Below are 115343 nucleotides of genomic sequence, written 5' to 3' on the forward strand. Positions count from 1 at the left end.
ATCCATGCGGGGAAGCCGCATCCGGACCGGGAGATCCCGCAGGCGCAGAGCGCGCACGACACGTTCTGGGACTTCGTCACCCTGCACACCGAGGCGACCCATCACACGCTGTGGAACATGTCGGACCGGGGCATTCCGCGTTCCTACCGGATGATGGAGGGTTTCGGTGTCCACACCTTCCGCCTCGTGGACGCCGAGGGGGCCTCGACGCTGGTGAAGTTCCACTGGAAGCCGAAGCTGGGGGTGCACTCCCTGGTGTGGGAGGAGGCGCAGATCGCGGCCGGGGTGGACCCCGACTTCCACCGCCGCGATCTGGCCGACGCCATCGAGGCCGGTGCGTTCCCGCAGTGGGAGCTCGGGGTGCAGACGTTCCCGGACAACGAGGAGCAGATGTTCGAGGGCATCGATCTCCTCGATCCGACGAAGATCGTGCCCGAGGAGCTGGCGCCGGTGCAGCCGATCGGGCTGATGACGCTGAACGCGAACCCGTCGAACTACTTCGCCGAGACCGAGCAGGTCGCCTTCCACGTGGGGAACCTGGTGCCGGGCATCGACGTCACCAACGACCCGCTGCTCCAGGGCCGGCTGTTCTCCTACCTCGACACCCAGCTGACCCGGCTCGGCGGCCCCAACTTCCCGCAGCTGCCGATCAACCGGACGCACGCACCGGTCAACGACATGCTCCGCGACGGCATGCACCAGACGGCCGTGCACCGGGGCGTGGCACCGTACCGGCCGAACTCGCTGGACGGGGGCTGCCCGTTCACGGCGGGCGCGGACACCGGCGCGTTCGTCGAGGTCCCGGCCCCGGTCGCGGCGGCCGCCAAGGTCCGTGAGGCGCCGGCGTCGTTCGACGACCACTTCAGCCAGCCGCGCCAGTTCTGGCTGAGCATGACGCCGGTGGAACGTGACCACATCGTCGCCGCGTACACCTTCGAGCTCGGCAAGTGCTACGAGCAGGCGGTCAAGGAACGCGCGCTGACGGTCCTCGCAAGGATCGACCCGCAGCTGTGCGCGGAGGTCGCCACCGGCCTCGGCCTGCCCACTCCCACCACGCAGGAACCCCTGGCCGACCCGGCACCGAGCCCGGCCCTGTCCCAGGTCGGGGAGGTCTGGCCGCCGGACGGGCGGATCATCGGCATCGTCGCCGACCACGCCGCCGACCTGGCCGGGGTGCGCACCGTCCGCCAGGCCGTCCTCGACGCGGGCATGGTCCCCCTCGTCATCGCCCCGGCCGGCGGGAAGCTCGACGCGGCCGGTGACCCGGTCACCGTCCAGCGGACCTTCGCCACCGCCCGCTCCGTCGAGTTCGACGCCCTCCTCCTCGCCGGCGCCCCCGCCCCCGGCGGCGACGCCGCCGCCGCACGCGACGCGAAAGCCGACAACACCGGCACCGCGAACGAGGCGGCCACCGACCCGCGCCTGCTGCTCCTGGTGAACGAGGCGTTCCGGCACGGCAAGGCGATCGGCGCCTGGAACGGCGGCGAGGCCGTCCTCGCCCTGTCCGGCGTCCCCACCGACGCCCCCGGCATCGTCGCGGCAGACAGCGGCAGCACCGTCCTGGAACAGATCACCACCCACCTCGGCACCCACCGCGCCTGGGAACGCTTCACCCCCCAGATCTGAACGACACAGATCTGAACGGCACGAATCTGAACCGCACGGATCCGAACGGCACGGATCCGCGCACTACGGGTACGGAAGAGACCGGGCCACGGGGCCGCTCGCTCCTGACGGCGAGCGGCCCCGTGGCCCCCGCGCGGTAGCCCTGACGTACGCCCGGTACAGCGTCACCACGGCCCCCGCTCCCCGCCCGGACCGTCACAGGCGGTCACCGTTGCGGTGGAGCGCGCGACGCGCGCTGCCTACCATGCGGAACAAGGGTTACGGCGCCACCCAGGACAGGACGTGCGGGCGGACCGCCGCAGCCACCGGACCGCCCAGCAGCCCGGGTACACCGGTACGTGTCTCCCCCACCACCACGGTCACCACGTTCCGAAAGAACGCCTGTCCGGAAGGCCCGACACCATGGTTCAGCAGATCGTCACCCCGGACGCCGCGGACGAGCGGCGCGGTGGAACGGTGCGCGTCGCCTCCGTCCCTTCCGGCCACGTCTACGTACGGCACTGCGCGGACCCCGCGGGGTCCAAGGGGGTGGTCCGCCTCACGGATCCCCGGCCGAACGGCGCGCCCAGCACGTCCCAGCGCTGGTGGCCGCCGGTGATGCTCGACCCCGCGTGGGTGGACGCGCATCACCGGGACTTCGACGTGTTCCACCTGCACTTCGGCTTCGACGCCCAGACCCCCCGGCAGCTCGCCGAACTGGTGGCCGCCCTGCGCCGGCACCGCAAGCCGCTCGTGTACACGGTCCACGATCTGCGCAACCCGCACCAGCCGGATCCGGCGGCCCACCGGGCCGCGCTGGACGTGCTGGTCCCGGCCGCGGACCGGCTCATCACCCTCACCCCCGGCGCCGCCGCGACGATCGAGCACGTCTGGGGCCGCACGGCGGCCGTGCTGCCGCATCCGCACGTGGTGGAGCAGCCCGATCTGACGCGCCCCCGGCCGGTCCGGGACGGCTTCGTCGTGGGTGTGCACGCCAAGAGCCTGCGCCCCAACATGGCGGTGCTGCCCGTCGTGCAGACGGTGTCGGAAGCCGTCGCCGACCTCCCCGGAGCCGTTCTGCGGGTCGACGTCCACCACGAGGTGGGCGACCCGGAAGCCCACGCGCACGACCCGGGGCTGATGGCCGCGCTCCAGCGGCTGCACGAGGCGGGCCGCATCGCGCTGCACGTCCACGACTACTTCGACGACGCCCAGTTGTGGGACTACCTGACCTCTCTCGACCTGTCGGTGCTGCCGTACACGTGGGGTACTCATTCCGGTTGGCTGGAGGCGTGCTACGACCTGGGGACCACGGTCGCCGCTCCCACCTGCGGTTTCTACGCCGAGCAGCGCGACTGCCTGTCGTACGGCAACGACGAGCGGCACGGGCTGGACCCCGAGTCGCTGCGCGGCGCGGTCGTCCGGGCGTACGAGCAGCGGCCCCGGTGGCGGGCGAGCGCACCGGAGCGGATGCGGGAACGCGCTGCCGTCGCCGCCGCCCACCGCGCCCTCTACGAGGACCTCACGGCATGAGCGGATCGCTCCGGATCGCCGTGGTGGCGTCGGCCAGGTTCCCGATCAGGGAGCCCTTCGCCGGAGGGCTGGAGGCGCACACCTGGTCTCTCGTACGGGCGCTGACCCAGCGCGGACACCGGGTGGAACTGTTCGCGGCCCGTGGTTCGGATCCGGCTCTCGGCGCACGGGAGCTGCGGGTGCGCCGGATGTCGCTGAGCGGTGCCGCCCGCGCCGACGCCAGCATGCCGGCGGGGTCCTGGATGGACGAGCACCACGCCTACCTCTCGCTGATGCTGGAGCTGGCGGGCGACGCGGGCCGCCGGTTCGACGTCGTCCACAACAACAGCCTCCACCACCTGCCGGTCGCGATGGCACCGGCGGTGCACGCCCCGGTGATCACGACCCTGCACACCCCGCCCACCCCGTGGCTGGAGTCGGCCGTCCAGGCCCAGGACCACTGCCCGGTGGTCTTCACCGCGGTGAGCGCGCACACCGCCCGTGCCTGGCGCCCGCTGGTGCCCGCCGCGCGGGTGGTGCGCAACGGGGTGGACACGACCCGGTGGACCCCCGGGCCCGGCGGTTCCGGACTGGTCTGGTCGGGGCGGCTGGTGCCGGAGAAGGGCGCCCATCTCGCGATCGAGGCGGCGCGTAAGGCCGCCGTGCCGCTGCGTCTGGCCGGGCCGGTCGGCGACCGCGCGTACTTCGACGAACGGGTCGCACCGCTGCTCGGCGACGGCGTCGACTACGTCGGTCACCTCGGCCGCGGCGAACTCGCCGCCCTGGTGGGCGGATCGGCGGCCGCCCTGGTCACGCCCTGCTGGGACGAGCCGTACGGCCTGGTCGTCGCCGAGGCGCTGGCGAGCGGCACCCCGGTGTGCGGGTTCGACCGGGGCGCCCTCTCGGAGATCCTCACCCCCGAGTGCGGCAGGCTCGCACCCGCCGAGGACACCGCCGCCCTCGCGGCCCTGATCCCGGAGACGATCCGGCTGGACCGCCGGGCGGCCCGGGACAGGGCGGAGAGCTTCTGCTCCCTGGACGTCATGACCGACCTCTACACCAGCCTGTACCGGGAGTTGACGTCATGATCGGCTACTACGTGCACCACCGGGGGCGGGGTCACCTGCACCGCGCCCTGTGCGTGGCCCGGCACACGGACACGCCGGTCACCGGCCTCTCCTCGCTGCCCCGGCCGGAACGGTGGCCCGGTGCGTGGGTGCGGCTGCCTCTCGACACCGGGGACGGCGGCGCCCCCGAAGCCGACGCGACCGCGAACGGCCGGCTGCACTGGGTCCCCACCCGCCATCGCGGGCTGCGGGACCGCATGGGGGCGATCGCCGACTGGACCGCCCGCACGGCGCCGTCGCTCTTCGTGAGCGACGTGTCCGTCGAGGTCGCCCTGCTGGCGAGGCTGCTGGGCGTCCCGGTGGTGGTCGCCGCGATGCGCGGCGACCGCTCCGACGCCGCACACCGCCTGGGCTACGACATCGCCGACGCGCTGCTGGCGCCCTGGCCGGCGGACCTGCCGGAACCCGGCTGGCCGTCCCGGTGGAGCGCGAAGACCGTGCACACCGGCGCCTTCTCCCGTTACGACGGACGGCACGACGGGGACCGCGCGGGGAGCCGGGCGGGCGACGGGCGGCGTCGGGTCCTGGTCGTCCAGGGTGCGGGCGGCAGCGATCTCAGCGACGCCCAGCTGACGAGCGCCGCGGCCGCCTCCCCCGGCTGGCGGTGGGACGTGCTCGGCGGCCCCGGCCGCCCCTGGGACCCCGACCCGTGGCCCCGTTTCCTGGCCGCGGACGTGGTGGTCACCCACGCCGGGCAGAACGCGGTCGCCGAGTGCGCGGCCGCCCGGCGTCCGGCCGTCGTGATCCCGCAGGACCGGCCGCACGACGAACAGCGCGCCACCGCCCGCGCCCTGCACACCGCCGGGCTCGCCGTGGTGCGCCCCTGCTGGCCGCCGGCCGACGAGTGGCCGCAGGTCCTGGACCTGGCCGTGCGCACCGGGCAGCGCTGGGACCGCTGGGCCCCCGGCGACGGTGCACGGCACGCCGCGCTCCTGCTGGACCGGCTCGCCGCACGGACCCCGGAGGCGGACGGCCTGTGCGTGTAGCGGTGATCACCCTGGTGTCCGGGCGCCACGACCACCTGTCCCTCCAGCGGGCGGGGCTCGCGGCCGGCACCCGGACGCCCGACCACTACGTCGTGGTCACCATGGACGACCCGCGGGCGGCTCTCCTGGTCGCCCCGGAGCCCTGTCCGGGCGATCCGGTCGCGGTCCCCGTTCCCTCCCCCGGGCGTCTGCCTCTCGCCGCCGCCCGCAACGCGGGCGCGCGCCGGGCCCTGGACGCGGGAGCCGATCTGCTGGTCTTCCTCGACGTGGACTGCGTACCCGGGGCCGGCACCCTGGACCGTTACGCCCGCTGCGCCGCCGACGGGGCTCTGCTCTGCGGGACCGTCAGCTACCTCCCGCCGCCCCCCGCGCACGGCTACCGCCTCGACGAACTCCCGGCTCTGGCGTCCCCGCATCCGGCGCGTCCGGTCCCCGGCGACGACGAGGTCCTGAGCGGCGGTGACCCCCTGCTGTTCTGGTCGCTCTCGTTCGCCCTGACGGCCGCGACCTGGCGCACCGTCGGCGGCTTCCACGAGGAGTACGAGGGATACGGCGGCGAGGACACCGATTTCGCCATGCAGGCGGCGGGGGCCGGGGTGGAGCTCCGCTGGCTGGGAGGCGCGCCCGTCCACCACCAGTACCATCCCACCCGCACTCCCCCGACGCAGCACCTGGACGACATCCTGCGCAACGGCGCCCTCTACAGACGGCGCTGGGGAAACTGGCCGATGGAAGGCTGGCTGCGCGACTTCGCCCGCCTCGGCCTCGTGCGGCACGACCCCCGTACGGACACCTGGTCCGCCGTCGACCGGACGGCGTGATCCCGGCCCGGCGCGGGCCTCGTCCGGAATCCGTGAAGATCCGCCCCCGGCGCGCCGGGGGCCCCGATGTGCGCCGGGCGGACCGGTTTCCGGCGTGGCGATGAGTCGACGGGCTTCTGCGGGTCTATCCCTGAAAGGCGACGAACCGACCGCACCGGGAGCACGCCATGGGCCTCATCCACATCGAGATGTTCGCGACCCTCGACCTCGTCGGGCAGGCGCCCGGCGGCCCCGACGAGGATCCGGGGGGATTCCCGTACGGCGGCTGGCAGGCGCCGCTGCTGGACGAGGTCGCCGGGGCCCAGATCGCGGCCGCGTACGAGGGCACGGACGCGCTCCTGCTCGGCCGGCGGACGTACGACATCTTCGCCGCGTACTGGCCCCGTCAGGAGGGCGGCGAGGACGACGGGATCGCCACGCTCTTCAACGCCGTCCCGAAGTACGTGGCCTCCCGCGGCGAGCCCGAGCTCTCCTGGGCCGGATCCACCCACCTCGGCGCGGACCTGGCGGACGCGGTCCGCGAGATCCGCGAACGGCACGAGCACGTGAAGGTGGTCGGAAGCCTGGATCTCGTGCAGACCCTCCTGCGCGAGAGGCTCTTCGACCGTCTCGACCTCTGGCTGCACCCGGTGGTGCTGGGCGTCGGGAAGAAGGTGTTCGACGACGGAGCCGCACCCGCCAACGTCACACTCCTCGCGCCCCCGGAGGCGAGCCCCAAGGGCACCGTGTACCTGCGCTACGGACTCGCCGGGGGTTCTCCCGCAACGGGCGACATGAGCGCACCCGACCGGGGCCTCGGAAGAGAGCACTGAGCAAGGGGTTCCCGCGAGCCGATGTGGCCGGGTGCTCCGCCCCATTCCCCCGCCGGTGCCGCTGCCCGTGCGGGGGCGGCGCTCCGTGTCAGTTCTTCGTCAGCTCCTGGGCGAGCATCACGAGGATGCCGCTGGGGCCGCGGAGGTAGGTGAGCTTGTAGACGTCCTCGTAGGTCGCGACACCGCGCAGCGGGTGACATCCGTGGCGCGCGGCGACGGCGAGGGCTTCGTCGAGGTCGTCGACCGAGAAGGCGACGCGGTGCATGCCGATCTCATGGGGGCGGGTGGGCTGCGTCTCGATCGCCTCGGGGTGGATGTACTCGAAGAGTTCGAGGCGGCCGTGGCCGTCGGGGGTCCCCAGCATCGCGATCTTCGCGTGGTTGCCGTCGAGGCCGACGGCGGTGTCGGCCCAGTCGCCGCTGACGGTGTCACGGCCGAGGACCGTGAGGCCGAGATCGGTGAAGAAGGAGATCGCTGCCTCGATGTCGCGCACGGCGATGCCGACGTTCTCAAGTGTGATGGCCATGGCCGCATGCTACCGAGCCGGGCCGCCCGGTGACTCAGGGTGAGAGAGTGGTCCGTTCGACGGGCACCGGACACGGCGGGGCGGCCCTCGCGCCGGCCGTCCGCCGTGCGGTCCGCAGACGCGAAGGGGCCCCGCCCGCACGTCCGTGACCAGCAGTCATCCGGGGCGAGGTCGTCCGGCCTGAGCCGGCCGAAGGCGCGTCAGATTTTTTCCGGGCGAGGAGGTATGAGTGCGCGGATGCGGGGCAAACGGTCGCGCGTAACGCTGCACGAGAAGAAGGGCGGGATCATGACGGCAATGGCGGCGCGGGCCGGGGAGAACAGCGACGTGCTCACGGAGCCGTACGACCTCACCGGGACCGGCTCCGGTGACACGGCGCGGGAACTGCCGTGGATCGAGGACGCGGGGAAGGTCGCCCCGAAGGACGCGCGGGCGCTGTCGAAGCTGTTCTTCGACCGCCTCCAGACCCTGGAGGAAGGCACCCGCGAGCACCAGTACGCCCGCAACACGCTCATCGAGATGAACCTGTCGCTGGTCCACTACTCGGCCCAGCGGTTCCGCAGCCGGGGCGGGGACGACCTCGACGACATCATCCAGGTCGGCACGATCGGTCTGATCAAGGCGATCGATCGCTTCGACCTCTCCCGCGAGGTCGAGTTCTCCACCTTCGCCATCCCGTACGTGGTGGGCGAGATCAAGCGGTTCTTCCGGGACACCACCTGGTCCGTGCACGTCCCGCGCCGGCTCCAGGAGCTGCGCGTCGAACTGGCCAAGGCCAAAGAGACCCTCTCGGTCGGGCTGGACCGGGACCCGACCGTCAAGGAGCTCGCCGCCCACCTCGACCTGAGCGAGGAAGAGGTCGTCGAAGGGCTGGTCGCCGCCAACGGCTACTCCGCCGGTTCCCTCGACACCCCCTCCGCCGACGGCGACGACGGCCAGGGCCAGCGGGGGTACGCCGAGGTGCTGGGCGACTGGGACGCGGCCATGGAGACCTTCGAGAACCTCCACGACCTCGCCCCCGTGCTGGAACAGCTCGACGAACGCGAACGCCTCATCGTGCGGATGCGTTTCGGCGGGGAGATGACGCAGGCGCAGATCGGCGCCGAACTGGGGCTCTCCCAGATGCACGTCTCCCGGCTCCTGACCCGCATCCTGCGCAAGCTCCGTACCGGTATGGGCGTCGTCGCCTGACGTACCCCGCCCGGCATGTACCGCCGCCCCGCGCCGAACCGGCGCGGGGCGGCGGTTTTTCGCCGTCGCGGGCAGGGCCGGCTTCGGCCGGCGTGAGCAGGGAGCGGGACGGGGCCCGTGCCGCGCGGCACGGGCCCCTCCGCACGACGGGCCGTCAGACCCGGTCGGCCGCGATGAGCAGGTACTGGAACGAACCGTCCCGGTAGGAGTTGATGAAGGCGTCCTCGATGCCGGTCACCAGCGACGAGGTGGCCCGCAGCTCCCAGTAGGGCAGGGTGTCGGGGGTGAGGTCGATGACGGCCTGCGGTACGAGGCGGTGGTCGGCCATGGCGCGCAGGTATTCCCGGCGGGAGTGGATGTTGCACTCGAAGTGCGCGTTGATCTGCGAGACCCACTTCGAGGGCTGGCCGTAGCGCGGGTTCCAGCAGCCGGTGATGGTCACGTACCGGCCGCCGACCTTCAGCACACGGGAGTGCTCGGCGAACAGGTCGTCGAGATCGACGTACATGCTCGACTCGTTGTTCCAGGAGGCCGCGGCGGAACCGGTCTCGAACGGGGTGGCCAGCATGTTGCAGACGCGGGCGCGGACGTGGTCCCCGATGCCCAGTTCACGGGCCCGGCCGTTGGCGAAGTCGGCCTGCTTCGCCGACAGCGTCACCCCCTCGACCGTGCACCCGAAGCGCTGGTGCGCCATCACCATCGAGCCGCCGCGGCCGCAGCCGGCGTCCACCAGGGTGTCCTCGGGCCCGATGTCGCCGAGGTGGCCCAGCAGGACGTCGGCCTGGGCCGACTCCAGCCGGTGGAGTTCGGCGATCAGCTTCTTCTCGCTCTCGCTGTCCTCGGGGTCGCCCAGCGCGGCGCGGTCCACCTCCCCGATGCCGTAGTGGTGGTGGTAGAGCCCGTCGACGTCGCCGAGGCGCAGGTTCACGGGCCTCGCCTCCCCGTCCCAGTAGCGCGCGATGTCGCCCTGGTAGGGGGTCGCCGGGCGGGGGATGCGCAGCGGGGTGGAGGTGGCGCGGTCGCCGGCGGTGACGCCGGTGGCGGGGTTCGGATCGGTCTCGGTCACGATCGGGTCCATTCTCTCTTACCAGAAATCGGGCAGGCTGTAGCGGTAGGTGTTGGTCCGGTGCCAGTAGTGGTTGCCGTCGACCCAGGCGGCCACGCCCCGCAGGAAGCGCTGCACCTGCGGGACGGGACAGTCGGCGGCCAGGGCGGCGGCCTCGTTCTCGAAGGCGTGCATGAGGTCGTTGTGGACCTCCACCGACTTCAGGTAGGCGTCCCGTTCGGAGAGGTTCTCGCGCTCCGCGATCACGACGGGGAGGTTCAGGTGGTGGCCGGGTGCGTCGAGTTCCTTGGTGTACGAGTACAGGTCGTTGACCAGGGTCGTCGCGTTGCCGGCGAGTGCGATGACCTTCTGCATGGCGGGCCGGGCGTGCAGGTCCGCGGGGAGTTCGTAGCCGCCGACGGTGTCGGTGATGGTCGGGCAGGGCCGGAAGTTGTTGAACTGGCGCATCGCGAGGTACTCCCACACCTCCGGTACGCGGTCCGACTGCGCCCAGGCCGCTTCGGCGAGGTACCCCAGGTGCAGCCGGGCCATGTCGTGCCTCAGCCGGTCCGTCTGGGAGGGGCTCGCCGCGCCGGCGAAGTACTCCATGGCGGAGCGGTAGGCGCGCCGGGGCGCGTCCGAGTGGAGCGACTGCGCCCAGTCAGGCCGGTACTCGTCGGTCGTGTGCAGCGGGTCGAGGGCGGTGTGCGCGAGCAGCAGGCGTTCGCCGAGGCCGACGGGCGAGCCGCCGTGGTCCTCGCAGTAGCAGTCGTCGACCGCGTTCTCGGCCACCATCAGGCGGGTGGCGAGCATCAGGTGGTCGACGTCGGGTGCGTCGGGGTGGCAGGCGACCATGTAACGGCTCACGGAGAAGCCGTCGAACTGGTCTTCCCACTCGTCGGGGAAGAGGCTGACCTCGTCCAGCGCCCAGGACTTGATCCTGCGCCCGATCTCCTCGACCCGTTGCGGGTCGGGTTCCGGAACCGCATGGAAGTAGAGGCCGGGGACCGGCCTGCCCTCCGCCGCGTCCGCGGACGGGCCCGCGGGCGGCGGCTCCTCGCGGAGGCTGAGCCGCAGACCCGCCGTGCCGAGGCCGTTCGGACCGCGCAGGAGGCGTTCCAGTGCGGCGTTCGGCGCCCCGGCCGCCGGGGCGGTGGCGGGGACGGCGGCGGGCGGGACGGGTACGGGGACCGGGGGCGGGCCGGGCAGGGGGCCCGCGGAGGGGCCGCCGCCGGCGGCGGACCCGGTGTCGTGGAGGGCCGCCGCCGCGGAGGCGAGTACGTGCGCTCCGAAGCGGGCGGCTGCTTCCGGCAGGTGCGACTGCGGCGGTGGCAGCTCGGGCGGGGGCATCCAGGGCTCCTCGGTGGGGTGGGCGGCTCGTTCCTGCGGCTCCCGGACGTGCGCGACCGCCCCGGAGGGCTCCGGGCGTCGCGCCGTTCCGTCGGGGGCCGGGGCCGCTACCTGGGCCAGTGGGCGATCTGCACGTTCTCCAGCACGCCGACCGCGTCGGGCACGAGGATGGCGGCGGAGTAATAGGTGCTGACGAGGTAGGAGATGATGGCCTTCTCGTCGATGCCCATGAAGCGGACCGACAGGCCCGGTTCGTACTCGTCCGGCAGCCCGGTCTGGCGGAGTCCGACGAGGCCCTGGTTCTCCTCGCCCGTACGCACGGCCAGGATCGAGCTGGTCTTCTCCTTGGTGATGGGGATCTTGCCGCACGGAAGGATCGGCACCCCGCGCCAGGCGGGGACCCGCTGGCCGCCGAGGTCCACGTGGTCCGGGTAGATCCCCCGCGCGTTGAAGCCGCGACCGATCGCCGCGATCGTCTTGGGGTGCGCGAGGAAGAACGTGGTGCCGCGGCGCCGGCAGAGCAGTTCGTCCATGTCGTCCGGGGTGGGCGGGCCGGCGTGCGGCTGGATGCGCTGCTTGAAGTCGGCGTTGTGGAGCAGGCCGAACTCCCGGTTGTTGATCAGCTCGTGCTCCTGGCGCTCGCGCAGCGCCTCGATGGTGAGCCTGAGCTGTTCCTCGGTCTGGTTCATCGGCCCGTTGTAGAGGTCGGCGACCCGGGTGTGGATGCGCAGGATGGTCTGCGCGACCGAGAGTTCGTACTCGCGCGGGTTCGGCTCGTAGTCCACGAAGGCGCCGGGCAGTTCGATCTCGCCGCTGTGACCGGCCGACATCGAGATCTCGGCCTCGCCGCGGTGGTTCTGCCGCCGGCCGGCGAGGGTGGTGTACGCCTCCACGTGCTCCCGCAGGCTCTGCGCTCCGTCCAGCACGGACGCGAAGTCGGCGCGCGACAGGGTGAGCAGCGTGCCCGAGGTCTCGGCGGTGACCGTGTTCTCCCACCGGGCGTCCTCGTCCAGCAGGACGTGCTCGCCGAAGTGCGATCCGTCGGCGAGGACGTCCAGGGTGACCTCGTCGCCGTAACTGCCCACGGTGGTCTGGCCGATGCGGCCGTGCGCGATCAGGTGGAGCCGGTCCGCGGGCGCCCCGCGCTCGACGAGCGTCTCCCCCGCGCCGAAGTCGCGCTGGACGCAGCGGTCGGCGAGGGCGGTCAGCACGTCCACGTCGTCGAAGCCGCGCAGCAGGGCGAGTTCGCCCAGCTCACGCGGGATGACCCGGACCCGGGCACCGTCCTGGACGAACTCGACGGTGCCGTCACCGACGGTGTAGGCGAGGCGACGGTTCACCCGGTAGGCGCCGCCCTTGGTCTCCACCCACGGGAGCATGCGCAGCAGCCAGCGGGAGGTGATCTCCTGCATCTGCGGCGCGGACTTGGTCGTGGAGGCCAGGTTGCGGGCGGCCGCCGTGCTCAGGCTGGACTGCTGCCGGGGCAGCTCCACACCCGTCGTGGCGCTCGTCTGGTCAACTGTCATCGAGCAGGGTCTCCTTGGTCAGGGCAGGGGCGCCCGTACGGGGCGTCACCGGGGCAACAGGAGGGAAAGGGGATATACGCAGCGGAACCGTTCAGATCCAGGAGGACAGTAACGGCCGCTCCGCCCCCCGGACCAAGGGAAGCCGTCGACGTTAACTCGATGCGATGATCGCGGGCGCAGAATGTTTGTCAGGCTATAGAACGGGCACAGGGCGGCGGCGCGTGCCGGAGGCCTTCGGCCCGGGGCCCGGCGTCCGGGTCCCCGCGCCCCGACCGGTCGGCCGTCCGCGCCGGCCGTCACCGTGCGGCTCACCGCCGGGGCGCGCTCACCGCAGCGGTCGGCGACCCGTCAGTTTCCGCCAGTCGTCCCGGGCCTCGTCGAGGGCGGTCCGTGCGCGCGGGACCCTCGGATCCTCGCCGTGGTCGGCGGTGATCCGCTTCAGCCGCTGCCGCGCCGACACCACCGGACCGGTCGCCCCACGGGCTTCGCGCACCTGCGCCTCCAGCGCCCGAATGCCGCCCGCGCGCCGCTTCTGCCGCCGTTCCGCCGCGGCGGCGGCCTTCCTGATCCGGACGCTGAACCCGCGGACGGCGTCCTCGGGGAACTCCTCGCCCTCGTAGGGCTGCACCCGCTCCCGCCCGTCGGGGTGGGTGACGTACACGTACGACATGTTCTTCGCGCCGCCGCGCACGAAGCGGACCTCGGCGCCGGCCAGCGGCAGTTCGTCGCCGGACATCAGGACGGATCCCCGGTGCAGGACCACTCCGCCCAACTGTGCGATCTTAGAACCGCGTTGCGGGACGGCCAGGCGTCGCAGCCTGGCTTCCGTCCGGCGGATCCGGCGCCGGTAGGACCATTCGGCGCGCAGCACCCCGGCCCGCGCCCGCCACCGCTCGCGGCGTGCCGCGCGCAGCAGCGTGCGCACCTCGCCGCGGGCGTCCCGCAGGGGCTGCCGGACAGCCCGGCGCGCCGGGCCGAACGCGTACCCCCATCCGCCGGGGAAGCGGCAGGCTCTCAGGAGCGCCCAGCACCCCACCGCCGCCACCACGGGTCCGACGACCCACCAGAACACGGCCATCCGAGCCTCCCCCGCCGGCAACACCGACAACCGCCGCTCACCGCCGACAGCCCGCCGCACGGGCGACGGGGTCTCCGGGGTGGCCGGTTGGACGCAGTCACGTCATTCTGCCTCCGGGACCGCACGGCGAACAGGGCGCGGCGCGGTCGGCAGCCGGTCCCGCGGCGCGCCCCGTCCGCCTCGCGTCGTCCTGGTCTCAGCCGCCCACCGGTGTGAACCGGACCGGGAGAGACGCCGGACCGCGGGTGAAGACGCCTTCCTCGACCGGGCTGAAGCCGTCGGCGAAGCGGAGGTCCGGCATGGCGTCCAGGAGCTGGTTCACCCCGGTCTCGATCTCCGCGCGGGCCAGCAGCGCCCCGACGCAGAAGTGCCGGCCCAGCGCGAAGGCCAGGTGGTCGGCGGCCGCCGAGAACGCGGTGGTGCTGGTGAGGTCGTCGCGGAACAGGTCGAAGCGGTCCGGGTCGGCGTACCGGTCCGCGTCGCGGTTGGCCGAGCCGATCAGGCAGGTGACGGTGGCGCCGGCCGGGACGGTGCCGCCCGACAGCTCCACCTCGCCCACCGTCTGCCGCATGATCATGTGGACCGGCGGGTTGTGGCGCAGGGTCTCGGCGAAGGCCCGGTCGATCAGGGAACGGTCCTCGCGCACGGCGGCGAGCTGGTCGGGGTGGGCCAACAGGTTGGCGAAGAGGGAGGCGATGGCCTTGTCGGTGGTCTCCCCGCCGGCCGCGAGCAGCAGGCTGCAGAACGCCTTGATGTCCTCGTCGCTCATCCGCACACCGTCCACCTCCGCCGCGCAGAGCCTGGAGAGCAGATCGCCGCCGGGGGCCTCCCGACGCCGCCGGATGACCGGGATCATGTACTCGGCGAACTCGACGCGGGTCCGCTCACCCGCCGCGGTGACCGCCGGGTCGCCGGCCAGATTGCCGAGGAAGGCGATGACGTTGGTGTACCAGCCGTGGAAGCGCCGGTGGTCCTTCCGGTCGAGCCCGAGCATGTCGGCGATGACCAGGACGGGGAAGCGCGTGGCGAACGCCTGGACGAGGTCGGCCTCGCCGGTGTGCCGGAACCCGTCGATGAGCTCGCGGGCGTCGCGCTCGATGACCGGCAGGAACGTGTCCCGGAGGTCGGCGCCGCGGAAGGCCGGGGCGACCAGGGCCCGGCGCACGGAGTGCTCCCGGCCGCTGAGCTGGAGGATGGTGCGGCCGTGGACGGGTTCGAGCTGCCAGTCGTAGTTGTCGGTGGTGAACTCCTGGGCCCGGTCCTTGAAGACGCGCTCGACGTCCTCGTACCGGGAGACCAGGTAGCTCCCGGTCGCCTCGTGGTGGACCAGGGGCGCGCTCTCGCGCATGATCCGGTAGGCCGCGTACGGATCGGCGGCGAACTCGGGCGAGAGGATGTCGGGCGGTGCGGACGCCTGGGGCACGTGTGACTCCTGCGGGGCAGAGACCGGGGGATGGCGGACGCCGAACGGGCAACGCCTGGAAGGGTAGGGGCGAACGGCCCGCCGTCGAACCCCCCGGGGAGGGTTTCCGGCCGACGGGTCACGCGCTCCGGGCGCGTCCGCGCGGTTCCTCACCGCACGGTGGCACGGGGTTCGGACGTCGACCCCTCGTGGCGGCGCGGTAGCCTTTTGTGGTGGCCCCGCTGCATATGCCCGACGAGAGAAGGCCCCCCAACCAGGGGCCGAAAAGGGCTGCCCACAACCGGGACGCGCTGGTCGCGGCCGCCCGCGAGGTGTTCGCGGAGCACGGTCTCGACGCACCGCTGTCGGCGATCGCCCGGCGGGCCGGGGTCGGGCAGGGCGTGCTGTACCGGCACTTCCCCGACCGGGCGTCCGTGGCGAGCGCGGTCCTGGAGGAGAACGTCCGGCAGATCGAGGCGGCGGCCGTGGTCGAGGGCGCCCGCCTCGCCGGCCTGCTCGGGGTGCTGACCTGGCATCTGACGGAGTCGGCGGCGTTCGTGGGCCTGCTGCACGCGCACGGGGTCGTCGGGCGGCCCGACGACCTCCCGTACGCGATGGCCCTCTCGGCACGGGTCGAGAGGGCGCTGCGCGACCATCTGGGGCCGGGGCATCCGCTGGCCTGCGGGAGCGACCTGATGCTCGCCGTCGCCATGGTCTCCGGAGCCGTCACCGGCCCCACCCGCGCGGCACGGGAGCGCCGCGCGGTGTCGGCCTGGCGCCTGCTCGGCGTCGAGGTCGGGCCGGTGCGCGCCTTCGACACCGGCCCGCGGCCCTCGACGGGCTGAACCGGTCCCGGACGCGGCTGCGGCGGGCTTCCTCGGTTCCGGGCAGGGCCCCGGCGCCGGAGCGCCGCGGGCCGCCGTCCGCAGACGCGTCCGCAGACGCCGGGGCGCGCGTTTTCAGCCGCCGTTGGACTGGCGGACGCCCTTCGCCAGTGCGTCGAAGGTGTACAGATAGCCGCCGGCCGGCCCGCTGACCGTCATGTACGCCGTGGTCCCGCCAGGTGTGACGGCCACGTTGGTCGCCGATTCGAGCCCTGCGGTCCCCGCCGGGATCTCGACCGTGGCCAGGCGCTTGCCGTGCTTGTCGTAGACGGCCATGGCGGGCCGGCCGTGCAGCCCCTGGTAGAGGTTGCCTGCGGCGTCCACGGCGATCGAGTCGGTCTGGGCGATCCCGCCGTCCACCCGGATCGCGGTGTGCCGGGAGGTGACCGCACCACCGGCGTCGAGGCGGAGGTAGGAGATCCGGTTCTCCGTCAGTTCACTGATCCACAGCCCCCGGTAGTCCGCGTCGAAGGAGATCCCGTTGGTCGCGGCGAGCCCGTCGGCGAGGACGGTGGCCTGCTCGCCGTCGCGGGTGATGCGGACGACGCGGCCGCGGTCCTCGCCCGTGGACAGGCCGCGGGAGTCGCTGAGGTAGAGGTTGCCGTCCCGGTCGAAGGCGATGTCGTCGGGGTTCATGGGCGCGCCGTCCACGTTCCCGGCGAAGAACGTCCGCGGGTCGCTGCCGTCGGGGGCCGTGCTCACGACCTCGCCGTGGGCGTAGTCGGAGAGGTAGAGGCGGCCGTCGTACGGGCTGAACTGCGCGGAGGTGTAGGCGCCGCGGGCGTCGGTGTGGACACCGCGGGCGGTCTTCTTCCTCAGGTCGACGCGCAGCACCTTGGGCTCCCCCGCCGGGGCGGTGACGTCGACCAGGTGCAGCGCGCCGTCGGCGTCGAAGGTGGGGCCTTCGAGCAGGGTCATCCCCGTCGAAGGGTGGACGGTGGTGACCCGCATGACCTCGGTGGCACGCAGGGTCCGGTCCGCTCCGGCGGCGGCCGGTGCGCCGGCCGTCCCTCCGGTGGTCTCGGTGCCGCAGGCGGTCAGGGTCACGGCGCCGGCGAGGGTGACGGCAGCGAGGGACAGGGCAGGGATTCGTCGCATGGGGGCGCTTCCTGTTGGGCCGTCGGGCACCGGGAGGGTGCCGCGGGGACGGCGTGGGGGGCCGTGCACGGATGACTCGGTTCACCCGATCCGCAACCGGACAGCAATGTCCGGTTGTTGTTACGGTAGCCCATGGCCGCCCGGTCCGGGGCGGCCGAGCGATTGGAGTGAGACCCCCACATGACGACCACTCAACCGTCCGCCCCCCACGGCCCGGACGCCCTCAGGGAGCGCTACCGCCTCGAACGCGAACGGCGCGTGCGCCCCGACGGCGCCGCCCAGTACCTGCCCACCGAGGCCGAGTTCGGATACTGGGCCGCCGACCCGTACGTGGACGGCACGACCGAACGCGAGCCGCTGCGCGACACCGTCGACGTCGCCGTGATCGGGGGCGGGTTCGGCGGCATCCTCGCCGGCGCGCGACTGCGGCAGCAGGGGGTGGAGCGGGTCCGGATCGTGGAGAGGGGCGGTGACTTCGGCGGCACCTGGTACTGGAACCGCTATCCGGGCATCCACTGCGACGTCGAGTCGCACGTGTATCTGCCGCTGCTCGACGAGACCGGCTACGTGCCGGAGTGGAAGTACTCCCCCGGCGACGAGATCCGCCGCCACGCGGTGCGCATCGCGGAGAAGTACGGCCTCTACCGGGACGCGCTGTTCTCCACCGGGGCCGAGTCGCTCGTGTGGGACGACACGTCGGAGAGGTGGACCGTGACCACCGATCGCGGCGACGCCTTCCACGCCACCTACGTGGTCACCGCCACCGGAACCCTGTCCGAGCCGAAACTCCCGGGCATCCCCGGCATCGAGACGTTCCGGGGCCACACCTTCCACACCTCGCGCTGGGACTACTCCTACACCGGCGGGACCCCCGACGGCGGCATGACCGGCCTGGCCGACAAGAGGGTGGGCATCGTCGGCACCGGCGCCACCGGCGTGCAGGCCGTCCCCAAGCTGGCCGAGGACGCCCGGCACGTCTACGTCTTCCAGCGCACCCCCTCCAGCGTGGACGTCCGCGCCAACGTCCGTACCACCGCCGAGGACGTCGGCGCGGACCGGGAGGGCTGGGCCCGGGAGCGGCGCGACAACTTCCTGCGCATCGTCTCCGGCGAACGGGCCGACCGCGACCTGGTCGCCGACGGCTGGACCGCGTCGGCGGCGCTCCTGGAGAAGCTGCTGCCGAGCTTCCACCGTCCCGACCGGGGCGATGCCTTCGAGGCCGCCTACGAAGCGGCCGACGCCGCGAAGATGAACCAACTGCGCTCCCGCGTCGAGCAGTCGGTCACCGACCCCGCCACGGCCGAGAAGCTCAAGCCCTGGTACCGGTACGCGTGCAAGCGCCCCACCTTCTCCGACGCCTACTACGACGCCTTCAACCGCGACAACGTCACCCTGGTCGACACCGCGGACACCCACGGCATCGAGCGCGTCACCGAGGACGGGGTGGTCGTCGGCGGCGTGACCTACCCGCTCGACTGCCTGATCTTCGCCACGGGGTTCTCCGTGGGGGTGTCCGGCATCCTCTCGGGCAAGCTGCCCGTCCACGGCCGGGTGGGCGTCCCGTTGCTGCACGCGTGGGCGAAGGAGGGCCCGCGAAGCCTGCACGGCTTCACGAGCAACGGCTTCCCGAACCTGGTGCGGATGGGATCGCTGCACAACGCCAGCAGCGTGAACTTCACCCACGTCCTCGACGAGCAGGCCGTCCACGCCGCCGCCCTGATCGCGGCCGCCGAGGCCGGGCACGCACTCCTCGAACCGTCGCGCGAGGCCGAGGACGCCTGGCAGGCCGTACTGTCCGAAGGCGCCCCGGACCACGAGTGGTTCCACGCCGCGTGCACCCCCGGCTACTACAACCGGGAGGGCGCCGGCCGGCCGAACAGCGCCGGCGCCTACCCGCACGGGGCCGCCGCCTTCCACGACCTGCTGCGGGACTGGCGCGAGAAGTCCCTCGACGAGGTCCTGCGGCCGAGGACCGTCTCGTAACACCTGCCGGGAGACCGGGGGGGGTGCACCGCGCGCGCGGTGGCGCCCTCCGCCCGGCCCCCGGTCACGGCACCGGACACGGGCACGGCCGCCGCTCGGTGCCTGCCCGTTCGACGGCTGCCACCCGGCAGGGACCGTCTGGAAGGATGCGGCCATGAGCAGCGAACCGGAAGTCAGCGCCCTGGCCATCAACGTGACGATCCCCGAGCACCTGCGGTGGACGGACACCCGGCGCGGCGAGACGTTCACGCTCACCACGCTCAACGTCCGGCTGCTCCCGGACGGCAGTCTCGCCGCCAAGGCCTACGGCCGTCCCGTCGGAGGCGGCCGGGGCGCCTACGTCTCCTTCCCGGTGCCGGACCGGCCCGATGTGGCGGCCCTGATCACCGCCGCGGCCGGCCGTGCCGCGGCGCTGTGGTCCGCGCACCGCGGACTGGGCTGATCCCGGGCCACGGCGGTCGTCGGGCCGCACAGCCCCAAGGACGAGGCCACGTGGGCGCGGAAAACGCAACGTCGACAGTCGTCGCCGGGGCGGCTACCTTCACCTGGTCCCCGGCGATCACCCACGGTCGCACGGGAGTTGGTCACGCCCCGCGCCCCGTCGCCGGCGTGCGTGAGCCACCGGACCGGGTCCGCACGGCTGGGCCCCCACCAAGGAGAGACGCGTGCCCCGTCTTGCGCTGTACACCTTCGGAGTCCTGAAGTCGCCGCTGGCCGATCCCGCGCCGCTCACGCGCGAGTTCCACGACCGCGGCGAGGCCGTCTACCGGAAGATGCACCGGGCCCCCGGCCATCTCGCCCGCGCCGAACCGGCGGAAGGCTCCCGGGGAACGGTCTTCGACCTCGACTGGGGCGCCTGGGGCGCGTTCACCGTACCGGCCTGGTACGACAAAGGCCGTACGGCCGAGACCACCGCGCTCGCCGCGACCCTCTCGCTCTGGACCGGTCTGCGTCCCGCCTTCGACGCCGTCTACACCGGCCTGCACCGGGAGGCGCTGAACAGGCGTGCCGACTGGTTCGAGAGGGGAGGACACCCGAGTCATGCGTTCTGGTGGGTCCCCGACGGCGTGACGCCCACCTGGCAGGACGGGGTCTCCCGGCTGGAGGACCTCCACGACGGCGGTCCCACGCCCCGCGCCTTCCCGTTCCACCGCCCGTTCACCCCGGAGGGGGTGCCGACCGGGCTGCGCGGGACCGGGCCGGAGACCGAAGCGGCGCGCTGAGCACGCGGGAGCCGTCGCCGGCCGGACCACGACCGCGGGCACGCCTCACGGACGCACCAGCCGCCGCAGGGCGAGGCGGGCCAACGGGGTGTAGGCCAGGACGACCGGGGCGGAGCCGTCGATGACCAGTTCGGTCGTCGCACCCGACGGTGTACGGGGTCGTACGGCGTGCCACAGGGACATCCGGACGGGTCCCACACGGACCCGCCAGCGCCAGGTGAGCGCCTCCGGGTCGACGGCGTCCACGACGAAGTCGACGCGCGGCCCAAGCACCGGCACCACCTGGCCGCGCATGCCCGCCCGCAGCTCGTCCTCCGCCTCCACCGCCCTGATCTGCGGGGACCAGGAGGGCCAGGCCGCCGTCCGGACGTACCGCTGCCAGACCGTCCCCGCGTCCGCCGCGCCCGCGGCGCGCACCGTCACTCTCATCCCCCCAGCATGCTCACGGCGGGGCGCCAACCGCTCGTCGTGGAGGCGGTGCGGGGGCGTCGGAGCCGGGCACGCCGGCCCGCGGCCCGGCAGCGCTCTCCGCCCCGGCGGCACGGTCAGCCGCGTACCCGGAGGCGGAGCCCTGCCAGCATCAGGTCCAGCGCGGCGAGGAACTGCTCCTTGTCGTCGTGCCCCTCGAACTCGTCGGCGATGCTGCGCATGAACGGATACTCCTCGGCGTCGAGGGCCCGCCACCGCTCGGCGTAACGGCCGAGGAACTCGTCACGGCCGACCAGGCCGTCGAGCACCTCCTGGGGCGGCTCCTGCCCCATGTCGGCGGCGTTGCCGATCACCACGCTGAAGATCGCCGTGACGGCGTGGAACCGCTGCCGCGGTGTGAGGTCGAGCCGCAGCGTCTGGCGCCCCAGCTTCTCGTAGAGGCGCAGGGAGTTGCCCTGGATGTCGGAGTTCTGCATGAAGTGCCCGCCCAGCCAGGGCCGGTCCACGATCGCGTCGAACAGCTTGACCGCGATCATGCGCAGGTCGTCGATCGGGTCCTCGCCGTCGGCCTGCCGTTCCACGTCGGCCAGCACGCCACCGAGCACATGGTCGATGGCGCGTTCGAGCAGTTCGTCCTTGCCCGAGACGTACCAGTAGACGCTGCCGACGCCCGTCCCGAGGCGGGCCGCGAGGGCACGGAGGGTCAGGGCCGGCTCGCCCGCCTCGTCGAGCAGGGCCACGGCAGCGGAGAGGACGGCCTCGATGGAGTGCGAGGCGCGCCGGCGCCCCCCGGAGGGGCGGTCGGCGGGTCGGGTGCGCGGGCCTGTCATGCCACCCATCCAACCACAGCTTGCGCAAGTATCGAACCTGGTTCTATTGTCGAACATCGTTCCATAGTCGAACGTCGTTCTATACGGGGCGGCGTTCCGAGAAAGGAGGCTCGCCATGACCACGACCGCCACCGCGCCCGCCCCATCGCGTACCTATCCGTCCCTGCGAGCGGCATGGATTCCCCTGGCCGCACTCTGTCTGGCCTTCTTCGTCGAGATGGTGGACAACACCCTTCTCTCGATCGCGCTGCCCACCATCGGCCGCGACCTCGGCAGCGGCAGCGGCACCACCGCGCTGCAGTGGGTCACCGGCGCCTACTCCCTCACCTTCGGTGGCCTGCTCCTGACCGCCGGATCGATGGCCGACCGGCTGGGACGCCGACGCGTGCTGCTGGTCGGGCTCGCCGTGTTCGGCGTGCTGAGCCTGGGCGTCGCCGCCGTCAGCACCGCGTGGCAGCTGATAGCGCTGCGCGCCGGGCTCGGCATCGCCGCGGCGGCCATGGCGCCCATCACCAACGCCCTGGTCTTCCGGCTGTTCGACGACAAGGCGCTGCGGATGCGCGCGATGACGCTGATGATCGTCGTCGGCATGTCCGGCTTCGTCCTCGGCCCGCTGCTCGGCGGCACCGCCCTGGCCCACGTGCGCTGGCAGTGGCTGCTGCTCGTCAACGCCCCGATCGCCCTGATCGCCGCCATCGGCGTCCGCCTCGGTGTCCCGGCCGACCGCCCGCAGGACCTGACCCGCGACAGGCTCGACCTGCCCGGAGCCGTGCTGAGCGTCTCCGCCATCGGCCTCGCCTGCTACGCGCTGACCAGCGGTGTCGAGCACGGCTGGCTCTCCGTGGCCACGCTGGCCTCGGTCCTCGGCGCCGTCGCCGCGGGCCTCGCCTTCGTCCGGCACGAGCGCCGCAGCGCCGCGCCCATGCTGGACCTGCGCCTGTTCTCCCACGGCACCGTCCGCGGCGCGGCCATCGCCCAGATCGGCACCGCCATCGCCATGTCCGCCGTGATGTTCGGGCTGATCCTGCACTTCCAGTACGCCTACGGGTGGAGCCCCGTGCGGGCCGGCCTGGCGAATCTGCCGCTCATCGTCACCATGATCGCCGCGACCCCGCTGTCCGAGTGGCTCGCGGCCAGGTTCGGCCACCGCGTCGCCTGCCTGGTCGGCGCGGTCTGCATGGCCGGCTCGCTGGCCGGTCTGGCGTGGGGCGTGGACCACGGGTACGCCGCGATCGCGGTCTGCATGGTCGTGATGACCATCGGTCTGCGCACCGTCATGACCATCTGCGCCATCGCCCTCGTGGAGGCCATGCCGGCCAACCGCACGTCCATCGGCACCGCCCTCAACGACACCGCCCAGGAGGTCGGAAGCAGCGTCGGCACCGCCGTGGTCGGCACCCTGATCGCCGCCCTCGTCACCACCCGACTCCCCGCGGGCACCTGGAGCGACTCGCTGGTCGCCTCGTTCTTCCACGGCGAGCGCGTCACCTACGCCGTGCTGGCGGTGGTCGTCGGCCTGATCGCGGCGGGCGGCGCGCTCAGCCTCACCGACTCCCGCTCCACGGAGGAGCATGCCTGATCCTCCGGATCCGGCGGCCGACAGGGCTTGCCGTACGGCCGGGGTGCCGGCCCCGGACAGGGAGGCGTACCCGCGTGATCGACGGGCACAAGCGGGTGGCCGAGGCTGATCGCCAAAGGCCCCCCCGACGCCCGGCGGACGAACGACGCCACAGGTCGGGGCAGTGAGTTGCATGGCTTGCATGGCTTGCATGGCTTGCCGGCCGCGCCGGGACGCGCGGCCGGCCGAGGGAGAGGACGTCGTATGAGCAGCGTCACGGTGGGCCGCGGCGAGGCGCCGCTGCGGCCCGGAAGAATCGTCCGGCTTCCAGGGGTGTACGCCCCGCAGGCCGACAGCTACTTCCTGGCCGGCGCCCTGCGCCGCGAGGGCATCGGACCCGGCATGGACGTCCTCGATCTGTGCACCGGGACCGGCGCCCTCGCCCTGCGGGCAGCCCGGCTCGGTGCGCGGGTGACGGCGGTCGACATCAGCCGGCGGGCGGTGGCCACGGCACGGCTGAACGCCTCGCTCGCCGGGCTGCGGGTCTCGGTGCACCGGGGCGACCTGCTCGCCGCGCTGCCCGGCCGCCGTTTCGACGCGGTGATCAGCAATCCGCCCTACGTCCCGGTGCCGCGCGCCGCGCTCCCCCGGCACGGCGCGGAGCGGGCCTGGGACGCGGGGCGGGACGGCAGGGCGCTGCTCGACCGCATCTGCGACACGGCGCCCGACGCGCTGCGGTCCGGCGGACTGCTGCTGATGGTGCACTCCGCGCTCAGCCGCCCCGAGGAGACCGTGCGCCGCCTGGAGCGCGCCGGTCTGAGCGCGTCGGTCGGCGAGCGGATCTCCATCCCGTTCGGGCCGGTGCTGCGGGGACGACTGGACTGGCTCCACGACCGCGGGCTGCTGCCCGCGGGCGCGAACACCGAGGAACTGGTGATCATCCGTGCGCGAAAGGGCTGAAGGGACCGGGGAAGCGGCGGCGCCGGGGGCGGGCGGCACCGGGGCGGGGGGCAGCGAAAGCCGCGCCCGTCTGGTCACCGTGGACCCCGAGGGTCCGGTGCTGGTCGAGGGCCCCGTGACGATGCGGACGCCCGACGGGCGGACGGTCACGTCCGACCGGTTCACCGTGGCGGTCTGCACCTGCCGCCGCAGCCGCACCTACCCGTGGTGCGACACCAGCCACCGCCGGCGCACACGGGCGTCCGCGCCCGCCGGGCGCCGGCCCGACGTGAGCGCCGCCGACGAGGAGGATTCCGCACCGTGAAACAGACCACGTCCCCCACCGCGAGGCAGGCCCCCGGCCCGGAGCGTCCGGACCCCGCGGGCGGGGCCGGCGACGGCCCCCGACTGCCCCGTGCGCGCGGCGGCCTCTCCGCCGGCGTGCTCGCGTACCTCACCGGCGAGCGCACCCGCCTCCCGTCGGACGAGGAGGTGCGCCGGGCGGACCCGTTCGGCGACGACCTGCACCTGCTGCTGTACGTCCTCTACGAACTGCACTACCGGGGGTTCGCCCCGGTGGACGAGGAACGGGAGTGGGACCCGGCGCTGCTGGGCGTGCGCGCCGCCGCGGAAGGGCGCTTCCTCGCCGCCGTACGGGCCGGGACCTCCGGTGGTGCGGACGTGGCGAAGGCCGTGGAGCCGCTGCTGGTGGAGCCGGTGGGCGACGACGGCACCGGGGTCAGCCACCATCTGATGCGCGAGGCGGATCTTCGGCAGCTCCGGGAGTACGCCGCCCTGCGCTCGCTCTACCACCTCAAGGAGGCCGATCCGCACCTGTGGGTGGTGCCGAGGCTCCGGGGGCGGGCGAAGGCGGCCATGGTCGCCATCGAGTACGACGAGTTCGGTGCGGGCCGGGCCGAGAACGTCCACGCCCGGCTGTTCGCCGACCTCATGGCCGACCTGGGTCTGGACACTTCGTACGGGGCGTACCTGGACGCGGCTCCGGCCGAAGCGCTGGCGACCGTCAACCTGATGTCGTTGTTCGGTCTGCACCGGTCCCTGCGGGGCGCGCTCGTCGGGCACTTCGCCTCGGTGGAGATCACCTCGTCGCCCGGCTCGCGCCGGCTCGCCGAGGCGCTGCGGCGGGCGGGCGCGGGCCCCGCCGCCCAGCGCTTCTACGACGAGCACGTGGAGGCCGACGCGGTGCACGAGCAGATCGTGCGGCGCGAGGTGATCGACGGGCTGCTGGAGGACGAGCCGTGGCTGGCCGCCGACATCGTCCTCGGCATCGAGGCCACGGACCTGCTGGAGAACCGGCTCGCGGCCCGCCTCCTGACCGCCTGGCGCGCGGGCCGCACGGCACTGCGCGAGCCCCTGCCCGAACCTCTGGACCAGCAGGTGGACGCGGCGGCCTCCGCGGGGTGACGGTGGCGGGGGCGGCCCCGGCGTGCTTCCCGACGGCCGGGGCGGCCCGCTCGGCTCTGCGGGACGCTCCAGCCGTCTCAGTCCGTGCGTTCGCCCTCCGCCTGGGAGGGCTGGTCCCTGGGCACCATCCGGTGCGCCGCCTCGTCCGGGCGGGTCCGCTCCCCGGCCGGGTCGCGTTCGCCCTCCGCCTGCGACGGCGTGCCCGCGTAGAGGCCGTGCCCCGCGTACGCCTCGTCCGTTCCCTTGTCCGCCCTGCCCATGTCCTGACCTCCTCGATCGGTTCCTCCCCATCGTCCTCCCGCACCCGGTCCCCCGCACGACGGACACCTTCGTGGTTTTGGTCCGGTCGGCCGGGGCACCCGGAGCACGGAAAGCGACAGGGACAAACCAGACCGAAAGGGGTTCGCCGTGCGCGCACTCACCTATCAGGGGAAGCGGGACGTCCGGGTCGAGACCGTGCCCGATCCGCGGATCGAGAAGCCCGACGACGTGATCGTGCGGGTCACCTCGACCGGGATCTGCGGCTCCGACCTGCACCTCTACGAGGTGCTCGGTCCCTACCTGGACCCCGGTGACATCCTCGGCCACGAGCCGATGGGCGTGGTGGAGGAGGTCGGGCCGGAGGTGACCTCGCTGTCTCCCGGCGACCGCGTGGTGATCCCGTTCAACGTCTCGTGCGGCCACTGCTTCATGTGCGAGCGGGGGCTGCACTCCCAGTGCGAGACCACCCAGGTGCACGAGCGCGGGACCGGGGCCTCGCTCTTCGGATACACCAAGCTGTACGGTCAGGTCCCCGGCGGGCAGGCGGAGTTGCTGCGCGTCCCGTTCGGCGACAGCCTGCCGATCAGGGTGCCCCAGGGGCCGCCGGACGACCGGTTCGTCTACCTGTCCGACGTACTGCCCACCGCCTGGCAGGCCGTGGAGTACGCGGCGATCCCGCCCGGCGGCACGGTCACCGTCCTCGGCCTCGGCCCGATCGGGGCGATGGCCGCCCGGATCGCCCAGCACCGCGGCGCGGGTCTGGTCATCGGCGTGGACCTGGTGCCCGACCGGCTGGAGCGGGCGAGCGCGTACGGCGCGAAGTGCCTGGACGTGCGCCGCTACGGCAAGGACCTCGGCGACGCGATCCGCGACCTCACCGACGGGCGCGGCACGGACGCCGTCATCGACGCCGTGGGGATGGAGGCGCACGGGGCTCCGGTCGCCAAGGCCGCGCACTGGGCGGTCGGGCTGATGCCGGACGCGGTCGGCGAGCGCCTGATGGACAAGGCGGGCATCGACCGGCTGTCGGCGCTGTACGCCGCGATCGACGCGGTGCGCCGCGGCGGCACCGTCTCGCTGTCCGGCGTCTACGGGGGCTCCGCCGACCCGATGCCGCTGATGACGATGTTCGACAAGCAGATCCAGCTCCGCATGGGGCAGGCGAACGTGTGGCGCTGGGTCGACGACATCCTGCCGCTGCTCACCGACGAGGACCCGCTGGGCGTCGACGCCTTCGCCACCCATCATCTGCCGCTGGAGCAGGGGCCCGAGGCGTACCGGACGTTCCAGGAGAAGGGGGACGGCATGATCAAGACGCTGCTGCGCCCCTGAGCGTCACCGGTGGGGGCGCGTGCGGCTCGCGCGGCCGGGTTGGTGCGCCGAACGGGCCCGCACCGCTGGCGGTGCGGCGGGGCACCGGCTTGGCTGGAGCGGTCGAAGCCGGTGCCGCGCGCCCCCGACGGCGCCGCCCCTCACCGTCCTGGAGTCTCATGTCCCGCCGCACCGCCCCGCCCCGGACGCGCCGCCGGTTCCCGCCGGGGGCCGGTTCATGACCGCTTCGGCGGCGGGCGAGGGCGAGCGCCTGCTGCAGGGGCTGCTGGCCGACATGCACGCCTCGACGCCGGGCGGCCTGCCCGCGCTCGTCAACGCGTACGGCGAACGGCTCGGCATGCGGCGGGTGCAGATCCGGCTCGTGGACCTGCAACAGAAGCAGTTGACCCTGCTCGCGAGTGAGAGCCGGATGCCGGTGGACGGGTCCCCGGCCGGCTCGACGTACCGGAGCAGGGCACTGCGGCTGGAAACGGGCGAGGACGGGTGCCTGGTCGTCTGGCTGCCGCTGGTGGACGGGGCGGAGCGCCTGGGCGTGGTCGGCATCGAGGTGGAGTCGCTCGACAGCACGCTGCTCGCCCGCTGCGGAGCGCTCGCAGCCGTCCTGTCCATGGCGATCACGTCGAAGCGCGCGGTCAGCGACCGGTTCGTGCAGCAGGCCCGGACCGACACGATGACTCTGCCGTCCGAGATGCTGCGGGCCGTGCTGCCGCCCCGCACCATCGGCGAGGCCCGCGCCATCTCGACCGCGGTCCTCGAACCCGCCTACGAGCTGGGCGGGGACGCATTCGACCACTCGCTGGGCGACTCGGTGCTGCACGCCGTGATCCTCGACGCCATGGGGCACAACCTGTCCTCAGGACTCACGACCGCGATCGCGATGGCCGGCTGTCGCAGTGCCCGCCGCGCGGGCTCCGGGCTGCGCGAACTGGTGGGGACGGTGGACGAGGCGCTCGCCGAGTGGCTCCCGGAGCAGTTCTGCACCGGCATCGTCATGCGACTGGACCTGCCCGGCGGGGTGCTGAGCTGGGTCAACTGCGGGCATCCCCCACCCCTGCTCATCCGCGACGACCAGGTGCTCAAGGATGCTCTCGCCTTTCCCGGCGAGCCGCCCATGGGTACCCCGGGCGCTCTGACGGCCCTCTCACGGACGGTGCACCAGGCCCGGCTGCAGCCGGGGGACCGCGTGATCCTCTACACCGACGGGGTGACCGAGGCCCGCTCCCCCGGCGGTCCGCAGTTCGGACTGGCGGGGTTCACCACCTCCATCATCCGGGCCACGGCGGCCGGGGAGCTGGCCGCCGAGGCACTGCGCCAGCTCATGCACTCGCTGCTGCAACGCCAGGACGGCCGGCTCGACGACGACGCCACCATCCTCATGATCGAGTGGCGCGGACCGCACTGACGGGGTGGTTCGCGCGCTTCGAGGGCAGCGGGACCGGCTGGCATCGGAACATTTATGCACCATCCATAAAATGTGCTTGTTACATGCCATGTGTATGATGCACAGGAGCGCCGTGCGCGGCGCCCTCATTCACCGATGCATCGCAGAGGAGCACCACCCGTGGACGTCAACCAGCCGACCGCCCGCTCAGGGCCGGTCGTCGCCACGCTCGCTCTGGCGGGCACGGTCGCCGCCATCATGCAGACGCTGGTGACACCGCTGATCGCGGACATGCCGCGGATCCTCGACACCAGCGCGTCGAACGCCGCCTGGGTGGTCACCGTGACCCTGCTGGTCGCGGGTGTCTGCGTGCCGGTCTCCGGACGCCTGGGCGACCTGCTGGGCAAGCGGCGCATGCTCCTCGTCTGCACCGTGCCGCTGGTCGCCGGTTCGGTGGTGTGCGCGCTCGCCTCGTCCGTCGTACCGATGATCGTCGGTCGTGGGCTGCAGGGCATGGGCATGGGCATGGTGCCGCTCGGCATCGCCCTGCTCCGCGACGTGGTGCCCGCCCAGAAGCTCAGCGGTTCCATCGCCCTGGTCAGCGCCTCCATGGGCATCGGCGGTGCCATCGGCCTCCCGCTCGCCGCCGCCGTCGCCCAGTACGCCGACTGGCGCGTGCTGTTCTGGGGCGCCGCCGCGCTCGCCCTGATGATCGGCACCCTGATCTTCTTCGTCATCCCCGACGTCCCCGCCGCCGCCAAGGGCCAGCGCTTCGACGCGCCCGGCGCGGTCGGCCTCGCCATCGGCCTGGTCTCGCTGCTCCTGGGCATCTCCAAGGGCGGCGACTGGGGCTGGACCTCCGGCACCACCCTCGGCCTGCTCGCCCTGGCCGTCGTCTCGCTCGGCGCGTGGGGCTTCTACGAGCTGCGCACCCGTGACCCGCTGGTCGACCTGCGCACCACCGCCCGCCCCCGGGTCCTGTTCACCAACGCCGCGTCCATCCTGATCGGCGTCGGCATGTACTCCTTCATGCTGATCGCCCCGCAGCTCCTTCAGTTCCCGGAGGCCACCGGCTACGGCCTCGGCCAGTCCATGCTCGCGGCCGGTCTGTGGATCGCGCCCGGCGGCGTCATGATGATGATCGTCTCCCCGCTCGGCGGGAAGCTCATCAACAAGCACGGCCCGAAGGCCGCCCTCATCGCCGGCGCCCTCGTCATGGCGGTCGGCTACGGCATCGCGCTGCCGCTGATGGGCACCGCATGGGGCATCATGCTCGTCGGCATCGTCATCAACAGCGGGGTCGCCCTCGCCTACGGCTCCATGCCGGCCCTCATCATGAGCGCCGTGCCGGTCTCCGAGACCGCGGCCGCCAACGGCTTCAACACCCTCATGCGCTCGCTCGGCACCACCATCGGCTCCGCGGTGATCGGCGTCGTCCTGGCCCAGATGACCATCACCATGGGCGGCCACACCCTCGCCTCCGAGGGCGGCTTCCGGACCGGTCTGCTGATCGGCTGCGGCGTGGCCCTCGCCTCCGCCGCCGTCGCCTGTCTCATCCCCGCCGTCCGCGCCGGCGCCGCGGCCTCCTCACCCGCTGAGGAAGCCCCGGCCGACGCCGAGCCCGCCCGCGCCTGACCCCGCATCACGCACCCGGGCCCGCCGGGGCCCCCGCACCGTGCGGGGGCCCCGGCGGGCCCGTGCGCACCTTCCGGAACGCGCCGGAACAAGCCGCCGGATCAGCCGCCGGACGGGACGTCCACGTAGTCCTTGAACAGCAGTGAGACGGTGTGGCGGTCGGAGGGCCAGTTCGGCACCGCCAGGGTCTCCGTGACGCCCGCGCCGCCGCGCATCGTCTGGGCCACCGGGATCACGCCCCGTGCCTGCGGGTCGGCGGGCAGCGAGAGATCGGTGGCGGTCAGGAACGGCACCCGGTCGAAGGGCGGCAGCGCCGCCTCCAGGTGGCTGACGCCGTCGCACCCCTTGTCGAACGCGAACAGCCCGAGGATCTGGCGCAGTTGCGGCGACACCGCCGGGTTGAGGACGTCGCTCCCGCCGATCCTCAGCCGGTCGTCGTCCGCCGTCCCGGCCCGCCACTCACGCGCCCGCACGACGGTGAGCGCGGTGTGACCGGTGCACGCCTCGATGGAGTCCGTGACACCTCCCGGCGGCGAGACGAGCAGCCGTACGAACCGGTCGCTGCGCTCGAACGGTTCGAAGTAGAAGTGGTTGGTGCGCTCGCCGGTACGGACGAAGGCCAGCTCGTAGTGGCCCCGGCCGCTGACCTCGATCCCGCCGAAGGACCCGTCCGCGCCGGTCCGCACCACCCGCACGGGCACCAGGCCGAGCCGGGCGCCGGTGGCGGGGTCGAGACGCCACACCTCCAGGCGCCCGGTGAGCCCCGCGTTCTGCGGGAAGTGCACCACGCGCCCGGAGATCCCGACGGAGGCGGACAGCTCGGGCAGCACCCGGGTGGTCAGCGGCGGCCGGCCGCGCAGGAACGCGTAGATGTGCGCGAAGCTCTCGGCGGAGGTGGCGCTCTCGGTGTGCCCGGCCTGCGGTTCGTGCACGTTGACGGCGCCGCCGATCGCCCCGTTCGGCTGGAGACTGCTCCAGATCGCGAGCGTGGGCACCCCGCCCGGCTGGGCCGCCGCCGTGCGGCCGTCCAGATTGACGTACTTGGCGACCTCGGCGGCCCGCTCGGGCGCCGAGAGATAGGTGTGCAGTACGCGGGTGCCGCGCGAGTGGGCCAGGATGTCCACCTGCTCGGCCCCGGTGCGCGCCCGCACGGCGTCGACCAGCGCCTCCAGCCCCGCGACCGCGTGGTCGTCGGTCGCCACGGAGGTGTCGTACTCGTGGACGTACAGCAGGTCGTCGGCGTATCCGTTGCTGGAGAACCGTTTGGCCTGGGACTGCCACTGCTGGGCCGAGCCCTCCTGTCCGTGTACGAAGATCACCGGGTTGACCGCGGCGCGCGGCGCGGTCGCGGAACCGGTGGCCGGGGCCGCGCAGACCGTCAGGGCGGCGAGGGTCCCGAACAGGGCCAGGAACAGGGCGAGCAGGGGGGACCGGCCCGTACGGGCCGGTGGGGAAGCGGTCATCGCGTCCTCCGCGTGGGGTTCGTGGGGTTCATGGGGTTCGTGGGGGTGGGACGGGGCATCGACGCCGGGGCCGCGCCGCCGGGGCGAGGTGGCGGGGCGAGGTGGCGGGGCGGCGCCGGCCGGGCCGGGGGTCACCAGTTCTTGTGCCGGACCTCGCCGAGGCCGCAGAAGGTGCAGCCGGTGCTCAGGAAGTCCTCGGAGCGGCGGAACTCCTCGTCCGCCAGGTGCCACCGCAGCCAGGCGGTGATGATGTGCTGGCCGTTGCGGGTGGCGAGGATGTGGTCGGTGCCGTCGAGGACGTTGAGCCAGACCGGCACGTCGGTGTTGGTGTAGTCGCGCTCGACGTTCGGGGTGGCGAAGTCCTCGTCGCCCCCGATGTAGAGGGCCGGGTTGCGGAGGCTGTCGGGGCCGCTGCCGTCGAAGGAGCCGCCGGCCACGTGGACGGTGGTCTCCAGACGGGGGTCGTCCGCCACGTCGAAGGTGCCGATCGAGCCACGGGAGTGGCCGCCGAAGGCCACTTCGGAGAGGTCGAGGTCCCCCTTCAGCGGGCTGCTCGCACTCGCGTTCTGGTCCTCCAGCCAGTCGAGGGCGTCCGTCATGTACGCGCCGCTGCTGGAGGAGACCTCGCTGTAGACGACGAACCCGTGCGAGGCCCACTGGCGCAGCATGTCCTCGTAGGCGGCCGGGTCGGACCCGGCGCCCGGGCCCCAGACGAAGACCGGGTGGTCCACCCCGTTCGCACCGGCGTCGGTCGGATGCACCAGCCACCCGTCGTTGCCGGGCCCCGCGGTCTCGTCCACGGTCACCGCGTAGGGGCCGGGGGCGGTGACGTCGTCCACCGGGGGCAGTGAGCCGGTCGGAGGTTCGCCCGGTCCTCCGTCGTCGGCGGCCTCGACCAGGACGTCGTCGACGGTCAGCGTCTCCAGGACGCTGTTGGCGGCCAACGAGAACCGCAGCCGCAGGTCGCGCCCGTCGACCGAGGCGGGCAGCGGGAACGACACCGCGCCGGTGGCGGTGCGCGCCGATTCGAGTGTCGTGTACGGGCCGCCGTCCACGGAGTACGCGACGGCGAAGGACTCGCCGAGGTCCAGGCCCGAGGCGGCCCGTGTGTAGGAGACCGTCACGCCGCCGTGTCCCGCCAGGTCGATGGGCGCGGAGACCAGGGAGGGACCGGCGGACAGCGAACCGGCCAACCGGGCCCCGTAGGCGCCGGTCCGGACGGTTCCGGAGGGGGTGAAGGCGCCGAGGCCGCCTGAGAAGTCCTCGCGGAAGACGGGGGTCGCGGCGGAGGCGGGGGCCGTCGTGGCGCCGGTGGCCGCCACGGCCATGATGCTGACGGCCGCCGCGCCGAACAGGCGCAGCCGCGCGTGGGAGCGAGACATGAGGGGTGTCCCTTCTGGCTGCGCCGGCCCCCTGCGCCGACGCGCCGTTGTCGTCCGGGGATGCGTGGGGGATTCGTGCCTGACGCCGGTCCGCGGGTCCTGCTGCGCGGCCGGTCCACACGATTCAAGCGGGATCCCGTGACGGGCGAATCAGTGAAATCACCGGCCGGCCCGCTCCCCGGACGCACCGCGCCCGCCGGACCGTGGTCCGGCGGGCGGGTGTGGCACCTTGGCTCGACGGTGCGTCAGGACTGCGTACAGGCGCGCCCGTTGAGCTTGAACGTGCCCGGATCGGGCGACGCGGCCGGGGCCGAGGTGTTGAAGCCGAAGTCGACGGCGGCGCCGGGCGCCAGCGTCCGGTTCCACTCCAGCGGCCGGGCCGTGACCGTCCGGCCGTGCTGGGCGAACGCGGCGCTCCACGTGTGGCCGACGCGCTGCTCACCGGGCATCAGCCAGGCGAGCGACCAGGGCGAGACGGTGTCGGGGCCGGTGTTCTCCACCCGTACCGTCACCGTCGATCCGCCGTTCCACGGGTGGGAGGCGTACGTCACCCGGCAGGTGCGGGCCACGGCGGCGGGGCCGCCGTCTCCCGCGTCGTCCAGGTAGGAGGCGATGAAGGCCAGCGGGGCGTTCCAGTTGACGGTGATCTCGTTGGTCGCCCACGACCCGATGTCGTCGACGTAGCACATGGCGGGGGCGCAGCCGACGAGTTTCTCGGCGGCGACCGGGTCGCCGGAGGCGCTCGCGGTCAGGTTGGGGCCGCCCGCGACCGAGCCGGGCGCCGGGTGCGGCAGCGTGGCGTCGTACTGGTGGGCCCAGAACCGGTGGTGCTGGTTCTCGGAGTCCCGCTCGCCGTAGCCGGTGACGTAGGACTGGTTGAGCGGGTTGCGGCCGAGGAGGTAGTCCGCGCCGCGCAGCACCGCGTCCTGGTAGGCGGCCTTCCCCGTCAGGTCGTGCGCGGTGGCCAGGACCACCATGTTGTTCAGTACCTGGCTGTTGGACCCCCAGACGTAGTCCTCGTCCTTGGGGGCGTACGGCAGCCCGTACGCTTGGTCGCGGGACTGCGCGGCGTAGCGGTCGGCGCCCGCGGTGACCGTGGAGCGGACCGCGGCGAGTTCGCCGGCCGACAGGCCGTTGGGCACGGTCGCCAGGGTCAGCGCGCCGAGCCCGCCGGTGGACCCCCAGGAGATGCCGCCGCCCGCGGCGAAGAGGCGGTCCACGTCGTCGTGCAGGTCCGAGGAGAGGACGGCAGTGCGGTAGGCGGCCTCACCGGTGGTGGTGAACAGTTCGGCCGCGGCCCAGTAGAACTCGTCGGAGACGTCGCCGTCGCTGTACGCGCCGCCGCCGGTGCCGTCGGCGGGGTCGGCGAGCAGGTCCGGATGGAGCTGGGCCGCGTCCCACGCGGTCTCGGCCGCGCGCAGGCAGCGCCCGGCGAAGGCCGCGTCGTACGGAGCGTAGAGACGGGCGCACTGGGCGGCGGTGGCCGCGAGGTTGAGGGTGGCGGCCGTCGACGGCGGGTGGAGTTCCCGCTGCTGCGGGTCGAGGTCGGGGCGCAGCGGCAGCCCCGTCCACGCGGCGTCGTGCACCTTGTGGTGGGCCATGCCGGCCAGCGGCTCGCCCTGCGGCACCTGCATCCTGATGAGGAAGTCCATCTCCCAGCGGGCCTCGTCGAGGATGTCCGGCACCCCGTTTCCGCGTTCGGGCACCCGCAGCGCGCCGTCGCCGAGTTCGGCGGACTCGGCGTCGTCGGCGGTCAGCGTCCGCTCGTAGGACGACATCAACTGGGCCACCGAGATACCGCCGTTGACGACGTACTTGCCGTGGTCGCCCGCGTCGTACCAGCCGCCCGAGACGTCCAGCCGGTAGTCGCAGACGCCGGGCTGGCAGGGCACGTCGGTGTCGCCCTTGTTCGGCGCGACCCCGAGGTGTCCGGCGGGGCGCGCGTACTCCTCGCCGACGAGGCCGGCTTCGATGGGGATGCCGCTGCGGTTGTGGTAGAAGTACGCCAGCGCGTCGGAGCGCAGCCCGTCGTAGAGGTCCGCGCGGACCGAGAACGGTTCGCTCGTGTCGCCGTCCACCTCCACGGTCCATCCGTCGCCGGGGGTGCGCAGGGCGCTGAAGTCGAAGGTGTGGACGTGCTGGCGGGAGCTGGGGTCCTCACCCCGCACCACGGTCGTGCCGGTGGCGGCGGTCGAGCCGTCCGCGGCCTTCACCGTCCAGGTCAGCGGCGTCGGGGAGTCGGTGACGACGGTGCCGCTCTTGGGCCCGCCCGGCAGGTAGCCGAGCTGGTTGACGCGGACGGGGGATCCGGTGTCCGGCACGTACACCGGGGGTTCGGCCCCGCCGCGCAGGGTCACGTCGTCCAGGCAGAAGGTCGTCGCCCGGCCGCCGCCGATCTGCAGTTGCACGGAGGCTTCCGGCTGGTCCGTCTGGGCGGTGAAGGTGCGGGTGACCCGGGTGGCCCCGGTGTCCACCGGATCGGCGGTGGCGAGCACCGCGGTGTACGGCTCGACGGCCTGCTGGATCCTGGTCTGCACGGTGAGGGGCACGGTCGAGCTGGCCGTGTAAGAGAGTTCGTAGCTCTCGCCGGCCTCGATCGGGACGCCGTTCTGGCCGATGATGACGTCCCAGGCGTTGGCCGTGCCGCCGGGGACCTCGGCGCACAACTTGCCCTCGTCCACGGCCACCGGCGCGTTGGCCGTGGACCACCAGGGCGCGGTTCCGGCGGAGAAGTCTCCGTTGACGATCTGTTCGGGGGCGGCGTCCTGCGCGGCCGCCGTGCCGGGCACGGCCAGGGCTCCGGCGCACAGCAGTGCGGCCGCGGACAGGCCGAGCACGCGCATGCGGCGCCGGAGGCGGACGGGCGCGGGTCGTGCGGGAGGCGGTAAGGCGTTCACCGGGGGCCTTTCGTCGGGGGCGTACGGGGTGCGGGGTGCGGGGTGCGGGACGGCGTGCGGGAGCGGGGCGTCCGGGCATGGGGCGCCCCAGCTCGTGGGAGCGCTCCCACGTCGTGACACCGGCCATTGTGGAGCCGTCCGCCGCCGCAGCGCCAGGGTCATGACAGGAATCGCACGGTCGCCGGCCGAACCGCCCGAGCCGCCCGCGTCCACGCCGCCGGTCCGGGTCTGAAGCCCGTGACCCGGCCGCGCGTGGGCGCGGCCGGGTCATGAGCCGTGAGCCGGCGTCAGACGTAGGGGATCGTCAGTACCGCGGCCTCCGTGCCGGTCTGCACCCGGGAGGCGGCGCTGCCCAGCGCGTTCCAGATCTCCAGGCGCACGGTCCCGCCGGCCAGGTTGCCCGGACTGCCGGTCACCGCCTTGGTTCCCACCGCCTGGGTGTACTCCTCCCATCCGGCGACCGGGTCGGTCGCGAAGTACCGGAAGGTCTCCACCCGGTCGAAGCTGCCGTTCCCGGTCAGGTCGTAGCTGACCCTGACCTGCGGGGCGAGCCCGACCACGGTGCCCGCGTCGACCCGGAGCCGGAAGGAGGTGGCCGCGCCGGAGGAGAGCGTCCCGGTGACGTTCCTGGCCTCGTAGACCGTCGGGCGGTACGGCGTTCCGTCCCGGTTGATCCCGTCGGCGGAGGCCACGGTGTCCGCGCCCGCCGCCCCGTCGGTGGCGGTGGTGAGGGTCCCGCCGGACTTCAGCCGGAAGGTGTTCCCGGTGGACGGGCCCGGCTCCTCGGGGTCGGGGCCACTGCCGGCGCCCGTGCCGGTGGCCGTGGAGCGGGCGGGCACCGCGAGGGTCTTGCCGTCGGAGAAGGTGACGGTCCGCGCGGTGGAACCGTAGTTGTGGGCGGCGTAGGTGCGGACGCCGTTCTTGGTGAACACCGCCGAGGTCGGGATGTCGCCGCTCACCGCCGCGTCGGGCGCGCCCAGGCTGTCGAGGGTGGCGATCCAGTGGTAGGTGTGGGCCTTGGACTCACCCTGCTCGGGCGTGTATCCGCCGTTGCCCGCGTCCCACTTGGCCTTCGCCGCCGCCGGGTCGGCGAGCGACTCGAACTCCCACAGGATGTCGCGCCATTCGACGGCCGGTCCGCCGTTCTCGCGCTCCATCTCCGCGATGTTCCGCTTGACGGCGGCCTTGGCGCGGGCCAGGTGCAGCGATCCGCCGGTGACCGGCAGGACGTTGATGCCGTGGATCTCCTCCGGGTTCGCGGTCCACCAGGTCGAGTAGGCGCCGCCGCTCCCCCACACCATGCCGACCGTGTCGTGGCCGAAGGCGCCGGGGAAGACCTGCTGGTCGGCGTCGAACCAGTACTGCGTGATCGCCTCGGACTCGGTGGTCAGCAGGTAGCTGCCGAGGTCGCGCAGCGCGGTGTCCCCGGTCGCCGCGCCCCACAGGACGAGTCCGGCGCTGAGGTTGACGGACTCGGAGGAGGATTCCTGGTTGTTGCCCGCCGCGAAGCCCTGGTGCCCGGAGGCCCAGCTGTGCCCGGCGTAGACGTCGAACCCGCGCAGGAACGGGAACGCGCTGTCGGTGCGGCTGGGGTTGGCGGTGTCGCGGACGAGGGTCTTGACCATGGTCCCCCACGCGGAGTCGGCGGCCCACGCCTGGTCGTACTGAGCGATGACGGCCGCCGCGTAGACGTAGTAGCTGTAGTGGAAGTGGTGGTCGTTGAGTTCGGTGTCGCTGCCGTACGAGGCCGGATAGCCGGTGAGCGTCTTCCAGTCCTTGTCGTAGCTGAACTCGCTCGCGCCGCCCGCCGTGAACCACTCCTGGAGACGGCCCTTCATCAGCCCGAGCAGCTTGTCGCGGACGGCGGTCTGGCCGATCTGGTCGGCGACCGGGACGAGTTGGGCGAGACGGCCGAGCGCCTTGCCCGTCCAGTAGGTGTCGGCGGCGCCGGAGAACGGGTCGGAGGCGTTCGCCACCTCGTTCAGGTAACCGGTGAGCCGGGCCTTGTCGACGCCCGCGGAGGCGGGCAGGGCGGGCAGCACGCCTGCGCTCTGCTGGTTGGTGGTGAAGGACGCGGACTCGCGCACCTTCATCGTCCCGCGCGGAGAGACGTAGGTCCAGGAGGTGAGGGCGTCCGTGGTGTGCAGCCACTGGTGGCGGTAGAGCGCCTGGATCGTGCCGCGCTCGGTACCCTCCTTCGCCTCGGTGGTCAGGGTGTACGTCGCCCTCACCGTGGAGCCGGTGGAGGCCCAGCTCACCGTGGAGCCCGTGACGAAGCTGAAGGCGTACTTCCGGTAGGTCGCGAGCGCGTCGGTGGACGGCAGCACGGCGAGCGAGAAGTAGTCCTTGCCGCCGAGTCCCGCGGTGATCGCGGTACCGGAGACGGACCAGTCGCTGCCGGTCGGGGCGAACAGCGCGTAGTGGTGGCCGGCCACCGTGATGCCGAGGACGTTGCCGTTGTCGGCGAAGACGGTGGGGGTGCCCGCCGTGGTGATGCGGGCGTCGCCGCCGGAACCCTTGGCGTACACGAACGGCATGCCGTGTCCGATGGTGGTGCGCAGGGTCCGGGTGCCGTCGGACCAGTAGGGGGTGACCGTCCAGTCCGACCAGTCGTCGGCCTTGGTGTCGGGGGACTGGAGACCGCTGAGGCCGACGGTGAGGTCGGCCCGGTGGGCGTACTCGTACTGACGGCCGTCGCCGACGATCGCGGGCGTGGTCGGATAGCCGACCTCCAGTCCGCCGGCGGTGGCCTGATAGGTGAGCGGGTGCCCGTACATGGGGGTGGAGTACGGGTTGTCGCCGTAGCGCTGGTAGGCGAGCGAGGACCACCAGTCGTTGGTGGGCACCGGCTTGTTCCTGGCCGCGGCGGTGAGCTTGGGGGTCACCGGGGCCCCGGTGTTGGTGGTGGGCCCTGACGTCCCGGCGGGGCGGGCGTCGCTGTAACTGCCCGCTCCTGCGGGGACGGTGGCGGCCACCGCGGGGGAAGCGGCGGGGCCCAGACCTACGGCGGCCAGGGCGAGGGTGAGCGCCATCGCCGCGGCGGGTCTGAGGAGGGAGGCTCGCATGGGCAGCACCTCGGGATCCAGAGGGGGGTGGAGCGTTCTTGAGAGCGCTCTCAGATGCCAAGGAAAAGTAAAACTCCTGAACTCCCGCGTCAATAGCCCTCACAGAAACGGCAGTTGCACGCACTCGGCGGCAACGCCCAGCAGTCGTGTGTTCGAGACTTGACGACACCGGGTCACCTCGCCATCTCCCGCCCACGGAAGTGAGCGCCCGGCGCGCTCCGGCTCGGCGTCTCCCTCGCGGCACGGACGTCCACGACGACCACGACCGGCGGCCCGCCGAGGGCCCCGCACCGTCAACCTCGCCCGCATGCAAGGGATGTGAACGGCTCACCGAGCACCGGCCCGCACGGCGCGCCCCGGCCCACGCACGCACCCTCGCGCGGAAAACCCGCCCCGCCCCGGCAACCGACGGCGCGCCGGCGGCGACTGCGGGGTGCACCCCCACTCCACGGGGGTGCACCCCCGCCCCGTGGAGCGCGCACCCCGGCCGCGCCCCGCTCCGGAGCACGGCCCCACCCGTGCGCCCCGCCACCGACCCCCCAAGGAGTCCCTCGTGAGCCGCACCCCGAGGAGAAGCCTCGCCGTCGTCACCGCCGCGTTCCTGCTGGCCCTCGTCCCGGGCAGCGCGTCCGCCTACCCCAACCCCGGTGCCGTCAACGGCGACGTCGTCGTCCACGATCCGAGCATGGTCCGCAGCTCCACGGGCCAGTACCTCCTGTACTCCACCGGCGAGGGCCTCCAGCTCCGGACCTCGTCCGACCGCACCTCCTTCGGCCGGTCCGGCAACGCCTTCACCAGCAAGCCGGGTTGGTGGAAGAACTACTCGTCGGCGTCCGACCCGTGGGCCCCGGACATCTCGTACCACGGCGGCAAGTACCTGATGTACTACGCCGTCTCGTCCTTCGGCTCCAACACCTCGGCGATCGGCCTGGCCGGCTCCACCACCGGGCAGGCCGGAAGCTGGAGCGACTACGGGATCGTGTACACGTCGAGCGCGTCGAGCGACTACAACGCCATCGACCCCAACCTGTTCGTGGACGACGACGGGAAGTGGTGGCTGTCCTTCGGCTCCTGGTGGACCGGGATCAAGATGATCCGGATCGACCCGTCGACGGGCAAGCAGTACGCCGGGGACACCGCACGCCGCTCCCTCGCCTCCCGGCCCACCGGGACCAAGGCCGTCGAAGCCCCCACGATCGTGAAGCGGGGCGGCTTCTACTACCTCTTCGCCTCGTACGACACCTGCTGCGCCGGCACCGCCTCCACGTACAAGATCAAGGTGGGCAGGGCGACCAGCGTGACGGGGCCCTACAAGGACCGCGGCGGCGTCTCGCTGCTGTCCAACGGCGGGACGCCCGTTCTGGAGTCGCACGGCCGCTACATCGGCCCCGGCGGCCAGTCGGTCCTGTCCGACGTGGACGGCGATCTGCTCGTCTACCACTACTACGACGGCCAGGACAACGGCGCCCCGAAGCTCGGCGTCAACCTGCTGAACTGGAGCAGCGGTTGGCCGGTGGCCCGCTGACGCACCGGCGGGGCACGTCGCTTCGACCGCGTTAACGTCGCGTTGCGCCCTGTGGCGGCGCATGGCCGCGCGGCCAACAAAGTGGCACGCTCATGACATCTCCTCGGGAGTGCTTGCCCCGCCGGAACGCCCCCCGTCATCGTCGTTCGCGGCGGACGGAATCCCGTGCGCCGCAGCCATCGGCGCGCCGGATCCGGCGCGCCGCTGTTCGAGGAGATCCCCTGATGACAGCAGCGCGCAACACCGGGCGGCACATCGCCGCCGCGATCGCCACCGCGACCACCGTGGCCTTGGCCGTCGGAGCGGGTGCCGCCTTACCCGCCCAGGCGGCGCAGCCCGAGGGCAGAGTCCTGCACGCCGGGTCGGCCGAGGCGGTGCCCGGCAGCTACATCGTCACGCTGAAGCCCTCCGCGGGCCTCAAGGCGAGCGCGGGCGCCGGCCGGGAGCTGATAGCCGGTTACGGCGGACGCATCAGTCGCACCTACACCTCGGCCCTCAACGGCTATGCGGCCTCCCTCAGCGACACGCAGGCCCGGCGGCTCGCCGCCGACCCCGCCGTCGCCTCGGTCGAACAGGACCAGAAGGTGCACTCGACCGCCACCCAGAGCAACGCGCCCTGGGGCCTGGACCGCATCGACCAGACCAACCTCCCGCTCAGCGGCACGTACACCTACCCGGACTCGGGCGGCGGCTCCACCACCGTCTACGTCCTCGACACCGGCGTGCGCATCACCCACCAGGAGATCAGCGGCCGGGCGTCCTACGGCTACGACTTCGTCGACAACGACGCCGTCGCCCAGGACGGCGCGGGTCACGGCACGCACGTCGCCACCACCGTCGCCGGGTCCACCTACGGCGTGGCTAAGAAGGCGAAGATCGTCGCCGTGCGGGTGCTCGGGAACGACGGATCCGGCACCACGGCCGGGGTGATCGCCGGGGTCGACTGGATCACCGCCAACCACGTCGCCTCCTCCGTCGCCAACGTGTCGCTCGGCGGCGGCGCCAGCACCGCCCTGGACGACGCCGTGCGGCGGTCGATCGCCTCCGGGGTCACCTACTCCATCGCGGCCGGCAACGCGGGGGCCCTCGCCTCCTCCTACTCGCCCGCACGGGTCGCCACCGCCCTCACCGTGGGAGCCACCACCAGGACGGACGCGCGGGCCACCTACTCCAACTACGGCCCGACGGTGGACCTCTTCGCCCCGGGTTCCGCCATCACGGCGGGCTGGAACACCTCCGACATCGCCACCTACACGGGCAACGGCACTTCCTTCGCCGCCCCGCACGTCTCGGGGGCCGCCGCGGTCTACCTCACCAACCACCCCGGCGCGAGCCCGGCCTCCGTCGCCACCGCGCTCGTGAACGGGGCGACCTCCGGCGTCCTCACGGGCATCGGTTCGGGCTCCCCGAACAAGCTCCTCAAGCTCGTCCCGTGACGGCACGACGGCACAGTGCCTGACCGCGTCGGAACCTGACGCGCCGACGGCCTGACGGCCGGGGCGCCCCCGGAAACACCGGGGACGCCCCGGGAAGGACCGGGGGACGCGTAGGGGCAACCGCCCGTACGCGTCCTTCGCCGCACCGCGACCACCGTCCCCGCCGGCCCACGCGGCGCCCGGTGTCTTCGGCACCCGGAGTGCACCCGAGCCCGTGCACCCCGGGCCCGTGCACCCCGAGCCCGTGCACCCCGGGCCCGTGCCCCTGGGCCGTGCACCCGGGCCCTTCCACGAACGACCAGACAGCCGACGGCCGCGCCGTGGACTCCACGGGCGCCGACGCGGTCGAAGACGGCGATCCGGCCGTTCCGCGCCCGCACCACACCGGCGTCCCGACGTGTCACCGCGGGCATCAGGGGCGTCGGGGGCAAAGCTGGGGACATGACGACTTCTCTCGGCTCCCTCGTCCTCGGCACGCCCGATCCTCCGGCACTGGCCTCCTTCTACCGGGAACTCCTCGGCTGGCAGGTGGTGGAGAGCGACCCGGAGTGGGTGCGCCTGCGGTCCCCCGAGCAGGAGCGTCCCGGTCTCAGCTTCCAACGGGAGGCGGACCACATGCCTCCCGTCTGGCCGCAGCGCCCCGGCGCCCAGCAGATGCAGGCCCACCTGGACGTGGAGGTGGACGACCTCGCGGCGGAGACCGAGCGGGCCTGCGGGCTCGGCGCGACGCTGGAGCGGCACCAGCCCCAGGAGGACGTACGCGTCCTGCGTGATCCCCACGGCCATCTCTTCTGCCTGTACCTCCCGGGCGCCTGAGCACGGCGGGCGGGGCCGACGCGGGCAGAGACGGGCCGGGGGGCCGGCTGCCGGTCCCCTCGGCGCGCTCCCCCCTCGGCCCGCCCGCATACCGTGTCCCCATGCCACACCTTTCCGACGAGCGTCGTGACCACTTCATGCGGGCGGCGATCGGCTGTTTCGCACACTCCGGTTACCGCCGCACCTCGATGGACTCGATCGCCCGCGCGGCCGCGGTTTCGCGGCCCGCCCTGTACCAGTACTTCCGCAACAAGGAAGAGGTCTTCCGGGCGGCGGCCGAGTGGGGGCTGAACCGCGTCGCGGCGCGGGCGGAGAGCGCCGCCGCGGCTCCCGGAAGCACGCCTGAGCGACTGCGGGCCGTACTGCTGCTGGTGCTGCACATGCACCGGACCCGCGACGGCCACGGCCGGCCCGGCGGGGAGTTCTACGCGGAACTGGTGGACGAGACGTACGCGCGCGCCCACGACGTGTGGCAGGCCTTCGAGACCCGCCTCCTGACGAGCCTCGCCGCGGTCCTCGCCCGGCACCCCGACGAACTGGGCCCCGCCGAGGCCGACATGACGGCGGAGGATGTCGCCCTGGTCCTGCTCTACGGCACGAAGGGCCTGGCCCTGCACGTGAACGACGCCGCCCTGGCCACCCGCGGACTGGGCCAGTTGGTGGACCTCACCGTGCGCGGCCTCGCCCCCCGGGACGCCTGACGACCGCTCCGGCACACGCGGTGACCGGGGCGACGGGGGCAGGTCCCGGCACACCGCACCTCAACGCGTCGCCGGGGCAGGCGGTTTCACCACCTCCCGCTCCACGCCTCTCTCCTCCCGCCCCTCGCCTTTCTCACGTCCGGCCGGGGTCGTCCTGACATAATTCCTCTATAGTGTCAGCAGGCGAGAGGAGCCCTCATGACGAACGCCGCGGAAGCCCGCGACCGCATCGCCGAGATCCGTCGCGACGGCGGCAGGACGACTCTCGACGAACTGGACGCTCTCTGGGCCGCCCTGCGGACCGTGCGCCCGCAGGAGATCCTCGGGCCGTGGCGCGGCAGCGAGTTCGTCTCGGGCCATCGCTTCGAGGGCGAGCTGCGCAAGGCCCGGTGGTACGGCAAGACCTTCCACTCCGTGACGGACGCCAAGCCCCTGATCTGCCGCGGCGACGACGGCGAGCTGTACTCGAACGTGGCCATGGGCAAGGGCGAGGCCAGCCTCTGGACGGTCGAATTCCGCGGCGAGCCGACGGCCACGATGGTCTACGACGGCCGGCCCGTGCTCGACCACTTCAAGCGGATCGACGACTCGACCCTGCTCGGCGTCATGAACGGCAAGGGCGTCCTGGACGAAGGCCGGCACTACTACTTCCTGCTCGACCGCGACTGACCACGGCCGGCCAGGACCGTCCGGCACCGACCCGACCTGGCACCGACCACGGCTGATGCGCCCCGCCGGAACCGTCTTCCCGCGCCGCGCGGCACCCGCCCGCCAGCCGCCTGCGCACGCGACCGGTGGCCCGATCCGCCCCACCATTCCCGGCCCCCGGCGTGCGAACGCCGCCGAGGGCCGCCCGCCGAGGACCGGGCGACACCGCCGTCGCCGAATCGAGGACCCAGCATGCGCATACGGGCAGCACTCTCGGAGACCGCGGACGGTCCGTTCACCGTCCGCGACCTCGATCTCGACCCACCCCGCGCCGACGAGATCCTGGTGCGGATCACCGCGGCGGGCATCTGCCACACCGACCTGAGCATGCGCCGCACCTGGCCGCCCACGCGATTCCCGATGGTCTTCGGTCACGAGGGCGCCGGTGTCGTGGAGGCCGTGGGCGCCGACGTGACCACGGTGGCCCCCGGCGACAGCGTCTGCCTCAGCTACCGCAGCTGCGGGGCGTGCGAGCAGTGCGCCGCCGGCCACCCCGCGTACTGCCGCGATTCCCGCCTCAACACCTCGGGCGGACGCGCGGACGGCTCGACCGCGCTCTCCCTGGACGGCGCCCCGGTACACGGCGACTTCTTCGGCCAGTCCAGCTTCGCCACGTACGCCCTCGCCCACGAACGCAACACGGTGAAGGTCCCGTCCGACCTGGACCCCGTCATCGTCGCGCCCCTCGGTTGCAGCGTGCAGACCGGGGCCGGGACGGTGCTCAACGTGCTCGAACCCGAGCCGGGCAGCACGGTGACGGTCTTCGGGGCCGGCGGCGTCGGCCTCACCGCCGTGATGGCGGCCGTCGCGAGCGGCTGCCGTGTCGTCGCCGTGGATCCGGTGCCCGCCCGCCGCGCGCTCGCTGAGGAACTCGGCGCCGCCGCCACCGTCGACCCGACGGACGGCTCCGACACGGCGGCCGCGGTACGCCGGTCCACCGCAGGCGGCTCCCCGTACGCGATCGACACCACCGGCCGGCCCCGGGTGATCACCCAGGCCATCGAATCCCTGCGTCGGCAGGGGCAGTTGGCGCTGGTGGGCATGGGCGGAAAGGCGGAGTTCGACATCATGACCGTGATGGCCAAGGGCCTGCGTCTGCGCGGCGTCATCGAGGGCGACGCCGACCCCGCCGTGTTCGTGCCCCGGCTGGTCGAGCTGTACCGGGCGGGTCGGCTGCCGCTGAACCGGCTCATCACCCGGTTCCCGTTCGCGGCCATCGAGGACGCCGCCCAGTCGGCCGCGTCCGGCAAGACAATCAAGCCGGTTCTCACCTTCGGCTGACCGCCCCGGCCGTCGGGCCTGTGGACCAAGGACCCCGCCCGGCCGCGCCGGACCGAGCCCCCGGCCCGGCGCGGTCCGTTCCGCCGGACCGGACGGGCCTGCCGAACCGGACCGGCCGTTCACTCCGCCGCCGCGGACTTCACCGCCCGGGCGACCTGTGCGCGCAGTGCGGCGAACTCCCGCGACCCGCGCAGTTCGTCGCCGCCCACACCGGTGCGCGGGAGCGTGATCGGCAGGTCCAGGGCGACCCTGCCGGGGTGCCGGGTCAGCACCACGATGCGAGAACCGAGGAACACCGCCTCGTCGGCCGAGTGGGTCACGAAGACGGTGGTCCGGCCGGTCTGCGCGGCCACCTGGCGGATGTCCTCCTGGAGGCGTTCCCGGGTCAGCGCGTCGAGCGCGGCGAACGGTTCGTCGAGCAGCAGGAGCGGGTTCTTTGCCGCCAGTGCGCGCGCGATGGCCACGCGCTGCTGCTGGCCGCCGGAGATCTCCCAGATGCGGCGGTCCCCCGCACGGTCGAGTCCCACCCGCGACAGCAATTCCGCCGCACGGGCGGACCGGCCGGCGCGCCCGGCCCCCGCGTAGCGCAGGGCCAGCTCGACGTTGCCCCGCACCGTGCGCCAGGGGAACAGCCGCGGGGTCTGGAAGACCACCCCGGCGGTGTGCCCGGGGCTCGGCCGCTCGCCCGACACCGTGACCGCGCCGGCGGTGGGCCGCTCGAAGCCTGCGATCAGGCGCAGCAGAGTGCTCTTGCCGCAGCCGGAAGCGCCCACCAGGACCAGGAACTCGCCGGCGGGCACCGTCAGGTCCACCGGCCCCACGGCGGTGACGGCCGCGTCGCCCCGGCCGTAGCGGTGGGTGACCCGGTCGATCCGGATCGCCCCACCGGTCTGCGGCGCGCTCCCGTCCGGGACGGCTGCCGCGCTCTTCAGGTCACTTGAGGACATCGGGCAGGCCCTTCAGATAGAAGGCCGCGGACACCGCGTCCGCGGTCGGAGCGGCCTCGACCTGCTTCTGCGCGGCGAGGAAGCGGCCGGTGTCGGTGACATACGCCAGCAGCTTTCCGGGGGCGCCGTCGGTGCCCAGCCAGTCGGCGGACGAGACCTCCTCCGGGGTGAGGAAAACGCCCTGGGAGAGCTGGGCACCGGCGTCCTCGGTGCTGATGCCGAGCTCCGCCGCGATGGCCTTGACCGAGCCGTCGGGGTCGGACTTGATCCGGCGAAGCGCGTCCGCCTGCACACCCCGCCAGACATCGATCGTCTTCGGGTCCCTCGCGATCAGTTCGTCCGAGACGACCGCCAGGTCCAGCGTCGGCTTGCCCGCGGTGCCGATCTCCTTGCTGCTGGTGATCTGGACCCCTGTCCGGCGGAGTTCGTCCAGGGTGGGCAGCCAGACGTAGGCGGCGTCGATGTCCCCGCGCTGCCAGGCGGCGAGGATCGCCTGAGGCTGGAGGTCGATCAGTTGCACCTCGGACGCCTCGACGCCGGCCGTGTCCAGCGCCGCGAGCAGACTGTAGTGCGAGGTGGAGGCGAAGGGGGTCGCCACCTTCTTCCCCTTGAGACCGGCCACATCGGTGATGCCGGACTCCTTGCGCGCCACCAGGGCCTCGTTCTCACCGGCCACGTCAAGGATGAAGGCGACCTTGTACGGGATCGGCGAGGCGCCGGAGATGCCGCGGGCGAAGGGGCTCGATCCGAGGGCGGCGATGTCCAGGGACTTGCCCAGGAAGGCCTGGTTGACGCTGGCGCCGGAGTCGAACTTGATCCAGGTGATCTTGTGGTCCGGCAGCGCCTTCTCCAGCAGCCTCCGGTTCTTCACGATCAGGTCGCCGCTGGGGAAGGCGAAGTAGCCGATGCGCAGGGTCTTGGCTCCCCCGGCCCCGTCGGCGTCGTCCGAGGAGCAGCCGGTGACACCGACGGAGAGTGCGGCGAGGGCTCCGGCGAGGAGGGTGCGGCGGGACGGTCCTGCGGGACGGGAGCGGGACATCGGGGTGCCTTTCTGGGGGCGGGAAGAGGGAAGACCGAACGGGGGTGTGCGCCCGGGAGAGACCGCGGGCGGATCAGGCGCGTCCGCGCCAGGGGACGGCGGCGCGTTCCAGACGCAGCAGCAGGGCGTCGATGGCGAGCCCGGAGGCGCCGATGGCGATGATGCCGACGATGACGACCGGGGTGTTGTTGTAGTTGGCGGCGTCCTTGACCATGCCGCCGATGCCGGGCAGCCCGTTGACCAACTCGGCCGCGACCAGGGAGGAGTAGGCCACTCCGACGGCCAGCCGGACCCCGGTGAACGTCTCCGGGAGGGCGGACGGCACGACGACGTCCCGGATCACGTCCCACCGGGACGCGCCGAGTGCGCGGGCGGCCTCCACCAGGCTCTGCGAGACCGCGGCGACGGCCGTGGTGGTGGACACCGCCACCGGCGGGAAGGCGGCGACGGCGAGCAGCGTGATCTTCGGTTCCTCGTCGATGCCCAGCCAGATGATGAGCAGCGAGAAGTAGGCCAGCGGGGGCAGCGTCCGCAGGAAGGTGATCCAGGGCTCGAACAGGGAGCGCACCCAGCCGACGGTTCCCATCACGAGGCCGAAGACGACGCCGAGGACGATGCCGACCCCGGCGCCGAACGCGATCCGGCGCAGGCTGATGCCCAGGTGCTCGACGAGCGTGGTGCCGTTGTATCCCCGGACCCCGTCGTGCGTGGTGGAGACGTCGACGAACGCCTTCCAGACGGTGGCGGGACGCGGCACCAGCGTCTCGCTCCAGGTCCCGGCGGCAGCCGTCAGTTGCCACAGGGCCAGGAAGAACAGCAGCGATCCCAGTGGCAGGGCAGCCCGGTGCACGAGCGTGCGCAGGCTTCGCCGCCGGGGGCGGGCTATCCGCCTTTCCTCCGACATATCGGTCTTCTCAACGGGTGACACGCTGGGTGTCGTCGACACGGATGGCCTCCACCTGGGCGCCGGAACGAACGCGTCCGGGATCAGCGGATCCGGGAAACGCGGAGCGGGCGCCGCTCAGCGGCGCCGTAAAGGGAGAAAGATCGCGGTTCGTTCGCTACCGGCGACAACAGGGAGCCGCGCGTCGGCACAGGTCGATGACCAGGCGTCGCACCAGGGGCTCGTGATTCATGGGGCCCATTTCTACAACAGCCGGGGCCCGACGCCAATACCTGTCCCATCCCCTGGAACGAATGTCTCACCCGGCCACGCCTGACGGCGCGTCACCTCTCTTGCGGGCGAGGCATCCTGAACCTGCGACGGTAGGCGCTGGGCGTCGTGTGCACCCGCCGCCGGAACGCCCGCACCAGGGTGTCCGTCGTGCCGAATCCGCACGCGGAAGCGATGCCGGCGAGCGTGGCGTCCGAGGATTCGAGCAGCCGGCGGGCCTTCTCGACCCGCGCGGATTCGATGTAGGCGTGCGGGGTGGTGCCCAGCTCGGTCTTGAAGAGCCGGGTCAGGTGCCGGTCGCTGACATGGGCGTGGGCCGCGAGGTCCGCGACGGTCAACGGCGCGTCGAGGTGCCGCATGACGTGGTGCCGGAGGTCCTCGATCCTCCGCGTCGAGGAGAGTTGCTCCAGCGGGACGCTGAACTGGCTCTGGCCGCTGGGCCGTTTGACGTACATGACGAGCTGGCGGGCGACCCGCAGCGCGATCTCCTCACCGAGGTCGTCGGCGACCAGGGCCAGGGACAGATCGAGGCAGGCGCTGATCCCCGCGCCGGTCCACACGTCGCCCTCGCGGATGAAGATGGGGTCGGCGTCCACTTCGACGGCCGGGTTCTCCTCGGCGAGCTGCCGCGCCGTCGACCAGTGCGTGGTGGCCCGCTTGCCGTCGAGCAGGCCGGCCGCGGCGAGGAGGTGCGCTCCGACGCAGACGGAGGCGACCCGGTGCGCCCGGTCCGCGAGGACCTTCACCCAGCCGACGAGCCCGGGGTCGACCACGGCGCGCACCCGTCGGTCGCCGTCCGCCTCGACCGAGCCGGGCACGATGAGCGTGTCGATGGCCCCCGTCGCCACCTGCGGGAACGTGAGGTCCGGGAGGATCCGCACCCCGGCGGCGGTGGTGACCGGTGCCATGCTCGCGGACGCCAGTACCACCCGGTAGCCGGCGGCGTCGCCTCCCTCGCGCCGCGCGAGGGAGAACACCTCGGGCGGCCCGGTGACGTCGAGCAGGTCGACCCCCTCGAACAGGACGACGACGACCAGCCTCCCCGCGTACTCCGCCACCCCTGCTCCCCTTCCCCACCGGCATGCACCGCGCGATGTCCGGATCTGCATGTTAGCCGTCATTGCCGACACCGGGCCCGGCCCGTAGCGTCGACGGTGCGCCCGGCCGCTCGCCGGGGGCCACGACACCACATCCCGCACCCGCACCGAAGGCGGTACAGCCATGCCCGGAACCACCCTGCGCGAGCTCAACGGTCTGCCCGGCGCCCCCGCGAAGCTCGCCGGTTCGACGCTGCTCCTGATCGACTTCCAGAACACCTACACCCGTGGCGTGCTGGAGCTGGAGGGATGGGAGTCCTCGCTCGACGCCGCCGCCCGCCTGCTCGCCCGGGCCCGCCGGGAAGGCACGCCGGTCGTGCACGTCGTCCACGACTCGGGCGCGGGCAGTCTCTACGACGTCCGCGCGGAGTCCGGCGCGATCCATCCCCGGCTCACCCCCGCCGACGGCGAACACGTCGTCGTCAAGGAGGCCCCGGACGCGTTCGTCGGCACCGACCTCGCTTCCCGGATCCCCGAGGGGCAGGACGTCGTCATCGCCGGCTGGATGACGCACATGTGCGTGACGTTCACCGCGCAGGGCGCCTTCCTGCGCGGCAACCGTCCCACCGTCGTCGCCGAGGCCACGGCCACCCGCGCCGTTCCCGCGCTCGGCGCCGACGTCGAGGCGCACCACCTCCACCGCGGCGCCCTGGCGACCATCGCCGACCTCTACGGGGTCGTCGTCGCCACCGCCGAGGACCTCGGCTGAGGCCGGGCGGGGCGGTCGCTGCTCCTTCGGCGGAGGTTCGCCGGGTGCCCGCGTCCTGTTCCGTGCGTGCACCCCTCGATGCTCTCCCTGCCCCGTTCCGTCGCTCCGGACGCTGCTCCGGAACGCGTCCGGCGTCCGCCCTATGATGTGAGATCCCTCGTCGCGCGCCGCCGGACCTCCGCCCCTCGTGGACCGCGGTCGGCACCCGTGACCTGGGAAGACCCCCGCCCCGCGCCTCCGGAAAGGCACCCGATGACCCAGCCCAGCCCCTCCCCCGTCGTACGTGACGTGGCCGACCGGCACCGTTACGAGATCCTCGTCGACGGCGTCCGCGCCGGGCTCACCGCCTACCGCGACCGCGACGCGCAGCGGGTGTTCTTCCACACCGAGGTCGACGACGCGTTCGCGGGCCAGGGGCTGGCCGGTGTCCTCGTCCAGCAGGCGCTGGAGGACGTCCGGGCCTCCGGAAAGCGGATCGTTCCGGTCTGCCCGTACGTCGCCAAGTTCCTCAAGAAGCACGAGGAGTTCGCCGACCTCACCGACCCGGTCACCCCGGAGGTCCTGGAGTGGCTGGAGACCGCCCTCGGCGGCCACTGAGCCGGCCCGCGCCCCCGGCCCGGACCGTCTCCACAGGCCCGGACCGTCTCCCTTGGCCCGGACCGTCTCCCCCGTTCCGGACCGGCCCGGACCGGCCCGGCCCTGGGCGCCGGCCGAGGAGCGGTCCCGTCGGCCCGTCAGGCCCGGCTCAGCTCGCACCAGTCGAAGGCGGCGCTGCCCCGCGTCGCGTACATGCCGATGACCCGGCCGGTGAAGCCGCCCGCGACCTCGGTGGTGAGGTAGCGGCCGTCGAGTTCGGCCAGTACCTCGAACGTGCCGTCGGCCCGCTCGTGGCCCAGCCGCAGGGTGTCCGGGCCGCCGATCCGCAGACCGCTGGGCGGCTCGGCCTCCGGGTCGGCGGGGCGTACGGTGACGGTGGGCGGCAGGACGCCGGTGGTGGTGACGTCGATCCGCAGCGTCACCGGCCCCGGCCCGACCCGCCGTTCCGCGACGGTCTGGCGCAGAGGGCCGATACGGGCGACCGCGCGCACCGTGTCGCCCTCCCGCTCCACCTGGTAGTGGTGCGCCTCGTCGAGCCGTACGGCCAGTCCGCCCCTGCCGTCCGCGCCGGTGTCGATCCGGGTGCGGGCGGAGCAGTCGGCGTCCTGCTGGCGCCGTCCGACGAACACCCCGCCGGGCCGGTCGAGGCCCTCCGCGCGGGCGTGCAGCACCAGGTGTCCGGGGAGTTCGCCGGGGCGCACCGCCGCCGGGTCCATCCGGCGCGGTGACACCCAGCACGGGGCGAGTTCCGGCGCGTCGAAGTCGTCGCGCGTCGGCTCTTCGGGCCACGGATGAGGGGTCAACGCCGGTGCCTCGCAGCTGAGTTCGGGGCTTTCCGGCAGTGGCCAGCCGTCCTCCCACCGCACCGGCACGAGGAAGGTCTCCCGGCCCATTCCGTGGAACTCGGGTGTGTCGCCGCGCGGGCGGGTCCCCAGCAGCACCATCCACCAGGTGCCGTCCCCGGCCTGCACCAGGTCGCCGTGGCCGGTGCTCTGCACGGGGTGCGACGTGCTGCGGTGGGAGAGCACCGGGTTGTCCGGATGCGGCTCGAAGGGTCCGGGCAGAGTGCGGGCGCGGGCCACCGACATGGCGTGCCCGCGCTCCGTGCCGCCCTCCGACAGCAACAGGTACCACCACTCGCCGATCCGGTACAGGTGCGGCCCCTCCGGGTACTTCAGGCCGCTGCCCGACCACATGGCCACGGGCTCACCGAGCACCCGGCCGGTCTCCGGATCGATCCGGACCGCGCGGATGCCGCCGTGGGAGAAGACGCACCAGCAGTCGCCCCGCTCGTCCCAGACGAGGTCGGGGTCGATGCCCGGGAGGTCGACGGGAACGGGGTCGGACCAGGGTCCGGCCGGGTCCTCCGCCGTCACCAGGACGTTGCCCGGTCCGCCGACGACGGTCGTGATCATCCAGAACCGGCCGTCGTGGTACCGCAGCGTCGGCGCGTAGACCCCGCAGGAGGACGGCACCTCGTCGGCCAGCTCCAACTGGTCGGGGCGGCCGAGGGCGTGGCCGATCAGCCGCCAGTGCACGAGGTCACGGCTGTGCCGGACCGGCACGCCGGGCACGTACTCGAAGCTCGACGTCGCCAGGTAGTAGTCGTCGCCGGCCCGGCAGATGCTGGGATCGGGGCTGAAGCCGGGTATCACGGGGTTCTCGAACAGCGTCATGCGCGTCCTCCGGAGGGTCCTGGGCGGTGGGGGCGGGGGTCGGTCACGGTGCGACCGCACCCACGTCGTTGAAGCGCTTCGAACGTCGCATCCGCCGGATACGGTGTCAATGGTGGTGTCAACGGCCCGTCAAAGACCGCTTCGGGAACCCCTACCGTCGAAGCGCATCGACGACATCGGCACGCCCTGGACCGAACAGAAACGGACGCGAGCACTCCGACCGAAGGACGCCCACACGGGTTCGCGGGCCCTCTGGCCGGTAGGGACCTGTACACGTCTCCCACCTGGCGCTACCTTCGGTAACTCCGCGCCGGCCCGACACCGCCGTGGGCCGCCGACCGGAACCTGACGTCTCGTCTCTCCTGCTCCAGGAGGTTCCATGCCACCCCCCGCCGTACTCCGACCGCACCGCCGCCCCTCCCACCGGATCCGCGCCACCGGCCTCACTATCGCCGCCGCCCTCGGGGCGCTGCTCCTCGGCACGGTCCCCTCCCCCGCCCACGCCGCGCCCGCGCGGACGACCGGATCCGCCGACGCCACGGACGTCGCCGACGGGGAGTATCTCGTGGGTCGCGGCATCGCCGACGTCACGGGCGAGGCGGCCGAGACCGGGATGATGGGGTACTCCAGCTTCGACCAGAAGACCTCCGGCATCCATCAGCGCCAGCGCTCGCGCGCCTTCGTCGTCGTGGACCGGGCGAACGGCCGCCGCGTGGCGTACGTGAACGCGGACCTCGGGATGATCTTCCAGTCGGTGCGGCAGGGCGTGCTGACCCGTCTGCGCGACCGGTACGGCAGCCTCTACGACGAAGCGAACGTGCTGCTGTCCGCCACCCACACCCACTCCGGGCCGGGCGGCTTCTCCCACCACGTGGCGTACAACCTCTCCGTGCTCGGCTTCCAGAGCGCCACCTACCGGGCGATCGTCGACGGCATCGTGGAGTCGGTGGTGGAGGCGCACGAGGACCTGCGGCCCGGCAGCGTCGAGCTGGGCACCGGCACCCTCACCGACGCCAGCGTCAATCGCTCACGGACCGCCTTCGACCGCAATCCGGCGGCCGACCGGGCGGCGTTCCCCGGCGCGATCGACCCGGCCATGACGGTGCTGCGGTTCGGCCAGGGCGACCGGGACGCGGGCGCCATCAGCTGGTTCGCCACCCACAACACCTCGATCACCAACCGGAACACCCTCATCAGCCCCGACAACAAGGGGTATGCGGCCTACGCCTGGGAGCACGACCTGGAGGGCGTGCGGTACCTGGACGACACACCGGGGTTCGTCGCCGCCTTCCCCAACACCAACGCGGGCGACATGTCCCCCAACCTCAACCTGAAGCCGGGATCGGGTCCGACCGAGGACGAGTTCGAGAACGCGCGGACCATCGGCCTGCGTCAGCTCGACAAGGCGCGGGAGGTCTACCGCGCGACGGAGCCGACCGGCGGCGGCGTCGACTCCCGGCTGGCGTACGTGGACATGGAGGACGTGGCGGTGTCCGGCGCGTACACCCCGGACGGCGCACCGCACCGCACCTGTCCGGCCGTGGTCGGCGCCTCCACCCTGGCGGGCAGTGTGGAGGACGGCCCGGCGATCCCCGGTTTCGAGGAGGGCACCCGCACCCCGGTCGCCGGGATCATCGACGCCCTGCGCGTGGAGACACCGGCCTGGCTCGCGGCCTGCCAGTATCCGAAGGCGAGCCTGATCCCCACGGGTCTGCTGAGCAACGTGCTGCCGGTCACCCCGAAGATCCTCCCGCTGCAGATCGTCAGGATCGGGGAGCTGCATCTGGTCGCGGGTCCGGGCGAGTTCACCATCACGGCCGGTCTGCGCATCCGCCGCACGGTCGCGCAGCAACTCGGTGTCCCGCTCGGCCACGTGCTCCTCCAGGGGTACGCCAACTCCTACAGCCAGTACGTCACCACGCCGGAGGAGTACGACGCCCAGCAGTACGAGGGCGGCTCCACCCTCTACGGCCGGTACACGCTGCCCGCCTACCAGCAGGAGTTCGCCAGGGTGGCCGCCTCGCTCCGGGCGGGCACCGCGCTGGACCGGGGCCCGGTCCCGCCCGACAAGTCGGGCCGGCAGTTCACCTTCCAGACCGGCGTGGTCCACGACAGCCCGCCGGCGGCCAAGGCCTTCGGCGCCGTGCTCACCCCGCCGGCCGCCTCGTACCCGCGCGGCGGGACGGTCACCGTGGAGTTCGCGACGGGCCACCCCAAGAACGACGTGCGGCGGGGCGGGACGTTCCTGGAGGTGCAGCGGCTCGTCGGCGGCGCCTGGGTGCGGGAGCTGGACGACGGCGACTGGGCGACGGCGTACCGCTGGACCCGCCTCAACGGCGTGACCGGCACCTCCAAGGCGACCATCACCTGGACCACCGGCCCGGACACCCCCGCCGGGACCTACCGGATCGTGCACCACGGCGACGCGAAGAACCTGTTCGGGAAGACCGCCCCGTTCACCGGGACCTCTCCGGTGTTCACCGTGTCCTGACGAAGCGGGGGACGTCCGGCGGTGCGCGTTCCCGCGCCGCCGGACGTCCCCCGGCCGGGCGGTCAGCCCGCCGGCACCGTGTCCTCGAAGACGGTTCCCGCAGCGCGGTAGGCGGCGATCTCGGCGGTGACCTGGGCCGGGGTCAGCACCTGGTCCTTGACGTGCAGCACCCAGTCGACCTTCTGGTCATAGGCGCGCGGGGCGGTGCTGGTCTGGCCGGCGAGGTCGATCAGCCACTGGTTGAAGTTGATCGACATCGGCCGCTCGGGGAGGTAGCGGGCGTCGTGGCGGCCGAACTCCTGCCCGTCGACGTAGTAGACGATGCTGCTGCCGTCGATGGTGAGGACCAGGTCGTGCCATCCGGCGTGACCGGTACGGGACTCGGAGTGCTGGTTGACGGCCTCCCACGGGTCGGGGCGGTAGGTCTCCCAGGAGGTCGTGTAGAGGATGTTGGCGGGCTCGCCCCAGCCTCCGTTGGGCAGGTACTCGAAGTCGTACTCGGCGTAGTCGTCGGCCATCGGGGCCTTGAGGTCGTTGATGGTGAAGAAGGTCTGGACGAGGCGGTCCCCGTCGGGACCGGACTTCGGGGCGTCGGCGAACCGCACCCGTGCCGCGTACGTGCCGTTGCGGAACTTGGTGGCCTTGGTGAGGACTTCGGCCTGCTCGGTGGTGGCGGCGGTGCCGGCGGTGGACGTCTCCAGGTTCATGATCGAGTTGGTCCCCTCCTTGGCGAAGGTGACGTTGTCGGCCGGCCAGCTCGCACCCGGCACGCCGGGGCCGCCGGCGTTGGAGCGCACGTTCCAGCCGTGCGCGCCGATGGCGGGGTCGGTGTGCGAGGTGTAGGAGAAGTCGTCGAAGAGCCGGGGCCCGGCGACGGGCGGGCCGGTCGGGCCGGTGGGATCGGTCGGGTCGGTGCCCGGGTCGTTGCCCGCGGGCGCGGTGCCCCAGACCTGGACGCCCCCGACCGTGGCGGTCACCTTGGACCAGTTGGCATAGGCGGTCTGGGCGGGGCCGAAGGAGTAGTCGTCGCTCTGGTTCAGCGCCTGCCAGTTCGACCGGTGGAAGCGCAGCTGCATGTAGCCGGTGTCCGCCCCCGCGGCGAGCGAGCCCGCACCGGCGGTGAACCCGATCTCCAGGTACCGGTCGGCCGTCGCGGTGGGGTGGGCGAGGGTGCCGAAGGTGCCGGTGAGGTTGGCGCACCCCTTGACCGCCCAGGAGCAGGCGTAGGTGTACGAGGCGCCGGCGTCCGCCTTGAAGTAGTAGCGGATCTTGACCTGGGCGAGGGGGACGGACGTGGAACCGGTGTTGACCGCCTTGAACCAGGGCTCCGCCTGGTCCGAGCCGGCCGAACTCTGCCGGTACTGCACCGTCAGGGACTCCCCGGCCGCGGTGGCGGGGACCACCGCCAGGGTGGCGCAGGCGAGGCCGGCCACCGTCGCGGCGGCCAGGGCGGCGCGGATGCGGGGGGTGCGCGCTCGTGTGCTCGGGCTGGTGCTCGTCACCTGGTGTTCCTCTCGGGAGAGTGGATCGTGGAGGGACGGCTCGGCACGCCGAGGGCGTCGAGCCGGGATCGGTGGTGGTGCAGCCGTGCCTGGAAGCCGGGCCAGTCGCGCCCGCCGGACCAGGCGGTGTCGGCGAGCGCGCAGAGCCGGGGGAACAGGAGGTATTCGGCGTGCGCGGCGGTGGTCACGTACTCGGTCCACAACTGCGCCTGGGTTCCGAGCACCCGGGCGGCGTCTTCGTCCGCCCAGTGCTCCGGGGCGGGGTCGGTGGCGTACACGGTGGGCAGGTCGACGGCCGGTCCGTCCTGGCCGGGCGGCTCCTCGGGGTGCGTGGACCGCGGGTAGTCGAGATAGGTGGACCGGTGCGGGGCCATGACCACCGAGTGGCCGTTGCGCGCCGCCGCGCGCCCGTGGTCCTCGTCGCGCCAGGCCAGCGCGGTGAAGGAGTCCGGCAGGTCGTGCCCGGTCTCCGTCCAGCCCAGCGGTCTCCGGCCGCGTGCGGTGACGTGGGCCCCGATGCGTTCCATGAACCAGCCGTGCAGCGCGCCGGGGCCGTCCAGCCCTTGCTCGGCGACCCGCCGCAGCGCGGACGGGGACCGGTGCCACTCGCCGGTGGGGCACTCGTCGCCTCCGACGTGGACGTACGGCGAGGGGAAGACGTCCATGACGTCGTCCAGGACGGTGCGGCAGAAGTCGAGGGCGTCGTCGTGGACGCCGAGGACGGTGTCGCAGACGCCCCAGCGGTCCCAGACCTCCAGGCGCCGGCCGGGGAAGTTGCCGAGGTGGGGATAGGCGGCGAGGGCGGCGCGGACGTGGCCGGGCATCTCGATCTCGGGGACGACGCTCACCCCGCGCTCGGCGGCGTACGCGACCAGGCCGGTCAGCTCCTCACGGGTGTACGCGCCGCCGTGCGGTGTCCCGCCGACCCCGGTGAGCCGGGGGTAGGCGCCGACCGGCATCCGCCAGCCCTGGTCGTCGGTGAGATGCAGGTGGAGCACGTTGAGCTTGTGCAGGGCCAGCAGGTCGGTGAAGCGCCGCAGGAACGCGGCGGGCTGGAAATGGCGGGCCACGTCGAGCATCGCCCCGCGCCAGACGAACCGCGGCACGTCGGTCATCTCCACGCAGGGGATCGTCCAGTCGCCGCCGCGCACCGGGTCCTCTCCCAGGGCCGTCGGCGGCAGCAACTGCCGCAGCGTCTGCACGCCGTGCAGCAGGCCGTCGGGCCGGGCGGCGCGGAGCAGTACGGTGTCGCCGCCGACGGTGAGCCCGTAGCCCTGCGGGCCGAGGCCGGTGAGGCCGGGGTCGAGGGCGAGCACGATCCGGCCGTCGTCCGCGAGGGGCAGCGGGAGCCCGGTCGCCGGGGCGAGCAGGGTGCGCAGCAACCGGGCGGCGGGCCGGGCGCCGTCGGTGGCACGGATCGCCGTCGTCGTGTCGAAGGTGAACCGGCCGGTGCGGACGCTGAGCCGGGAAGGGCTCGGCACGAGGCCGAGATCCGAGGGTGCCGGGGGCACGGTGTCTCCTATCCCTTGACCGCGCCGCCGGTCATGCCGGTGGCGACCCGTCGCTGGAGGACGAGGAAGAGGACGAGGACGGGCAGTGCGAACAGGGTGGCGGCGGCCATGGTGGCGCCCCAGTCGGTGCCGAAGACGTTGGAGAACGAGGAGAGCCAGACGGGGAGGGTCCGGTCGTCCTGGTTCTTGATGATGAGCATGTTGGCGAAGGCGAACTCGTTCCAGGCGGTGATGAAGCCGAAGAGCGAGGTGGCCAGCAGACCGGGCGCGAGCAGCGGGAAGGTGATCCGCCGGAAGGCGGCGGCGCGGGTGCAGCCGTCGACCCGGGCGGCTTCCTCCAGTTCGGCGGGGATCGCGGTGAGGAAGCTGCGGAGGGTCACGATGGTGAACGGCAGGGTGATCATGAAGTAGACGAGGGTCAGGGTGGCGAGCCGGTCGAGCATGCCGGTGTCGCGGGCGATGACGTACATCGGGATGAGCAGCGCTTCCCACGGGGCGACCTGGGCGACGAACACCATGAGGACGAAGGCCCGGCGTCCCTTCCACCGCAGCCGGGCGACGGCGAAGGCGGCGCCGAGGGCGACCAGGAGGGCCAGCAGGACGCACCCGGCGGTGACGAGGAGGCTGTTGCGCCAGAAGGACCAGAAGCCGTCGGCGGAGACCGCGGCGGAGAAGTGGTCCAGCGTCAGCGAGGTGGGCAGGAAGACCGGTGTCTCGGCCCGGATGTCGGCGGTGGGTTTGAAGGCGGTCAGGATCATCCAGTACACGGGGAAGACGCTGAGCACGAAGACGAGCAGCGCCGCGGCGTTCAGCGGCAGCCGTCCCGGCCGGGCGGACGCGGTGCGGGGTCTCACAGCTCTGCCTCCTGGCGGAACATCTGGCGGAAGTAGAGGATCAGCGCGCCGATCAGGATGAGCACGGTGAGGGTGGCGACGGCCGCCCCGAGGTCGTAGCGGTGCAAGGACTGGGCCACCTGGTAGGAGTAGACGGGCAGGGTGGTGGTCGCTCCGCCGGGTCCGCCGCCGGTGACGGCCCAGATCTGGGCGAAGCAGCGGAAGACCCAGATGACTTCGAGGCTCAGGACCAGCCCGAAGACCGGCTTGAGGACGGGCAGGGTGACCGAGAGGAAGATCTGCCGGCCGTTCGCCCCGTCGATGCGGGCGGACTCGAACAGCTCGGCCGGGACGGTGGTGAGCGCGGCGTGCAGGGTGATGGCGACGAACGGGACCGACTGCCACACCACGAGCAGGACGAGGACGGTGAAGGCGGCCGGCCCGTGGGCCAGCCAGGAGTAGTTCTCGAAGGAGTCGAAGCCGAGCCGGACGAGCAGCCAGTTGACCACCCCCAGCCGGGAGGCGAAGAGCCACTGGAAGACGGTGGTGGTGGCGATGACCGGACTGGCCCAGGCGAGCACCAGCCCGACGAGGACCAGGGTCCGCATTCTGCCGCCGAGCCGTTGCAGCATCAGCGCGACGAGGGTGCCGATCACCATGATCAGGACGACGTTGACGGCGGTCCACCACAGGGTGCGCCGCACCACCTGCCAGAACTCACCGTCGCGCAGGACCGTGAGGTAGTTCTCGAAGCCGGCGCCGGCCGCCCCGCCCCGGATCAGCTCCGCCATGCCGTAGTGCTGGAAGGAGATCAGGACGTTGCGCGCCAGGGGGTGTACGAGCAGGAGGAGGACACCGATCACCGTGGGGGCGACGAGGAGGTAGGGCCACAGCACGGCCGGGACGGTCCGCCGCCGGCCCACCGCGCCGGAAGGCGGTGGTGCCGTCCCCGCGGAGGCCCGGGCGGCCGGCGGGCGCGGGCGGTCCTCGGTCCTGGTCATCGGCGTCCCCCCGCGAACCCGCTCACGGGTCGAGGGTCTTGCTGATGGCGTCGGACGCGGTCCTGGCGGCCTCTGCGGGGTCGGCCCCGGTGAGGACGGCCGTCATGTACTCCTTGATCGGGTTGGTGGCCTCGACGGCCGCCCACTGAGGGGAGTTGGGGGTGGCGCGCCCTCGGGCGGCTGCCGCCGCCATCGCGGCGTTGCCCTCGTCGTCCTCGAGCACCCCGGCCAGCGAGGTCCGGTTGGGGACGTAGCTCATGGCGCGGGCCAGTTCGGTCTGCTCCTTCTCCCCGGCCAGGGACCTGACCACTTCGTAGGCGGCGTCCTGGTGGGCGGAGGCGAGGGGCACGATCAGGTCCGAGCCGCCGGTGAAGGTCGCTCCCGGCCGGTCCGCCGTCGTGCCGGGGACGGGGAAGAAGCCGAGCTTGCCGGCGAGGTCCGGATTCGCCTGCTCCACGATCTTCGCCCCGCCGGGAACGGCGATGATCTGTGCGACGTCGCCCTCGGCGAAGACGTCGGCCTGCGGCGGGTTGGCCTCGTCGGCGTCCTTGGGGCCCTGCCCCAGCGCCTGGAGCCGCTCGTAGAAGTCCATGCCGCGGAGCGCCTCGGGGGTGTCCAGGGCGCCCTTCCAGGAGTCCCCGTTCTGGACGGCGAGTTCGCCGCCCTCCTCCCAGACGAAGCCGGCGAGGGTGTACCAGTTCTGTCCGGGGAGGTAGATGCCCTGCGTCCCGTCGCGGTCGAGCTTCGCGGTGATCCGCAGCCATTCGTCCCGGGTGGTGGGCGGCGCGGTGATTGCGGCCTTCGCGAAGAGGTCCTTGTTGTAGATGACCACGCGGTTGGCCGCGTACCAGGGGATGCCGTACTGCCTGCCGTCGACCTTCCCCGGCTCGGCGAGGCCCGGCAGCCAGTCGGCGCCCTTGAGTTCACCGACCTTGTCGCTCAGGTCGAGGACCCCGCCGCTCTGGGCGTACTGCGCGACCTGGGTGTTGCCCACCTCGATCACGTCCGGGGCGTCCTTGCTGGCGAGTGCGGCGGTGATCTTCTCGCCGATGCCGTCCCATTCCTGGATCTGGACGTCCAGCCGGATGTCGCCGTGCCCCGCCTCGAAGTCCTTCTCGAACCGCTGCAGATAGGCGTCGGAGACGCTGTCCTTCATGATCCATACGGTGAGCGCCTCGGGCCCGTCCGACTGGCCGGACTCCGGGCCGGAGCTGCCGCACGACGTCAGGGCACATGCGGCGGCGAGCGCCGCCGCAACCGGAATGAAGCGGATCTTCACTGGATACACCTCGCAGATGAGTTGACCAGTTGGCCAACTGGACAACGATGTGGCTAGAAGGTGGCATAGACCAGTGGAGGCGTCAACCCACTGTGCAATACGGGCAGTTGAGCACGTTGTAGACTTCAAAGCCCTTGAACCGTGCTTTACCAGCGGACCAGTTGCGGGCATCGCAGCAGAAAGGTCGGTCATGGAGAACAGTTCCTCCGGCGGCGTGCTCAAACGGGAACGGGTCCGGGAACACCTGCTCGGCCTGATCGAGGGACGCCGGCCCGGCGACGCCATCCCGTCGGAGCGCACCCTCAGCGCCGAACTGGGCGTGTCCCGGCCCACGCTCCGCGCGGCCGTGGACGAGTTGGTCGCGACGGGCCAGCTCGTGCGCGAGCACGGACGCGGCATGTTCGTCGCACCCGCGAAGATCACCCAGGAGCTGGTCTCCGACGACGCGGCCTTCGCCCTGCCCCGGGCGGCGGGCGCCTGGTCCAGCAGGCTCCTCCAGCTCGACACCGTCCGCGCCGGCGCGCGCATCGGCCGCAAGCTGCGCGTCTCCCCCGCCGCCGACGTCGTCTACATCGCCCGGCTCCGGCTGGTGGACGGGGCGCCCATGGCCATCGAGCACCTGCACATCCCGGCGGATCTGGTGCCCTCCCTCACCCCGCAGGAGCTGGAGGCGGGCGACCTCTACGACCACCTGCGCGAACACCACCACGTACACGTCGACCACGCGGTGCAGTCCATCGAGCCCACCGTCATCAACGAGGCGGAGGCGGCCGTGCTGGACATCCCGGTCCTCTCGCCCGCGCTGCTGATCGAGCGTCTGACGACGGACACGGCGGGCCGCCCCGTCGAGTACGTGCACTCCCTGTACCGCGGCGACCGCTACCGCATCGTCTCGCGTCTCTCGCTCGGCGCCTCGGCCGCCCGCCCCCGGCCCGAGGGCCACCACCCGGGCATCCCGCCGGGGGACTTCGCGCACGGGGACATCATCACCACGTCGACCACCGGGGACGCCCACTGACGGCGGACACGGACGCACGCCGGGCCCGCCCCCGTCCGGTGACGGGGGCGGGCCCGGAATCCCGCGAGGCCGCCCGCTACGACACGGCCATCCCGGCCGCCGGCGCCCCGTCCGGGTGGGCCAGCCCCAGGTGGTCGCGGAGCGTGGTCCCCTCGTACTCGGTGCGGTGGACGCCGCGCTCCTGCAGCAGGGGCACCACGGTGTCGGCGAAGGCGTCCAGCCCGCCGGGCGTGATGTGCGGGGCGAGGATGAAGCCGTCGGAGGCGTCGGCCTGGACGAACTCGTCGATGGTCCGGGCGACCGTCTCCGGCGAGCCGACGAAGGACTGCCGGTTGCCGGTCTCGATGACGAGGTCGCGGATGGACCACTTGTTGGCGGCGGCCAGCTCCCGCCACTGACGGGCGGTCGCCACCGGGTCCCGGTACATCCGCACCTGCGCGCGCCCGCGGGCCACCGTGTGCTCGCCGGGGTCGGGGTCCACCTCGGGCAGCGGCCCGTCCGGGTCGTAGCCGGACAGGTCCCGGTTCCAGACGAACTCCAGGTGCTTGATCGCGGTGGCGCCGCTCACCTGACTGCGGCGCACCTCGCGGGCCTTCTCCTCGGCGTCCGCGTCGGTGTCCCCGAGGACGAAGGTCGCGGCGGGCAGGATCAGCAGTTGGTCGGGGGTGCGGCCGTGCCGGGCGAGCCGCCCCTTGACGTCGGCGTAGAAGGCCCGGCCGTCTTCGAGGGCGCTGTACCGGCTGAAGATGGCGTCGGCGCTCGCCGCCGCGAACTCCCGGCCCTCGTCGGAGTCGCCGGCCTGGAAGATCACCGGTCGGCCCTGCGGGCTTCGGGGGACGTTGAACTGCCCCTCGATGTCGAAGTGCTGACCCTTGTGGACGAAGGCTCCGGCCCGCGCGTCCCGCAGGAAGGCACCGGTACGCGGGTCGGCGAGGATCTCGTCGCCGCGCCAGGAGTCGAAGAGCTCGTGCGCCGTCTCCAGGAACTCCTTCGCCCGCGAATAGCGTTCGTCCTGCGGGAGGAAGCCGCCCCGGCGGAAGTTCTCGCCGGTGAAGGCGTCCCACGAGGTGACGACGTTCCACGCCGCCCGCCCGCCGGAGAGGTGGTCCAGGCTGGCGAACTGGCGGGCCACCTCGTAGGGCTCGTTGAAGGTGGAGTTGATGGTGCCGGTCAGCCCGAGGCGGTCGGTGACGGCGGCGAGGGCGGACAGCACGGTGAAGGTGTCGGGCCGCCCGACCACGTCCAAGTCGTATATTTTTCCGCCCTGTTCACGCAGCCTCAGCCCTTCGGCGAGGAACAGGAAGTCGAACTTGGCTCGTTCGGCGGTGCGGGCGAAGTGGGCGAAGGAGCTGAACTCGATGTGGCTGCCCGCCTCGGGGTCGCTCCACACGGTGGTGTTGTTGACGCCGGGGAAGTGCGCGGCGAGGTGGACTTGCTTGACCGGCTTGCCGGTGAGGTCACGGGTGCTCATGTCGGTGGTCCTTCCGGCTCAGACGGCGGCGTAGCGGTTGGCGGGGCGGGCGAGTCCGAGCAGCCCGCGCAGGGTGTCGGCCTCGTACGCGGTGCGGAAGGCGCCGCGCCGCTGGAGTTCGGGCACCAGCCCGCGGCTGATCGCCTCCAGGTCGTGCCCGAGCACGGCGGGCCGCAGCCGGAATCCGGTGAGGCCGGCGCCCTGCCACTCCAGCAGCAGGTCGGCGAGGTGTCCGGGCGTGCCGGCGAAGATCTTCGCGTCGCTGGTGTACGGGGTGCCGGCGAGGCCGTCCAGGCGGTCCCGGCGGTCCGCCGCCGCGCCGGGTTCGTCGTCCAGGAAGACGACCAGGTCGCCGAAGACGTGCAGCGGCTGGTCCGCCCGGCCGGCGACGGCCTGCTCGGCGCGGATCTCGGCGAGGATCGCGCGCGCCTGGTCGGTGTCGTGCGGGGTGACGTATCCGATGTCGGCGGCGCGTGCGACCAGTTGGTAGGGGATGGTCTGGTGGGCCAGGGCGCTGACCAGCGGCTGCCCCTGGGGCGGCCGGGGCGTGATGGAGGGGCCCTTGACGCTGAAGTGCCGGCCTTCGAAGTCGATGTAGTGCAACTTGTCCCGGTCGATGAACCGTCCGGTGGCGACGTCCCTGATCTCGGCGTCGTCCTCCCAGCTGTCCCAGAGCCGGCGCACCACCTCGACGTGGTCGCCCGCCTCCTCGAAGAGGTCGGCGACCAGGTGCTGCACGGCGGGGGTGCCGAGGTCCTCCAGCGCCAGCGGGGGAATCGTGCGGCGGCCGAAGTGGGCGGCCTCGTGCTGCTTGACGGACACCTGGACGCGCAGGCCGGCGCGGCCCTGGCTGACGTGGTCGAGGGTGGCGATGGCCTTGGAGATGTGGAACGGCTCGGTGTGGGTGGCGACCACGGTCGGTACGAGCCCGATGTGCCGCGTCAGCGGAGCGACCCGGGCGGCTATGAGGACCGCGTCGAGCCGGCCGCGCACCTGGTCGGTGCGGTCGTCCGGTTCGGCGAAGCGGGAGGACTGGAGTCCGAGGGCGTCCTCGATCGTCACGAAGTCGAGCAGGCCGCGCTCCGCCTCGGCGACGAGGTCGGCCCAGTAGCCGGCGGTGAGCAGGTCGCCGGGGCGGGCGCCGGGCTCGCGCCATGCGGCGGGATGCCAGCCGGCGCCGTCGAGGGCGACGGCCAGGTGGAGCGGGTGGTGCGGGGCGGAAGCTGACGAGGACACGGGGGTGCCTTCCTGATCGGACCGTGGGTGATCACCGCCCCTCGCCCGGAGGGACGGCGGCAGGGGTACGGGTCAGGAACGACAGAGTGCGCCGGCGACGCGTTGCAGATCGATGTGGGGGCGCGTGTACAGATGGACGCGGCGTCGCGGGACGAGGGCCCTGACGGGCGGGCGCGTGCGCACCGTCACCACCGTCACCCACCCCTCTCCGGCGGTCCCCGTGGGGCCCGCGCCGCGGAACCCGGTCGGGTCCCGCCCGGCCGTACGACGCCCGCGTGTGCGGGGTCCGGCGGGCCGCCGCACGGTCCCGGCGACGGCGGCCGACGGCCTTCGTGAACGCTACGCGGGGCCGACCCGCCGCGCAATGCCCGCAGATCACGACCTTCGCGGGTGCCGTCGGAAGGTGCGGCGCCGGAACTGCCGCCTCCGCTGCCGGCCGGGGACGGCCCGACGGTGGCCGCACGGGCGGGGCACTCCTTTCCTCACCCATTCAGGCACGGCTCGTATCCACATGGTCACCCTGTGTGGCATCGCCGGTTGATCGCCCATAGCTTCGGCTCATGAGAACAAAACACCTCACCGGCCTGGCGGCCCTCACCGTCGCCACAGCAGGCGTCCTCGGCCTCTCGGCCGTCCCCACCGCCGCGTCCGCGCACCGTGACCTCGTGGTCCACCCCGGCGAGTCGATCCAGGCCGCGGTGGACGCCGCGGAGACCGGTGACACCGTCGTCGTCCTGCCGGGCACGTACCGCGAGAGCGTCCACATCACCACGCCCGGCCTGACGCTGCGCGGGATCGAGGGCCGTACGGTGATCGCGCCGCCCGCTCCCGCCAAGCCGGCCGCGGGCGCCACGGCCGCCAAGGGACCGCGGGCCGCCAACGCCTGCGCCGCCGCCGGGAACGGCGTCTGCGTCGTCGGGACGAAGGGCCGCACCGTCGACGGCGTCCGGATCCACTCGCTGACCGTCGCCGGCTTCACGAAGAACGGCGTCTGGTCGTCCTGGACCGACCGGCTGTCCGTCCGCCGGGTCACCGCCGAGGACAACGGCGTCTGGGGCATCGCCCAGGAGCGTTCCACCCGCGCCCGCTTCGGCCGCAACACCGCCACCGGCAACGGCGACGCCGGGATCTTCGTCGCCAACTCGGTCAGCGAGGAGGGCGGGGCCACCGACACCGGCGGCACCGTCGTCGAGGACAACACGGTGAGCGGCAACCGCATCGGGGTCACCGCCCGCCGCGTCAGGAACCTCGTGATCGACGGCAACACCCTCACCGGCAACTGCAGCGGCGTCTTCGTCGTGGGCGACGAGTCCAAGCCCGCCGCCGGGGAGATCACCATCAGCGGCAACCGGATCCTGAGGAACAACAAGCTCTGTCCGGCGACTCCGCGCCTGTCGGCGATCCAGGGCTCCGGCATCGTCCTCACCGGCAGCGAGCGCACGGTCGTGCGGTCCAACGAGATCAGTGACAACGCCGGCGCCACCGCGTTCTCCGGCGGCGTGGTGCTGCTCAAGAGCTTCGTGGGCGCGCTGAACACCGACAACACCGTCAGCGACAACCTGCTGAGCGGCAACCAGCCGGCCGACCTCGCGAACGGCGACGCCTCCGGCACCGGCAACACCTTCGTCAGCAACACGTGCGGGACGTCCGTCCCGACCGGCCTGTGCGCCGGATGACCGGCCGCCGCCGCACCAGGAGAAACGAGACGGCATGACCACCGTGAGCCCCACCCCCGAGACCACCCCCCTGACCGCCGGCCGGCCCCCGGCCGGCACGCACACCCCGCCGCCGTCGATGCGGCTGCGGGAGCTCGCGTTCGGTGCGGCCTGCGCCGCGGCCGTGCGCGCGGCGGCCCGGCTCGGCGTCGCGGACGCCCTGGGCGACGCCCCCGCCTCGGCCGCGGAACTCGCCCTGGTCGTGGACGCCGAGCCCGCGCCGCTGCGACGGCTGCTGCGGGCGCTCGCGTGCTACGGCGTGTTCAGCGAGACGGAGGACGGCAGGTTCGTCCACACCGAGACGTCCCGGCTGCTGCGCGAGGACGACCCGCACAGCCTGCGCTACATCTGCCTGTGGGTCACCGAGCCCTGGACCTGGGAGGTCTGGCCGCGGCTCGACGACGCGGTGCGCTCCGGCGCGACCGTCTTCCCCGAGCGCTTCGGCAAGGGTTTCTTCGACTACCTCCACGAGGACGCCGGCGAGTCCGCCCAGGTGTTCAACCGGGCGATGACCACGTCGAGCGTCCAGTCGGCGCGGGACGTCGCCGAACTCCTCGACCTCACCGGGGTGTCCTCGGTCGCCGACATCGGCGGCGGTCAGGGCCACGTCCTGGCGAGCCTGCTGGAGAAGCACCCGTCGGTCCGGGGCACCCTGCTGGACCTGCCGGGCGTGGTGGCGCGCGCGGACGAGCGGCTCCGGGACGGCGGCGCGCTCGCCGACCGGGTGCGGATCGTGCCGGGGGACTGCCGCGAGGACATCCCGTTCCAGGCGGACCTCTACGTCATCAAGAACATCCTGGAATGGGACGACGAGAGCACCCGCAGGACCCTCGCCAACGTGGTCGCCGCCGCCCGCCCCGGCGCACGTGTGGTGGTCATCGAGAACCTGGTCGACGACACCCCGTCGATGCGGTTCACGACCGCGATGGACCTGCTGCTGCTGCTCAACGTCGGCGGCGCCAAGCACACCCGGGAGAGCCTGGTCACCCGGATCTCCGACGCCGGCCTGCTGGTCGGTGAGGTCCACCCCGTCAACGCCTACCTGCACGCCTTCGAGTGCACGGTGCCGTAACCGGCCCCGCACGGCGGACCGCCCCGGGCCCGGCACTCAGGTGCCGGGCCCGGGGCGGTCGTCGTGGGTGCGTCAGACGGATCCGTCGCGCTGCCACCGGTAGAACTGCTGCGCCATCGCGTCCTTCGGGCCGCGCCAGGTCTGCGGGTCGTAGGGGCTCACGAAGGAGGTGAGCCTGTCGCTGATGGCCTTGAACTCGGGGTGCTCCATCGCCTTGGCGATCTCCGGCCCCGGCGGGCGGTCGGACTCGATCAGGTGCAGGTAGACGTCGCCGAACTGGAACAGCGTGCGCCGCTTGACGCCGACGAGGTGCGGCAGTTCGGTCTCGTCGGAGGCCGCGAACAGGTCCGCGATGTCCGGGGCGGAGTCCGGCGCCATCCGGGCGACAATCAGTGCGTGATGCATCGGGCTGCCTTTCGGGGCATCAGTGGGCGGGGACGGAAGCGGAGCGCTCCCGGTCGCGCTGCTCGATCTTGTCGCGGATCAGCTCCATCTGGACGCGGGAGTTCCGGTTGATGTTGTCGGTCATCCACGCGTCGTCGACCGGGGCGTCCGGTCGCATCGCGAAGTCCTGGCGCCACACCATGCGGGTGCCGCCCGGCACCTCCTCGTACTCCCAGCGGATGTCCATGTGCTGGAAGGGGCCGGTCTCGACGCGGCGGGCGCGCACGTTGCGGCCCTCGCGGTCCGTGGTGCGCTCCGAGACCCAGCTCCAGACCGTGCCGTTCTCGTCGGGGTGCATGGTGAGGCGGAAGGTGGTCGTGTGTCCCTCCCGTGCCAGCACCTCGACGGACGCGTACTCGCTGAACAGCTGCGGCCAGTTCTCGAGATCGTTCGTCATGTCCCAGACCAGGTCCAGGGGTGCGGCGATGGTGATCTCGTTCTCGGTCTGTCCGGACACGTCAGGCTCCTGTCACGAGGGTGGTGTTCACGAGGTCGAGGAACTCGCGGGGGGTCTTGCAGCGGTCGGCGTCGGCGGGCAGCCCGTGGCCGTACCGGTTCTCCAGCGCGGCCACGATGCCGAGCAGGCCGAGCGAGTCCAGCCCGTACTCGTCGAAGCCGGTGTCGGGACTGCTCTCCATCCGCACCGGGTCGACGGTGAGGCCGGCGCCGTTCTTCATCAGCGCGGCCAGTTCTTCGTACGTCAGCTGAGCGGACATGGGGTCTCTCCTTCTCACAGCGGGGTGTCGGTGGGGCGGCGCAGCACCAGGGCCGAGTTGGAGCCCATCAGCCCGCGGCTCAGCACGAGCGCGGTGCGCAGTTCGGCGGGGCGCGCCCGCCCGGTGACCACGTCGAGGTCGTGGCACACGTCAAAGACGTTCGGCGTGGGCGGGATCAGGCCGTGCTCCATGGCGAGGACCGCGGCCGCGGTGTCCAGCACGGGTGCGCCGCAGTAGGCGCGGCCGGTGCCGGTCTTGGGGACCGTGACCGGCACCCGCCGTCCGTGCGCGCCGAGCGCGTCGGTGAGGGCCAGCGCCTCGGCGCGGTCCGCGGCGGGCACGCCGAGACCGTCGGCGAAGACCACGTCGATCTCCTCCGGTGCGCAGCCGGCCTCGCGCAGCGCCCCTTCGACCGCCCGGGCCAGTCCCGCGCGGGACTCCTCCCAGCGGGAGGCGCCGGTGAAGGTGGCGGCGTGGCCGGCCAGTTCGGCGCGGACCCTGGCGCCGCGTGCGCGGGCCGCCGTCTCCTCCTCGACGACCAGCATGCCGCCGCCCTCGGCCGGCACGAACCCGCAGGCGTCCGCGGTGAACGGCCGGTAAGCGCGGGTCGGCTCGTCGCTGAGGCTGAGGTCGGCGTAGCCGAGCTGGCAGACGACCGAGTACGGCGCGAGCGGGGCCTCGGCCGCGCCGACCACCACGGCGTCGGTGCCGCGGCCGACGGAGCGCGCGGCGTGCATGAGCGCGTCCAGTCCGCCGGCCTCGTCGCTGGCCACCACCGCGCAGGGCCCCTTGAAGCCGCCCCGGATCGAGATCTGCCCGGTGCTGGCCGCGTAGAACCAGGCGATCGACTGGTACGGGCCGACGTAGCGGGGGCCCTGCCCCCACAGGCGCTGCAGCTCGCGCTGGCCGAACTCGCCGCCGCCCGACCCGGCCGCGGTGACGACGCCGACCTTGAACGGGGTGTCCTGGTAGTCGGCGCGGCCGAGCCGGGCATCGTCCAGGGCGAGGTCGGCGGCCGCCATCGCGTAGTGGGTGAAGCGGTCGGTCTGGACGAGGTAGCGCTCCTCGATGAACGCCACCGGGTCGAAGTCCCGGACCTCCCCCGCGATCTTGAGCGGGAGGTCCTCGCACCCGTCGCGGGTGACCCGGTCCAGGACGCTGACGCCTTCCTGGGTCTGCTTCCAGAAGGCTCCGGCGCCGGTGCCGTTGGGGGCGACGACGCCGATCCCGGTGATGACGGAGCGGCGGCCCGCCGGAGTTGCCGGTGCGTTCATGAGGTCCTCCCGCCGGATCTGGTCATGGCCACGGCGGACTGGAAGCCGCCGAACCCGCTGCCGACCGAGAGCACGCTGCGCAGCTTGACCGGCCGTGCGGTGCGCGGCACGTAGTCCAGGTCGCACTCGGGGTCCGGCGTGTCGTAGTTGGCCGTCGGAGGCACCGTCTGGTGCTTGAGGGCCAGCACGCACGCGGCGATCTCGATCGCGCCGATCGCGCCGAGGGAGTGCCCGACCATGGATTTGATCGAACTCATCGGCACCTCGTACGCGTGTGCGCCCAGGGCCCGCTTCACCGCGGCGGTCTCGTGCCGGTCGTTCTGCTTGGTGCCCGAGCCGTGCGCGTTGACGTAGTCGACCTGCGAGCCGTCGAGCCGGGCGTGCGCGAGGGCGGTGTTGATGGCCTCGGCCATCTCCAGCCCCTCACTGGTCAGCCCGGTCATGTGGTAGGCGTTGCCGAAGGTGGCGTAGCCCGAGATCTCGCAGTAGACGGTCGCCCCGCGGGCCCGGGCGTGCTCCAGTTCCTCCAGGATGAGGACGGCCCCGCCCTCGCCCATCACGAACCCGTCGCGCCGCGCGTCGAACGGCCGGGAGGCGTGCTCCGGGTCGTCGTTGTTCGGCGAGGTCGCCTTGATCGCGTCGAAGCAGGCCACCGTGATCGGGGTGATCGGGGTGTCGGAGGCGCCGGCGACGCAGATGTCGACGCGGCCCTCCTCCACGGAGTGGAAGGCGTAGCCGATGGCGTCGAGGCCCGAGGTGCATCCGGTGGAGACCGTCTGCACGGGTCCGTGCGCGCCGACCTCCTCCGCGACCGCGGAGGCCAGGGTGCTCGGCGCGAACGCCCGCTCCAGGTGGGCGCCGGCCGACCGGTGGTCGACGTCCCACCGCTTGCCGCCGGCGCTGACCGCGACGTAGTCGTGTTCGAGCCGAGTGGTGCCGCCGACCGCGGTGCCGAGCGAGACCCCGATCCGCCAGGGGTCCTCGCGTTCCAGGTCGAGACCGGCGTCGCCGAGCGCCTCCCGGGCGGCGACCAGTGCGAACTGCACGTACCGGTCCGAGCGGGCGATCAGCTCGGCGTCCAGGCCGTGCGCCACCGGGTCGAAGTCGCACTCGGCCGCGATCCGCGAGCGGAACGGCGTCGGGTCGAACAGCGTGATGCCGCGGGTCGCCGTGCGGCCGTTGGCGAGCAGGTCCCAGAACGCCGGGGCGCCGATGCCGCCGGGGGCGACGACGCCGACCCCGGTGACCGCCACCCGGCGGGTCACGACGCGGCCGCCGTTCGTTCTGGCGGCGCCCCGCGGTCGGCCGTCCCGGGGGCCTCGGTGACCTCGGTGTCGACGTGGCCGAGCTCGGGGCGCGGGGCCAGCGGGCCGAGGTGGAACACCATCCGCGCCTGGACGTCGCCCACGTTGCGGAAGCGGTGGCGGACGTTCAGCGGGATCAGCAGCCCCTGGTCGGGCCGCATCGAGAAGGTCTCGTCGTCCAGGTCCACTTCGAGGAGCCCGTCCACCACGTACACGAACTCCTCGGAGTACGGGTGGTAGTGCTCGCCGATGCGGTCGCCGGGTTCGATGAGGGCCAGCCCCATGAAGCCGCTGGTGGCACCCACCGCCGTCGGGGTGAGCAGGGCGCGCAGGTCACCGCCGCGCCTGCGGTTGGGCTGCGTCTCGCTGAGGTCCACGATGCGAGGCCGATGGGTGGTCATTTGCTCTCCTCCAGGCACGTTGTGCGGTGATGCGGCGGTGCGGGGATCGTCCCCGCACCGCCGTTGACGCGTCAGGACTCGGTGGACCGACGGTCGGTGATCAGGTCCATCTCGGCCCGCGCCAGGAAGCGCGCGGCCTCCCGGTCGTTCGTCGGCAGGCCGCTCGGACCGCTCTCCAGCAGCCGGTCGAGGACGGCCGCCTTGCGGTCGTCGCCGATGCCGATCGCCTGCGCGGGGTGCGCGTCGAGCGGGCCGTTGACTTCGAGGAGCCGCACCACGACGTCGTCGCGCGAGAAGATGGTGCTGCTCTCGACGGGGCTCGCCGCGTCCTCGGCGGCCTCCTCGTCCTGGCCGGCCAGGAGCTGGGCCAGCGCCATCCCGCAGCCCTCCTTGGCCTGGTAGAACAGCGCGTGCCGCTGGACGTCCGCGGCGGCGTGGCGGCCGGCCGTCACGTGGTGGACGGTCGGCAGCGCCGCACGGGTGAAGAACATGCGGGCGGAGTCCGGGTCGCTGAGGTCGCGGTCCTGCTCCAGGTACGGGTTGATCGCCTCCTCGACGGCCCTGACCTCGGGCTGGCGGGAGACGTGCCGGAGGGCGGCCATCAGGTCGCCCTCGATCTCCACCGCCCGCACGACGCGGTTGCCGTGCATGAAGAGCGAGGTACGGCGCAGCCGGGTGTTCTCGTCCACGCGGGCCTGCGGGGAGTCGTAGTCGGCGAGGATCTTCGCGACCATCTCCTCCGTGCCGGGCTTCACCGTGAAGGTCAGCGCGTGGCGGACGATCCCGTCGCCCAGGCGCGGGGCGGCCTGGAGACGGCCGCGGGCCGCCTCGGGAGGGTTCTCGAAGCCGACGCCGGTCTCGCGCAGCACGCTGAAGCGGAGCGAGCGCGTGTCGCGTACGCAGTTGTGCAGCGGCTGCACCGTCGCCACGTGCTCCTCGCTGTTGACCCAGGCGAGGAAGGGCGGCGCGCTCTCCCACTCGCTGGTGATGAGCCACTGCGAGGGGTTCTCGATGGACTGGCAGAGCTGGTCGCTGATGTGTCCGGGCGTCGAGGCCACCTGGTTGCGCATGTGCTCGTACGCCTCGAGGAACTCGTTCTGAGCTCCGTCGTACAGGTCCAGAAGCAGTATGACGCGGAGCCTCGAACCGTCGAAGGCGGACTGGGATACCCGTTCCGAGAGGGTTGTCATCGTGTGCTCTCCTTCGAGGGGATGCGGTCGTACGTCGCGCGTCCGCCCGTCATCCGTACAAGTTCGGTGGAAGCCGCGCGGGTCCGTGCCCGGCGTCGCGGGACGTGCCGCCCCGTCGTCGCGCACACCGCTCCCGCGTCCGATCGTGGGCCGCTGGTGCGGGGTGCGCCAGATTTATGAACCGTTCAGGTGAGGAGGCGGTGCGAGCCCCGCCGAACCGTCTCCGCCAGGGCATGGACACTGCGTCCCCCTGCGTCCGAGCTGGAGCAACTGATGAACGAAAACGTCGACCACCGTGTACCGGTCCTCATCGTGGGCGGCTCCCTGGTGGGCCTGTCCGCCTCCCTCTTCCTGAGCCGGCTCGGCGTGGACCACCTGTTGGTGGAGAAGCACCGCGGCACCTCGACCCACCCGCGCGGGCGCGGCAACAACGTCCGCACCATGGAGCTGTTCCGCACCGCGGGCGCGGAGGCCGCGATCCGTGACGCCGCCTCCGTCCTGGCCGGCAACCACGGAATCCTGCAGGCCGGTTCCCTCACCGGCGACGACCAGGAATGGCTGTTCAAGGAGATCGATCCGGGTGGCGGGCTGGCCCGGTTCAGCCCGAGCGGGTGGTGCCTGTGCAGCCAGAACGACCTGGAGCCGGTGCTGGTGGAGCGCGCCCGCTCGCTCGGCGGCGACCTGCGGTTCTCGACCGAACTGCTCACCTTCGAGCAGGACCCGGACGGGGTCACCGCCGTCCTGAAGGACCGGGAGACCGGGGAGCACACGACGGTGCGCGCGGACTACCTGATCGCCGCCGACGGGCCCCGCAGCCCGATCCGGGAGCAACTGCGCATCGGGCAGTCGGGGGCCGGCGACCTCTTCCACAACGTGAGCATCACCTTCCGCTCGCGCGGGCTCGCCCCGGTGGTGGGCGACCGGCGCTTCATCGTCTGCTACCTGACGAAGCCGGATGCGGACGGGGCGCTGCTGCCGGTCGACAACGAGGAGAGCTGGGTCTTCCACGCGCCGTGGCAGCCCGAGCGGGGCGAGACGATGGAGGACTTCACCGACGAGCGGTGCGCGGAGCACATCCGCCGGGCGGTCGGCGCACCCGGCCTCGATGTGGAGATCACCGGAAAGGCCCCGTGGCACGCGGCCGAACGGGTCGCCGAGCGGTACGGGTCCGGCCGGGTGTTCCTCGCGGGCGACTCGGCCCACGAGATGTCCCCCACCGGGGCGTTCGGCTCCAACACCGGCATCCAGGACGCGCACAACCTGGCGTGGAAGCTCGCGGCCGTGATCGACGGGGCCGCGGGTCCGGGGCTGCTGGAGACGTACGAGGCGGAGCGGCTGCCGGTGGCGCGGGCCACCGGCGCGCGGGCGTCGGCGCGCTCGGCGGAGCACAGCCACCCGGGGTTCGCGGCACCGGCCGGGCCGGGCGGCGGCCGCAAGGGGGGCATGCTGCCGGTGGTGCTCGGCTACCGCTACGTGCGGGGGGCCGTCGTGGGCGCCGATCCGGAGCTTCCGGTCGTGCCCGAGGGCATGGACCTGACGGGGATGCCCGGCACCCGGGCGCCGCACCTGTGGGTCGTCCGGGACGGCGCCCGGGTGTCGACCCTGGACCTCTACGAGCGGGCCTTCGTGCTGCTCGCGGACGCGGGACGGCCGCAGTGGCGCGCGGCGGCGGCACGGGTGGCGGAGCGGCTGTCGGTGCGGCTGGACGCCTTCGGGATCGGCTCCGGCCCGGAGGCGGACCTGGAGCCGGCGGACGGCGCCGACTGGGCGGCCGCCCACGGCACCTCCGCAGGGGGTGCGGTGCTGGTGCGCCCCGACGGGTTCGTGGCCTGGCGTTGCGAGGACGCGGTGGACGACCCGGAGGCCGTGCTGCACGAGGTCATGACGGCCCTGCTGCACCGCGCCTGACGTGACGGCTCCGGCCGGCCGCTCCCTCCGGAGCGGCCGGCCGGAGTCGTGCGGGGCGGGTCAGCGCGAGCCGGTGAGAGCCGCGAAGACCACGACGTTGTCCGGGTAGCCGGACTTCTCGCTGTACGTGCCGCCGCAGGTGATGACCCGCAGCTCCGGCCGGTCCGACGGCCCGTAGACCTTCTCGTCCGGGAAGGTCTTCTTGTCGTACGCCTCGACGGCGTAGACGGTGAACACGGCGACGCTGCGGTCGGCGCGGACGATCTCGACGGTGGCGCCCCTTCGCAGGGCTCCGAGCCCGTAGAAGACGCCGGGGCCGAGCCGGGTGTCGACGTGTCCGGTCGTGACGGCGGTGCCCACGGAGCCCGGTACCGTGCCGTCCGCGTACCAGCCGCTGAGGACGGGGTTGTTGTCGGGCGGGGTCTCCAGGGCGCCCTTCGCGTCGAGCGACAGCTTCACCAGCGGCGAGTCCACCTGGAGACCGGGGATCCGCAGCCGGAGGGGCTCCGAGGGGGCCAGGGGCGGTACGCCGGAACGTGCCGCGGCGGTGTCGCGGGCGGCGGCGGGCGGGGCGGGTTCCGAAGGACGGGCCGTCGGCGGGGGACTCGCGGGCGGGGGCCGCAGCGGCGTCGGGCGGAACGGCCTCCGGGGCAGGAGCGCCAAAGGCGCGGTGAGACGGCGCACCAGGGCCGGCGGCCCGGGGTCGGGACGGTCCGCGAACAGGTAGTGCGGGGCCCGCGCCGGGACGTGCGCGGCGAGGGCCGGGGCCGGCGCCCGGTCCGCGGTCACCGGCGCGGGGGCGGCGGCCGGGGCGGGCGGTGGCTGCGGCGGGTCGGCGTCGCGCAGGCCGCCGACGACGAGCACGGTGCCCGCCACGACGGTCCAGAGGAGGTGTTTGGCCGTCGGGAACGGCTGGGACGACGGCGGGGACGGCGGCTGGGGGCTGCGACCGGTTTCCATCGGGTGGGTCTCCGCTTCGCGGCGTGGGGACGGGAAGCCGTGCGCTCCGGACCCCGCCGGGGTCCGGAGCGCACGGGGCGTGACGTGGGGTCAGCCGCGGTCCGCGGGCCGGCGGCGGAGCCGGACCACTCCCCCGGCGGCCGCGCCGGCGAGCAGCACGCTGCCGACGGCGAGCTGGGTGCTGTGGTCGGTGGGGGCGCCGAATCCGGCGTCCACGCCGCCGCGGGGGCCGTCGGCGATCCGGTAGGTGTCGGTGAACTTGTTCCGCGGCGGGCACTTCACGGTGACGGTGTCGCTGCTGCGTCCGGTGTCCTCCGGGAGGTCGAACGTGCCGACGAGTTCGCCGGCGCTGTCGCCCTCCAGGAGATGGAAGGCGCCCGCGGCCTCGGAGGTGCCCTTGCCGTAGGTCTCCTTGCCGCATGCCCGGGTGGTGACGGTGATCCGCGTGCCGGGCGCGGCGTTCGCGGGGCTGATCCGTAGGGTCTGGTCACCGGTGGGGTCGGCCGCCGCGGCGGCCGGGGCGGCGAGGGCGAGCGCCCCTGCGGCCAGACAGATGCCCACACCGATGCGAGTGTCGCACATGATGATCCTTGATCCTCCGGGGGAGCAGGGGCCGGCCGGACTGCGCGGCGCCTCTGCTGTGCTCCGCGTCCGAGGCAACCGACAGTCCGTCAGCGCCGCAACAGGAGGAAGCGCCGGTGGTGTCACCCTGCCGGGTCCCGGACCGCCGCCCCCGGCCTCCGTTTGCGCAGGTCACCCTCTTCGGGGCCGGTACCGCAGGAGCGATCGGGCACGGACGGCGAACGGGCTAAGCCGTGCGCGGGCGCCGCCCCCGTGGTGCGCGGGGGCGGCGCCCGGTGACGGCCCGTGAGTCAGCGGCCGTGGACGCCTATCTCGTCGATCGAGTAGCGGTTGTCGGTGGCGCGTTCGAGGCACTGGATCCGGACGTAGCGGGCCTCGGTGGGAGTGAAGGCGCGGTTCTCCACGCCGCCCCGGCCCGCGGTGGTGGTGTGCACGGTGCGCCAGGCCGCGTTGTCCGTGGAGACCTCGATCCGATAGGCGCGGGCGTACTGGTCCGCCCAGTCGAGGGTGGTCCGGCCGACCTGGCGGACGGCGCCGAGGTCGACGGTGATCCACGCGGTGGCGACCGTCTTGCTGGCCCATCGGGTGGACGGGTCCTGGTCGACGGCCTTCTTCGGCGGGTAGGAGACGACGACCGCGTCCTGGTGGTCGGAGGCGGTCGCGGACGCGCCGACGGCGAGGTTCGCCAGGCTGTCGCCGCGTCGCGCCGGGAACTCCACCACCTGCTGGTAGGTCGGCCGGTTCTGCCAGGCGATGCGGGGCACGGTGATGCCGCCCATCGCCCGGTGGACGATCGAGTCGGCGCACACCTGGGCGCCGGGGTCGCACTGGGCGTCGCCCGGGTAGACCGTGGCCGCGGGGGTGGCCGCCGCGGTGGCCAGGGTGGAGAGCAGCGTCCGGCGGCAGGCGGCAACCGATCCCCCGCCGCAGTACGGCCGGTCGAGCGGGCTGCCGACCGCCCTGCCGAGCACGGACCGCAGGTCCTTGTCGACGTACGACCACCAGCCGTGCTGGAAGGCGGAACCCTTGTGCGCCTCGCCGGCGGCGATGCCGGAGGCCGCGCCGCCGGTGCCGTTCTGGCCGCCGGACGGGGACTCGTTGATGGGGGCGACGGTGGTGAGGGCGCGGTAGAGGCCTTCGCCGAGGGTGGACTTGAACGTGCCTTCGACCAGCAGGGGCCACCAGGCGTCCAGGATCCGCACGGCGTCGGCGTCGGCGTAGACGCCGGAGCCCTTGGCGGTCTCCCTGCGGTGCGAGCCGGCCTGCTGCCAGGCGCGCAGCTTCGCGACGGCGGCCGCCTGCGCGGGGTCCGTGACCGGTGCGGTGGCGACGACGTCGAGGACGGTGGGCAGCACCTCTTCGGCGCGCAGGTCGACGGTGGCGGCGTCCTCCATGGCCTTCACGAGCTGGGTGCGGGTGACCCCGCCGGCGTCGACGAGGGCCGAGACGCGGGTGTCCAGGAGGTCGGCGCGGTGCACCGAGCCGTTGCCCCACCCCGAGGCGAAACCGTCGGCCTGCTTGTTGTTCCAGCTGATGTAGTAGTCCTGGTCGACCGACTGCGGGTGGGCGGCCGGAGCGGTGACGGCCGAGGTATTGGCCGCCGGGTCCCAGTCCTTCCACTCGCGCGCCCGCTCCGCCAGGATCGGCCGGTCGGGGTCGGTGCCGTCGGCCCGTACGGGGTTGGTGCCGGAGTTGTAGTAAGCGGTGTGGTCGGCGTCGGCGTAGAACCAGTTGAAGGTGTAGCCGACGTTGCGGGCCGCCTGCTGGAAGGTCTGGGCCGAGGTGATCTCGGCGGGGTCGTTGAACTGCTGGAAGCCGATGACCGAGTCGATGTCGTGGTGGTAGGTGGAGCGCAGCGCGGTGAAGGCGACCGGTTTGCCGGCCACCGTGCCGGTGTGGCTGACCAGCCCGTAGGCGCTGCGCCGGGTCACCAGGTCGTAGGCGCCGGTCGCGGTGGCGTCGGCGGTGGTGGCGGACCAGCTGTTGTGCTTGGTGAGCGTCTCGAAGGGGGTGCAGACCCCGCGCAGCAGGTAGTGGAGGGAGCCCGTGGTGGGCGCGGCTCCGGAGGGCTCGCAGAGTTCCACGGCGAACGTGTCGGTGATGTCCTGGTTGGCGGAGGTGGCGCTCCAGGAGTAGTCGAGGCCGCGGCCGATCTCCACGTAGAAGCTCAGGCCGGGGAAGGACGCGCCGCGGGAGCGCAGGCCGGGGCCGTCCAGTTCCTGGATCATCAGCAACTGCGGTGCGTAGTAGCCGGTCTGCGGTCCGTAGACGGCGACGGGGTGTCCGGAGGCGGTGTGTTCGCCGGACACCACGAGGGCGTTGGACATGCCCTTCTTCGCCGTGATCAGGTCGCCGGGCAGTACGCCCTCGGCCTGGCCGGTCTTCGCCGCGGCGGCCGGGTCGGCGCCCGTGCCGGTGCCGTTGCGGGAGTGGTCGAACGCCCCGACGCTCCCCCGGTCGGGTACGGCGACGCCGGTGGGGGCGGCCGGGGTGGTGGCGTACGGGAAGGCGCCGGTGTGCTGGGTGGTCACCGCCTCGGTGTCGTTCTGCGCCCGCCAGGCGGTGTACGCGGCCTTGCCGGCGGTGACGCCGTAGCGCTGCTGGAACTCCAGCTCGGCGAGGGCGTTCTCGACCTCTCCGCCGCCGCCCCCGCCGAAGATGGCACCGACCACCGAGGCGATCGCCACCACGTCGTTGGGGGTGAAGTCCTTGATCGAGGACCCCTGGCCGGTCAACTGGTACTCACCGGGATAGGAGTCGGCGGCGACGGTGTCGTCGATCCAGGCGTTGATGCCGGCGACGTAGTTCTGGATGTCCTGAAACGCCTGCGCGCCCTTGGCGCCGGAGTCGCGGACGCGTTCGAGTTGCCGGGTGAGGTCGCTCTCGGTGTACGGCGCCACCGCCCACAGGCTCTGTTCGAGGGCGCGGTTGCCGGCCGCGCCGCCCGCGAAGGACGACAGTTCGCCGCGTCCGACGTGACGCAGCACGTCCATCAGCCACAGCTTGTCCTCGCCGGCCGCGTAGCCGGCGCCGAACTCGGTGCCGGCCCGGGTGGTTCCCTTGATGTGCGGGGTGCCGGTGGCCTTGTCGCGGGTGATGGTGACGTCGGCCCGCGGGGACTGGGTGCTCTCCACCTGACCGGCGGGCACCCCGAGCGACGCGTCGTTGAAGTAGGCGGCGAGCTGGTCGTCGGTCAGGCCGGAGTAGTCGTGCAGCAGGTTGTCGTAGGGCTCGATCTGGTCCGCGGAGTGCTTGGGGCGGGTGCCGATGGTGCGGTGCAGCAGGATTCCGGCGAGGGTGGCGTGGCCGTTCTGGCCGGCCGGGAGGATGTCCTGGCACTGACCGAGGCAGGGGTCGCCGGCCGCCGGGACGGGGTCGACGCCCGGGGCGGCGACGGCGGGGGCGGCGACGCCGAGCGGCACCAGCAGCGCGGAGGCGGCGACCACGGCGAGGAACGCGGCGCGCAACCGGGCTCGGCGGCGCGGTGGCGGGGCGAGCGGAGCGGATCTCATGGGTGCGGGCCCTTCGGCAGAGGCGTCGCCGGCGTGCGGGGCGACGGGTCGGGAGGATCACGGAACCGGGCGCGGGAACAGTAGCCCCGCGCCCGCCGTCCGCGGGAGACTTGCGGCGGGCTGTCCGCACGACTGCAACGCGGTCTTCACGGAAGGTCTCGCCGTTCGTCCGGATTCGCCCCGACTCCGATGCCTCACAAGGGATGTGACGGGCCGTCAGGCGGCTGTCAGATGCGGAAGACCGATCCGACGAACTCGGTGAGGAGCCGCTCCTTGAGGGGCTGCGGCAGGGCGTCGAGCAGCACCAGGACGGGCGCCGTGCGGGCCGGCAGCCCGGCGTCGCCGTCGAGGCCGGCGAAGGCCAGGACTGCCGCCACCTCGTCCGGGCCGAGCGTCGCCGGATCGAGGCCGCCGGCCAGTGCGAGGACCGCCGGATCGACGGTGACCGGTGGCAGCGCGCGGGCCGCCGACAGCGCTTCGGCGAGGTCCTTCAGCAAGGCGTCGACCCGTCCGACGGTGGCGGGGGTCAGCGTCAGGTGCAGATTGGGCGGCAGACCGTCGAAGGAGAGCTGGGGCTGGAGGTACCAGCCGCGCCCGCGCATCTCGTCGGCGAGGTGGAGAAGCAGGCTCAGGTCGGGACGGCCTCGCCCGGCGGTGGCGTCGTGCCCGGCGGCGCCGGTGACGGTGAACGCGACGAGTCCGGCGGCCGGTTCACCGAGCACCCGCACGCCGTCGGCGGAGCGCAGACCCGCCAGCAGCCGGTCGGACGCCTCCCCGACCCGTGCGGCCAGGGCGGTGTAGCCGTCGTCGCCCACGTGCTGGAGCACCGCCCACGCCTGGGCGAGCAGCCCGCCCGACTTGGTGCCCTGGACGGTCGGGTTGACCACCGGGTAGCCGGGCCAGCCGGCGTGGGCGAAGTACTGGTGGCGGCGCAGCCCGGCGTCCCGGTACAGCACCACGGAGGCGCCCTTGTCCGCGTACGCGTACTTGTGCAGGTCGACGGAGAGCGAGGTGACACCGGGGACCGACAGGTCGAAGGGCGGCACGGGACGGCCGGTGCGCCGCAGGTACGGCAGCAGCCAGCCGCCGATGCAGGCGTCGACGTGGCACAGCACGCCCCGCCGGGCGGCCGCGCCGGCGATCTCGGCGACGGGGTCGATCACCCCGTGCGCGTACGAGGGGGCGGAGGCGACCACCAGGGCGGTGCGGTCGCCGATCGCCGCCCCGACGGCCTGGGCGTCGGCGCGGAACGTGGCCGGGTCGACCGGGACCACGACGGTCTCCAGGCCGAGGTAGTGGGCCGCCTTGTGGAAGGCCGCGTGGGCGGTGGAGGGCAGGACCACCTGCGGGGCGGTGACGCCGCGCTCCGCCCGCGCGTGGTCGCGGGCGGCCTTCACGGCGAGCATGATGCTCTCCGTGCCGCCGCTGGTGAAGGTGCCCTGCGCGCCGGGCGCGCCGAGCAGCGCGGCCACCGCCCGCACCAGGTCGTTCTCCAGCCGCGCGACGCTGGGGAAGACCGTGGGGTCGAGGCCGTTGACGGTGGCGTACGCCGTGTACGCGGCGGCGGCCAGCTCGTCGAGGCCCTCCAGTCCGGCGTCGTAGACGTAGGCGAAGGTGCGTCCGCCGCGGGTGGGGGCGTCGGCGGCGCGCAGCCCGCGCAGTTCGGCGAGCACCTCGTCGGCGGGGCGCCCGGCGGGCAGCGGTCGGGCGGGTTCAGTCGGCACGGTCGGTCTCTTCCTGCGCGGGTGCGGAACGGGGCTGTGCGGGTGCGGAACGGGACGGGGGCCGGGCGGCGGTCCGTTTCCGGGGCGCGGGCACGGGGGCGGCGTGCGGTGCGGTCCGCTCCCCGGGGGCGGGCTCCGGGGCGACGGGGGCCTCGCGGTAGCGGTGCAGGAGCCACAGGGCGGACGCGGCGAGCAGCGCGGGCAGCACGCTCATCCCCGCCTCGATGCCGTGCAGCGCGGACGCGGGCTGGGCCACCCGGTGGTCGGCGTCGGAGGACCGGAAGCCGGTCACGGACAGGACGAGGGCGAACACCCCCGCGCCGAGGGCGAAGGCCAGGGTCTCCGCCGCGGTCCACAGCCCGGTGAAGGTCGCGGCCCGCCGCCTGCCGGTCCGGGCGAGGTCGGCGGCGAGGGTGTCGGCGAGCATGGTGAGCGGCAGCAGTTGGAGGCCCGCGTACGCCACTCCGACGAACACCACGGCCGGATAGGCCACGGCGGGTCCGGCCGCCGGGGTGAGGGCGAGGAGCAGGGCCCCGGCGACGAACAGCAGCGACGCGCACCACTGGGCGCTCTTCACCCCGTGCCGGCGGGCCAGCCGGTTCCACAGCGGCATGACGAGGACGAGCGGGCCGATGAGACAGGCGAACAGCGGGGTGACCGCGCCGGACGAGCCCAGGGTGTACGTGGCGAAGTACTGGACGCCCGCGAGCATCACGCCGACGGCGAGCGCCTGCAGGGTCCACATGCCGGCCAGGAAGAGGAAGGGCCGGTGGGAGCGGGCGACGGCCAGTTGTTCCCGCAGCGAGGGTTCGGCCTCGCTGCGGGCCACGGACGGGGCCCAGCGGGTGGTGAACCAGGCGCCGAACATTCCGGCGGCGAGCAGCAGCGCCACCGCGATCCCCATGGCCCGGTAGCTCGCCGGGCTGTCGCCGTCGGCGTGCGCGATCGCCGGGGCCAGCGCACCGGAGAGCAGGATCGCGACGCCCAGGAAGCCCACCCGCCAGCCCAGGATCCGGCCGCGTTCGGCGGGGTCCTCGGTCATCTCGGCGGGCATCGTCACGTACGGCACCTGGAAGACCGCGTACGCGGTGGCGGCCAGCAGGAAGAACACCGCGACGTAACCGGCGGCGGCCGCACCGCGCAGCGGCGGGGCGGCGAAGGTCAGCGCGAAGAGCGGCGGAAGGGTGCAGGCGCCGAGGAGCAGGAACGGCCGTCGCGGACCGCCGCGCAGCCGGCTGCGGTCGGAGGCCGCGCCGACCAGCGGGTTGATGAGCACGTCCCACGCCTTCGGCAGGAAGACCGCCGCGCCGGCGACGGCCGCGGGCACGGCCAGGACGTCGGTGAGGTAGTACAGCAGGATCAGTCCGGGGACGGTGGCGAAGGTGCCGGTGCACAGGGAACCGAGCCCGTATCCGATGCGCACCCGGCGCGGCAGGCGCGGGACCGGCTCGTGGCCCGCGCGGAGGTCTGCTGACATGCGGCAGATCATCGGCGACCCCACGAGCGGGCGGCAAGGGTCGTGCGTGACGGCGGTATGAACTCTGCGGGTGAGGAGGCGCTGCGGCCCGGCCGGACCGGGGACGGAGCCCGGCCGGGAGGGGCGCGCGGGCAGGGGCGGGCGGTGAGCGGGGCGGGCGTGGGGTGCGCGGGGCGGGGCGGCCGGCGGGGTGCGCGGGGACGGCGGGTGCGCGGGGCGCGGCGGTCATTCCGCGGCGAGGGCCCTCAGCCGGGGTGCGACCTCCTCACCCACCCGGAACGCCTCTTCCAGGTGCGGGTAGCCGGACAGGACGAACTCCTCGGCGCCGAGCCTTCGGTACTCGTCCAGCCGGGCCGCTACCTCGTCGTGGGAGCCGACCAGGGCGGTGCCGGCGCCCTCGCGCACCAGGCCGATCCCGGCCCAGAGGTTGGGTGACACCGTCAGCCGCCCGGCGTCGGTCGAGCCCGCGTGCAGCGCGGTCATCCGCGCCTGCCCGGTGGAGTCCATCCGGGCGAAACGCTCCTGGGTCGCCCGCACCGCCTCCGGGTCGAGACCGGCGAGGATGCGGGCGGCCTCGCCCCACGCCTCGTCGGCGGTGTCGCGGCTGATGACGTGCAGGCGGATACCGAAGCGCAGCGAGGACCTGCGGGCGCGCAGCCGGCCGATGCGGGCGGCGATCGCGGCGGGCGGCTCGCCCCACAGCAACTGGACGTCGGCACGCCGTACGGCGACGTCCTCGGCCGCCGGGGAGGCGCCGCCGAAGTAGAGCGGCACCGGATGCCGGATCGCGGCCCCGGTCAGCCGGGCGTTCTCGATCCGCAGGTGGGCGCCCTCGTGGTCGACGCGCTTGCCGTCCAGCAAGTCCCGCAGCACCGACATCAGTTCGTCCGTGCGGGCGTAGCGGGCGTCGTGGTCGAGGTGGTCTCCGTAGGCCCGCTGCTCGGCCGGGTCTCCGCCGGTGACGATGTTGAGCCGCAGCCGTCCGCCCGCGAACCGGCGGAAGGCGTCGGCCTGTTGAGCGAGGAGGGTGGGGCTCGCGAGGCCCGCGCGGAAGGCCACCAGGAAGCCGATGCGGTCGGTGTGCTGGGCCAGCGCCGAGGTCAGGATCCACGGATCGACGCAGCCGAGCCCCACCGGGGTGAGCAGGGACGCGAACCCCGCGTACTCGGCGGCGCGGGCCACCTGCGTCAGGTAGCCGATGTCGGCGGGGCGCCGGGTGGCGGCCTCGGAGCGGGCCTGGACGGCGGTGACGCCGCCGGGGTCGCGGCCGTCGCCCCCGGTCGGCAGGAACCAGTGCAGCAGCAAAGAGCTTTCGGACATTTAGGACCTCGCATGGGTGAAGGACAGCGGGTGGAGGCGGAAGGGCGCGGCGGCACGGGAGACGCCGGCCTCCGGCGGAGGAGCGCGGGCCGGGAAGGGCGGCGGGGTGCGTGACCCGTCAGCGGCGGGCGGTACGGCGGCGGGCGCGACAGGAGCGGCCGGTCGGACGGGCCGCCGTCGGCGCGCAGGACGCGTCCGTGTGCCTGCGGGATACGGGTACGGGCGCCATGCGCGCATCCTGACCGGCGCTCCCGGCGGCGCACAAGGACGCGTCCGCGATGCGGACCGGGCCTGCCGGTGGCGGAGGGCCCCGGTCCGGCGGACTCGGCGCGCGGCCCGGAGGGTGCGCACCGGCTGCCGGGCCGGCGCCGGGAGCCGAGCCGACGGGCCGGGCCGGGGCGCCCGCCGCCGGCGCGTCGCGGGGCCGGCGGGCGGCTCGGGCGGAGCGGATCAGGAATCGAGAAGCGGGGCCCGGAGGGCGCGGCTAGCGTGTGGGCCGTGGAAAGCCGCCGGAGACCGCCGCGACGGCCGCCACGCCCGACCGGATGGAGAGACATGACCAGGGGCACCAGCACCGGGACGCGGAACGCCGCGCCGCACGTCGCCGACAGCCACGAGGTGATCCGTGTGGTGGGGGCGCGCGTGAACAACCTCAAGGACGTCAGCGTCGAGATCCCCAAGCGCCGGTTGACGGTGTTCACCGGGGTGTCCGGTTCCGGCAAGAGCTCGCTGGTCTTCGGCACGGTCGCCGCGGAGTCGCAGCGGCTGATCAACGAGACGTACAGCAGCTTCGTCCAGGGGTTCATGCCGACGACGGCACGTCCCGAGGTGGACGTGCTGGACGGCCTGACGACCGCGATCATCGTGGACCAGCAGCGGATGGGCGCCGACCCCCGGTCCACGGTCGGCACCGCGACCGACGCGAACGCGATGCTGCGCATCCTTTTCAGCCGGCTCGGCGAGCCGCACATCGGGTCTCCGCAGGCGTTCTCCTTCAACGTCGCCTCGATCAGCGGGGCGGGCGCGGTCACCATGAACAAGGCGGGCCGGACCGTGAAGGAGCGGCGCGACTTCAGCATCACCGGCGGGATGTGCCCGCGGTGCGAGGGGCGGGGATCCGTCTCGGACATCGACCTGACGCAGCTCTACGACGATTCCAAGTCGCTGGCCGAGGGCGCCTTCACGATCCCCGGCTGGAAGTCGGACAGTTTCTGGACGGTCCGGACCTACGCGGAGTCGGGCTTCCTCGACCCGGACAAGCCGATCCGCAGGTTCACCGAGAAGGAGATGCACGACTTCCTCCACCGGGAGCCGGTCAAGGTGAAGGTGGAGGGCGTGAACCTCACGTACGAGGGGCTCATCCCCAAGATCCAGAAGTCGTTCCTCTCCAAGGACCGGGAGGCGATGCAGCCGCACATCCGGGAGTTCGTGGACCGTGCGGTCACCTTCACCACGTGTCCGGAGTGCGACGGCACCCGCCTCACCGGGGCGGCCCGTTCGTCGAAGATCGCGGACATCAGCATCGCCGACGCCTGCGCCCTGCAGATCAGCGACCTGGCCGCCTGGGTCCGCGCACTCGACGAGCCGACGGTGGCCCCGCTGCTCGAGGCGCTGCGGCAGACCCTGGACTCGTTCGTGGAGATCGGGCTCGGATACCTGTCGCTCGACCGTCCGGCCGGAACCCTGTCCGGCGGCGAGTCCCAGCGCGTCAAGATGATCCGTCACCTCGGGTCCTCGCTCACCGACGTGACGTACGTCTTCGACGAACCCACGATCGGGCTGCACCCGCACGACATCCAGCGGATGAACGAACTGCTGCTGCGGCTGCGGGACAAGGGCAACACCGTGCTGGTGGTGGAGCACAAGCCGGAGACGATCATGATCGCCGACCATGTGGTCGATCTCGGCCCCGGCGCGGGAACCGCCGGCGGCGAGGTCTGCTTCGAGGGCACCGTGGACGGGCTGCGCCGCGGCGGGACGGTCACCGGCCGGCACTTCGACGACCGGGCCGCCGTCAAGAAGGAGGTGCGCAGGCGCACCGGGGCGCTGGAGATCCGCGGGGCGTCCACGCACAACCTCCAGGACGTGGACGTGGACATCCCGCTCGGCGTGCTGACGGTGGTCACCGGGGTGGCCGGGTCCGGCAAGAGTTCGCTGGTGCACGGGTCGATCCCGGCCGGCGAGGGGGTGATCTCCGTCGACCAGAGTGCGATCCGGGGCTCGCGGCGCAGCAACCCGGCGACGTACACCGGGCTGCTCGACCCGATCCGCAAGGCGTTCGCCAAGGCCAACGGGGTCAAGCCCGCATTGTTCAGCGCCAACTCCGAGGGCGCCTGCCCCACGTGCAAGGGGGCCGGGGTCGTCTACACCGACCTGGCGATGATGGCCGGCGTCGCCACCACCTGCGAGGAGTGCCAGGGCAAGCGGTTCCACGCCTCGGTGCTCGACCACCGCTTCGGCGGCCGCGACATCAGCGAGGTGCTCGCGATGCCGGTGACGGAGGCCGAGGAGTTCTTCGGGGGCGGGGAGGCGCACACACCGGCCGCGCAGCGGATCCTCGGCCGGCTCTCCGACGTGGGTCTCGGCTACGTCAGCCTGGGCCAGCCGCTGACCACCCTGTCCGGCGGCGAGCGGCAGCGGCTCAAGCTGGCGACCCACATGTCGGAGAAGGGCGGCGTCTACGTCCTCGACGAGCCGACGGCGGGGCTGCACCTCGCGGACGTCGAGCAGTTGCTGGGTCTGCTCGACCGGCTCGTCGACTCCGGGAAGACGGTGATCGTGGTGGAGCACCACCAGGCGGTCATGGCGCACGCCGACTGGATCATCGACCTCGGTCCGGGGGCCGGTCACCACGGCGGCCGGGTCGTCTTCGAGGGGACCCCGGCCGACCTGGTGGCGGGCCGTTCCACCGTCACGGGCGAGCACTTGGCGCGGTACGTCGGCGCCTGACGGCCCCGCGGCCCGCCGGTCCACCCGGCGGGCCGGTGCGGCGCGTCCGGAGCGCGGTCCGGGTTCCCCGACGCGCAGGAGGGCACGGTCCTCCCCCGCGCCCCCCGCACGGCGAGGGGTCCGGTCAGTCGTCCTGCGTACCGGCCGTCTCCTGGAAGGCGACCAGCGCCTCACCGTGGGTCCTGGCCCATGCGGTGAGCGTTCTGATGGGCTCTTCCAGGGTGCGCCCCAGCTCGGTCAAGGCGTACTCCACGCGCGGTGGCGCCTCGGCGAACACCCGCCGCTCGACCAGTCCGCTGTCCTCGAGGCGGCGCAGCGTCTGCGTCAGGACCTTGCGCGAGACGCCTCCGATGAGTGCGACCAGATCGCCGTGGCGCACCGGGCCGTCGCTGAGGGCGAAGAGCGTGACCACGGCCCATTTACCGGCGATGGTCTCGATGGCGAGGCGGGCGGGGCAGTCGGCGAGGAAGACGGTTCCGGGACGGAGGCTCACGGGCCGAAGGGTACCTCCGGGTACCTGTCGGCTTCCTAACGTCGACTCCATGCAGTGCACCGCTCCCGGCGGGCGTCGGGGCCGGCCCGCGCAGCATCCGCCCGGCGGGGAAGCGGAGCACTGTGCGCAAGCCGTGCCACTCCACCCCGTCGTCGGACAGAAGGTCTCGCCATGTTCACGCTCTACGTCATCCTCGCCGTACTCATGTCGGCGGTGCTGCTGGCCTCGGCCCGCGCCAAGTTCACCCGGCCGGAGCGGCTGGTGGACCAGATGTCCACGCTCGGCCTGTCCTACCGCATATTGCCGTTCCTGGGCGTCGTCCAGGTGGCCGGCGCGGCCGGTCTCGTGGTCGGGCTCGGGTGGGGGGCTCTCGGCGTCGCGGCCGCCGCCGGTCTGACGCTGTACTTCGCCGGCGCGGTCGCCGCGCACCTGCGCGCGGGCGACTACCGGGGCGCACCCCCGGCAGCGGTCCTCACGGCCGCCGCCGTCGCCCTCGTCGTCCTGCGCGCCGCCGCCCTCTGACCGTCCGCCGCTCTCCCGCCCCGGGCACACCGGGGCCCCGCCGCCCCGCCCGCGCGTGGAGCGGGGCGGAGCGACGGGGCCGGGGGGCCGAGCGGCGCCGGGGCGCCGCGGGGAATCACATCAGGTCAGGTCGGGGTACTGGTTCCAGCCCCCGGTCCCGATCTGGACGCGCGCCTTGAACGGCGTCTTGGCGACGCCGGTGCCCGCGTAGAAGAACAGCTGGCCCTTGGAGTTGGAGGCCAGCAGGTCGGGGATGCCGTCCCCGTTGATGTCGCCCGGTGCGGCGAGGTTGGTGTACTGGCTCCAGCCGGCGCCACCCACCGTGATCCGCGTCCCGAAGGGCGCGGCCGCCTTGCCGGTGCCGGGGTAGAAGAACAGCCCGGCGGAGCTGCGGGCGATCAGGTCGGCCCGCCCGTCGCGGTTGAAGTCACCGGCGCCGACCAGCTTGTTGTACTGGCTCCAGCCACCGCCGCCGACCTGGACACGGCCCTTCATGGAGAGGCCGTCGCCGTTGCCCGCGTAGTAGTACAGCGCGGTCGAACTGCGGGCGATCAGGTCGCTCTTGCCGTCACCGTTCAGGTCACCGGGACCGACGATCAGGTTGTACGACTTGGAGCCGGCGGCCAGATCGGTGTCGTCCGCCGCGTAGGAGGCGGAGTTGTACAGGTGACCGTTGTACACGCTGTGCTGGATCAGGTCCGAGTCGCCCGTGCCCCGCAGCGAGACCACGTGGGACAGACGGACTTCGGAGCGGGTCCAGCCGGTGCCGATGAGGTACTTGGCCTCCAGCTTGCCGGTCCCGGTGCCCTCGTAGTAGTAGAGGGTGCCGTTTGCGGTGCGCGCGAAGACCCCGGACTTGCCGAACGAGGGCTGGGTGCCCCCGCTCGCGAACAGGGTCACGACACCCCAGCCGCCGCTGATCTTGGACCGGTCCAGGAAGGTACCGGTGCCCTTGCCGTCGTAGTAGTACAACGTGCCGTCGAAACCGCGGACCAGCAGGTCCGCGGTGCCGTTGCCGTTGTAGTCCGTGCCGCCGACGAGCTGGTTGTACTGGTTCCAGCCCGCGCCGCCGATCTGGATCCGGTCCTTGAACGGGTAGCCCGTGGAGCTGCCGTTGCCGGGGTAGACGTACAGACCGGAGGCGTTGCGGGTCACGAGGTCGGCCAGACCGTCACCGGTGAGGTCGTCCGCGCCCACGAGCTGGTCGAACTGGCTCCAGCCGGCACCGCCGACCTTGACGCCCTTGCCGAAGCCGGTGCCGGTTCCGGGGAACAGGTACAGCCCGGCGGTACTGCGGGCGAGCAGGTCGGGCTTGCCGTCACCGGACAGGTCGCCGGGTATGACGAGCTTGTTGTACGCCTGCCAGCCGTTGCTCAGGGTGGTGTAACCGGTCAGGCCGCCCTCGTACGTCGCGCTCGCGCCGTTGTGCAGGCGCAGCGCGCCCGTGGCGGTCAGGGTGAGCAGGTCGGGAAGGCCGTCACCGGTGAGGTCGCCGGGCAGCAGCAGGTCCTTGACCTGCGCGTCGCCGGCGGCGATGGCGGTGGTGCCGCCGTAGCCCCAGTCGACGTAGACCTCGCCGTAGTTCATGCGGTAGACGAAGTCGCCGGTCCCGTCGCCGTCGAAGTCCGCCCGCTGGGCGGGCGCGACGGCTGCGGAACGGGCCAGGGAACGGCCCTGCCGGGCTGCTGCCGGAGACTTGGGAATGCTGAACTCGGGCCGCTCGGCGGTCGGTCGCGGCGACGTCACCGTGCGGGGGACCTCACCGTCCGTGCCTGCCGCGTGCGCGGTGATCGTCAGCGAACCGCTGACGAGCAGCCCGGCGCAGCCGAGCACGGCCGCGGCGGCGGCGCGCCGGGGCCAGCGGCGCCCGGGTCTTGCGGGGTTGGGCATTCTGCCTCCATCGAGAAGAGAGAAGACTTCCGAGGAGGGCGGCAACAGGCCGGGCGGTGCCGCGGACGGCGAGACGCGAGACAGCCGTCGGCTCGGGGCACGACGGAACCACACTCCGCCCGATGGCGGAGCCCCTCCCCAGGGTCTGGTGCTAGATCTATCCCGCGCGGGGCCCTGTCGGCAAGTGCGTGGGCGCGGCATTGACGTCCGCGATCTGCACGGCCCCCTCTCGCGCTGCCCGCGAAGGCTCGGACCGGCCACGGACGCGGTCCGGGTGGACGGCCGTGCGGACAGAGAAAAAAGAAGGCGCGCGACCGGCCCCGTTCTGCGACCCTCGCACGATGACCAAAACAGATGATCTTCTGATCCGGCGGGCGGTCGAAGCCGATGCCGCGGGCATGGCGGAGGTCTGGCTCCGGTCCTTCACCGCGGCACTGCCGACCGTGCGCCGGGCGCACGACGACGACGAAGTGCGCGGCTGGTTCTCGGCGGTGGTGGTGCCGGAGCACGCATGCTGGGTGGCGGAGACCGAAGGCCCGTCCGTCGCCGGTCTCCTGGTGCTCGACGGCGACGAGGTCGAGCAGCTTTACCTCGACCCGGACTGGCGCGGCCGGGGACTCGGGGACCGACTGATCGCCTTGGCCAAGGAGCAACGGCCGGAAGGTCTGGTCCTGTGGACGTTCCAGGTCAACGCCCCTGCCCGGCGCTTCTACGAGCGGCACGGCTTCGTCGCGACCGAGCACACCGACGGCCGACGCAACGAGGAGCGGGAGCCGGACGTCCGGTACGTGTGGCGGCCGGCGGACCGGGGCTGAACGGCCCGCTCCGATCACTGCCGAAGCCCTGCGGTCACGGCGTCCGGGTGTGCCTGTCGGCCACGGCCTCCGGGGCGGCGACCCCCGTCGCCCCCTTACGCCGGTCAGGCCGCGAGGACCGGGCCTTCGCCCGCGTGCCGGGCGGCGGTCTGCCAGGCCTCGGTGACGGCCCGGTGGGCGGCGGCGGTGGCGGCGCGCCGGTCGGCGGGGAGCAGCAGGGGCGCGCCGACGTGGACGTGCAGGCGGGGCCGCCTGGCAGGGGCCGTCAGCAGGCCCGCGATCTGCTTCGCGGTGGAGCCGGAGGTGACCCGGCGCGCGCCGGCCTGTCCGACGGGCACGACCGGGGCTCCGGTCCGCTGCGTCAGCCGGGCGAGACCGCTGCGGAAGTTCTCCGGCGCGCTCTCCGCCGCGTCCTCCCGCAGCGGGAGCCGGCCCTCGGGGTAGAGCAGCACGTGCCGGCCCGCGCCGAGCGCCTCCTCCGCGCGTTCCAGCGCTTCGGCCGCGCGGGCGCTGCCGCGGTGCACGGGTACGTGGCCGCCGGAGGAGAGCAGCGTGCCGAGCAGCGGGACGCGCCAGAGTCCGGCCGCCGCGAGCACCACCGGTTCGACGCCGAGGCGGCGCAGCGCGGCGAGGACGATGCCGGGGTCGGCGAGGGAGGTGTGGTTGGCGACGATGATCGAGCCGGGGGCGAAGGCGGTCCGCTCGTCGGAGGTGACGGTGAGCCGGCCGAGGGAGGGCACGACGGTGGTGGCGATACGGCTGAGCACGGAAGACTCCTGCGGACGGGCTGCTGCGGAACGGCGGGACCGGGACTGCGGACCGGGACTGCGGAACGGTCCCCATCCTCCGGCGGCCGACGGTGGCGTTGCCTGAGTCCTCGTACTCATTCCGGCCGCCACGGTACTCGGCGGCCGACCGCACGACCCGCGGGGCCGGGCCGGCGGGCGGTCGGTTGCGGGGCCGGAACGCGGGGCACGGGGCGGGGCCCGGTACGGCGGGGGCCGCCCCGGAGCGCGTCGGCTCCGGGGCGGCCCGTCGGGCCGGCCGGCCGGGGGCGGGGCCCGCGACCGGTCGGCGGTGGGCGGTCAGCGGGTCAGCGCAGGCCGGCCGCGCGGACGATGGTCTGCGTGATCGTGTTGCCCCGGCCGTCGGTCGCCGTGACCCGGACCGTGAGGAACCTCGATCCGGCGGGAGCCCGCAGCTTGACCCGGGCGCCCTGCGACGAGCTGCTGATCGTGGCCCGCTGCCAGTGGGCCCCGTCGTCGTAGGAGAGGGCGACGTCCGTGGTGCGCAGCGCGGTACGGGGGCCGCCGGGGAGGTGCGACGGGGTGACCAGCAGGGAGGCGTTCCTGGCCGCCGAGCCGTGGGCGTCGGTGGGAAGGTCGTAGTCGAGCTGGACCAGGGGCAGTTGCCGCACCACCGCGGCGTCCCGGGCCGCCGTCGAACGGAACGTCCACTCGGTGCGGGTGCTGGTGGAGAACGGGTAGGAGCCGGTCCGGGAGGTGGTGGTCACCAGCCGGTAGACGGCCGGAGCGGCGGGCACGTCCGCGAAGAGGTATCCGCCGTCCGTGGTGGCGACGGGCTCACGTCTCCCGTCCCGGTACAGCTCCGTCGTCTGGGAGTTGGGGCCGTAGCCGGCGACGCCCGCGTGGTTCTCGCCCGAGTCGCCCCAGCCGGGCACGTACGCGGCGATCTCGTTCCCCTCGCGGCGCGGCAGGTCGATGCCGGTGTTGACGCGGGGGCGCTGGAACGGCCCGAACCAGGTGACGTCGGTGGTGCGGCCGGCCGGGTAGCGGAGCTGCTCGGAGTACTGGAGGGACTCCGGGCCGGTCTCCGGCGCGTACTCGTACGCCTCCTCGTACCAGCGGAAGGCGGGGTCGGTGGTGACGTAGTCGGTGCGGGCGGCCCCGGCGGTGGAGGGAACGGTCACGCCCTGGCGCATCGAGGCGTACGGCTGGAGGTCGAAGCGGTACTCGTCGACCGTGTGCGCCGGGTTGTTGCGGAACTCGACGTCCAGGGTCGCGAGTTGCTTCTCCTTCGGGGCGTAGGTGGGATCGGCCGGGATGTGGTCCCGCCAGGTCTTCACCAGGTCGTAGAGGTAGTCGGTGTCGGGGTGGGAGACGACGTGCATCGGGACGCCGGACGGGCCGGCCGAGGTGATCCGGGAGATCAGCTTCTCGCCACCGGTGGCGGAGAGCCCGGCCACGGCGAGCGGGGTGCGTCCGAGCGGCTCGTAGAGCCGGCCGTTCTCGTCGTTGACGATGAGCAAGAGGGTCACGCCGGCGGCCTCGGCCGCGTCGATCTGTTCGTCGTCGTCGCCGCGCCGCACGACGACGGCCTTGCCGGCGGTGTCGAGACCCGCGTAGTCGGCGGGGAGACCGGCGCCGGCGAACACCGCGCGCATCGTGGTGTCGGTGGCCGGCAGGAGGGTCGAACCGGGCTGCGTCCAGAGGTCGTCGAAAACCTGGTCCCCCGACGTCAGGGCGAGCGGCGGCTGCTTCTTGCGCCAGCGCAGGGTGGTGACGGTCTCGCCGTCGGTGACCTTCGGCGCCTGCTGGAGCCAGGTGGAGTCGAAGCCGGTGCCGACGGTGAGCGAGGTCGCCACCGCCTCGCCCGTGTCGAAGGACCTGAGGTAGTCGATGCGGCCCTGGTTGTCGGCGGTGCTCGGCCGGGGCGTGACGGCGCGGCTCTCGTGGAGACCGGGACCGCCGAGGATGGCGGTGGTGTCGGCGTGGACCTCCACCGAGGGAGCGTTGAGCAGTGCGAGACCGCGGGAGGAGGCGCCGTGCACCCCCTTCACCGGGGCGAAGCCCCACAGGGCGTAGGTGCCGGGCTGGACGATGACGTCCATGACACCGTTGTCGGCGTACGCGTAGCCGTATCCGCTCTCGCCGCCGCCCTCGCGGAGGTACTCGACGAGGACGTCGGCGGTCAGCGGCGAGCCGTCCTTCTCCCGGAGTTCGGCCCGCAGGTGGTAGGGCTTCTCCCGGGTGCTGACGCCGAGCAGGGTGCGGGTGGCGACCGCGCCGGAGACGGAGCCGGTGACGCGCCCGGTGAAGCGGTGCGCCGCGGGTGCGGCGTCCAGGTGGGTGGTCACGGTCGCCGACGCGGTGCCGCGGGCGGGCACGGTCAGCCGGCCGGTGGACAGGGTGAAGAGGTCGGCCGGGGCGCCCGGGGCGTCCACGGCGAGGTCGACGGTCACCGCGTCGGCCGCGGTGTTGGTCCACTCCACCGTCTTCACCACCGTCTCACCGGGCGCGCCGCCCAGCGAGTGGATGCCGGCGTCGACCGCGGCGGTGGCCGACAGGGTGGCGGTCGTGGCGGCGACCGCGTCGACCCGGCCGTTGCCACCGTCGTCGACGGAGAGGGCGGGGGTGGGTTCGGCCGTGCTCACCAGGGCGTTCTTGAGCTGCTGCCCGGTCCAGTGGGGATGTGCGGCGGCGAGCAGGGCGGCGGCCCCGGCCACGTGCGGGGTGGCCATCGACGTCCCGCTCATCGTGGTGTAGCTGCCCTCGCCCTCCCAGGCGAGCCGGGAGCGTGCGGCGAGCACGTCGACGCCGGGTGCGGTGATCTCAGGCTTCAGGCCGTCGTCGCCGAAGCGCGGCCCGCGGCTGGAGAAGTCGGCCAGGGCGTCGGACGTGTCGACCGCGCCCACGGTGAGCGCCGCGGAAGCCGTTCCTGGCGACCGTACGGTGTGGTCGCCGGGGCCGGAGTTCCCTGCCGCGATGGTGAACAACGCACCGGTCTCCGCGCTGAGTTCGTCGACGGCACGGCTGAGCAGGTCGGTGCCGTCGCTGGGTTCGTCGGAGCCGAGGCTCATGCTGACGACTTTCGCGCCGACGTCGCGGGCGGCCCACTCCATGCCGGCGATGATCCAGGAGTCGAGCCCCGAACCGCCGTCGCTCAGCACCTTGCCGACGTGGAGCGAGGCGCCGGGTGCGACGCCCTTCTCCCTGCCGTCCGAGGCGGCGCCGCTGCCGGCGACGGTGGAGGCCACGTGCGTGCCGTGGCCGTGCCCGTCGTCGACGCTCTCGCCGGGGACGAAGCTGGACGAGGTGGCGACGGTGTCCCGGAGGTCGGGGTGCTCGACGTCGTAGCCGGAGTCCAGCACGGCCACGTCGACGCCCTTGCCGGTGTTGCCGCCGGCCCAGATGTCGGGCGCGCCGATCTGCGCGGTGGTGTCGGCGAGTTGGGCCTCGGCCTTGCCGTCGAGCCAGACCTTGTCGACGGAGCCCGCGAAGAAGGGGGCGGAGGGCGCCGTGCGGGCGGTCGGTGCCTCGGCACCGCCGGTCAGCGCCGCCCAGAAGTCCCCGGCCCCGTCCCGGTCCTCGGCGAGCGCCGCGCCGCCGACGCTGCTGAGCGGACGTACCCCGGACGCCTCGTCGGGCAGGGTCGCGGCGAGCCGCTCGGCTCCCCGCGCGGCGGTGGCGGCCCGGTCGTAGGTGACGATGAGGGGCAGCTGGTCCATGTGCGCGTCGTCGTAACCGTCGGCGATGAGCCGGGTCACGTTGAACAGGCGCTCGTCGAGCTTGCCGGAGGCCAGGTAGCGGGCGGCCGAGCGGGGATGGACGTACGTGTCGCCGCCCCGCGTCGTGATACTGGCGTCCGCCTCGCCGCCGTCCGGCCCGACGACGGATATCGCGGCCGGACCGCTGCCGCGCCGGGTCACGGTGACCCGGTCGCCGGTGAGGAGAGTGACGGTCGCGGTGGATCCGGTCCCGGCGGAGGCGGAAGCCGTCGCCGCGGAAGCGCGGGAGGGGTGAGGTGCTGCCGCGCCGGCCGTCTGCGGGATCGCCGCGGTGATCAACAGGGCTGCGCCGATGACCGACAGGCGGAGCCTGCCGGGAGATGTGTGGGTCAAAGGGTGTCCTCGACTCGCGGGTTGTACGGTCGAGCGCGAAACCTATCCGGGCGGCGGTGGCCTGGTAAGGGCGTCGCGGCGGGCTCCCCAGGACGGGTAACGCGGCCGAAACGGGCTCACCGCTGAGCGGTCGCCGCGACGGCGGACACCATGATCCTTTGTGCTGGTGCGGCCCCGGTTGCGCGGTTTCGGCACCCCCCGGCCCCGGCCAAGGATTTACCTGCGATTTACGGCTTCGGGGCGGGCGGACGGCGCCCGCTCCGCGGTGGTTCCTGCGCATACGCGGCACTCGGGTCCGCAAGCGCTTGCCGGAGGCGCGGCACGGACGATGTGGCGGCCCCCGCGGTCGGGGCCGCACTCCGTCGTCCGCTCACCGCCGCCTCCGGCACGACCAGGGACGGGTCCCTGTCTGCGGAGTCCGGGCGGGAGCCCACCGGCAGGACGGCTCACGCGCGGTGCCGGGCGAGGTCGTCCGGGGTGAGGTCGGGGCGCAGGCGGTGCCAGGAAGGCTGGCGGAGCCGGCCGGCGCGGGTCCGGGTGGCGTACCGGACCTCCGCCACCAGGCGCGGCTCGACCCAGCGGGCGCCGGCGACGGGCGGCTTCGGTTCGAAGGGGCAGACGTCGGTGGCCGACTCCTCCAGCAACGCGGCGAGCGCGGCGCGTTCGGTGTCGCTCCAGCCGGTTCCGACGTTCCCCGCGTACCGGAGCACGTCCCCGGACCACTCCCCCACCAGCACCGCGCCCGGCCGGCCGTCGAGGCGGCCGCGGCCCGGTACCCAGCCGCCGACGACGACGTCCGTCGTCGCCACGTGGCGGATCTTGATCCAGGAACGGGAGCGGGTCCCGGGCTCGTAGTGCGAGGTGAGCCGCTTGGCCAGGATGCCTTCCAGGCCGGCGGCGCGGGTCGTCTCCAGCGCCTCGGCCCCGTGTCCCACGATCGCCGCGGGGGTGGACCAGCGGTCGCCCCGCAGCGCCAGCCCTTCGAGGAGGTCGCGCCGGTCCGCGTAAGGGAGGCCGGTCAGGCTGCGGTCCGCCAGGTGCACCACGTCGAAGAGGATCAGGTGGACGGCGACCCGGGAGGCCATCCGGGCCGCTCTGGCGGGCGAGCCGGCGAGTCCCATCCGGGACTGGAGCCGTTCGAAGTCGGCCCGGCCCGCGTCGTCGAAGGCGACGATCTCGCCGTCCAGGACCGCCGGGGTCCCGCGCAAAGCGTCGCCGAGCGGGGCGAGTTCGGGGTAGGCGGCGGTGATGTCGGCGCCGGAGCGTGCCCGCAGGAGCAGGGAACCGTCCCCGCCCGCGTAGACGGTGGCCCGCTGACCGTCCTGTTTGACCTCGAACGCCCACTGGTCGTCGTGGGCGGGCAGGGCGCCGGGGGTGGCGAGCATCGGCGGGACCAGGGGCAGCAACGATGCTGCCCGTGGCCCCGCCGCACGCTCAGGAGGCACTGCGCCTCTTCGCCGCGGTCTTCTTCGCGGCCGTCTTCTTGGCCGTGCTCTTCCCGGCGGCCGTCTTCCCGGCGGCGGTCTTCTTGGCCGCGCCGGACTTCGTGCTCGTGCTCCCGGCCGCCGCCTTCTTCGCAGCCGTCTTCTTCGCGGCCTTCTTCCGGGGCCGCATCTCGTGCACCGTGGCGTCGCCACCGGACCCGCCCCTCTCGCCGCGGGTCTCCTTGGCGGCCTGCACCGAGGCGTTGAGCGCGGCCATCAGGTCCACCACCTTTCCGGCCTGCGGCTCCTCGCCCTCCTCCGGCTCCGGAACCTCCCGGCCCGCGGACTTGGCCTCGATGAGCCGTTCCAGCGCCTCGTGGTACTCGTCCCGGAAGCCGGAGATGTCGTCCATCGCCAGGCTGTCGGTGAGCTGCACGGCACGCTCGATCTCGTCCTCGTCCAACTCGACTTCCTTCGGCGCGAGTTCGTCGGGGCTGCGGATCTCGTCCGGCCAGCGCATGGAGTGCAGGACGATCGCCCCCTCGCGCACCCGCAGCAGCCCCAGCCGCTCCCTGTTGTGCCACGCGAACTTGGCGACCGCGACCTTCTCCGAGCGTTCCAGGGCCCGGCGCAGCAGGGTGTAGGGCTTGGCCGAGACCTGGCCGTCGGCGGCGAGGTAGTAGGAGTCGCCGATGCGGACCGGATCGATGCCGTCGGCGTCCACGAACGCGACGATCTCGATCGCCTTCGCGGTGGGCAGCGGCAGCTCGTCCAGTTCCTCGTCGGTGACGGGCACCACCTGGTCCTTGGCGACCTCGTAGCCCTTGCCGATCTCCTCCGGCGGCACCTCTTCGTCGTCGAGCGCGCACACCTTCCGGGTCCGCACCCGCCCCATGTCCTCCAGGTGCACCCGGTGGAAGTGGATCGAGTGGTCCTCGGTCGCGGACACCACCTTGACAGGGATGGTGACCAGTCCGAAGCTGATCGCGCCGGTCCACAAGGGCCTCGGCATACCTGACCTCCTGACGTCCGGCGGACGGGACCGGAGCGCGTGCGCGCGCATCGCGGAGCCGTGTTCCGTACGTCCGATCCTGGTGCCGGAGGGGTCCGGGCGCATCCGCAGGGGCCGGCGGGGCGGGTGGCCGCCGACCGGGTTCCCGGAACGCCGCCGGGATCCTGGAACGCCGCCGTCTCCCCGGGACGGCGCCCGGACCGGTACCGAGCGGCGCCGGTCGGCGATGGCCCGGTCCGGCTCGCCGCAGCCTTGTCATGAAGCTCTGAACAGTGCTTCACTTCTTCCATGGCCTACCGCAGGACCCCCGCCGTCCACGACCGTCTGCGGGCCGCCCGCGAGCGGCTGATCGACCGGGCGACCGACGTGGTCGCCGAGACCGGCTGGGGCAACGCCTCCGTCACCGCGGTGGCCGCCGCGGCCGGGATGTCCGCCGGTTCCGTGTACCAGCACTTCCCGTCGAAGGCGGCGCTCGCCGTCGAGGTCTTCCGGCGCGCCGCGGCCCGGGAGGTCGAGGTGCTGGGCGAGGTGCTGCGGGAGGGCGCGGGCGACCCGGTGGAACGGCTGGCCGACGGGGTCACCGTCTTCGCCCGCCGGGCGATGGAGCGCCGAGGGCTCGCCCACGCCCTGCTCGTCGCGCCGGCCGAATCGGCGGTGGACGTGGAGCGCCTGGCGTTCCGCCGCCGCTACCGGCAGTTGTTCGCCGAGGTCGTCCGGGAGGGCGTCGCGGCCGGGCTGCTGCCCCGCCAGGACCCCGAGGTGACCGCGGCGGCGCTCAGCGGTGCCGTCGGGGAGATCCTGGTGGATCCGCTCGCCGAACCCGCCGACGGCGATGCCGACCGCCTGGTGGCCGAGCTGACCGCCTGCGCCCTGCGCTGTGCCGGGGCGGCGCCCCTGACGTCCGCACCCCGAGACCGGAGGTTCCCGTGACCGCACCCGCCGACCACGTGGTCCGCAGTTCCCCGCGCGCGACCACCCACCAGGTGACCAACCAGGCAGCGCCGCTGACCGGGCACGACGTCGCCGACGACCCGGTCCTGCTGGAAGGCGTACGCCGCGAGGGCGCCGCCCGGCACCTCGACGACCTGCACCGGCTAGGCCGGCTGGCGGGCGGCGAGGAGGCGCAGCGCTGGGGCGAGGAGGCCAACCGCCACGAGCCGGTCCTGCGCACCCACGACAGGTACGGCAACCGGGTGGACGAGGTGGACTTCCACCCGTCGTACCACCAACTGATGGACGTGGCCGTCCGCGAAGGGCTGGCGGCGGCGCCGTGGGCCGACGACCGGCCCGCCGCACACGTGGTCCGGGCCGCCGGATTCATGGTCTGGAGCTTCGCGGAGCAGGGCCACCTGTGCCCGGTGTCGATGACGTACGCCGCCGTCCCCGCCCTTCGTGCGGCGCCCGGACTCGCCGCGCTGTACGAGCCGTTGCTCGCCTCCCGGATCTACGAACCGGGGCTGCGGGCACCCGCGGCGAAGGCGGGTCTGCTGGCCGGGATGAGCATGACGGAGAAGCAGGGCGGCACCGATCTGCGCGCCAACACCACGACGGCCACGCAGGCTCCGGACGGCACCTGGCGGCTGCGCGGTCACAAGTGGTTCACCAGCGCCCCGATGAACGACGTGTTCCTGGCACTCGCGCAGGCGCCGGGCGGGCTCTCCTGCTTCTTCGTGCCGCGGGTGCTGCCGGACGGCAGCCGCAACAGCTTCCGCATCCAGCGGCTCAAGGACAAGCTCGGCAACCGGTCCAACGCCAGCAGCGAGCCCGAGTTCGACGACACGGTGGCCTGGCCGGTCGGGCCGGAGGGCCGCGGGATCAAGACCATCCTGGAGATGGTGACGCTGACCCGGCTGGACTGCGTCCTCGGCTCGTCGTCCGGCATCCGCACCGCGCTCACCCACGCGGCGCACCATGTGCGCCACCGGTCGGCGTTCGGCGCGAAGCTGATCGATCAGCCTCTGATGCGCAATGTGATCGCCGACCTGGCCCTCGAATCGGAGGCGGCGACCACGCTCGCCCTGCGGCTCGCGGGAGCGGTGGACCGTGCGCAGCACGGCGACGACCAGGAGCGCGCCTTCCTGCGGCTCGGCACCGCCGTCGGCAAGTACTGGATCTGCAAGCGCCAGCCGACGGCCGTCGCGGAGGCGCTGGAATGCCTCGGCGGCAACGGCTACGACGAGGCGTCCGGCATGCCGAGGCTGTACCGCGAGGCCCCGCTCAACGGCATCTGGGAGGGCTCCGGGAACGTCAACGCCCTCGACGTGCTGCGGGCGCTGAACCGGGAGCCGGCGTCGTTCGAGGCGTTCCGCGCCGAGATCGGGGCGGCAGCGGGCGGCGACGTCCGGCTGGACGCGGCGTGGACGCGGGTGGCCCGCGAGCTGGCCTCGCCCGAGGACGCCGAGTTCCGCGCCCGCCACCTGGTCGAGCAGCTCGCGCTGGTCCTCCAGGGCTCCCTGCTGGTCCGGCACGCGCCGGCCGCGGTCGCCGACGCCTTCTGCGCGTCCCGCTTCGGCGACCGCCGCGGCCTCGCCTTCGGCGCCCTGCCGGCCGGTCTCGACATCGCCGGTATCCTCGGCCGGCTGCCGGTCACGCCGGAGTGAGCGGGGGCGGAGGCGCCCGGGCCGCGGCGGAGGGGCGGGGCCGCCCCTTCCCGCTCCGAGCGCCTCAGGAGTTGCAGACCGCCTTCATCTGCGCCGCCGCGTGATGGGCCTTGCCCCAGCCTGCGGACCAGTCGTCGCCGCGGTCGAGCAGCTTCACCCCGATGGTGGACCCCTTCACCGGGAAGGTGCCCGCGTCGACCCACTGCCCCCGGTGGCCGGCCTGGTCGATGCGGAAGCTCGCGTACTTCGTCGTCCGGTCGTTGGCGTCGACCAGTACGTGGTACGAGGTCGGGTGCCCGCCCACGTAGAGGGTGGTGTTGCTCTGCGGGACGTAGACGGAGATCCGGCAGCTCTTGGCGCGGGACCCCGGCTTCCACCACCACATGACCCGGTTGTCGGGGGTGTCCGTGGTGGTGGAGCCGGACATGGGGACGGCGGCGTAGCTGCCGTCGCAGCCGTTGCCGGTCCACGCGGCGGTGGTGCGGGTGTACCAGCCGTCGGTGCCGTCGGTGAAGTAGTGGACCTGCCGGTAGCCGCCGCCGGAGGGGGTGGGGCAGCCGTGTCCGACGACGCCGGAGTAGACCACGGTGGACGCCGCCCGCGCCGGGGCCCCGGCCGGCTGCCCGGCGTCCGCGGGCGGCGGGACGGCCTTCCCCGTGCTGCCGGCGGTGGCCTTTCCGGCGGCCGGTGCGGTGGCGCCCGGGGCGGCCGGGCGGGCGGGGGCGTCGCCGGCCTCCGCGCCCTGCGGGTCCTGCCCCGCCTTCGTGTCCTTCGCGTCCTGTCCGTCTTTCGCGTCCTGCGCGGAGGCGGGCGCGGTGCCACCGGGCTTCGCGGGGCGCGCCGACGGGCCGGCGGAGCCGAACGAGCCGGGCAGGCCGGGGTCCGCGCCGCCGAGCACGGTCCCCGGTCCCTCGCCCGTCGCGGACCCGCCCTGCGGGTCGTCGCCGCCGGCGGTGATCAGGAAGGGCACGGTGATCAGCAGGACGCCCAACAGGGCCGCGCCGGCCAGGATCGCCCGGCTGGGGCGGCCGGCGGGGGTGTCCGGCGCGGCGGGGTCCGCGGCCGTGGCCGACGTGTCGGAGCCATCGGCGTCGGGATCCGTCGCGGTGGCGGTGGCGGTATCCGCTGTCGCCGCCCCCGCCGTGGCGTGCGCGGCGCTCGCCGTCCCGTCGGCGGCCGGTTCGTCGACGGCCTCGCTGGACAGCGCCGCCTCGGGGGCCACCGTCTCGGGAGCCACCGACTCAGAAGCTGTGGTTCCGAGGGCCTCTGAGGCGGTCTCAGGGGTTCCGGGCGCGGCGACCGGAGCCGGGGCGGACCCGGACGCGGGCGTGCCGGATGCAGCGGTGGCGGGCGTACCGGCCCCGGACGCGGCGGTGCCGGACCTCTCCCGGTTGCCCGTCGGGGCCCCTGGCTTCGCCGCCACGGCCGTCTCGGCCGTCACCGCGCCGGGTATCTCGGCCCCGGCCTCCGGCGCACCGTCGGGGGCCGAGGCCGACGCGGTGTCCGTCGGTTCGGGTTCCGTGCCGGTCGGCTCCGGTTCCGTGCTCGTCGGCTCCGGTTCCGTGCCCGCCCCCGCCGGTGCGGTCCGGGGCCCGGATGCGGCTGCGCCGGTTGCCTCGTGGTCGTTGCGCGTGGTCATGACGTCCTCTGCGTGGCGGGGAGGGATGGGTGGGGTGGGGGCGAACCGACGGAACACGGCCGGAGCCGACGAGAGGCAGCACCGCGGGGGCACTGACGGGCAGGCAGAAGAACGGCCGGTGACGTGCGTCGGCGCGGTCCGTCGCCTCGGGCGTGCGGGCACCTCGGCGCGGGCACACCGTATCCTGCGACGATCGGGGGTCCGACGCCCGGTGAGGGCCGGAACGGTCCGGCGCGGCACAGCCGTGCCGCGCCGGACGGGCGTTGCGCACTCGCGGGTGCGAATCGTCCGTGTACGGGACCGCCTTGTCGCACGGGGACCGGGCTGCGGTATGAAGAACCCGCTGTTCGCGGCATGATTGGGCTGCCCGTGCCGGGCACCGGGAGCGCGAACAGTGGAACGCGGCGGTGCCGAACAGAGGAGGATCGCGCGTGTCACGCCAGGTACTGATGGTCTGTCCGGACGGAAGCCAGGGATTTCGGACCATCGGCGAGGCTCTGGCCGGGGCCCGCAGCGGTGCCGTGATCAGTGTGCGCCCGGGAACGTACGAGGAGAGTCTCACCGTCGCCACCCGGGTGACGATCGTCGCCGAGCAGTCGCGGGGCACGGTGGAGATCCGGCCCCCGCGGGGCAGCGCGGTCGTCCTGAAGGCGGACGCGGTGATGCTCACCGACCTCGTGCTGCGCTCGCGCGACGAGGAGGCGCCGACGGTGGACGCGGCCCGGGGGCAGGTCGCGCTGGACGGGTGTGACGTGACCGGCGCGGCGTGGACCGCGGTGCTGGCGCGCGGCACCGGGTCGCTGGCGATGCGGGACTGCCGGGTGAGCAACCCGGGGGGCGCTGGCGTCGTGGTGACGTCCGCCGTGGACAGTTCGGTGGAGTCCTGCACGATCGAGCACCTGGGGACCTCCGGGGTCGTCATAGGCGAGCGGGGCCGGGTCACGGTGCGCGGCTGCACGGTCCGGGACGCGCGGGGCAACGGCGTGCTGGCCAACGGGGACGCGCAGGGCTCCGTCGAGGAGTGCGACATCTCGTCCACCGACAAGCCGTCCATCGCGCTGGAGGGCCGGTCCACCACACAGGTGCTGCGCACGGTGGTGCACGACACGGCGATCGGCGTGCACCTGACCAGCGCCGCCCGGACCCTGCTGGAGGACGTGCGGATCACGGGGACGACCGGACCCGGCATGGTGCTGTCGCACGGCACGGATCCGTTGCTGCGCCGCTGCCGGACGGCCCGTACGCAGGGCAACGGCATTCTGGTCACCGACCGCGCGCGCGGCACCTTCGAGGACTGCTGGCTCGACACCTCGCACGCCCCGGCGCTGCGGGTGGCGGGCTCCGCGTCGCCGGCGCTGACGTCGCTGACGATCCGCGACTGCGCGGAGACCGGCGTCGTGCTGGAGGAGGAGTCCACCGCCGAGCTGGACCGGCTGGACGTCCTGGAGTCGGCGGGCGCGGGTGTGTCCATACGCTCGGGCGCCAATCCGCTGCTGCGCAGGGCCCGGGTGGGCAGTGCCGGGGGCCACGGCGTCGAGGTGGTGAAGGACGGCCGGGGCCGGCTGGAGGACTGCGAGATCGACCGGGCCGGCGGGTCCGGCATCCATGTGGCGGGGCAGGGCAACGTGTACGTGGGCGGCGGGTCGGTGACCGGTGCGGGTGCGGCCGGCATCCTCGTCGGGGCTGGCGGCAGCGCGACCGTACGGGACTGCGAGATCAGGTCGCCCGCGGCCGACGGGGTCGCGGTCGAGGCGGAGGGCGAGTTCACCGCCACCCGGATCCGGGTGGCGGAGGCCGCCGAGCACGGGGTGGTCGTGCGGGAGGGCGGCCGGGCCTCGCTCAACGCCTGCGAGTCGTCCGCCAACGGCAAGGACGGCATCCGGGTGGAGTCGGGTTCGCCGGTCTCGCTGGTGAACTGCGTGGTCCGGGAGAACCGGGGCGGCGGTCTGGTGCAGTCGAAGCAGGGTGACCGGTTGGCCGTGGAGGGCCTGACGAGCAACGGCAACGCCCAGCGCGACGCCTGGGGGGTCGGCGACGCGGACGGTACGGACCCCGCGGGGTCGGGGAGCGCCGGCGCGGCGCAGGAGAGCGGGCCCCTGCTGGCGCTGGACGCGCTGATCGGGCTGCAGAACGTGAAGCAGCAGGTGCGAACGCTGGTCAACCTCAATCAACTGGCTCAGCGGAGAGCGCAGTTGGGCATGTCCGCGCCGCCGATGAGCCGGCACCTCGTCTTCGCGGGCCCTCCCGGCACCGGTAAGACGACGGTCGCCCGGCTGTACGGGACGATCCTGGCGGAACTGGGTGTGCTGCGCTCGGGCCACCTGGTGGAGGTGTCACGCGCGGATCTGGTGGCGCAGGTGGTGGGCGGTACCGCGATCAAGACCACGGAGACGTTCAACCGGGCGCTCGGCGGGGTGCTGTTCGTCGACGAGGCGTACACCCTGACCAGTGACGGGCGGGGATCGGGCGCGGACTTCGGCCGGGAGGCCGTGGACACGCTGCTGAAGCTGATGGAGGACCACCGGGACGACGTGGTGGTGGTGGCGGCCGGCTACTCGGAGGAGATGGACTCGTTCCTCGGCTCCAACCCCGGTCTGGCCTCACGGTTCTCGCGGACGGTGGAGTTCGAGAACTACTCCGTGCCCGAGCTGGTGGCGATCATGGAGAGCATGTGCGTCCAGCACCAGTACGCCCTTTCCGACGACACCCGCAAGGCGCTCGCGGTGCACTTCGAGCGGATGCCGCGCGACGCGTCGTTCGGCAACGGCCGTGCCGCACGGCAGGTGTTCGAAGAGATGATCGACCGGCAGGCGCAACGGCTGTCCGAGCAGCCGGAGGTCGGCGAGGAGGACCTGGCGCTGCTGCTGCCGCAGGACGTGGGCGGCGAGGCGGCCTTCCCGGAAGCGGGGGCGGAGGCGGGTACGACGCAGGGCGACGCGCTGTCGCGGCTGAACGACATGGTCGGCCTGGCGGCGGTGAAGCGGGACGTCACGGACATGGTGAACCTGCTGTCCACGGCGCGGCGGCGCGAGGCGGCCGGTCTGCCGGTGCCGCGCATCAGCCACCACCTGGTCTTCACCGGCCCGCCCGGCACCGGCAAGACGACGGTGGCCCGGCTCTACGGCGAACTGCTGGTCTCGCTCGGCGTGCTGCCGCGCGGCCAGTTGGTGGAGGTGTCCCGCGCGGAGCTGGTGGGCCGGTACGTCGGCCACACCGCGCAGCTGACCCGCGAGGTCTTCGAGAAGGCCATCGGCGGGGTGCTGTTCGTGGACGAGGCGTACACCCTGACCCCGCACAACGCCGGTTCCGGCGGTGACTTCGGGCGCGAGGCGGTGGACACGCTGCTCAAGCTCATGGAGGACCACCGGGACCGGGTCGTGGTCATCGTCGCGGGGTACACCCGCGAGATGGAGGGGTTCCTCGCCTCCAACCCCGGTCTGTCGTCACGTTTCTCGCGGCGGGTCGAGTTCGCGGACTACAGCTCCGACGAACTGGTCACCATCGTGCGCCAGCACGCGGCGGAGGGCGGCTACGAGTGCGGGCCCGGCACGGGCTCCCTGCTGCGCGAACACTTCGACGCGCTGCCGCGGGACCGCTCGTTCGGCAACGCACGGCTGGCCCGCCAGGTCCTGGAGGGCATGATCACCCGTCAGGCCGGGCGGCTCAGTTCGATGGCCGCGCCCGGACTCGACGACCTGCGGCTGCTGCTGCCGGAAGACGTCGTCCTGCGGCGCGGATGAGTGTGGCCGAGCGGACGGGGGCGGGAGGCGTCCGCGGGCGGCGGCCGGGTCCGGCGGTCATGTCGCGGGGCCGTCCGGGGCGTTGCCCGCCCACCGCTTAGGATGCGGACCATGCGTCGCCGCCCTCTCATACGGCTCCTCCTCGCCCCCCTCGCCGCAGGCTCCGTGCTCGTGCCGGTCACGCCGGCCGCGGCCGTCCCCGAGGACACCGGCACCACGGTGAAACTCCCGGTGCTCGTCTCCGCGCTCGACGCGGACCAGGCGTGCCGGCGGGGTTCGACGTCCCGCGCCACGGCCGTCCCGTGGGAGCAGCAGAGCCTCCAGCTCTCCCGCACCTGGGCGTTCTCCTCCGGCGCGGGGGTGAAGGTGGCGGTGGTCGACACCGGAGTCTCGGCGAAGGCGCCCGCGCTGAAGGGGCGGGTGAGCGCCACGCGTGGGGCGGGGGACGACTGCGTCGGGCACGGCACCTTCGTCGCCGGGCTGATCGCGGCGGCTCCCGCGAAGGGCGTCGGCTTCGCGGGGGTGGCGCGCGAGGCGCGCGTCCTGGGCGTACGGGGAACCGACGCGCGGGGCGCGGCGACCCCGGCGAGCGTCGCGTCCGGCATCCGGGCGGCGGTGGCGGCGGGCGCCGACGTCATCAGCGTGTCCGCCGCGCTGCCCTCGGGGTCGGCGGCACTCACCGCCGCGGTGGACGAGGCCGCCGCGCACGACGCGCTGGTGGTGGCCGCCGCCGTACCGGACGGGCCCACGGGCTCCGCGGCCGGTGCGACACCGCCCGCCCCGCGCGCGTACTGGCCGGCGGCGCAACGCGGTGTGCTGTCGGTGCTGGACGTGGATGTCAAGGGTGGGCGCCCGGACGGCGCGTACACCCCGCTCGCAGCGGACCTGGCGGCGCCCGGTGACGGCGTGGTGGGCATCGGCACCGCCGGAACCGGCCACTTCATCGGGTCGGGCGCGTCCTTGGCGGCCGGCTTCACCGCGGGCGCCGCGGCGCTCGTACGGTCGGCGCATCCGGAACTGACGGCGGCGCAGACGGCGGCCCGGCTGACGTCCACCGCCTACCCGGACGTGGTGCCCCGGCTCGACCCGTACGCGGCGGTGACCCATGTGGGTGCCGCGTCCGACGCGACCGCCGGGGCGCCCGTACAGCGGTACGGCGAGGCGTCCGCGGTGCACCTGCCCGTCAACCCGGCCGACGGGCCCACGACGCGCGCCGTGCTGATCGCGTCGGTCGCCGGCGGGGTCGTTCTGCTGGTGGCGTGGGCCGCGGTGGTACTGCCCCGGGGGCGGGCCCGGCGGTGGCGCACGGTGCCGGGCGGGGCGCCCGGAGCGAGTGGGGCGTCCGTACCGGACCGGGCCGGGGGCTCCTGACCCGCGGGCGTCCCCCGAACGCCCCCTGCCGCCCGGCCGATCGGTGCGCGCCGACCGGCCGGGCGTGCGCGGTTCAGGCGTCGCGGAGGGTGGCGAAGACGCCTCGGGGGGTCGCGCCGCCCGGCAGCCGCCAGCCGGTGGTGACGGAGCCGGCCGGACCGTCCGCCGGTCCGGGGCGCAGCACACGGGCCAGGTGCAGCACCGCGCGGCGCCGGTCGCTCCCGGCGCCCGAGCCGAGGAACAGCGTCACGTCGGTGCCGTCCGGGCCGTCGGCGACCACCGGTGCCGGCCCGCCCGCGACGAACGGCTCGCGCGGACCTCCGGCGGATTCGGCCGACACCGTCGGATCGGGGGTGTCCGAATCACTCTGCGCCTGCGGCACGGCACGTCCCTGCACCAGGGCGACCAGCCGCTCCAGCACGACCGGGTCGTGCGCGCCGTCGTACACCCACCGGCGGCCCAGCACACCGTGCTCGGAGGTGCCGATCAGGGCGTCCTGTGCGCCGTCGAGCGGCGCGCCCCGGTAGGAGACCGGCAGGTGGTAGGCGACGGGCGTGTCGCCGGACGTGTCGGCGACCACCATGAACTCGATGCCCACCTCGCCCGCCGGATCGTCGAGCCGGTATCCGCCGGCCTTCTCCAGCAGCGGCTTCCCGTCGCCGGTGTACCAGGGCCGGGTGGGGAGCCAGGCTCCGGCCAACTCCAGTTTCCCGGGCTCCATCGTGGTCCTGTGGATGACTGCCATGGGTGCTGAACGCCTTCCGCACGGTGCCTCCACGACCGTCCCGGCCGCGGCGGCGTCCGGGACGGTCGTGCTGATGGGCCCATTGTCACGCCCCGGGCGCGGGACCGGCCGTCCGGCCGGCGTCCCGGCGCCTACCCCTGTGTCTCCCCCTCCTCGCCGGTCCCGTCCGGGGCGGCGGCGAGTGCCGTCTGGATGAGAGTGGCCTTGCGGCGGGCGATGTACTGGGCGCGGCCCGGGGGGAGGTTCTTGGGCTTGATGTTGCCGAAGACGTAGCCCTCGGACGGCGGGCAGGAGAGCAGCAGGCCCGGCGTGTTCACCTCGTCCAGGCGGCGCAGCAGCTGGTCGTTGAGGCCGCGGCCCGCGCCGGTGGCCGAGCGGGCGACCACCATGTGGAGGCCGACCTCGTGGCCGAGGGCGAGGTGGTCGAAGAGGGGGGCAAAGGGGTGGTCGAAGGCGGTGCCCGCGCCGACCATGTCGTAGTCGTCGACGAGGACGAACAGCCGGGGGCCCGACCACCAGTCCGCGAGCCGCATCCGCGCCGGGGTGATGTCCTGGCCCGGCAGCCGGGTGGCCAGGGCACGGGCGGAGCCGCCGACGAGTTCCTTGAGGGCGTCGACGGCGACGGCGTGCCCGAGGCGGTACTCGGCGGGGACGGCGTCGACGAGTTCGCGGCGGTAGTCCACCACCAGGATGCGCGCCTCGGTGGGGCTGAACCGTGCGGTGATGGCGGCGGCGGCGAGGCGCAGCAGGTTGGTCTTGCCGCTCTCGGTGTCGCCGACCGCGATCAGGTGCGGGGTGCGGCTGAAGTCGTGCCAGACCGTCGAGAGGGTCTCCTCGTCCTGGCCGAGGGCGAATCGCAGCCTGCCCTCGTCGAGTTCGGGTGCGGGGAGGTCGGCCGCGGGCAGGCGGTGCGGCAGCATCCTCACCTGCGGGGCGGCCGGCCCGTCCCAGGCGGCGGCGATCCGCTCGACCAGGGACTCGACGCCCTCGGTGAGGTCCTCGGGCCGTGCGGCGCCGTCGATGCGGGGCAGCGCGGTGAGGAAGTGCAGCTTGGTGTCGACGGTGAGGCCGCGCCCCGGCTGGCGAGGCACCGAGGCCGCCTTGCGGATGTCCACCACGGAGTCCATGGTGTCGCCGAGCCGCAGTTCGAGGCGGGTCGCCGCCTGGTCGCGGACCTGCGCGGTGAGTTCGACCCACCGGGCGGTGGTGATGATCAGGTGGATGCCGTAGTTCAGGCCGCCGGTGGCGAGCTGGTTGAAGGTGGGCAGCAGGTGGTCGAAGTTCTGCCGGACCGCGGACCAGCCGTCGACGACGAGGAAGACGTCGCCGTGCTGTTCCTCGGCGAACTCGCCGGCCGCGCGGCGCCTGCGGTAGGTGGCCATGGAGTCGATCTGGTGGTCGAGGAAGAACTGCTCGCGGTGGTTGAGCACCGCGGTGACCTCGGCGACCGTACGGCTGATGCGTTCGGCGTCGAGGCGGGCGGCGACCCCGCCGACGTGCGGCAGTCCGGCCAGCGCGGAGAGCGTTCCGCCGCCGAAGTCGAGGCAGTAGAACTGGACTTCGGCCGGTGAGTGGGTGAGGGCGAGCGAGGCGATGAGGGCGCGCAGGACGGTGGACTTGCCGCTCTGCGAGCCGCCCGCGATGGCGACGTGTCCGCCGCCCGCGGAGAGGTCCACCACGAGGGGGTCGCGGCGCTGGTCGAAGGGCTTGTCGACGATGCCGACCGGGACCCGGAGCTTGCCGGTGCCGGGCCAGCGGCCGGCGACGAGGCCGCGCCGGGCGTCGGCGGTGAGGCCGGGGAGCAGCGCGTCGAGGGTCGGCGGTGCTCCCAGGGGCGGCAGCCACACCTGGTGGGCGGCGGGCCCGGCGTCGCGCAGCCGGTCGAGGGCGGCCGACAGCAGCGTCTCGCGGCTCTCCGCCTCTTCCTCGGCCTCCGGCAGGTCGGGCACGGGGGCGGGGGTGCGGGGCACCACCCAGCCGGCCGACCAGGGCACCACCTGGCTGGCGACCTGGGCCTGGGCGACGGCGCCGCGGCGCTGCCGGTAGGGCCCGGAGACGTACGCGGCGCGGAAGCGGGTCAATGCCTCGACGCCGCTCTTGAGGAAGCCGCTGCCGGGCTGGGAGGGCAGTTGGTAGGCGTCGGGGACGCCGAGGACGCCGCGGCTCTCCATGGCGGAGAAGGTGCGCAGGCCGATGCGGTAGGAGAGGTGGCTCTCCAGTTGGTGCATGCGGCCCTCGTCGAGCCGCTGGGAGGCGAGCAGCAGGTGGACGCCGAGCGAGCGGCCGAGCCGGCCGATCATCACGAAGAGGTCCATGAACTCGCGGTGCGAGGCGAGCAGCTCGCTGAACTCGTCGACCACGACGAAGAGACTGGGCAGCGGGGCGAGGTCGGCGCCGCCGGCCCGTGCCTTCTCGTACTCCAGCGCCGAGATGTAGTTGCCGGCGGCCCTCAGCAGTTCCTGTCGGCGGATGAGTTCGCCGTGCAGGGCGTCCTGCATGCGCTCCACCAGGGCGACTTCGTCGGCGAGGTTGGTGATCAGGGCTGAGGTGTGCGGGAGTTCGTCGAGCCCGAGGAAGGTCGCGCCGCCCTTGAAGTCGACCAGGATGAAGTTGAGGGTCTCGGAGGAGTTGGAGAGCGCGAGCCCCAGCACCAGGGTGCGCAGCAGTTCGCTCTTTCCGGAACCGGTGGCGCCGATCAGCATGCCGTGCGGGCCCATACCGCCCTGCGCGGACTCCTTGATGTCCAGTTCGACGGGGGCTCCGTCGGCGCCGACCGCGATGGGCACCCTCAGGCGGGCGGCGCCGGTGGAGCGCTGCCACAGGGTGGCCGGATCGTGACGGTAGAGGTCGGGGATGCCGAGCAGGCTGGTGAGCTGCACGTCGGCGGAGAGGGGTTCCGCGGCGTCGGCTGCGAGGCTGAGCCGGTACGGGGAGAGCATCCGGGCCAGCGATTCGGCGGCCACGGGGCCCATGGCGTCGGGGCGGCCGAGCAGGGTGGTCTGCTCCTTGCGGCTGCGGTCGGTGCGCACCAGGCGTACGGCGTCCGGCGCGACCTCCAGGCGGAGTCCGCTGCGGCCGGGACGCCAGGTGAGGGCGCCGGACAGGTCGAGGACCACGCTGTTGCGGAAGCCCGGCCCGTCGAAGCGGTGCCCGGCGGGGACGGTGACGCCGTCGACGACGATCACGGTGAAGGGCTCGTCACGGCCGGGGACCGCGTCGGGGTCGAACGGGGGACGCTCGGTGAACTCGGCGCCGAGTAGGTCCTCCAGGTCGGCGAAGGCTGAGGCGATGAGGCGGGCCGGGCCGGCCCCGTCCTGCTCCTGGGGATGGAGACTGTGCGGCAGCCACTTGGCCCACTCCCACTCCGCCCGGCGTTCGTCGGAGACGCACAGGGCGATCCACAGCTCCTCCGGCGGGTGGAAGACGGCCAGTTGGCACAGCGCGGCCCGGACCATGGAGCGCAGCGCAGCGTCGTCGCCGCGCAGCAGGACCCGGGACCAGGTCCGCAGGTAGAGCGCGATCGGCTGGGAGGGCACGGTGCTGTAGGCGCGGACGAAGCGGCGCAGGGCGTGCGCGCAGAGGGGTTCGAGGTCCTCGACGGGCTTGGTCGACAGCGGTGTCAGCCGCAGCGCGAGCTGCTGGTCGCCGACGGCGACGCGGATCTCGGCGAAGTCGTCGTCCTTGGTCCGGCGTTCCCACAGCCGGGTGGTGCGGACCATGGACCGCAGGGTGGCCGGCGCGGGGTGCCGCCAGGCGAGGGCGAGCTGCTGCTCCACGACGGAGCGCTGCACCTTGCGGCGGGTCTGGGCGAGATAGCGCAGGTAGTCGCGGCGTTCGCCGCGCAGCCGCTGCTTGCGGTCGCCGCTCTTGCGCATGAACTGGCCGACCATCATGGCGGCCGAGGCGAGGACCATCATGCCGAGCGCGAGGTAGGTGAAGACGCCGTTGGTCCCGCCGGGTTTGATGAAGATCAGCATCATGGAGACCGACATCATCGCCATCGGCAGGTAGGTCCACACCGCCGAGGTGTCGGGGACGGTCTCCGGGAGCGTGGGGGGTTCCTGGAGGCTGAGTTCGCCCTCGGGCATGTCGGGTCCGCGACGACGGGCGGGGCGGCGTATCAGTACCACACTCAACGCACGGGCTCCTTAAGGGCACTGTTGACTGGCGGGGCGTCGGGCGACGGGCGCACGGGGGCGTTCACCGGAAGCGGTTCGACGGTCAGTACGCTGCGTCTGATCAACTGTTCGACGGTCAGTAGTCTGCATCTGATCAACTCTCGCGTCCAAACCCCCCTCCGGCCCAGCCCTGGGAGAAGTGACCCCCACGATGACCGAAACCTCCGTAGCGGGCCTCTGCCGCCTCACCGTGCGCGCTCCGGCCAGGACCATGGACCTGGCCGTGCCGGCCGACGTTCCGGTGGCCGACCTGCTGCCCACCGTCCTGCGCTACGCCGGGGAGGAGGTGGAGGAGAACGGCCTGGAACACGACGGCTGGGTCCTTCAACTGCTCGGCGGGAAGCCGCTCGACGAGGAGAGCACCCTCGACCAGCTCGGGCTGAAGGACGGCGACGTGCTGCATCTGCGGCCGCACACCGACGCCCTGCCCGAGGTGCGGCTCGACGACCTGGTCGACGGTATCGCCACGGTGACGCGGGACCGGCTGCACGGCTGGACCCCGGCGGCGGGCCGCGCCCTGCTGCGCGCCCTGGTGGTCGCGGTGCTGGTGGTGGCGTTGGTGGTGCTCGCCGCGCCCGGCGGCTCCGCCGGGGTCCGGGCGGCGACGGCCGGCGCGATGGGGCTGCTCCTGCTGGCGGGCGCCGCCTCGGCGGGCCGGGCGGTCGGTGACGCGGCGACCGGGACGACGCTCGGCTTCATGGCGGCGCCCTGTCTGGCGCTCGCGGGCTGGCTGCTGCCGGGCGGCGAGATCGCGGGAGACCAGGCCCACCAGGTGTTCGGGGCCAGGCTGCTGGCCGCCGGGGCGGCGGGGGCCGGCGGGGCGGTGCTGGGCCTGGCGATGGTGGCGGTGTACACGCCGCTGTTCCTGGCGACGGCGCTGGTGGCGCTGGCCTCGGCCGCGGCGGGTGTGCTGATGAGCGTGCTGGACATCGCGGTGGACGACGCGGCGTGCGCGGCGGCCGCGGTGGTGGTGATCTTCGGCGGGTTCGTGCCGGCCCTGTCGTTCAAGCTGGCGGGGATGCGGATGCCGGCGCTGCCGACCAACGCGCGGGAGCTCCAGGAGGGCATCGAGCCATACCACGGGCCGGACGTGGCGACCCGGACCGAGCTGGCGAGCCGGTGGATGACGGCGCTCTACGCGGCGACGGGCGTGCTGTGCGCGGGTTGCCTGGTGGCCCTGTCGCGCCGGCCCGACCTGCCGGAGACGCTCACCGCCGTCGTGCTGTCGCTGCTGCTCCTGCTGCACGGCCGGGGCATGGTCAACGTCCGTCAGCGCCTCGCGCTCGTGGTGCCGGGCGCGTGGGGGGCGGCGCTGCTGATCCTCGCCCTGGCGGCGGCCACCCCGGCCGAGGACCGGCCGCTGCTGGTGGTGGGCCTGATGGCGCTCGCGGCGGTGCTGGCGATCGCGGCCTGGACCGTGCCGGGGCGGCGGCTGGTGCCGTACTGGGGCCGGGCGGCGGAGCTGCTGCACTCGCTGCTGGCCATCGCCCTGCTGCCGCTGACGCTGTGGGTGCTGGGCGTCTTCGGCGCGCTGCGCGCCCTCACCGGCTGATCCGGAGGAGCGACGATGCAATCGAAACGCGACCAGGCCCAGGCCCACTCGTTCATCATGGGGCGGCTCACCTCCGGCATGCTGCTGGCCGATCCGGACGCCGCGGAGAGCCCGCTGGGGCGGACCACGCGCGGCACGGTGATCGGGCTGGTCATCGCCGTGCTGGTGGCGGCGGGGGCCGTGGTGTTCGGGCTGATCTCGCCGGGCGGCAAGGACTCCTGGCGGTCCGGCGACAGCCTCATCGTGAACAAGGAGACCGGCGCCCGCTACCTCTTCATCGACGGTCGGCTGCGGCCGGTGCGCAACTACGCCTCCGCGCTGCTGATCGGCGGCGGGAAGCTGAAGACCACGACGGTGGGCACCGCGTCGTTGCGCGGGACGCCGGTCGGGGCGACCGTCGGCATCCCTGGCGCCCCGGACTCGGTGCCGGCCGCCGGGGACCTGGAGGGCGGTGCGTGGCAGGTGTGCGCGGCGGTCGCCGCCCGCAGCGGCGGCGACGGCACCGCGCGGACGGAAGCGGTGACCGCCCTGGTGACCGGCGGTCCGGCGACCGGCACCCCGCTGGGGGCCGGGTCGGCGGTGGTGGTGCGGGGACCCGACGGGACCACGTATCTGGTGTGGCAGGGCAGCCGGCTGGAGCTGGACCGGGCCTCGGGCGCCGCGGTGTCGCTGGGATACGGCTCGGTGACCCCGCGCCCCGTGTCGGCGGCCTTCCTGGACGCGCTGGTGGCCGGCCCGGACCTGGCGGCCCCGCGGGTGGCGGGCCTGGGCGACGGGGGACCCGAGCTCGGGGGCACGGCGACGCGGCTGGGACAGGTGTTCACCGTACGGGTGCCGGGTTCGGGCGTGCAGTACTACCAGTTGCGCTCCGAGGGCCTGGTGCCGCTCACCTCCACCGGGGCCGCCCTGGTGCTCGGGGACCCGGCGACCCGCGAGAAGGCGTACGACGGCGGGTCGCCGGACCCCCGGCGGATCGGTGCGGACGTGCTGGGCGACCGGCAGGCGCCCGCGACGAAGGGGAAGGACGTCTCGGTGCCGGGCCTGCCGGACACCCCGCCGAAGGCGGCGGCGGTGCCGGAGGACTCGGCGGTCTGCGCCCGCGTCGTCACGGACTCCGACGGCACCCGGGTCACCTCGGC

Annotated in this window: 89 protein-coding genes (1 of these 89 running past the window's edge); 40 read left to right on the forward strand and 49 right to left on the reverse strand. The window is 73.3% G+C overall.

Annotated features, from left to right (window positions below):
- From Q0994_RS08935 to Q0994_RS08960, 6 genes are all read left to right on the forward strand, one after another.
- Positions 1-1626, forward strand: a 1626-nt coding sequence (locus tag Q0994_RS08935) for a catalase (protein WP_299531358.1), incomplete at its 5' end; no start/stop codon positions are given.
- A 402-nt stretch (positions 1627-2028) separates the two neighbouring features.
- Positions 2029-3138: a glycosyltransferase gene (locus tag Q0994_RS08940; protein WP_299531359.1), complete on the forward strand. Its 1110-nt coding sequence runs from the start codon at positions 2029-2031 to the stop codon at positions 3136-3138.
- A complete protein-coding gene (locus Q0994_RS08945; RefSeq protein ID WP_299531361.1) occupies positions 3135-4205 on the forward strand; it encodes a glycosyltransferase in 1071 nt (356 codons plus the stop codon). The genes Q0994_RS08940 and Q0994_RS08945 overlap by 4 nt, the downstream gene beginning before the upstream one ends.
- The gene (locus tag Q0994_RS08950; RefSeq protein ID WP_299531362.1) at positions 4202-5230 is read left to right on the forward strand and encodes a glycosyltransferase; all 1029 of its coding nucleotides are present in this window, start codon (positions 4202-4204) and stop codon (positions 5228-5230) included. The genes Q0994_RS08945 and Q0994_RS08950 overlap by 4 nt, the downstream gene beginning before the upstream one ends.
- On the forward strand, positions 5221-6051 hold the full coding sequence (locus Q0994_RS08955; protein WP_299531363.1) for a glycosyltransferase family 2 protein: 831 nt from the start codon (positions 5221-5223) through the stop codon (positions 6049-6051). The genes Q0994_RS08950 and Q0994_RS08955 overlap by 10 nt, the downstream gene beginning before the upstream one ends.
- A gap of 167 nt (positions 6052-6218) precedes the next feature.
- Positions 6219-6863: a dihydrofolate reductase family protein gene (locus Q0994_RS08960; RefSeq protein WP_299531364.1), complete on the forward strand. Its 645-nt coding sequence runs from the start codon at positions 6219-6221 to the stop codon at positions 6861-6863.
- 88 nt (positions 6864-6951) lie between these two features.
- Here the strand turns inward: Q0994_RS08960 and Q0994_RS08965 are convergent, their stop codons facing one another.
- Positions 6952-7389, reverse strand: a complete 438-nt coding sequence (locus Q0994_RS08965; RefSeq protein WP_299531365.1) for a VOC family protein — start codon at positions 7387-7389, stop codon at positions 6952-6954.
- 288 nt (positions 7390-7677) lie between these two features.
- On the opposite strand from Q0994_RS08965, the gene Q0994_RS08970 reads away from it, so the two are divergent.
- Positions 7678-8580 (forward strand): RNA polymerase sigma factor SigF, encoded by a 903-nt coding sequence (locus Q0994_RS08970; protein ID WP_299531366.1) that lies wholly within the window; start codon positions 7678-7680, stop codon positions 8578-8580.
- A gap of 154 nt (positions 8581-8734) precedes the next feature.
- Here Q0994_RS08970 and Q0994_RS08975 read toward each other — a convergent pair whose 3' ends face one another.
- The 5 genes from Q0994_RS08975 to Q0994_RS08995 form a co-directional block, all read right to left on the reverse strand.
- Positions 8735-9580, reverse strand: a complete 846-nt coding sequence (locus Q0994_RS08975) for a geranyl diphosphate 2-C-methyltransferase (protein WP_299532111.1) — start codon at positions 9578-9580, stop codon at positions 8735-8737.
- A gap of 84 nt (positions 9581-9664) precedes the next feature.
- On the reverse strand, positions 9665-10975 hold the full coding sequence (locus Q0994_RS08980; RefSeq protein WP_299531367.1) for a family 2 encapsulin nanocompartment cargo protein terpene cyclase: 1311 nt from the start codon (positions 10973-10975) through the stop codon (positions 9665-9667).
- Positions 10976-11082: 107 nt separating this feature from the next.
- Positions 11083-12501, reverse strand: a complete 1419-nt coding sequence (locus Q0994_RS08985; RefSeq protein WP_299531368.1) for a family 2B encapsulin nanocompartment shell protein — start codon at positions 12499-12501, stop codon at positions 11083-11085.
- 325 nt (positions 12502-12826) lie between these two features.
- Positions 12827-13579 carry a hypothetical protein gene (locus tag Q0994_RS08990; protein ID WP_299531369.1) on the reverse strand — a complete coding sequence of 251 codons (753 nt, stop codon included), beginning with the start codon at positions 13577-13579 and terminating at the stop codon, positions 12827-12829.
- A 196-nt stretch (positions 13580-13775) separates the two neighbouring features.
- Entirely contained in the window at positions 13776-15002 is a 1227-nt protein-coding gene (locus Q0994_RS08995; RefSeq protein WP_299531370.1) for a cytochrome P450, read from the reverse strand.
- Between the two features lie 227 nt (positions 15003-15229).
- Here Q0994_RS08995 and Q0994_RS09000 point away from each other — a divergent pair, with 227 nt between their 5' ends.
- Positions 15230-15826 (forward strand): TetR/AcrR family transcriptional regulator, encoded by a 597-nt coding sequence (locus Q0994_RS09000; RefSeq protein WP_299532113.1) that lies wholly within the window; start codon positions 15230-15232, stop codon positions 15824-15826.
- Positions 15827-15940: 114 nt separating this feature from the next.
- Here Q0994_RS09000 and Q0994_RS09005 read toward each other — a convergent pair whose 3' ends face one another.
- Positions 15941-16963 carry an SMP-30/gluconolactonase/LRE family protein gene (locus Q0994_RS09005; protein ID WP_299531371.1) on the reverse strand — a complete coding sequence of 341 codons (1023 nt, stop codon included), beginning with the start codon at positions 16961-16963 and terminating at the stop codon, positions 15941-15943.
- A gap of 180 nt (positions 16964-17143) precedes the next feature.
- On the opposite strand from Q0994_RS09005, the gene Q0994_RS09010 reads away from it, so the two are divergent.
- From Q0994_RS09010 to Q0994_RS09020, 3 genes are all read left to right on the forward strand, one after another.
- Positions 17144-18946 carry an NAD(P)/FAD-dependent oxidoreductase gene (locus tag Q0994_RS09010; RefSeq protein ID WP_299531372.1) on the forward strand — a complete coding sequence of 601 codons (1803 nt, stop codon included), beginning with the start codon at positions 17144-17146 and terminating at the stop codon, positions 18944-18946.
- 154 nt (positions 18947-19100) lie between these two features.
- Positions 19101-19388, forward strand: a complete 288-nt coding sequence (locus Q0994_RS09015; RefSeq protein ID WP_299531373.1) for a hypothetical protein — start codon at positions 19101-19103, stop codon at positions 19386-19388.
- Between the two features lie 223 nt (positions 19389-19611).
- The gene (locus Q0994_RS09020) at positions 19612-20169 is read left to right on the forward strand and encodes a DUF3291 domain-containing protein (RefSeq protein WP_299531374.1); all 558 of its coding nucleotides are present in this window, start codon (positions 19612-19614) and stop codon (positions 20167-20169) included.
- A gap of 45 nt (positions 20170-20214) precedes the next feature.
- Here the strand turns inward: Q0994_RS09020 and Q0994_RS09025 are convergent, their stop codons facing one another.
- Positions 20215-20598, reverse strand: coding sequence for an SRPBCC family protein (locus tag Q0994_RS09025; protein ID WP_299531375.1), 384 nt, complete (start codon positions 20596-20598; stop codon positions 20215-20217).
- A 116-nt stretch (positions 20599-20714) separates the two neighbouring features.
- A complete protein-coding gene (locus tag Q0994_RS09030; RefSeq protein WP_299532115.1) occupies positions 20715-21362 on the reverse strand; it encodes a TetR/AcrR family transcriptional regulator in 648 nt (215 codons plus the stop codon).
- A gap of 181 nt (positions 21363-21543) precedes the next feature.
- On the opposite strand from Q0994_RS09030, the gene Q0994_RS09035 reads away from it, so the two are divergent.
- The 4 genes from Q0994_RS09035 (at position 21544) to Q0994_RS09050 (ending at position 25350) form a co-directional block, all read left to right on the forward strand.
- The gene (locus Q0994_RS09035; protein ID WP_299531376.1) at positions 21544-23007 is read left to right on the forward strand and encodes an MFS transporter; all 1464 of its coding nucleotides are present in this window, start codon (positions 21544-21546) and stop codon (positions 23005-23007) included.
- Positions 23008-23250: 243 nt separating this feature from the next.
- Positions 23251-23946, forward strand: a complete 696-nt coding sequence (locus tag Q0994_RS09040) for a HemK2/MTQ2 family protein methyltransferase (protein ID WP_299531377.1) — start codon at positions 23251-23253, stop codon at positions 23944-23946.
- Entirely contained in the window at positions 23930-24250 is a 321-nt protein-coding gene (locus Q0994_RS09045; protein ID WP_299531378.1) for a CDGSH iron-sulfur domain-containing protein, read from the forward strand. Before Q0994_RS09040 ends, Q0994_RS09045 begins: the two co-directional genes overlap by 17 nt.
- An 83-nt stretch (positions 24251-24333) precedes the next feature.
- Positions 24334-25350 carry an iron-containing redox enzyme family protein gene (locus Q0994_RS09050; protein ID WP_299532118.1) on the forward strand — a complete coding sequence of 339 codons (1017 nt, stop codon included), beginning with the start codon at positions 24334-24336 and terminating at the stop codon, positions 25348-25350.
- 77 nt (positions 25351-25427) lie between these two features.
- On the opposite strand, the gene Q0994_RS09055 is transcribed toward Q0994_RS09050, so the two are convergent.
- The gene (locus Q0994_RS09055) at positions 25428-25610 is read right to left on the reverse strand and encodes a hypothetical protein (RefSeq protein WP_299531379.1); all 183 of its coding nucleotides are present in this window, start codon (positions 25608-25610) and stop codon (positions 25428-25430) included.
- Positions 25611-25758: 148 nt separating this feature from the next.
- On the opposite strand from Q0994_RS09055, the gene Q0994_RS09060 reads away from it, so the two are divergent.
- From Q0994_RS09060 to Q0994_RS09070, 3 genes are all read left to right on the forward strand, one after another.
- Positions 25759-26943, forward strand: a complete 1185-nt coding sequence (locus Q0994_RS09060; protein ID WP_299531380.1) for a zinc-dependent alcohol dehydrogenase — start codon at positions 25759-25761, stop codon at positions 26941-26943.
- A gap of 217 nt (positions 26944-27160) precedes the next feature.
- Positions 27161-28345 (forward strand): PP2C family protein-serine/threonine phosphatase, encoded by a 1185-nt coding sequence (locus tag Q0994_RS09065; protein WP_299531381.1) that lies wholly within the window; start codon positions 27161-27163, stop codon positions 28343-28345.
- 159 nt (positions 28346-28504) lie between these two features.
- On the forward strand, positions 28505-29959 hold the full coding sequence (locus tag Q0994_RS09070; RefSeq protein WP_299531382.1) for an MFS transporter: 1455 nt from the start codon (positions 28505-28507) through the stop codon (positions 29957-29959).
- A gap of 101 nt (positions 29960-30060) precedes the next feature.
- On the opposite strand, the gene Q0994_RS09075 is transcribed toward Q0994_RS09070, so the two are convergent.
- From Q0994_RS09075 to Q0994_RS09090, 4 genes are all read right to left on the reverse strand, one after another.
- Positions 30061-31422 (reverse strand): hypothetical protein, encoded by a 1362-nt coding sequence (locus Q0994_RS09075; RefSeq protein WP_299531383.1) that lies wholly within the window; start codon positions 31420-31422, stop codon positions 30061-30063.
- Positions 31423-31553: 131 nt separating this feature from the next.
- A complete protein-coding gene (locus Q0994_RS09080) occupies positions 31554-32804 on the reverse strand; it encodes a hypothetical protein (protein ID WP_299531384.1) in 1251 nt (416 codons plus the stop codon).
- A gap of 245 nt (positions 32805-33049) precedes the next feature.
- A complete protein-coding gene (locus Q0994_RS09085) occupies positions 33050-35647 on the reverse strand; it encodes a glycoside hydrolase family 9 protein (RefSeq protein WP_299531385.1) in 2598 nt (865 codons plus the stop codon).
- 341 nt (positions 35648-35988) lie between these two features.
- Positions 35989-38766 carry a glycosyl hydrolase gene (locus Q0994_RS09090; RefSeq protein ID WP_299531387.1) on the reverse strand — a complete coding sequence of 926 codons (2778 nt, stop codon included), beginning with the start codon at positions 38764-38766 and terminating at the stop codon, positions 35989-35991.
- Positions 38767-39319: 553 nt separating this feature from the next.
- Here Q0994_RS09090 and Q0994_RS09095 point away from each other — a divergent pair.
- From Q0994_RS09095 to Q0994_RS09120, 6 genes are all read left to right on the forward strand, one after another.
- Positions 39320-40291, forward strand: coding sequence for an arabinan endo-1,5-alpha-L-arabinosidase (locus Q0994_RS09095; RefSeq protein ID WP_299531390.1), 972 nt, complete (start codon positions 39320-39322; stop codon positions 40289-40291).
- A gap of 224 nt (positions 40292-40515) precedes the next feature.
- The gene (locus Q0994_RS09100) at positions 40516-41727 is read left to right on the forward strand and encodes a S8 family peptidase (RefSeq protein WP_299531393.1); all 1212 of its coding nucleotides are present in this window, start codon (positions 40516-40518) and stop codon (positions 41725-41727) included.
- A gap of 441 nt (positions 41728-42168) precedes the next feature.
- Positions 42169-42543, forward strand: a complete 375-nt coding sequence (locus tag Q0994_RS09105; RefSeq protein WP_299531395.1) for a VOC family protein — start codon at positions 42169-42171, stop codon at positions 42541-42543.
- Between the two features lie 101 nt (positions 42544-42644).
- Positions 42645-43244: a TetR/AcrR family transcriptional regulator gene (locus Q0994_RS09110; protein ID WP_299531398.1), complete on the forward strand. Its 600-nt coding sequence runs from the start codon at positions 42645-42647 to the stop codon at positions 43242-43244.
- A 198-nt stretch (positions 43245-43442) separates the two neighbouring features.
- Positions 43443-43913 (forward strand): DUF4334 domain-containing protein, encoded by a 471-nt coding sequence (locus Q0994_RS09115; RefSeq protein ID WP_299531401.1) that lies wholly within the window; start codon positions 43443-43445, stop codon positions 43911-43913.
- A gap of 231 nt (positions 43914-44144) precedes the next feature.
- The gene (locus Q0994_RS09120) at positions 44145-45233 is read left to right on the forward strand and encodes an NAD(P)-dependent alcohol dehydrogenase (protein ID WP_299531403.1); all 1089 of its coding nucleotides are present in this window, start codon (positions 44145-44147) and stop codon (positions 45231-45233) included.
- Between the two features lie 119 nt (positions 45234-45352).
- Here Q0994_RS09120 and Q0994_RS09125 read toward each other — a convergent pair whose 3' ends face one another.
- The 4 genes from Q0994_RS09125 to Q0994_RS09140 form a co-directional block, all read right to left on the reverse strand.
- Positions 45353-46180: an ABC transporter ATP-binding protein gene (locus tag Q0994_RS09125; protein ID WP_299531405.1), complete on the reverse strand. Its 828-nt coding sequence runs from the start codon at positions 46178-46180 to the stop codon at positions 45353-45355.
- Entirely contained in the window at positions 46167-47219 is a 1053-nt protein-coding gene (locus tag Q0994_RS09130) for an ABC transporter substrate-binding protein (RefSeq protein WP_299531406.1), read from the reverse strand. Before Q0994_RS09130 ends, Q0994_RS09125 begins: the two co-directional genes overlap by 14 nt.
- 73 nt (positions 47220-47292) lie before the next feature.
- On the reverse strand, positions 47293-48123 hold the full coding sequence (locus Q0994_RS09135) for an ABC transporter permease (RefSeq protein WP_299531408.1): 831 nt from the start codon (positions 48121-48123) through the stop codon (positions 47293-47295).
- 323 nt (positions 48124-48446) lie between these two features.
- Positions 48447-49451, reverse strand: coding sequence for a GlxA family transcriptional regulator (locus Q0994_RS09140; RefSeq protein ID WP_299531410.1), 1005 nt, complete (start codon positions 49449-49451; stop codon positions 48447-48449).
- 163 nt (positions 49452-49614) lie between these two features.
- Between Q0994_RS09140 and Q0994_RS09145 the strand changes: the two genes are divergently transcribed.
- Positions 49615-50199: an isochorismatase family protein gene (locus Q0994_RS09145; RefSeq protein ID WP_299531412.1), complete on the forward strand. Its 585-nt coding sequence runs from the start codon at positions 49615-49617 to the stop codon at positions 50197-50199.
- Between the two features lie 252 nt (positions 50200-50451).
- Positions 50452-50796 (forward strand): GNAT family N-acetyltransferase, encoded by a 345-nt coding sequence (locus Q0994_RS09150; protein ID WP_299531415.1) that lies wholly within the window; start codon positions 50452-50454, stop codon positions 50794-50796.
- A gap of 137 nt (positions 50797-50933) precedes the next feature.
- Here the strand turns inward: Q0994_RS09150 and Q0994_RS09155 are convergent, their stop codons facing one another.
- Complete coding sequence (locus tag Q0994_RS09155) at positions 50934-52472, reverse strand: glycoside hydrolase family 43 protein (protein ID WP_299531417.1); 1539 nt, start codon at positions 52470-52472, stop codon at positions 50934-50936.
- 379 nt (positions 52473-52851) lie between these two features.
- On the opposite strand from Q0994_RS09155, the gene Q0994_RS09160 reads away from it, so the two are divergent.
- Complete coding sequence (locus Q0994_RS09160) at positions 52852-54963, forward strand: neutral/alkaline ceramidase (protein WP_299531419.1); 2112 nt, start codon at positions 52852-52854, stop codon at positions 54961-54963.
- 62 nt (positions 54964-55025) lie between these two features.
- Here Q0994_RS09160 and Q0994_RS09165 read toward each other — a convergent pair whose 3' ends face one another.
- The 5 genes from Q0994_RS09165 to Q0994_RS09185 form a co-directional block, all read right to left on the reverse strand.
- On the reverse strand, positions 55026-56465 hold the full coding sequence (locus tag Q0994_RS09165; protein ID WP_299531421.1) for a cellulose binding domain-containing protein: 1440 nt from the start codon (positions 56463-56465) through the stop codon (positions 55026-55028).
- Positions 56462-57976: a beta-N-acetylhexosaminidase gene (locus Q0994_RS09170; RefSeq protein WP_299531422.1), complete on the reverse strand. Its 1515-nt coding sequence runs from the start codon at positions 57974-57976 to the stop codon at positions 56462-56464. Before Q0994_RS09170 ends, Q0994_RS09165 begins: the two co-directional genes overlap by 4 nt.
- Positions 57977-57984: 8 nt before the next feature.
- Positions 57985-58734, reverse strand: coding sequence for a carbohydrate ABC transporter permease (locus tag Q0994_RS09175; RefSeq protein ID WP_363325541.1), 750 nt, complete (start codon positions 58732-58734; stop codon positions 57985-57987).
- A gap of 92 nt (positions 58735-58826) precedes the next feature.
- Positions 58827-59702 (reverse strand): carbohydrate ABC transporter permease, encoded by an 876-nt coding sequence (locus tag Q0994_RS09180; RefSeq protein WP_299532120.1) that lies wholly within the window; start codon positions 59700-59702, stop codon positions 58827-58829.
- Between the two features lie 130 nt (positions 59703-59832).
- Positions 59833-61089 (reverse strand): extracellular solute-binding protein, encoded by a 1257-nt coding sequence (locus tag Q0994_RS09185; protein ID WP_299531425.1) that lies wholly within the window; start codon positions 61087-61089, stop codon positions 59833-59835.
- A 190-nt stretch (positions 61090-61279) separates the two neighbouring features.
- On the opposite strand from Q0994_RS09185, the gene Q0994_RS09190 reads away from it, so the two are divergent.
- A complete protein-coding gene (locus tag Q0994_RS09190; protein WP_299531426.1) occupies positions 61280-62107 on the forward strand; it encodes a GntR family transcriptional regulator in 828 nt (275 codons plus the stop codon).
- A 76-nt stretch (positions 62108-62183) separates the two neighbouring features.
- Here the strand turns inward: Q0994_RS09190 and Q0994_RS09195 are convergent, their stop codons facing one another.
- The 3 genes from Q0994_RS09195 to Q0994_RS34150 form a co-directional block, all read right to left on the reverse strand.
- Complete coding sequence (locus Q0994_RS09195) at positions 62184-63578, reverse strand: NtaA/DmoA family FMN-dependent monooxygenase (protein WP_299531428.1); 1395 nt, start codon at positions 63576-63578, stop codon at positions 62184-62186.
- 18 nt (positions 63579-63596) lie between these two features.
- Complete coding sequence (locus Q0994_RS09200; protein ID WP_299531430.1) at positions 63597-64814, reverse strand: LLM class flavin-dependent oxidoreductase; 1218 nt, start codon at positions 64812-64814, stop codon at positions 63597-63599.
- A 72-nt stretch (positions 64815-64886) separates the two neighbouring features.
- Positions 64887-65117 (reverse strand): putative leader peptide, encoded by a 231-nt coding sequence (locus Q0994_RS34150; RefSeq protein ID WP_363325539.1) that lies wholly within the window; start codon positions 65115-65117, stop codon positions 64887-64889.
- A gap of 257 nt (positions 65118-65374) precedes the next feature.
- Between Q0994_RS34150 and Q0994_RS09205 the strand changes: the two genes are divergently transcribed.
- Both Q0994_RS09205 and Q0994_RS09210 read left to right on the forward strand, forming a co-directional pair.
- The gene (locus Q0994_RS09205) at positions 65375-66490 is read left to right on the forward strand and encodes a nitrous oxide reductase family maturation protein NosD (RefSeq protein ID WP_299531432.1); all 1116 of its coding nucleotides are present in this window, start codon (positions 65375-65377) and stop codon (positions 66488-66490) included.
- 34 nt (positions 66491-66524) lie between these two features.
- Entirely contained in the window at positions 66525-67601 is a 1077-nt protein-coding gene (locus Q0994_RS09210; RefSeq protein ID WP_299531434.1) for a methyltransferase, read from the forward strand.
- 72 nt (positions 67602-67673) lie between these two features.
- Here Q0994_RS09210 and Q0994_RS09215 read toward each other — a convergent pair whose 3' ends face one another.
- From Q0994_RS09215 to Q0994_RS09245, 7 genes are all read right to left on the reverse strand, one after another.
- A complete protein-coding gene (locus Q0994_RS09215; RefSeq protein WP_299531436.1) occupies positions 67674-68006 on the reverse strand; it encodes a TcmI family type II polyketide cyclase in 333 nt (110 codons plus the stop codon).
- A gap of 19 nt (positions 68007-68025) precedes the next feature.
- A complete protein-coding gene (locus tag Q0994_RS09220; protein WP_299531438.1) occupies positions 68026-68502 on the reverse strand; it encodes an SRPBCC family protein in 477 nt (158 codons plus the stop codon).
- Position 68503: 1 nt separating this feature from the next.
- Complete coding sequence (locus Q0994_RS09225; RefSeq protein WP_299531440.1) at positions 68504-68761, reverse strand: acyl carrier protein; 258 nt, start codon at positions 68759-68761, stop codon at positions 68504-68506.
- Positions 68762-68775: 14 nt separating this feature from the next.
- Positions 68776-70035: a beta-ketoacyl synthase N-terminal-like domain-containing protein gene (locus Q0994_RS09230; protein WP_299531442.1), complete on the reverse strand. Its 1260-nt coding sequence runs from the start codon at positions 70033-70035 to the stop codon at positions 68776-68778.
- Positions 70032-71300 carry a beta-ketoacyl synthase gene (locus Q0994_RS09235; protein ID WP_299531444.1) on the reverse strand — a complete coding sequence of 423 codons (1269 nt, stop codon included), beginning with the start codon at positions 71298-71300 and terminating at the stop codon, positions 70032-70034. The genes Q0994_RS09230 and Q0994_RS09235 overlap by 4 nt, the downstream gene beginning before the upstream one ends.
- Positions 71297-71740 (reverse strand): cupin domain-containing protein, encoded by a 444-nt coding sequence (locus tag Q0994_RS09240; RefSeq protein ID WP_299531446.1) that lies wholly within the window; start codon positions 71738-71740, stop codon positions 71297-71299. Before Q0994_RS09240 ends, Q0994_RS09235 begins: the two co-directional genes overlap by 4 nt.
- Before the next feature lie 71 nt (positions 71741-71811).
- The gene (locus tag Q0994_RS09245) at positions 71812-72930 is read right to left on the reverse strand and encodes a TcmI family type II polyketide cyclase (RefSeq protein WP_299531449.1); all 1119 of its coding nucleotides are present in this window, start codon (positions 72928-72930) and stop codon (positions 71812-71814) included.
- 273 nt (positions 72931-73203) lie between these two features.
- Between Q0994_RS09245 and Q0994_RS09250 the strand changes: the two genes are divergently transcribed.
- Positions 73204-74838 carry an FAD-dependent monooxygenase gene (locus Q0994_RS09250; protein ID WP_299531452.1) on the forward strand — a complete coding sequence of 545 codons (1635 nt, stop codon included), beginning with the start codon at positions 73204-73206 and terminating at the stop codon, positions 74836-74838.
- Between the two features lie 60 nt (positions 74839-74898).
- On the opposite strand, the gene Q0994_RS34155 is transcribed toward Q0994_RS09250, so the two are convergent.
- The 6 genes from Q0994_RS34155 to Q0994_RS09280 all read right to left on the reverse strand — a co-directional run bounded on the left by Q0994_RS34155 (position 74899) and on the right by Q0994_RS09280 (position 84413).
- Positions 74899-75798, reverse strand: coding sequence for a class F sortase (locus Q0994_RS34155; RefSeq protein ID WP_363325540.1), 900 nt, complete (start codon positions 75796-75798; stop codon positions 74899-74901).
- A 90-nt stretch (positions 75799-75888) separates the two neighbouring features.
- Positions 75889-76380 carry a sortase gene (locus Q0994_RS09260; RefSeq protein ID WP_299531456.1) on the reverse strand — a complete coding sequence of 164 codons (492 nt, stop codon included), beginning with the start codon at positions 76378-76380 and terminating at the stop codon, positions 75889-75891.
- A gap of 290 nt (positions 76381-76670) precedes the next feature.
- On the reverse strand, positions 76671-79892 hold the full coding sequence (locus Q0994_RS09265; protein ID WP_299531458.1) for a penicillin acylase family protein: 3222 nt from the start codon (positions 79890-79892) through the stop codon (positions 76671-76673).
- 227 nt (positions 79893-80119) lie between these two features.
- Positions 80120-81616 (reverse strand): aminotransferase class V-fold PLP-dependent enzyme, encoded by a 1497-nt coding sequence (locus Q0994_RS09270; protein WP_299531460.1) that lies wholly within the window; start codon positions 81614-81616, stop codon positions 80120-80122.
- Positions 81606-83093, reverse strand: coding sequence for an MFS transporter (locus Q0994_RS09275; protein ID WP_299531462.1), 1488 nt, complete (start codon positions 83091-83093; stop codon positions 81606-81608). The genes Q0994_RS09270 and Q0994_RS09275 overlap by 11 nt, the downstream gene beginning before the upstream one ends.
- 225 nt (positions 83094-83318) lie before the next feature.
- A complete protein-coding gene (locus tag Q0994_RS09280; protein ID WP_299531464.1) occupies positions 83319-84413 on the reverse strand; it encodes an LLM class flavin-dependent oxidoreductase in 1095 nt (364 codons plus the stop codon).
- Between the two features lie 555 nt (positions 84414-84968).
- Here Q0994_RS09280 and Q0994_RS09285 point away from each other — a divergent pair.
- Positions 84969-87362, forward strand: coding sequence for an excinuclease ABC subunit UvrA (locus Q0994_RS09285; protein WP_299531467.1), 2394 nt, complete (start codon positions 84969-84971; stop codon positions 87360-87362).
- Between the two features lie 124 nt (positions 87363-87486).
- Here Q0994_RS09285 and Q0994_RS09290 read toward each other — a convergent pair whose 3' ends face one another.
- Entirely contained in the window at positions 87487-87906 is a 420-nt protein-coding gene (locus Q0994_RS09290) for a helix-turn-helix domain-containing protein (RefSeq protein WP_299531470.1), read from the reverse strand.
- Between the two features lie 120 nt (positions 87907-88026).
- On the opposite strand from Q0994_RS09290, the gene Q0994_RS09295 reads away from it, so the two are divergent.
- Positions 88027-88377: a DoxX family protein gene (locus tag Q0994_RS09295; RefSeq protein WP_299531473.1), complete on the forward strand. Its 351-nt coding sequence runs from the start codon at positions 88027-88029 to the stop codon at positions 88375-88377.
- Between the two features lie 120 nt (positions 88378-88497).
- Here Q0994_RS09295 and Q0994_RS09300 read toward each other — a convergent pair whose 3' ends face one another.
- Positions 88498-90267, reverse strand: a complete 1770-nt coding sequence (locus Q0994_RS09300; protein WP_299531476.1) for a VCBS repeat-containing protein — start codon at positions 90265-90267, stop codon at positions 88498-88500.
- Positions 90268-90608: 341 nt separating this feature from the next.
- Between Q0994_RS09300 and Q0994_RS09305 the strand changes: the two genes are divergently transcribed.
- A complete protein-coding gene (locus tag Q0994_RS09305; protein ID WP_299531479.1) occupies positions 90609-91082 on the forward strand; it encodes a GNAT family N-acetyltransferase in 474 nt (157 codons plus the stop codon).
- A gap of 104 nt (positions 91083-91186) precedes the next feature.
- Here Q0994_RS09305 and Q0994_RS09310 read toward each other — a convergent pair whose 3' ends face one another.
- The 4 genes from Q0994_RS09310 to Q0994_RS09325 all read right to left on the reverse strand — a co-directional run bounded on the left by Q0994_RS09310 (position 91187) and on the right by Q0994_RS09325 (position 98379).
- On the reverse strand, positions 91187-91849 hold the full coding sequence (locus tag Q0994_RS09310; protein WP_299531482.1) for a 1-acyl-sn-glycerol-3-phosphate acyltransferase: 663 nt from the start codon (positions 91847-91849) through the stop codon (positions 91187-91189).
- Positions 91850-92175: 326 nt separating this feature from the next.
- Positions 92176-95943 carry a S8 family serine peptidase gene (locus tag Q0994_RS09315; protein ID WP_299531485.1) on the reverse strand — a complete coding sequence of 1256 codons (3768 nt, stop codon included), beginning with the start codon at positions 95941-95943 and terminating at the stop codon, positions 92176-92178.
- Between the two features lie 446 nt (positions 95944-96389).
- A complete protein-coding gene (gene ligD / locus Q0994_RS09320) occupies positions 96390-97328 on the reverse strand; it encodes a non-homologous end-joining DNA ligase (protein ID WP_299532122.1) in 939 nt (312 codons plus the stop codon).
- A gap of 49 nt (positions 97329-97377) precedes the next feature.
- Complete coding sequence (locus Q0994_RS09325) at positions 97378-98379, reverse strand: Ku protein (protein ID WP_299531487.1); 1002 nt, start codon at positions 98377-98379, stop codon at positions 97378-97380.
- A 288-nt stretch (positions 98380-98667) separates the two neighbouring features.
- Between Q0994_RS09325 and Q0994_RS09330 the strand changes: the two genes are divergently transcribed.
- A complete protein-coding gene (locus Q0994_RS09330; RefSeq protein ID WP_299531490.1) occupies positions 98668-99309 on the forward strand; it encodes a TetR/AcrR family transcriptional regulator in 642 nt (213 codons plus the stop codon).
- On the forward strand, positions 99306-100979 hold the full coding sequence (locus Q0994_RS09335; RefSeq protein ID WP_299531492.1) for an acyl-CoA dehydrogenase family protein: 1674 nt from the start codon (positions 99306-99308) through the stop codon (positions 100977-100979). The genes Q0994_RS09330 and Q0994_RS09335 overlap by 4 nt, the downstream gene beginning before the upstream one ends.
- A 64-nt stretch (positions 100980-101043) precedes the next feature.
- Here the strand turns inward: Q0994_RS09335 and Q0994_RS09340 are convergent, their stop codons facing one another.
- Positions 101044-102216 carry a hypothetical protein gene (locus tag Q0994_RS09340; RefSeq protein WP_299531495.1) on the reverse strand — a complete coding sequence of 391 codons (1173 nt, stop codon included), beginning with the start codon at positions 102214-102216 and terminating at the stop codon, positions 101044-101046.
- Positions 102217-103049: 833 nt separating this feature from the next.
- Here Q0994_RS09340 and Q0994_RS09345 point away from each other — a divergent pair.
- Both Q0994_RS09345 and Q0994_RS09350 read left to right on the forward strand, forming a co-directional pair.
- Positions 103050-106358: a right-handed parallel beta-helix repeat-containing protein gene (locus tag Q0994_RS09345; RefSeq protein WP_299531497.1), complete on the forward strand. Its 3309-nt coding sequence runs from the start codon at positions 103050-103052 to the stop codon at positions 106356-106358.
- A 111-nt stretch (positions 106359-106469) separates the two neighbouring features.
- A complete protein-coding gene (locus Q0994_RS09350; protein ID WP_299531499.1) occupies positions 106470-107729 on the forward strand; it encodes a S8 family serine peptidase in 1260 nt (419 codons plus the stop codon).
- A 73-nt stretch (positions 107730-107802) separates the two neighbouring features.
- Here Q0994_RS09350 and Q0994_RS09355 read toward each other — a convergent pair whose 3' ends face one another.
- Both Q0994_RS09355 and eccCa read right to left on the reverse strand, forming a co-directional pair.
- Positions 107803-108474 (reverse strand): maltokinase N-terminal cap-like domain-containing protein, encoded by a 672-nt coding sequence (locus Q0994_RS09355; RefSeq protein ID WP_299531501.1) that lies wholly within the window; start codon positions 108472-108474, stop codon positions 107803-107805.
- A 131-nt stretch (positions 108475-108605) separates the two neighbouring features.
- Positions 108606-112562, reverse strand: coding sequence for a type VII secretion protein EccCa (eccCa, locus tag Q0994_RS09360; RefSeq protein ID WP_299532124.1), 3957 nt, complete (start codon positions 112560-112562; stop codon positions 108606-108608).
- 241 nt (positions 112563-112803) lie between these two features.
- Here eccCa and eccD point away from each other — a divergent pair, with 241 nt between their 5' ends.
- Both eccD and eccB read left to right on the forward strand, forming a co-directional pair.
- A complete protein-coding gene (eccD, locus tag Q0994_RS09365) occupies positions 112804-114204 on the forward strand; it encodes a type VII secretion integral membrane protein EccD (RefSeq protein ID WP_299531503.1) in 1401 nt (466 codons plus the stop codon).
- Between the two features lie 15 nt (positions 114205-114219).
- A protein-coding gene (gene eccB, locus Q0994_RS09370) for a type VII secretion protein EccB (protein ID WP_299531505.1) crosses the window boundary here: on the forward strand, positions 114220-115343 show its 5' portion. The gene runs 460 nt beyond the window's last position; 1124 of the gene's 1584 nt are visible here — the first part of the coding sequence; the start codon lies at positions 114220-114222; its stop codon lies off the right edge, out of view.

This window comes from uncultured Streptomyces sp., from assembly GCF_947488945.1.
Lineage (GTDB): Bacteria > Actinomycetota > Actinomycetes > Streptomycetales > Streptomycetaceae > Streptomyces.

What these genes read in the sequence shown, in the direction of transcription:
- Q0994_RS08945 (WP_299531361.1), top strand. Translation starts at nt 3,135, where the DNA reads ATGAGCGGATCGCTCCGGATCGCCGTGGTGGCGTCGGCCAGGTTCCCG.
- Q0994_RS09275 (WP_299531462.1), bottom strand. Translation starts at nt 83,093, where the DNA reads ATGTCAGCAGACCTCCGCGCGGGCCACGAGCCGGTCCCGCGCCTGCCG.
- Q0994_RS09205 (WP_299531432.1), top strand. Translation starts at nt 65,375, where the DNA reads ATGAGAACAAAACACCTCACCGGCCTGGCGGCCCTCACCGTCGCCACA.
- Q0994_RS09350 (WP_299531499.1), top strand. Translation starts at nt 106,470, where the DNA reads ATGCGTCGCCGCCCTCTCATACGGCTCCTCCTCGCCCCCCTCGCCGCA.
- Q0994_RS09230 (WP_299531442.1), bottom strand. Translation starts at nt 70,035, where the DNA reads ATGAACGCACCGGCAACTCCGGCGGGCCGCCGCTCCGTCATCACCGGG.
- Q0994_RS09290 (WP_299531470.1), bottom strand. Translation starts at nt 87,906, where the DNA reads ATGGAGTCGACGTTAGGAAGCCGACAGGTACCCGGAGGTACCCTTCGG.
- Q0994_RS09025 (WP_299531375.1), bottom strand. Translation starts at nt 20,598, where the DNA reads ATGAGAGTGACGGTGCGCGCCGCGGGCGCGGCGGACGCGGGGACGGTC.
- Q0994_RS09090 (WP_299531387.1), bottom strand. Translation starts at nt 38,766, where the DNA reads ATGCGAGCCTCCCTCCTCAGACCCGCCGCGGCGATGGCGCTCACCCTC.
- Q0994_RS09135 (WP_299531408.1), bottom strand. Translation starts at nt 48,123, where the DNA reads ATGTCGGAGGAAAGGCGGATAGCCCGCCCCCGGCGGCGAAGCCTGCGC.
- Q0994_RS09280 (WP_299531464.1), bottom strand. Translation starts at nt 84,413, where the DNA reads ATGTCCGAAAGCTCTTTGCTGCTGCACTGGTTCCTGCCGACCGGGGGC.
- Q0994_RS09300 (WP_299531476.1), bottom strand. Translation starts at nt 90,267, where the DNA reads ATGCCCAACCCCGCAAGACCCGGGCGCCGCTGGCCCCGGCGCGCCGCC.
- Q0994_RS08960 (WP_299531364.1), top strand. Translation starts at nt 6,219, where the DNA reads ATGGGCCTCATCCACATCGAGATGTTCGCGACCCTCGACCTCGTCGGG.
- Q0994_RS09110 (WP_299531398.1), top strand. Translation starts at nt 42,645, where the DNA reads ATGCCACACCTTTCCGACGAGCGTCGTGACCACTTCATGCGGGCGGCG.
- Q0994_RS09240 (WP_299531446.1), bottom strand. Translation starts at nt 71,740, where the DNA reads ATGACCACCCATCGGCCTCGCATCGTGGACCTCAGCGAGACGCAGCCC.
- Q0994_RS09355 (WP_299531501.1), bottom strand. Translation starts at nt 108,474, where the DNA reads ATGGCAGTCATCCACAGGACCACGATGGAGCCCGGGAAACTGGAGTTG.
- Q0994_RS09105 (WP_299531395.1), top strand. Translation starts at nt 42,169, where the DNA reads ATGACGACTTCTCTCGGCTCCCTCGTCCTCGGCACGCCCGATCCTCCG.
- Q0994_RS09285 (WP_299531467.1), top strand. Translation starts at nt 84,969, where the DNA reads ATGACCAGGGGCACCAGCACCGGGACGCGGAACGCCGCGCCGCACGTC.
- Q0994_RS09190 (WP_299531426.1), top strand. Translation starts at nt 61,280, where the DNA reads ATGGAGAACAGTTCCTCCGGCGGCGTGCTCAAACGGGAACGGGTCCGG.
- Q0994_RS09195 (WP_299531428.1), bottom strand. Translation starts at nt 63,578, where the DNA reads ATGAGCACCCGTGACCTCACCGGCAAGCCGGTCAAGCAAGTCCACCTC.
- Q0994_RS09075 (WP_299531383.1), bottom strand. Translation starts at nt 31,422, where the DNA reads ATGACCGCTTCCCCACCGGCCCGTACGGGCCGGTCCCCCCTGCTCGCC.
- Q0994_RS09150 (WP_299531415.1), top strand. Translation starts at nt 50,452, where the DNA reads ATGACCCAGCCCAGCCCCTCCCCCGTCGTACGTGACGTGGCCGACCGG.
- Q0994_RS09325 (WP_299531487.1), bottom strand. Translation starts at nt 98,379, where the DNA reads ATGCCGAGGCCCTTGTGGACCGGCGCGATCAGCTTCGGACTGGTCACC.
- Q0994_RS09215 (WP_299531436.1), bottom strand. Translation starts at nt 68,006, where the DNA reads ATGCATCACGCACTGATTGTCGCCCGGATGGCGCCGGACTCCGCCCCG.
- Q0994_RS09015 (WP_299531373.1), top strand. Translation starts at nt 19,101, where the DNA reads ATGAGCAGCGAACCGGAAGTCAGCGCCCTGGCCATCAACGTGACGATC.
- Q0994_RS09265 (WP_299531458.1), bottom strand. Translation starts at nt 79,892, where the DNA reads ATGAGATCCGCTCCGCTCGCCCCGCCACCGCGCCGCCGAGCCCGGTTG.
- Q0994_RS34155 (WP_363325540.1), bottom strand. Translation starts at nt 75,798, where the DNA reads ATGGAAACCGGTCGCAGCCCCCAGCCGCCGTCCCCGCCGTCGTCCCAG.
- Q0994_RS09210 (WP_299531434.1), top strand. Translation starts at nt 66,525, where the DNA reads ATGACCACCGTGAGCCCCACCCCCGAGACCACCCCCCTGACCGCCGGC.
- Q0994_RS08965 (WP_299531365.1), bottom strand. Translation starts at nt 7,389, where the DNA reads ATGGCCATCACACTTGAGAACGTCGGCATCGCCGTGCGCGACATCGAG.
- Q0994_RS09115 (WP_299531401.1), top strand. Translation starts at nt 43,443, where the DNA reads ATGACGAACGCCGCGGAAGCCCGCGACCGCATCGCCGAGATCCGTCGC.
- Q0994_RS09160 (WP_299531419.1), top strand. Translation starts at nt 52,852, where the DNA reads ATGCCACCCCCCGCCGTACTCCGACCGCACCGCCGCCCCTCCCACCGG.
- Q0994_RS09120 (WP_299531403.1), top strand. Translation starts at nt 44,145, where the DNA reads ATGCGCATACGGGCAGCACTCTCGGAGACCGCGGACGGTCCGTTCACC.
- Q0994_RS08950 (WP_299531362.1), top strand. Translation starts at nt 4,202, where the DNA reads ATGATCGGCTACTACGTGCACCACCGGGGGCGGGGTCACCTGCACCGC.
- Q0994_RS09055 (WP_299531379.1), bottom strand. Translation starts at nt 25,610, where the DNA reads ATGGGCAGGGCGGACAAGGGAACGGACGAGGCGTACGCGGGGCACGGC.
- Q0994_RS09155 (WP_299531417.1), bottom strand. Translation starts at nt 52,472, where the DNA reads ATGACGCTGTTCGAGAACCCCGTGATACCCGGCTTCAGCCCCGATCCC.
- Q0994_RS09175 (WP_363325541.1), bottom strand. Translation starts at nt 58,734, where the DNA reads ATGATCCTGACCGCCTTCAAACCCACCGCCGACATCCGGGCCGAGACA.
- Q0994_RS09100 (WP_299531393.1), top strand. Translation starts at nt 40,516, where the DNA reads ATGACAGCAGCGCGCAACACCGGGCGGCACATCGCCGCCGCGATCGCC.
- Q0994_RS08980 (WP_299531367.1), bottom strand. Translation starts at nt 10,975, where the DNA reads ATGCCCCCGCCCGAGCTGCCACCGCCGCAGTCGCACCTGCCGGAAGCA.
- Q0994_RS09130 (WP_299531406.1), bottom strand. Translation starts at nt 47,219, where the DNA reads ATGTCCCGCTCCCGTCCCGCAGGACCGTCCCGCCGCACCCTCCTCGCC.
- Q0994_RS09250 (WP_299531452.1), top strand. Translation starts at nt 73,204, where the DNA reads ATGAACGAAAACGTCGACCACCGTGTACCGGTCCTCATCGTGGGCGGC.
- Q0994_RS09225 (WP_299531440.1), bottom strand. Translation starts at nt 68,761, where the DNA reads ATGTCCGCTCAGCTGACGTACGAAGAACTGGCCGCGCTGATGAAGAAC.
- Q0994_RS08985 (WP_299531368.1), bottom strand. Translation starts at nt 12,501, where the DNA reads ATGACAGTTGACCAGACGAGCGCCACGACGGGTGTGGAGCTGCCCCGG.
- eccCa (WP_299532124.1), bottom strand. Translation starts at nt 112,562, where the DNA reads ATGCCCGAGGGCGAACTCAGCCTCCAGGAACCCCCCACGCTCCCGGAG.
- Q0994_RS08990 (WP_299531369.1), bottom strand. Translation starts at nt 13,579, where the DNA reads ATGGCCGTGTTCTGGTGGGTCGTCGGACCCGTGGTGGCGGCGGTGGGG.
- Q0994_RS09085 (WP_299531385.1), bottom strand. Translation starts at nt 35,647, where the DNA reads ATGCGCGTGCTCGGCCTGTCCGCGGCCGCACTGCTGTGCGCCGGAGCC.
- Q0994_RS09040 (WP_299531377.1), top strand. Translation starts at nt 23,251, where the DNA reads ATGAGCAGCGTCACGGTGGGCCGCGGCGAGGCGCCGCTGCGGCCCGGA.
- Q0994_RS08940 (WP_299531359.1), top strand. Translation starts at nt 2,029, where the DNA reads ATGGTTCAGCAGATCGTCACCCCGGACGCCGCGGACGAGCGGCGCGGT.
- ligD (WP_299532122.1), bottom strand. Translation starts at nt 97,328, where the DNA reads ATGCTCGCCACCCCCGGCGCCCTGCCCGCCCACGACGACCAGTGGGCG.
- Q0994_RS09010 (WP_299531372.1), top strand. Translation starts at nt 17,144, where the DNA reads ATGACGACCACTCAACCGTCCGCCCCCCACGGCCCGGACGCCCTCAGG.
- Q0994_RS09000 (WP_299532113.1), top strand. Translation starts at nt 15,230, where the DNA reads ATGCCCGACGAGAGAAGGCCCCCCAACCAGGGGCCGAAAAGGGCTGCC.
- Q0994_RS09065 (WP_299531381.1), top strand. Translation starts at nt 27,161, where the DNA reads ATGACCGCTTCGGCGGCGGGCGAGGGCGAGCGCCTGCTGCAGGGGCTG.
- Q0994_RS09125 (WP_299531405.1), bottom strand. Translation starts at nt 46,180, where the DNA reads ATGTCCTCAAGTGACCTGAAGAGCGCGGCAGCCGTCCCGGACGGGAGC.
- Q0994_RS09035 (WP_299531376.1), top strand. Translation starts at nt 21,544, where the DNA reads ATGACCACGACCGCCACCGCGCCCGCCCCATCGCGTACCTATCCGTCC.
- Q0994_RS09080 (WP_299531384.1), bottom strand. Translation starts at nt 32,804, where the DNA reads ATGTCTCGCTCCCACGCGCGGCTGCGCCTGTTCGGCGCGGCGGCCGTC.
- Q0994_RS09005 (WP_299531371.1), bottom strand. Translation starts at nt 16,963, where the DNA reads ATGCGACGAATCCCTGCCCTGTCCCTCGCTGCCGTCACCCTCGCCGGC.
- Q0994_RS09330 (WP_299531490.1), top strand. Translation starts at nt 98,668, where the DNA reads ATGGCCTACCGCAGGACCCCCGCCGTCCACGACCGTCTGCGGGCCGCC.
- Q0994_RS09145 (WP_299531412.1), top strand. Translation starts at nt 49,615, where the DNA reads ATGCCCGGAACCACCCTGCGCGAGCTCAACGGTCTGCCCGGCGCCCCC.
- Q0994_RS09295 (WP_299531473.1), top strand. Translation starts at nt 88,027, where the DNA reads ATGTTCACGCTCTACGTCATCCTCGCCGTACTCATGTCGGCGGTGCTG.
- eccD (WP_299531503.1), top strand. Translation starts at nt 112,804, where the DNA reads ATGACCGAAACCTCCGTAGCGGGCCTCTGCCGCCTCACCGTGCGCGCT.
- Q0994_RS08970 (WP_299531366.1), top strand. Translation starts at nt 7,678, where the DNA reads ATGACGGCAATGGCGGCGCGGGCCGGGGAGAACAGCGACGTGCTCACG.
- Q0994_RS09260 (WP_299531456.1), bottom strand. Translation starts at nt 76,380, where the DNA reads ATGTGCGACACTCGCATCGGTGTGGGCATCTGTCTGGCCGCAGGGGCG.
- Q0994_RS09305 (WP_299531479.1), top strand. Translation starts at nt 90,609, where the DNA reads ATGACCAAAACAGATGATCTTCTGATCCGGCGGGCGGTCGAAGCCGAT.
- Q0994_RS09245 (WP_299531449.1), bottom strand. Translation starts at nt 72,930, where the DNA reads ATGACAACCCTCTCGGAACGGGTATCCCAGTCCGCCTTCGACGGTTCG.